Raw genomic sequence first — 115,343 nt, forward strand, 5'->3', positions numbered from 1 at the left:
GCATTACCTCCAGTGTTGGCTCAAGCATTAAAAGCCAAGCAGGTTGTGCTTTATAACATGTATGGTCCTACTGAAACCACGGTGTGGTCTTCATGCCATCGGGTACAGGATAATATTCACCTTGGCTTCCCAATTCGTAATACACAGTTATATGTTTTAGATAGCTACCTTAATGTATGCCCCACGGGGGTTGCCGGAGAACTATACATTGGTGGTGCAGGGTTAGCGCGAGGTTACATGGAGCAACCGGCGTCGACTGCACAGCGATTTATTGCGAATCCTTTTTCTAGTGTAGGTGAGCGACTCTATCGCACGGGAGATTTGGTTGAGCGTAACGAACGCAACGAGCTGCGCTTTCTTGGGCGGACAGATCATCAAGTGAAGATCCGTGGGCACCGTATAGAAACGGGGGAAATTGAAAGCCAGTTGTTAAGGGTGGAAGGAGTCAATCAAGCGGTAGTGGTAGCGCATGGTGATGATAATAATAAACGACTTGTTGCTTATGTTTGCACGCAGACGTTAAGTCGCGGCCAAATAACAGCAGCTGTCAGTGATTTGTTACCCAGTTATATGGTGCCAGAACAAATCATCTTGTTAGAAGCGTTACCGCTTAATCACAGTGGCAAGGTGGATAGAAAAGCATTACCTAAACCGTTGCAGGAAAGCCGTCAGGGAACGCAACCTCAAGGTCATCTTGAACAAGCGCTGGCTAGAGTATGGCAGCAAGTGCTGCAGGTTAACCAAGTATATCGAGAAGATAACTTCTTTGCGTTGGGTGGAAACTCCATTCATGCGTTACGTATGGTGCATCAATGGCAAAAATTAGCTCGACCAGAGCCCTTACTCGCACAAGCTATTTGGCAAGCAGATAACTTGCGTGATTTGGCTCAGCAAATTGCGCTTTCCAAACAATCTAATATTTGTGACATTTTACCTGAATCTGCATCATCGAAGTCATATAGCGATTTGCTGATATGTCTTCATGATGGTCGCGGTTTTACTATGTCATATAGACCCCTTGCTATGGCGTTACCTGAATATATTCGCTGTATTGGTATTACCCCTGATCTTGAGTTATCACAACAGGATGATTTTAGTACGTTGGCGCATCGCTATGCGGATCAGCTCGGAGAGCTTAGCCAGTATCAGAATATTTATGTACTTGGCTGGTCTTTGGGGGGAGCGATAGCATTGCAGTTGGCTGAAGTGCTAACGGGGAGAAATACACGCGTAAACAGTGTGCTTTTAATTGATAGCTGGGACCCGTTCGAACCAACCAATACCCAACCAGAAAGTTGGCGTGATTATATTTTAACAAGACTCTCAGAGAGCATCGCTGCTCCAAACTCTGAAGCTGAGTTTTATCAAGCGGTTGCTCAGTTTCCTTGGTCTGATGGAGGTTCAGCGGCAGAAAGAGCTGATGATATCACGCGTTTTCTTCTAGAGCATATTGATGTGCTTGAAGAAAGTGTTGCAGCTATGCCTACCACCGAAATAGTGCAAACCTTAGAGCAGACTTACTTATTGCGCTGTGCTGGTCGTCATGCTCTTAACTATCGGCAAGGTGATGGTGTTGACTATTACACCGTGTGGAGTAACGAGCGTGATGTGGGAGTTGTAAAACGATTTTGCCAGCGTCTGGATATTCAGCACTCGGATTATGTTGATGCTGATCATATGCAGATTATTTCGCACCCCAGTGTCATTGAAACTGTACAAAAAGTAATAAGCGTTGAATAAAATCAAATTGTAAATGATAACTGTTTTCGTTACTATTGCAGGTAATTAACCCGTGGTTAATGTAAAAGGGAGATTATTACCATGCAATTTGTAGGTAAGCGAGTGCTTATACTAGTCAGCTGTATCGCAGCACCAGTTTGGTCTGCGGAGCAATCAGTGGCAAATGAAGACATTGAAGTGATCGAAGTGTTGGGGCGGGATTCGGAAAAAAACTTTGCCACCTACACGTATTCAGCGACAAAGACGGCAGCTGATATTTTAGACCTTCCGCAGTCAATTAGCGCTGTGACAAAAGAACTAATCAAGCAACAAGGATTGATGCGGCTAAACGACGTGACGCCTTTTGTCAGCGGAGCGAGCGAATTTTCAGTGTATAACGACATCACCATCCGAGGTTTTCGTAGTCAAGATGATCGCCGCCTCAATGGTATGCGAACTTATAATGATTTTTGGTCACAAACCGCCATTGCACATGTTGAGCGAGTAGAGGTGGTTAAAGGCCCTGCCTCAGCTATTTTTGGTGACGCCAGCCCAGGTGGTGTAATCAATACCGTAACCAAAAAGCCTTTAGCGACTAGTCGTCATGAATTGAGTGCTCGAGTTGGGAGTTACCAAGAGAAGTATGTTGCACTTGACACCACAGGTGCAATCAATTCATCGGAGTCAGTGCTGTATCGACTCAATGTGGGTTATGAGGACTCTGATTCTTTTAGAAACCAAGCATTTAATAAAGGGTTATTAGTGTCACCTAGTGTCACTTTTATTCCCAGTGACACGCTTAAGCTTAACCTCGAACTGGTGTATTCAGACAGTGAAGGGATCTTAGAACGAGGGCAGCCGAATATCCGTGGTAGCCAGCGTTTGGGCACGATCCCGATTGAAGTTTCGGCAACACAGCCTGGGGATAAGCTAGATACAGAAAGCTTGATCAGCAGCTTAGCAGTTGACTATCGTTTTAGCGATGCTTGGTGGCTAGCTGTGCAGTATATGCATCAGAATAGTGATCAAGACTTAGTCGAGCATGGTATTGGAAATTATGCTGATAATTCAGACTCTATCGTCAACTTGCGCTACATTGAACGTGCTTCAGAAGCACAATCAGACTCCTTTTCCAGTTACCTAAATGGCAACTTTTACCTCGGTGATATTGAACACAATGTGGTGATTGGCTATGACTATATTGATAGATTTAGAGAATCCAGCCAGCGAGTAGCCAACGACGCGATGCAGTTCGATATTCTAAATCCTGAATACAAGCGCCGAGATACAGATAGCTACAATGCAACCCAGCGCCCCGTGTTTGGTGGTAACCTGCAAAGTGAAGGGATTTATATTCAAGACCGTATGGTATTTGGTCAATGGTCGGTACTGGCGAGCTTACGTGAAGAAAGTTTTGATCTAGATAATACCGGCGGGGGTTCCTCGAAAGATAGCCAACTGCTACCGCGATTGGGGGCTGTGTATAAGCTATCAGATACTCAGAGCCTTTATGCGAGTTGGATGCAGGGTTTTGAGCCTCCTCCTCTATACTCAAATAACCCTGAACAAGGTGGCCCATTTAAACCGCAAGATAGCGAATTATATGAGGTCGGCTTTAAAGCGCGTTTATTTAGCGATGATTTACAATTAACCACAGCTATCTATCAAATAACCCGTGAAAATGTCGTGCTATATGACGCTGAAGCATCAGCCAGAATCGATTTTGCCCGATATATGTATCGTCAGCGTGGTGCCGAGCAAGCGCGTGGATTCGAGTTCGATCTTAATGGTCAAATCACGGAACAACTTTCCGTAATTGCCAATTATGCTTATAACTCAGCGAAAGTAACCAAAGATTTGAATGATAGTGAAGTGGGCAAACGCAAAGAGGGCGCAGCTAAACATATGGCCACTGTATGGTCACGTTATCAGTTAGATGATAATTGGGCATTTGGGATCGGGGCGAGCTATGTGGGGGAGCGAGCAACCTCCTCTGCAGGGTTAATATTGCCTAGTTATCTGATCTACAACGCAGGTGTGTACTATCAGGTGGACCGTTGGAAGGCTTCCTTGGTGATTGACAATGTGTTCGACAAAGTACATTGGACAGGTGGTTATAGTTATAGTCAGTTGTTTCCTGGCGATCCTCGTAGTGCGAGCTTAACGGTCGACTATCGATTTTAAACAGGGAGAGAAGAGTTGGCGTTTTAGCCAATTGCTCTTTTTAGGAGAAAAGAATGACAGCAAAACAATGGTTCAGTTGGCATAGTTTAAGCGGTGTGTGGTTCGGCTTGCTATTGTTCGTGATCTGTTGGACAGGGGCATTTGCGACCATTTCTTACGAATTAGATTGGCTATTCGATGACACGGTGAGAGCGGCAGAAAGTAGTCCACAAGTCAGTTTAGCGAGTGCTTACGAGAAGGTTCAAGAAGCCTACCCAGACGCACGAATAGGGATTGCGTTTGCGGGTTTGGAAAGCCATTTTGCTCACGATTTCGTGGTCCGCTTGCCGGATAATCCATGGCAGCATATTTACGTTGATCCTTACACTGGAAATATACAGGGGAAAACGAGCTTTTTGAATATTCAGCGGTTTTTCCGAGATTTCCATATGCATTTTTTTGGTGTGTTCGACAGCATTGTGTCTTATTACTTGGTTTTGCTATTTGCCATTCCGCTATGCGTATCCACGATTAGTGCTTTGTATTTGTATCGAGGCTGGTGGAAAAAGTTTTTTACGCTAAAGCTTAGCGGCGATACTCGCGCTAAGGTCGCAAGCTCACACAAATTAGCTGGAGTATGGAGTTTGTGGTTAGCAGTGGTGATTGCAATAACCAGTATGTGGTACTTGTTTGAGTTTGTCAGAATGGACTTGGCTGATGGTAAAACTGCGTTTACTGATGTTGGTGATTTTGCTGTGAACCCCTTACCTGCATTGCAACCACAAGATAAGCCTCAGCTCTCTGTTGTGGCGCTTGCTGCAAAAGTCAGAGAAGCGAGACCAGATCTGGAAATTAGAGCGATTAGATATTCCGGAGGGTATTTTTATGTTGAAGGCCAATCCAGTGACTTATTGGTTAGGGACAGAGCAAATAAGGTGTATGTGAATCCCTATACTGGGGAAGTCGTATATAGCCAAACTGCGTCTAGTCAGGGAATATATTGGCGTTTATCTGATACCGCGGATCCTTTGCATTTTGGTAATTTTGCCGGCATATGGGTAAAAATATTGTGGTGCATCTTTGGGGTTGTACTTTCATTTTTGGTGCTTAGCGGTACCTATATGTATGTTAAACGCCAGCTCAAGCTGCGCCGAAAAGAAGATCTACGAGGCGTGAAAGCTTCTTTGGTTTTTAGTTTAAGCCTTTTGGTATGTGTTGCTTACTACGCCTATCAAACGCTTATGAACTATGGAGTCGCAGGCCAGTTTCCTGTGCTACCAACAGGTTCGGTGCTGTTTTTATCGATTTGGACGTTAGTCACGTGCTTTATCATTGTTGTATGGGGAGGCGCGTTACTTAACTTATGTCGCGAAGCAACGCTTATTAGTAAACCTAAAGTGTCGCACCACCATCTATAGTGATCACTTGCATGGTGGTATGTGAGCTTAGGGATGAGGCATAAAATAGCACCGAGTGGGCGATTTCTTCAGGGGTTGCCAGTTTTTGCAATGGGATCCCAAGTTTATATTGGCTAGGAAACCCTTTGATCACTTGCTCTGCACCTGAGCTATCTCGCCACATACCAGTTTGCATTGGCGTTAACGTAGAGCCTGGAGCAATCACATTAGCGCGTATGCCATATTCAGCCAATTCTAACCCTGCTGTAAGGGTTAATTGGGTTGAGGCTGATTTCGACGCGCAATAGGCTGCCATATTTTGGCGGGGCGTATGGCTCGCATTGGAGCTAACCGTCACTATGCTGCCACTACGTTGCTGTTTGAAATGAGTTGCACAAGACTTCAGGAAAACAAATACGGCGCCAGCGTTAACATGCTGGCAGTGCTGCCACTGCTCAAGTGATAATGTCTCTAGCGCGCCAAGTTCGAGTACGCCCGCAACATTAATTAAGCTATATGGAGCGAGGTCTTGCTGTACTAATGCTGCCAGCGTATGCTCCAATGTTGCGAGGTCTGCTAAATTACAGTGTATGGCTTTAAATAGCGGTTCTGTAGTTGCAAACTGCTTATCGAAACCCACGACACGAGCGCCTAGCTGCGCAAATTTCTTTGCGACACCGAGTCCTATGCCTTGTCCTGCACCAGTCACCCAAACAATTTTGTTGTGATACTCTTGCTGGAGGCTGTCATCGAAGCACATTGTTCATTTCCTCTATGACGGAGAGATAAGGCAAAGACGGTGTGTCCGACCAGACATTAGCAGCTTCCTGCATTGCTTCTGCAATAGATACAACCAGCTCTGGGGAGTACCTTGCTGGATTGTAATCAATATCAAACTGCACGGGATCATCACCATTTAAATAAATTTGCAGCATAAAGTCGTCCGTCGTTCCAGCACTAAGAATATGGCTGCGACTTTTGACTTCGCCATAGCGTGGGTGGCTAGTAAAGGGCAAAATATTTACTGTCGGGCCGCTAACTTCAATCGCTTTACCTTGTTGTTTGCGGTCTCGTTTCAACTGTTCAACACGATAGCATTGCAATGGCTTCACGCGTTTTATCTGCCTATTGATGTACTTGGCCACATCTGCCAATCCTCCTGACGTTGGCAAAGTTAGCGGCAGTGGTAATACATTGCTTTGTACGGTGGGGCATGAAAATTCCACTGGGGCTTGGCGATTCATCATCACCAATCCTAATGTCACTTTATGGCTGTTGCATTTAGCCGCTAACACTATGGCAACTACACTTAGCAGTATTTCACTGGGGGTGACTTGAACTAGATTTGCTGCCGATTGTAACGTTTGCCACTGAGTTCGAGCTAACGCGAAATGGTAGCGTTGATTTGGTTCGGTAATCGCAGCTTTGCTGTCACTAAAGCTTTGCGCCACAGGGTATTCATCAAGCCATTCGTTCAGGGAGCTTGCGGCCTCAGATAGTTGTTTTTGATAGTGTTCACCACCATGCAGATCTAGCAGTTGTTGCTGTGAAGCAAAATAGCAATTTGGCAGAGGTTTCCCTGTGTTTAAAGCCTGATAACTGCGACTTAACGCTTGATGAAATAAACCAAAGCCAAAGCCATCAAGGACAATGTGATGGGCAACAATAAAGCAATAATCTTGGCTAGGGGTACGCACCAATTTAAATCGCATCAAGCAACCATTGGTTAAGTCAAAAGCTTTGGCAAGCTCATGCGCCACCTGTTGTGGCATAAACTCAGCTAGAGAAGTAATATCATGATCAAGGTATTCGGTGATCAGCTGAGGCAGCGATTGTCCAACCACAATACTTGGAATAAAATCGTCATTATGGATAAAGTTACTGCGCAGCAAATCACTTTGCCCAAAGACATGGTGGAGTGCGACGGAAAATTGCTCGGCATCGATTTTACCTTGAAATTCCAAGCACTCTGCGACGTTAAATAAGTTGCCTTGGCCACTAATCGTGTGCAGTAGCCACATCGCGTGTTGAGAAGCGGTTAATGGCAATGCCATTATTCTGCCATCCGAGATTCAATTAGCTCGACCCAGGCTGCGAGAGTAGGCATTTGTGCTAGCTCAATAAAGTTAGTTTCAATACCTTGTTGTTGCCATAATGAAATCAAGTTCATCACTTGCACTGAATCTAGACCGTAATCAATCAAGCTTTCATGTTCATCAAACTCATCTGGCTCACAGTCGATCAAAGGCAAAATGAATGCTTTAAGTCCCGCGAGCGTAGTCAGGTCAATACTTGGTTCGCCAACCACTTCTGCTGTCGTGATCACTTTTCCTGCTCGTTGACCTATGATGTGTAGTGCCATCATATGCTCGTCTTTGGTGAAGTCTGCAATTGCATCAGCGACAACGAAAGGCTGTATGTCACGCATAAATGCATCAATAGCTGTGGTCATCACGCCAATATGGCCGTAAATACCGACAATCAAAAGTTGGTCTCGTTGCTGTGCTTTTAGCTGCGCTTCGAAATCACATTTTTGAAAAGCGCTATATCGCCACTTTGTCAGGACAATATCCTGTTCGGTTGGCGCTAATGCGTCAACTATGGGCTGTTGACTCGGATCTTGTAGTCCAGCTCCCCACATGTCTAGCAGTAACCCTCGTTCATTGCGACCTTGTTTGATCGGCTGGGCGGTATAATAGACCGGAATATCATGTTGGTAACAATACGCTTTAATTCGCTGAATGTGTTCTATCATGGTTTGTACTAGCGGATTATCTGCACCATAAAAAGAGACGAAGTAATGTTGCACATCATGGATAAGTAACGCAGCGCGTTGCGAGTCAAGTTGCCAATCCACTCGATTTGGCGCAAGTTCAGCAGCGCGAGGTAAAGAATAGTGATTTAATTTAGGTATAGTCATTTTACTTCTCTAAAGTTGAATGGATTTTTGCAGTGCTTCAGTTTCGCTACGGAGCTGTTTTTTATCGACTTTACCCACGGGAGTCAGTGGTAAGTTATCTATAAACTTAAACTTATCCGGTACCTTGTAATCTGCAATTCCCTGTTCACGTAAGTATTTGCGAATGGCTAATGGTTTAAGCGGTATACCGGTCAGGAAAGCGAAACTTTTTTCTCCCAAGGTTGGGTCTGGCATTGCAACAATGGCGGCTTGTTGAATATTTGGGTGGCTGAGTAAAAGGTTTTCAACTTCTTCCGCTGCTATTTTTTCCCCGCCTCGGTTGATTTGATCTTTGACGCGACCTGTAACGATTAAATGTCCTGATGGCAGACGCTTTACCAAATCTCCAGAACTATAAAACCCCTGCTCATCAAATGCAGTTTGGTTGTGCTCTGGCGAGCGATAATACCCTCGAATCGTATAGGGTCCTCGTGTCAACAATCGCCCCACTTCGCCATCGGGCACGGGGTTGCCGTGCTCATCCACGACTCTGATTTCATCATCTTCACTAATTGGACATCCTTGAGTATTGAGAATGTGCCATAGGTCATCATTGTAACGTGTGTAGTTAACTAGCCCCTCAGCCATGCCAAAAACTTGTTGCAACTGGCAGCCAAGAACAGGCTTGACTTGTTGTGCAATCGTTAAACTTAATTTGGCGCCACCCACTTGAATGACATCAAGGCTGTCTAGGCGGTATTGGCTTTTGGGGGCATGTTGTAACCATAGCTGCAAAGCTGGAGGAACCAACGCTGTGTGTGTTACTTGATATTTTTCAATCAAACTAAAGCAGCTGCTTGGGCTTGGGTCTGGGGCTAAGACAACGGTGCCGCCGGCAGCAAAAAAACCCAAGGCTCCCGGAGAGCTAAGTGGAAAGTTATGTGGGGCAGGTAGAGCACAAAGATAAACATGTTGCTCCGTCAATTCACAAATGTCTTTACTTGCCACCACGGAATATAAGTAGTCATTGTGAGTTCTTGGGATCAACTTTGGCGTGCCAGTACTTCCACCTGATAGCTGGAAAAATGCTACCTGAGTCGGGTCTAAGTCTGGCGCAGAAAATGGTCGCGGTTGCAAGTAAGCTTGTTTAAGCTGGCTATTACCTTTTGGGTGATCTATCAGTGTTGCCCGTATGCTAGGGTAGTCTTTTTGTAACGATAATATGAACTGCTCATCTCGGTACAATTCATGCGCTGAAGAAACGATTAACACCTTAGGTGCTAGCTGTTCACAGTAACTTCTAATTTCAGTCTGTTTATGGCTGAATAGTGCGCACACTGGGGCTGCGCCAAGCTTGAGAAGTGCGAATAAGCTGATATAAAATTCGACTTGATTAGCCAACTGGATAAGCGCAGTGTCTCCTTGTTGAACCCCTTGCGCTGAGAGATAAGCAGCTAAGTGATTGCTATATTGATCAAGCTCCAAATAAGTTAAGCTCCGATGTTCATCAATGACAGCAGGCTTGTTTGCATGCTGTATTAATTGTTCGCTAATTACACAAGTTAGCGGTAGGTCTTGCCAATAACCCTTTTCGCGGTAGCGCTCGGCTAATTCAGCTGGCCAAGGAGTAAAATCAATTTGCTTCATGGAATGTATTTCTCATTGCGTAATATGCTTGCTTTGTTTCGAGTGCGTTTAGCATGGTATTGAGTTTGGCTTCTGTTTCTAGCCATTCAGAGCGCGGGTTTGATGCTGCGACAATACCCGCTCCAGCAAATAACTTTGCGGTCTTATCGCGTAATTCTGCGCAGCGGATCACCACTACCCATTCGCCATTGCCGTGCTTATCAAACCAGCCAATGATCCCCGAAAACAAGCCTCTGCTTTGCTGTTCTAGCTCTGCTATTTTGGGATAAGCATCAGCAGTTGGCTTACCACAGAGTGCGGGTGTTGGATGCAATTGGTTTGCAATTGCTAAGCTATGGGTTGCTGATTCTTTTAAGACACCTGAAATGACTGTAGATAAATGCCACATAGTGGCTGTGCTCAACAGCTCAGGTTGAGCTGGAATATGTAGTGCACGGCAAAGTGGCGTCAATACTTGCTGAATGTCTTCAATGACAACGGCATGCTCATATCTATCTTTTTTAGAGGCAAATAATACACTGCGGCGGTGCGCTTCTTCCTTTGGACAAGTATCCCTTGGAATTGAACCTGCCAGCGGGTTAGTGGTTAATTTCTCAGCTTGCTTGCGCAGTAATAGCTCGGGGCTGACACCCATGAGAATTGCGTTGTCGGTTGTAGGGAATGAAAAGTGGTAGCCAGATTGACTTTGTTGTAGCAAATTACGCAGCACGACTTGGGAATTAATTGGCTCTGCAAAGCGCAGTTGAGTCTGTTTACTCAAAACAATTTTATTTAGTAGCCCGGTATCAAATAGCTGTTTGGCTTGAGAAACTGCGTTTTCAAATTGAGCCTGAGGCTGTAAATCGGTAATTTCTAATAGCGAGTTTGGTACGCCTTGGCATGACGCTAACTCAGCGTCAAACCAAGCACTGAACGCCGCTTTTTCCCAACGAGAAACTTGCTCTGGAATAATAATTTGCGCGTGCTCTGTTTTGCAAAATGGCAAAGCGGCAAAGGCGATAGTGTTGTCTGGCTCATTATGCATGTGAGAGTCAATTGCAGCGACTAAATCCTTTGTATCACCAATAGGTAAAGTGACGCGTTTCTTGATCCCTTGACTAACTAAGCAATGCGTACCCGTTGTAAACAGGCAGTTGTTCTCCGGGTTAAATTGCGTGGCTTTTGCATATTGTTCGAGTTGAATAACTTGGCTAAAGTCCATAAGCACACCTTGCTGATATCACAGCAGTGAAAACGAATTAATTGAAATCAAGACGAAGGTAAACAATAAAGATTTAGATTTATATCGAGTTTGTTAAAACAGCCCTGCGCAAAGTTCGTTGTTGTTGATGGGCGTCAAAGTGATGAGGGTGCTTTGGACAGTCGCGACAAAGCTTGCCATCGCTTGTTTTGTGTAACAGGCAGCATGACTCCCTCAGTTGATAGGGGCCACGCTCGTCACAGAGTTGCAGCTTTGGGGTATAAAAAGGGTTTACATGTTCCCCAATCTTCACTGCCTGAGATAAAGTGTGATAGTCATCGTTTACCTTAGGGCGTTCGCCGACATAATGAATGATGGTTGGAAAAAACTGCCTCAAGCGAAAAGCGCAATTACTCGATAAAACGTGCTCAGCAATCCCAAATTGCTGATTCAAAAAGGCATGTAAGGGAGCTAAATGCGCGTCAATAAACTCGGCATAGTGAGTAGCCGTATCGTGATACTCCACTGCTCTCCCTTGATTGGGCAGCTGTAGTTGCCAGCTCTCCATGTCGATCACGACTTTATCTAAAGCCAATGGGAGTACACGGCCCAACACACTGTGTGTAAATAAAATAGCGGGCATGATACGTAGTATGTAGTGCATGTGCCAAACTGAGGCCTGCGCCTTTTTATTCGTCACTCCCTTTGTTGAACTAAAGCGAGAGATCGCGTCACTTAAGGAGGTTATATTTTTGATTTGTTGAGCAAAAGAGGGTTTATCACCAGAAATAAGTGCAACACCTCTAGCATAGTTATCAAGCGGTGGTGACAGATAAGGTTTAAGAATTGGCAACATAGTCAAGGTTGTTGAGTTTTTAATATAAGACGCGATCCAAGTGAATTTTTTTAGTTCAAAGTCGTCCTGTAAGGGATTTGATCATCCTTGGGAGAAATCGTGTTAGTTTTTCTGATAAAAAAGACTTGGCAACGCTTTGTGGCCACTGCGCTGAGCAGCGTTGTATTCGGCATTATTAGTGTTTCACTGGTGGCACTTATTAACGAAATAATAAATGCTAAAGGCGAGCGTCAGACAGAGTTCTTTTGGGTTTTTGCGGCGCTGGCAATATCAGGGGTCGTGGTACAGCTAATTTCTAAATTAGTTGCTGAACAGTTGAGTGAGCATAGCCAAGCCGAGTTAAGAAAACTGGTTGCTGATAAAACGATAGAAGCAAAAATTAGTCACATAGAGTTACAGGGAGACGCGAAGATCAAATCTTGCTTAACAGAGCATAGTTTAAAGGTGGCAGGGTTTTTCATGAGTATGCCGGGTATATTGACGAATGCCATGATAGTACTTGGTGCTTTCGTATATATGGCTTGGTTAGACTGGTTAATATTTCTTTTTGCATTACTGACCTTGGTTTTAGGTTCGGTGAGCTATAGTTTTGCAAACAATGTTGCTTTTAAAAAAATAGCGAACGCTGCTGCGATGCAAGATGGCCTTTTTCAACAATTTGATGCGATCACTGACGGCATCAAAGAGCTTAAACTAAATCGCAGTAAGCGAGCGTTCTTCAAGTTAGAGGTACTGCATCCCGCTATAGACGCCTTAAGAAAAGAACGTATTGAGGGCGTTTCTATTCTGCATATGGCCTCCTCTTGGGGTGGCTTTTTGATTTTTACCTTCATTGGTGGGGCGTTATATTTTTTATCTCAGCAAACTGGTGAAGAGAGTCAGCGCATTATGTCTGGCTTTGCACTGTTATTTCTCTATATGCTAACGCCATTAGAAACCTTACTGGCAAATATACCCAGAGCTTTCGCCGCGCAAGCCTCAGCGAATACCATCAAAACATTAACCGATGAGTTGATGAGTGATGATGGAAATAGTGTGCAAGTTTTTAAGCAGTTTAACAGTATCCAATTACACGCACTGTGTCACCGTTACTATCACGAGCAAAGCGACGATATATTTTCACTGAAACCAATAGATCTTGAGTTTAAGCAAGGCGAACTCATTTATCTTGTTGGTGGCAATGGTAGTGGCAAAACAACCTTCGCTAAAGTGCTGTGCGGTTTGTATGAAGCAGACGAAGGAGAGATCGTAGTAGATAACCAGCCGATTAGCGGCGCTGGATTAGATGCTTATCGCCAGCTTTTTAGTACGGTGTTTGGTGATTATTACTTATTCGATCGTTTGTTAAATGTGCCTTGCGATCAGCTGGAGCGAAAAGGGAATGAGCTAATTCGCAAGCTTAATTTACACCATAAAGTGAGTATTGAATCGGGCCGCTTCACAACACAACGTCTATCACAAGGCCAGCGAAAGCGTCTTGCATTAGTTGTTGCCTACCTTGAAGATAGGCCATTTTATCTCTTTGATGAGTGGGCAGCGGACCAAGACCCGGTCTTTAAAGATGTATTTTATCGAGAGCTTCTGCCTGAATTAAGAAACAAAGGAAAAACGATTTTGGTGATCACCCATGATGATAAATACTTCTCATTGGCTGACAGGTTATTAAAAATGGAAAATGGCTGCCTAACCGAAGTCACCCAACTCCCAGTAACTCAAACTCATGTATTAGCCTAATTAGATTTCTTTATACACGAAACATCAACCTAGCCGCAGTGAGTAACGCGGCTAGGCGTAGCCCTTCATTAAGATTTCATCAAACCTCTCACATTAATGGCTGGCTCAGGTCGCCGTAAGGAAAAACCACCGTTAGAGAACAGGTTACTATTCCGAGCTCAGGCGAGATCAGTTACCCTGTAAATAATATCAAGCAAACTCGGTCATGAGCATGAAAGTATTCGAAAAAATTTATCATAGGGCTGCCGAGCGTAAAGGCTCTGAGGCGGCGCTAAAAGCTAAGCTTAATCAACCCTTGAGCACGGAATCGCTATTGGCATTAAGTGATGATCAATGGCTAGAAGAATTTACGCGCAAGATATTCCAAAGCGGGTTTTATTGGGCGGTGGTTGATAATAAGTGGGACGGTTTTAGAGAAGTATTTTGGCAATTCTCAATTGAGAAGCTGTTAATGATGTCTCCAGAAATGTACGAGCAACGTGGTCAGGATGAACGGATCATTCGTAATGCTCAAAAGGTAAAAAGTATTGCTGACAATTGCCATATGATTTTTGAAGTGCAACAACAGCATGGCCGCTTTAGTGAATTCGTCGCAAACTGGCCTGAAGACAATATTGTTGGTTTGTGGCTGTACTTAAAAAAGCATGGCTCGAGACTCGGTGGGAATACCGGCCCTTACGCGCTTCGTGTGTTAGGTAAAGATACGTTTTTACTGAGTAAAGATGTCGAAACGGTACTGCGTGCAGAGGAGATCATAGACGGTGGCTTACAAAGTCAGAAGTCACTGCAAGCGGCGCAGCAGTTTTTCAATGAAATGCATCAATATAGCGGGCTTAGTCTACAAGAGTTAAGTCAAATTGTGTCAATGAGCGTTGGTGATAATATTCGCTAGTGAAACGCGCTAAAAATGGAGATGACCGCATGGTATTTTTTCAGCCCTATCAAGGCTCTGCTTTGCTCTTTAAGGAGCAACCTGCGAGATTTAATCAGCCCACATTACTACTATCCAATACGCCGTTGCTACATCAGCTTGAGCTAGAGGAATACGACACAGCAGGGCTTGCTGAGCTATTATGCGGCCAGCGTCCATTAGGTGATATTGAACCTACGAGCTTAGCCTACAGTGGTCATCAGTTTGGGCAATTTAACCCGTTACTTGGTGATGGCCGAGCGCATTTAATTGGTGGGGTGAAACTTGATGACGGACGTCAATACGACCTGCACTTGAAAGGCTCTGGAGCGACGCGATTTTCTCGAGGCGGTGATGGTTTTTGTGCGCTAGGGCCTGCAGTACGCGAGTTCATCATGAGCCAAGCTATGGTTGGCTTGGGTGTTCCAACTACGGAATGCCTTGCTGTTGTAACCACTGGACACCATGTTTATCGCCAAGGTGAAGTACCTGGCGCGGTCGTATGTCGTGTGGCAAAAAGTCATATCCGCATCGGTACTTTGCAATATCTGGCTACACAGCAAAATAAAGATGAGCTATGGAGCCTGCTTAACTTGCTGGGCGAGCAATTATTTGAGGGATTTAAAGTTGAGACCGAACAGGATGTACTCGAATTGTTTCGTGAAGTGTGTGAACAGTTAGTTGACTTAGTCGTCGAGTGGATGCGGGTAGGCTTTATTCATGGCGTGATGAATACCGACAATATTTTGCTCAGTGGCGAAACGATAGACTTTGGCCCTTGCGCGATGATGGAAAAGTTTGATTTTAACGCCGTGTTTAGCTCTATCGACCGCCAAGGCCGCTATGCGTTTGGGAATCAGCCAAACATCATGAATTGGAACTGTGCTCGACTTGCCGAGGCCTTATTGGTGTTGTGGCAAGATGAGCAAGCGGGAGTTGAAGCATTTAGTCAAATTTTAGCGGAGTTTTCTGAATCGTTTAATCGCAAGTACAAAGATATGTGGGCGGCTAAGCTTGGTATTGATGAGTGGAACGACGCAGACGATATTCTGCTTAGTGATTTACTCAAGTTGATGACGGAGCATGAACTAGACTTTACCAATACTTTTGCGGCACTAACCAATATTTTGCTTGGTCACCCAAACAAAGCCTTATCAGTGCCAACGGAATTGGAGAGCTGGCAGCAGCAGTGGGCACAAAGGCGAGCTCCCGATGATGTTGCGGCTAACTTGATGAGTCAAGCTAACCCAATACTTATCCCTCGTAATGCGTTGGTGGAGGCTGAGATTGCGCTGTTTAATCAGCAAGGCATGAGTCAAACGCTAGAGGATTGGCTAACGGCGTTGACGTCGCCCTATGATTACAAAGATTATCCTGAATCGTGGACCAGCGCGTCTACACCGGCCCACTATCAAACTTTTTGTGGAACCTAAATGGCAGAGCAGCAGCTTTCTTGGCAAGAAATTAAACGTAAAGTCCTTGAGCACAAACGGCCGCTTATAAAGGCGCATATCATCGCCTTATTTGCCGCGTTGGTGAGTGTCCCTATCCCTTTGATGATGCCGTTGCTGGTAGATGAAGTCTTACTAGACGCACCCGGCAGAGCGGTGGCTTGGATGAACTCAGTATTACCCGAGCAATGGCATGGCCCCAGTGGCTATATCGTGGTCATTTTATTTGCTGTGATAGCGATGCGCTTGGCCAGTTTGGTGTTAGGGGTGATGCAGTCACGCCAGTTTACTATTATTGGCAAGGACATTAGTTATCAAATCCGTGAGCGCTTACTTACGCATTTACCTAAAGTTCAACTTAAGGAGTACGAAAGCCAAGGTGGTGCAGCAATTAGCTCTCGCTGTATTACCGATGTGGAAACCTTGGATAAATTTATCAGCCAAACTTTGTCACGATTTTTAATCGGTTTACTCACAATCATTGGCACTGCGGCGATTTTGCTTTGGATTGATTGGATGTTGGGGTTGGTGATCCTGTTGCTCAATCCGGCGGTCATCTATTTTTCTCGGCAGTTTGGCAAACATGTTAAAGAGCTGAAAAAGGAAGAGAATGCTGCATTTGAGGCACTGCAAACTTCACTAGTCGAGACGCTAGATGCTATTTCTCAGCTAAAAGCCGTTCGTCGAGAGGGTAACTACTTTGCACAGGTTAAAGTAGCCGCCAAAGATCTCAAACATTACGCGGTACAGTCACAATGGAAAACGGACGCGGTTAACCGCTTAAGCTTTACCGTGTTTTTGGTGGGGTTCGAGTTTTTCCGTGCTGTCGCTATGTTTATGGTGGTGTTTTCTGATTTAACGGTCGGCCAAATATTTGCGGTATTTGGTTACCTTTGGTTCATGATGGGACCCGTGCAGGAAATTCTTGGTATTCAATATGCTTACTATGGCGCCTCGGCGGCGCTTGGTAGGTTAAACCAGGTTTTTAACTTTGCGACAGAAGCACAATATCCCGCTACAAAAACCGTCTTTGATTCATCTCAGGTTGATATCAAATTTGCCAATATAGACTTCGCTTACGTTGCAGAGCAACCCGTGCTCAAGCAGGTGTCTTTGCATATTCCAGCAGGGAAGAAAGTAGCATTAGTAGCGGTGTCCGGAGGTGGTAAATCTACTTTGGTGCAATTGCTTTTGGGATTGTATGAAAAGCAAAGTGGCGAGATTCATATAAATGACACGCCAGTAGAGCAAATTGGTTATGAAGCAGTGCGAGATAATATAGTGACCGTACTGCAGCAGCCGATACTCTTTAATACCAGCATCCGTGAAAACCTAGCAATGGGGCGAGAGGTATCTGACCAATTACTTTGGCAGGCACTCCGAGTTGCAGAGCTAGCCGATACCGTACTTGCTCTGGCCGACAAATTAGATGCGCAAGTCGGTCGCAACGGGATTAAATTGTCTGGAGGACAGAAGCAAAGGTTGGCTATTGCTAGAATGGTTGTTGCTGATCCTAAAGTGGTGGTGTTGGATGAAGCAACCTCGGCACTTGATATTGAGACTGAGGCAAAAATTCATCGCAATTTGCAAGCGTTTTTGGCTGATAGAACGACTTTGATTATTGCACATCGATTGAGCGCAATAAAACAAGCCGACTTAATTTATGTTTTAGATGATGGTGAAGTGTCCCAGTATGGAGAACATAAGGATTTGTTAAAGGAGCAAGGTCTGTATCAAATCCTATTTGGTCATCAAAATTAATTCATAAATAGCAAAAATTCCTTATGTAACGTTAAGTAAACATTAATAGACGAGCTAATATTATCTATGCAACGTAATCGGTAGACGCATTTTCTGATAGACTATCCGAGTCGATACTCAATGCGTAAACTAACAGAGATGGGAAGGAATGATGAAAATTAAAACTTTGAGCTTACTAGTTGCGATGGCAGTAACAGCCAATGCAAATGCAAATACTACTGAGCCTACAGAAGGTGTATATCTTGGTGTATTCGGTGATTACTATGATGCTGACTGGCAAAATCACCGCGATATGGCTGGTCTAGATGTAGAAGACTCTACAGGTTGGGGCGCTGAAATCGGCTACCGTTTTGACAAATTCTGGAGTGGTCGTATCGAATATGCAGATATGGACTTTGACCTTGGTGGTATCAGCAATGGTTCACTAGATGCAGAGCGTTACGGTATCGACGGTTTGTATCATTTTGATGGTGGTCCATTCTATGGTCTAGTGGGTATCAAGAAGATGAACCTAGATGTAATCTCAGATAACACCTTTGCTAACGTAGGTGCTGGTGTTCGTCATTACTTCACCGATCACTTGTTCGTGAATGCAGAAGCGGCAGTTTACCAAGGCCTAGAAGCTGGTTTTACTGATGTTGGTGGTAAAATCGGTATTAACTACTCGTTTGGTAGCGCTGGTAAGTCGGAAGAGGTTGCCCCAGCCCCAGCACCTGTAGTTGCAGAAGCACCACAAGACAGTGACAAAGACGGTGTTGTGGATAGCGAAGACAAATGTGCTAATACACCAATGACGGATGCTGTTGATGCGTCTGGTTGTACTTTGTACGAGACTAAAGAAGACAAAGTAAGCCTACTAGTTCGTTTCCCGCATGACGATGCTTCTTTCTCACAGCAATATGTTGATGATATCAACGCGGTTGCTAAGTTCCTGCAAGAACATAAGAATGCAGATGTTGTGATTGAAGGTCACGCGTCGGCTGTGGGTGATGCTGATTACAACCAAAAGCTTTCTGAGCGCCGTGCGAAAAACGTTGCTGAAAAACTCGTTGATATGGGTGTAGATTCAATGCGTATTACCACGGTTGGTTACGGTGAAGAGCGTTTGAAAAACCCAGCAAACACGCTTGAAGCGCACGCTGAAAACCGTCGCGTGGAAGCGCACGTTTCCTCTAAAGAGAAAGTAAAAGTTAAGCGTTAATTTTTACTTAACTTATGCAAAAAGGCTCCTTCAGGAGCCTTTCAGATTGATGATAAACCCCGCTTTTTTAAGCGGGGTTTATTTTTCCCAGTTGTTGGAGCAGTTTTCTCTGCCGTAAGTTTCAGCGTTGGTTTTTTTGTGTTGGCTAGGCTAATTATTATGATTTGGTGTGTCCAAGGTCGTTTTGAGGGCTTTTAGGGGGGAGTTTTCGAGGTTTTTTGCTAGTGTGCAGCCATGAGCGCCATTTTCTTCATATTTTGACATGCCGCTGCTAACAAGCACTGCGCGGTCACTTTTGGCAGGCCTCTATATCTGCAGTAGCGATGTCCATGATGTTGTTTCGCATCAGCGAAGCTTCTTTCCACCGTTTCGGCTCGTCGTCGATAGAGCTTTTTACCCCAGTCGCTCAGCCTAATCGCATTGGCGTTTTCTACGCTTGATTGCCAAACATGCCGCGTTATAACTTTGGTTTGATTTTTACTGGCTGTGCATTGATTTCTGACTGGACAGCGTCCACATTTTCTTGAGTCGGAATGATAGTGACGATAGCCTGTTCGGCTTGTTGTTTTGTAGATTAGAGTTTCACCTTGCGGGCACAGGTAAGTATCTGTATCGGCTTGATATTGATACTCACGTTTGGCGAAGTAGCCTTTCTTTTTATTTGGTCTTCGGTATCCCAGCACGCCAACTAATTGCCTTTCTTCCAGATTGTGGCATACCGCGGCGGTAAAATAGCCTGCATCTAGCCCAACCGCGATAGGGTTTATCTCAAAGGTATCGAGCGCTCTGTCGAGTCGACAGATAATAGGTTGTGAGTCATGGACATTGCCTGCGGTGGCGTGTGTGTCAACAATAATGCCGTGTTTACCATCCACAATTCGATGGTCTAGATAGAAGAACCCTTTTGGCTTTTCATCCCGTACCATAAACCCGCTATCTGGGTCGGTGCGGCTGACTTTGGTTGGTTTTGTGCAAGGTGTTTCTTCCTTACACTTCAGGGGCTTTTTTCCTTCATCCTCCCGGTCTTGCAGTACCGCTTCGTTCAATTGCTCTACATACACTGAAGGACTGACTTTTAAGTCTTCTATGTCATAGCGCTTTTTATTGGCATTGGCTTTGAGGTGTGTACTGTCAGCAAATAAGCTATAGCCACCTATGAGTTTTTGCTTCATCGCTTGGCGGACAATGTTATCGAAGATGGATTGATAAATGTTGCTGTCTTTAAAGCGCTTTATGCGGTTTTGGCTTAGCGTCGAGTGGTGGATGACATCTTCAGCTAGTCCCATACCTAAAAACCAACGATATGCGACATTGACTTGGATTTCCTTAATCAAGCGACGCTCGCTTTGAATGCCAAACAGGTATCCAAGAAATAAAATCTTGAACATTCGCACTGGGTCAACCGCTGGGCGACCATTGTTTTTACAGTAGAGATGGGTGACTTCATCGCGGATGAATTCGAAATCAATCGCAAGGTCAATCAGGCGAACTAAATGGTCTTTTGGAACCAATTGGTCGATAGCGACCATTTCTAGTTCATATTGCTGAGGGGTTTTGTCTTTAAGCATGGTGAACTCCCTAAACTCACTACGCTTATTAGATCAAAGGGCTAGATCTGTGTCCAGCCCTTTTTCAACAGTCTGAAAGGCTCCTTCAGGAGCCTTTTTTGATCCCATCAAGCATACCTTTTCGCAAAATTAAAATGATTCTCGTTTGACTAATATTCATCAAAATATACTTGTTTCCACATGCTTATTCATTGTATTTATAGTGACTATAAGGCGAGGTATCGCATGCAAGATTTTCATCTATACTCAAAGACCTTATAATTGTTCATTATATTTTATGGTCAAGGGAATGGTTCAGCCGATTGCATCAATAATCGCAGCCAGATCATTTACTTGTCTGTCCACGTCACCAAGAGGGCAATATTGTGCTTCAAGAATATCGTAAACACGTAGAAGAGCGTGCCGCGCAAGGTATCGTGCCTAAGCCGTTAGACGCGCAGCAAACTGCTGACCTTATCGAATTACTAAAAACTCCACCTGCAGGTGAAGAAGAGTTCATCGTTGATCTATTTATCAACCGTGTACCGCCAGGTGTAGATGATGCCGCTTACGTAAAAGCAGGCTTTTTGGCTGCAGTAGCGAAAGGCGAAGCGGAATCACCGCTCATTTCAAGAGAGTATGCAGCTGAACTACTTGGCACTATGCTTGGTGGTTACAACATCGCGCCGATGATCGACCTGCTAGACGACGCAGCACTTGCACCTATCGTTGCTAAAGGTTTGTCTCACACGCTACTGATGTTTGACGCATTCTACGATGTAGAAGAAAAAGCAAAAGCGGGCAATGAGTTTGCTAAGCAAGTGATTGAGTCATGGGCAAACGCAGAATGGTTCCTTGAGAAGCCAGCCGTTGCAGACAAGATTTCAGTGACTGTATTTAAAGTAACTGGCGAAACAAATACGGACGACTTGTCTCCAGCACCAGATGCTTGGTCTCGTCCTGATATCCCATTACACGCGTTGGCTATGCTTAAAAACGAGCGTGATGGTATCAACCCTGATAAGCCTGGGGAAGTAGGTCCAATTGCACAACTTGAAGCGCTTAATGGTAAAGGTTTACCGCTAGCGTACGTAGGTGACGTTGTTGGTACGGGTTCATCTCGTAAATCTGCAACTAACTCTGTACTTTGGTTCATGGGTGATGACATTCCATTCGTACCAAACAAGCGCGTTGGCGGTGTGTGTCTAGGTGGCAAGATTGCGCCTATATTCTTCAACACTATGGAAGATTCTGGTGCATTACCGATTGAGCTTCCAGTTGACGAACTAAACATGGGCGACCAAATCGACATCTTCCCTTACGAAGGTGTGGTTAAGCGTCACGGTACTGACGAAGTTATTTCAACGTTCTCACTGAAATCAGACGTAATTCTAGATGAAGTGCGTGCTGGCGGCCGTATTCCTCTGATCATCGGTCGTGGCCTGACAGACAAAGCTCGTACGTCTCTTGGTCTTGAAGCTGAAGATATCTTCCGTAAGCCTAAGTTAGTGGCTGATTCTGGTAAAGGCTTTACGCTTGCACAGAAGATGGTTGGTAAAGCATGTAACATGGCAGGCGTACGCCCAGGCCAATACTGTGAGCCAACAATGACAACGGTAGGTTCTCAGGATACCACGGGTCCTATGACGCGTGATGAGCTTAAAGATCTTGCTTGTCTTGGCTTCTCTGCTGACTTGACAATGCAGTCATTCTGCCACACATCAGCTTATCCTAAGCCAATCGACGTAAACACACACCACACACTTCCTGATTTCATCATGAACCGTGGCGGTGTATCGTTACGTCCAGGTGACGGTGTTATTCACTCGTGGCTAAACCGTATGCTATTACCTGATACAGTAGGTACAGGTGGTGACTCACATACTCGTTTCCCGCTAGGTATTTCATTCCCTGCAGGTTCAGGTGCGGTAGCATTCGCAGCGGCAACGGGTGTAATGCCGTTGGATATGCCTGAGTCAATCCTTGTTCGTTTTAAAGGTGAAATGCAGCCGGGTATCACATTACGTGACCTAGTACACGCTATCCCTTACTATGCAATCCAGCAAGGTTTATTGACGGTTGAGAAAAAAGGCAAGATCAACGAATTCTCTGGTCGTATCCTTGAGATCGAAGGTGTTGAGCACCTAACAGTTGAGCAAGCGTTCGAACTATCTGACGCGTCTGCAGAGCGTAGTGCGGCAGGTTGTACCGTTAAGCTTTCACAAGCGTCTATCGAAGAGTACCTAAACTCTAACATCGTGATGCTTAAGTGGATGATCTCTGAAGGCTATGGTGATGTACGTACTATTGAGCGTCGTATCACTAAGATGGAAGAGTGGCTAGCAAACCCTGAGCTAATGACTGCTGACGCGGATGCAGAATACGCGCATACCATTGAGATTGATCTTGCTGATATCAAAGAGCCAATCCTTTGTGCACCGAATGACCCTGATGACGCACGTCTACTTTCAGCGGTAACAGGTGAAAAGATCGACGAAGTGTTCATTGGTTCTTGTATGACTAACATCGGTCACTTCCGTGCAGCTGGTAAACTACTGGATAACTTCGGTGGTCGTCTACCAACGCAACTATGGGTTGCTCCACCAACGAAGATGGACCGCGATCAGTTAACTGACGAAGGTTACTACGGTATTTACGGTCGTGTAGGTGCACGTATCGAAACTCCTGGATGTTCACTATGTATGGGTAACCAGGCACGTGTTGCTGATAAAGCAACGGTTGTTTCTACCTCGACTCGTAACTTTCCTAACCGTTTAGGTACAGGTGCAAACGTATTCCTTGCATCAGCAGAGCTTGCAGCGGTAGCTGCTATTCTTGGCAAACTACCAACGCCTGCTGAATATCAAGAGTATGCTGAGAAGATCAATGCAACGGCTGCGGACACGTACCGTTACTTGAACTTCCACAAGATGCCTCAGTACACTAAAAAGGCAGACTCAGTGATCATTCAACAAGCGGTTTAATCACTCGCTCTAGAATACATTGAAAGAGAAAAGTCAGCGCATGCTGGCTTTTTTTATGCACATAAAGCACTCAAGTTAAATGGTGTTATCAAGCATTATTTTAAACCTAGATAAGTAATCTATTAAAGTGGCTATAAGTGGGTTTTTATTGCGTTTTGGTTGTTAAAATCCCGTTTTTTTAAACAGTAATTTTCTCTGGTTTTATTAGAATTGTCGGCAAATTCTCATCAATGGGCGAGAGGATCATGACAACAGTAAACAACCAGAATTTATTACAACTACGCTTTTTACCGCAGTCACATATCGACGCAGTTAAGCCTTTTTTCAATCAACTTCCAGATAACCCTTATGCCGACGGTGCATTCAGAAAGCGCCGTTATTCTGTGGTTAAATTCACTGGCGGCGAAGTGACATTGCAGCCGACTAAGGCTTTCGTTCAAGACGATTCAATTAATACTTTCCAAGGTAATATTGAGCGTGTTTACGAAAACCTTGAGCCGGACATGTTAAACACCGATGGCTTTAAGCATATGCTTGCTGAATTCAAAGCCATGACAGGAATTGCAGACGATACCAGCATAGAAGTGCATCAGTTTCGCATGTTAGCGATTGAAAGCGATACCCCTCCTGCGCCTGAAGGTGTGCACCAAGATGGTTTTGACCATGTGTGTGTTTGCGGTGTTTCTCACGAAAATATCGCCGGTGGTGAGCTATTGGTTTATGAGCACAAAGAAGCTGAGCCCTGTTTCAAAATGGAAATCAAAGATGGTTTATTTGCACTGGTGAATGACCGTGAAGTGTGGCATAACGCAACACCGATGAACAAGCTAGATGCCGAGCAAGTTGGTTATCTAGACTGCTTCGTATTTACAGCCTAAGAGGGTAGTATGGATTTAAATCAAGTGCGTCGTCAGTTCCCTGCGCTTATGCAAAGTATTGGTGGAACCGCGCCAATTTTCCTTGATGGCCCGGGTGGCTCTCAAGTCCCGCAGTCCGTGTTGAGCGCGATGTCTGCTTACCTTGGTTATTTTAACTCTAACTTAGGTGGGGCATTTTTCTCGAGCGATAAGACCGTCAGTTTGATGAGTGAAGCGCGCCAAGCGGTTGCGGATTTACTCAATGCGCCAAGTGCAGATCAAATTGTATTTGGTGCCAACATGACCAGCTTAACCTTTAGCTTTAGCCGTGCACTATCTCGCGAATGGCAAGCGGGTGATGAAGTCATTGTGACCAATGCCGATCACTATTCAAACGTTTCTTCATGGCGTCAAGCCGCCGAAGATAAAGGTGCGACGGTGCATGCGGTGCGTGTTAATGAAACCGATTGCACGCTTGATCTTGCACACTTCGAGTCATTGTTAAATAACAATACCAAGTTAGTCGCTGTGACTTATGCATCAAATACCACGGGTTCAATCAACGATATTCAGCGTATTGTGGAGCTTGCACACCAAGTTGGTGCATTGGTATATGTTGATGCTGTGCATTATGCACCTCATGAGCTAATCGATGTACAAGGTTTGGATTGCGACTTCCTTGCGTGCTCTGCCTATAAGTTCTTTGGTCCGCATGTCGGCATTGTGTATGGTAAGCGTGAGCATTTAGAAGGTTTTACTCCGTACAAGGTGGAGCCGGCAAAAGACATTATTCCAGGCCGCTGGGAAACTGGTACGCAGAGTTTCGAAGGGCTAGCGGGTGTTGTTGCGGCGATTGACTACATTGCTTCACTAAGCGAGATGAGTGCAGATACCCCACGCCGTGAGAAACTGGTTGAGGCGTTTGCACGCACAAAAGCGCATGAGATGCAGCTTAGCCAACACTTTTTAACGCGTTTAGCCGAATTTAAAAAGATTAAACTTTTTGGTATCGAGTCACGTGAGCGACTTGCTGAGCGTACACCAACGTTTGCTTTGATATTTGATGGCATCGAGCCACGTACCGTGTCGGAATTCTTAGGTAAAAAGCACATGTGCGTATGGGATGGCAATTTCTACGCCCAAGGGCTTTGCGAGCAGCTAGGGGTCATGGATAAAGGTGGGGTTGTTCGCATCGGTTGTATGCATTACAACACCATAGAAGAACTAGATAGCTTGTTTGATGCATTCAGTGAGCTATTAGCATAATAAAAAGTGGGAGCTACGGCTCCCATTTCTTCTCGCAACAATCAGGTTCTCTTGTAACTTTACTTCTGTTTCGATACAGCTTTTTAATAGTATACTTTAATTATATGTATTACATTAGCTGGAGGAAATTGTGGAAAGGACTACTGGTGGCGTGATACGAATTACTATTATTCCTCTGTTTTGTTGGCTTCTATCACTGATATTTATTTATGTATATCAGTTTCCTGTCCCCATGGTTGGTATGGTCAATGAAACGGACTTAACGAGTCCACACTTCTGGTGGACGGCAACACTAAGTTATCTCTTTTACGGATTTATCTGCTTTACTATCCCGCTGATGATGCTTATTCAGTATGTCATTTCAAAGTCAAAGTGGATTACAAATCACAGCGGGCAAGACAAGCTGCTTTGGTGTAGTGCCATTCTTTTATGTTTTGCTTGGGCTACTTTACTTAGTCAGTTACACCTTCAATAAATGCATTGAGCTTAGCAATGCGATGGCTCATACCTTCAATAAGCTTGTCTTTGATTTTTTCCCGGATCACATTGGGCAAGCGTGTTAGTGCATCTGGGGCTATTGCCAATATAATGCTGTCTTTTAACGCTTGTGCGCTAGTACTGCGTTCTCGGTTAGTGATAAATGCGCCTTCACCTAAAAATTCACCAGGACCAACCTTACCTAAATCATGGGCCGCATCTTGTTTAAAAATCAAAAATTCACCGCTTAACACAATATACAGGCGATTGTCTTTTTCAAAACGTTTGAAGGCGTGACGCTCTTGCTGCACCAGATATAAGTGACCAAAAGACTCGAGTAACACCTGGCGCTCGGCAAGCGTAAATTCTTTAAAAAACGCTAAGCGATTGATGATCTCTAGTTGTTTAAACAGTGGGACATTTTCAAGCAGTTTCACAGGCTTACATAAGTTAGTACATTGTCTTTATTAAATAGTGGCGACTTTTTTTGATTAGAGCAATGATTTTTTATTGTCGCTTACACCAATCTACTTGATTATGTCGCCAACTATTTATGTGGATTGGTATATAACGATAAGCGACATGAGTTAAATCATTCTAGCAAGCGGGATCGTACGGCGAAGTAGGGCATGTCATCCCCTGATAGCTGATACAGCCTTTATTGTGTGGTGAGGTAACATCATAACCACCAGCAGCTTGCGGTGTAAGCTCATTTGCTAGCTTCTTGCTGTTAGATAAATGTTTTAGTGGTTTTTTATTCAATGTAATTTTCATAGCGATTCCTTTACAAAATGTAAGTTATGCCGAGTCACAAGATACGGCATAGTCCAAGCTACTGGTTGTTTGTGTGATTTTCAATCAGATATTATTCATTTTGGGAACTGGAGTGGTAGGGGAAAAGCTGAGTCATAATACTCAGCTTGTCGTCTAATCTTGAATATTTCTCTCTTTTAGCTTTCTGGTCAACGTATTGCGCCCCCAACCTATCTTTAACGCCGCATCTTGCTTATGACCATGGCAGGCATTGAGTGCGGATTTGATCAGTCGTGTTTCTAATTGTGCCTGTACATCGGGCCAAATATGGTCTTTTCCTTTACGTAACTCTGAGTCTAACCAAGTTTGGAATGCGTCCAGCCAATTGCCATGCTCTAAGGCGTCAATCTGTTGTGGTTTTTCTAGCTCTTCGGGCAGATCCGCTGGGGTAACAAGTTCGCCCGGCGCCATTACCGTTAACCAACGGCAGGTGTTTTCCAGTTGTCTAACGTTGCCTGGCCAATGATACGCTTGCATTTTTTGCAGGGCATGTTTGGAGATGATTTTTGGCTCGGCTTTTAGCTCCTTTGCGCTTTTTGCAAGAAAGTGATCGCACAGTGCGGCGATATCTTCAGGGCGTTCACGTAAGGCTGGTAGTTTTAACCTGACTACATTTAGACGGTGAAACAAGTCTTCACGAAATTTACCTTGCTTGACCAGTGTCTCTAAGTCTTGATGGGTAGCCGCGACAATACGGACATCGACTTTCACGCTGTTGTGACCACCAACCCGATAAAACTCACCATCGGCGAGTACGCGCAATAGCCGAGTTTGTACGTCCAGTGGCATATCACCGATCTCATCTAAAAATAAGGTGCCACCGTCGGCTTGCTCAAAGCGGCCACGGCGCATACTGTCAGCACCAGTAAAAGCGCCTTTTTCATGGCCGAACAACTCAGACTCAACGAGATCTTTGGGGATGGCGGCCATATTGAGCGCAATAAAAGAAGCGTCTTTGCGCGGGCTGTGATTGTGCAGCGCGCCTGCCACAAGCTCTTTACCCGTGCCCGATTCGCCGTTAATCAATACACTCATGCTTGAAGCGGAAAGTTTACCAATGGCGCGGAACACCTCCTGCATCGCCGGGGCTTCACCAATAATGTCGGGGCTATTGGCTTTTTCACTGTGGCGCTTTTGCTTTTTAGTTTGCTGGCCTGCACGAAATGCACGTTGTACAAGGGAAACGGCCTCGTTTAAGTCGAAAGGTTTGGCGAGGTATTCAAACGCCCCTTTTTTAAATGCGTTGACCGCAGAGTCTAAGTCCGAGTGCGCGGTCATAATGATCACCGGCAGGTTAGGGTAGAGCCCTGCTATTTTATCTAGTAAGGCCATGCCATCGATACCAGGCATACGTACATCTGAGATAAGCACCGCAGGTTGCTCATATTCAAGCGCCGTCAATACATCTTGACCACTGGCGAAGCTCTCGGTTTCAAACTCAGCTCGCTTTAATGCCTTTTCTAAAACAAATCGGATTGAAGCGTCATCATCGACTAACCAAACTGATTTCATTGCACGTTTCCTGTTTCGGTGTTGTCAAAGGGAAGGTAGATACTGAACTCAGTGTGTCCTGGCCAACTATCGCATTCGATAAACCCTTGGTGTTGCTCTACCAAAGTTTGTGCGATAGAGAGCCCAAGTCCAGAGCCTCCTTCTTTATTTGTGATCATCGGAAAGAACAATGTCTCTTTTACCTCATCGGCGATCCCCGGACCGTTGTCGCTGATACGGATGAGTAAAGCTTTTTTCAATAGTCGCTCACCATGATGAAGACGGTGTTTAATGCGCGTTGTTATGGTGATCGTACCGTCATGTTGTAGTGCTTGTTGAGCATTGCGCAGCATATTCAGCAGAACCTGCTGAATTTTGGCTTGATCTATCACGATGGCCGGAATACTGGGATCATAATCTTTTACCAAGGTGATATCCGCATCACGCTCCAAGGTGGTTAACTTAATCACCGATTCTAACGCCTGATGGATATTACACGGCTCTTTTTGTGGTAACTGATTGGGTCCAAGCAATCTATCTACCAACTCGCGCAATCTATCTGCTTGCTCAATAATGAGCGTGGCACATTCTTCCCGTTCTTGTTGATCAGTTTCGTACTGCAATAATTGCGCCGCACCGCGGATCCCACCAAGTGGATTTTTTATTTCATGGGCAAGACCGCGAATGAGGTTTCGAGCTGCCTGAAATTGGTGCATTTGATTGGATGCTTGGTCATAACGCAGGGCATCATCAACACGGCGACATTCCACTAAAATATACGCCTTTTCTGCAAGGTAAACTCGTCTGGCATGCAGACTTAGTGTCGCGACACGATTATCTACAAATACCACGTCTACCCTGTGTTGCTGGCAGTCTACGCCATCTTGTAACACGTATTTAGAGAGCCGTGGCAGGTCTATATGATGATGATTAAACACACTATCAATTGCCAGTCCAACAAGCCGTTTAGTGCTTAGTCCCAGCAGTTCACTACTGCTGTAATTGGCATAGTGGATCAATAAATTTTGATCGAGCACTAAAATCGCGGTTGAGAGAGATTGCCAAACTTTATCCAAGTCAATCGAGTTATGTTGATCCATATATGTTCACCGTGCACCAATGTGGTGCAATGAGAATAGCATAGCTTTGCATCCATTGAAGTAAATTATTACCTAAGCTCAGAAACTAGGGGTTTTCGAACTCGTATCCTAAACTTGTTATTAATAAAGCATGCCAACTCTAAGGTGCCCACATTATTAATGCTTTGTTTCAAAAAATACATCTAGCTCGCGTTTGCGGGGGGAGCCTTTTTGTCGCGTTCTGCATGAGCGGTTGTGACTTTCAAAGCGCTAAGTACGTTACCGAACAGATTGACTGCTTCCCTCCTCAAATCGCTAATTTACATCGGTCTATGAATAGCGAGAAAACCACCCTTACAGGTAGGATGCGGGTCGTCCAACCTAACTGGCGAGATAAATATTTATTGCGAACAAAGGCTGAGGCCTACTATCAAGTTCAGGTTGGTGAGCAAAGGTTGTGGATTGAACACAATGAAATGTCGAGTTTGGCCTCCTCAATACCAGAGGGAATGAGTATGGTGTGTTTGCAACTACTGATTGAAAGTCAGTGTAGGTAAGCAATATCATTTTAATTATTCACGGTATTGCGGTGCAAAAAGAACTTATGAGCATCGCTTTGGGCAACTAACGTACCTTTTTGATTAAACACTTTCATAACCACAGAATGTTCGCCGCGATCAATGCCCCGCAAAGAAAACTGAGTATTACTTTGTTTTGGCCCTGTGGCTGTTCCATTGAGAAAGAGTTGCACGCTTAATCCTTGGGTAAATCTTGGCTCTATGGTGCCTGTTACGTATACGCTGCCGCTATTATCACGGATAGTTTGCTCGTGCTCAGGAGAAGTGATTTTAGCTGTATATTGGATAGTTGGTGTCGTGCCCGTTTGCTCAAGAATTTTAGTATCAACACTTGGCATGGTTAAGGCATTGGCATTGAGTTTGACTTCTTTCGAACCAGGCTGCGGGACGTCCGAATAGACCCAATGACCGTTTTTGTCTTTCCAGCGATAGATTTTTGGATTGGACTCTGCTGCAGCATCAATGCTTGTTAGGGCTAGCGTCATGCTAACCGACATTATAAGAAACCACTGACGCACCACAACTCTCCACAGTAAACTACTGTTCATACTTTAGTATAGTGTTGTTGGAATTGCGAGTTACAAATGAGTAACTCCGATAATAAATTTATTCGAGATATTTAATTTAACCTTTTGAATTAAATTAAATTAAATTAAAAAAGCCCGTAATTACGGGCTTGAGAACACATATGATTAAGAGTGCCAGAAACGCATAATGAGTTTTGGCTCTACAAGCTCAATACCGAAGTACTGAGCGTAGTAGTCTGTTAGCGATTAAACGCTATAGTACATTTCGAACTCAACTGGGTGAGTTGTCATGTTTAATTTTTCAACTTCTTTCGACTTAAGTGTGATGTACGCATCGATTAGGTCGTCAGTGAATACGCCACCTTGAGTTAAGAACTCACGGTCAGCATCTAGAGAAGCAAGGGCTTCATCAAGTGATGCTGCAACAGTTGGGATTTCTGCTGCTTCTTCCGCTGGTAGGTCGTATAAATCTTTATCCATTGCATCACCAGGGTGGATCTTGTTGCGGATACCGTCAAGACCAGCCATCAACTGCGCTGCGAAAGCTAGGTATGGGTTAGCCGCAGGATCTGGGAAGCGTACTTCGATACGACGACCTTTCTCTGATGGGATCACAGGGATACGGATTGATGCTGAGCGGTTACGTGCTGAGTATGCAAGCATAACTGGCGCTTCAAACCCTGGTACTAGACGCTTATAAGAGTTTGTTGCTGGGTTAGTGAATGCATTGATTGCTTTAGCATGCTTAATGATACCACCAATGTAGTATAGCGCTTCTTCAGATAGACCGCCGTACTTGTCGCCTGCGAAGATGTTCTTGCCGTCTTTAGCAAGTGATTGGTGGCAGTGCATGCCTGACCCGTTATCACCAACGATTGGCTTAGGCATAAAGGTTGCTGTCTTACCGTATAGGTGAGCCATGTTGTGGATAACGTACTTCATCTCTTGGATTTCGTCTGCTTTAGTCACCATAGTATTAAAGCGAGTAGCAATCTCATTTTGACCAGCAGTTGCTACTTCGTGGTGGTGCGCTTCAACAACGTGGCCCATTTCTTCAAGTACTAAACAAGTAGCTGCACGCCAATCATTAGACGAATCTACTGGTGCTACTGGGAAGTAACCACCTTTTACGCCAGGACGGTGACCTGTGTTGCCGCCTTCGTAGTGCTTGTCTGAGTTCCAAGCTGCTTCTTCAGCATCGATTTTGTACATTGAGCCAGACATGTCAGTTTTAAATTTAACATCGTCAAACAAGAAGAACTCTGGCTCTGGACCGAATAATACGGTGTCTGCAATACCCGTTGAACGCATGAACTCTTCAGCGCGTTTAGCTACTGAACGTGGGTCACGCTCGTAACCTTGGTGTGTGTTTGGTTCAACCACGTCACAACGGACGATAAGGGTTGTTTCTTCTGCGAATGGGTCTAGTTTAGCACTTTCTGCGTCAGGCATAAGTACCATGTCAGATTCGTTGATGCCTTTCCAACCAGCGATAGATGAGCCATCAAACATTTTGCCGTCTTCAAAGAAGTCTTCATCGGCTTGATGATGCGGGATCGATACGTGTTGTTCTTTACCTTTTGTATCTGTGAAACGTAAATCAACAAATTTTACGTCGTGCTCTTTAATAAAATCTAAAACCGATTGTGACATGTGTCCTCCGACTCGTTGGGTTATTTTTTGCTGCAATGTACTGCAATTGCACACAGATAAGCTTGATCTGTGCCATGTTTTTAAGTTTTTGATAAATATTGATTTTTAACTTTTTGGAAATTTACGGGTTAGCTTGGTGCACTAATTTGGTGCGTAAATGTTTCATTATGGTGCGCAATGTTGGTGCAAGCGATTCTCTGCGATAGTCACTTTATCTTCGAGTAAGTGTTTGGAGTATTGGTATAGATTATGAAGTGCAACAAAGCAAAAATTAATTTAATCCGATAGCTGGGATCAGGGTCGTGTTTTAATAAAAAAAGCAAGGCGCCTTGAGGGAGACGCTCTGCCTTCAGGGAGTTAATTTTATCGAAGCTAGTGACTTCTCAGCGAGTATAATGCGGGTTTGGTAATAACCCCGCTGGCTGCTAATACAGTTGTTGCAGCGGTAATTCCGATGATAAGCGACAGCGGCAATACGAATCCAAGCAGGGAGACACTAAACATGACCTCCGAGCTTGCCAGCCAAGCCATCGCTGCAACGGTTGCAAATGTCACACATCCAAGAGCCGTACAGATCACTTTGGTATTTTCTCCTAGTAATCCCAGTACAATACTTTTTGGCGACGCACCAATTGCTATACGCACTCCGAGTTCATAGCGACGCATAGAAACACCGTAATTAAGTACGCCATATATGCCAATTAGTGCGATCAGTAAGGTGATCCCCCAGTGTTGAGCATCACGGCGTTGAAATGAATAATAATCCCAAGGCAACCATACGTCAGTCAGACGGCCCGGAGTAAGCATTTCAGGTTCGCGATTTTGCTCTGATAGCACACCAATGATTTTAAAATTCACTTGGTCTATTTGAATAGATTGTCCGACGATATCGGCTGCTTGACCATAATATTTTTGCCAAGCTTGATAGGACAATACCGCGACTGGCTGCATTGAGTTAAGGCCTTCGTCTGTGCTCGGTCCACGACCTAAGTGAAAGGTAAATCCAAGCATCGGCATAAATTCAGGGGTGGTGTAAGTGGTATTGACTTGCGGCGTTTCAACTTTACTTCTAATCACTTCTTCGGAGTAGCCAAATAGGGCGGTTTGTGACTCCGGCGTTTTTTCATTTTCATAGATCTCAAGCAGCATAGGTATCGGAGTGAAATCATCAAACTCCACTCTATCCTTGATATAGTGCACTGTTTTTGAAACGTAAAGCTGCTCAGCATTGAGGTAAGGCAACGACGCAGAGAGAATAGTAAAGTTTAAATTAAACATCGCCACGAGCGTACCTAGTGTGAGTGCTAGCGTAGAGATAATCGTGATGGTAAATACTTTTACTTTACTCAGAGAGTACAGACTGGCACTCATGTCTTTGACAAGCATATTACTTTCCTCGTTTCCATCATGGACTAAAACGTGTCAACGACTGCGTTGGCGTTAGCGTGTGATTGAGGGGCCAGTATTTTGCCATCTAGAAGGTGTAGTTTGCGTGTCGCCATATCGGCATATCTAGGGTCGTGCGTCACCATACATAATGTGGTCCCTTCTAGGTTTAGCGTTTTCAACATGTCCATAACGGCATCACCATTTTTTGAGTCAAGGTTACCTGTAGGTTCGTCAACAAGCAGTAATGCGGGGTTGCCGACGAGTGCACGGGCAATAGCAATCCTTTGCTGTTGCCCGCCTGAGAGCTGGTTTGGGCGATGTTTTGCGCGGTGTGCCATATCTACTTTTGTCAGACAACTCATTACAGCGTGATCAATATCGGCATTGCTCATCGGGGTTTTACGATAACGCAATGGCAGCGCGATATTATCGTAGACTGTCAGCTCATCAATTAAGTTGAATGACTGAAAGATAAAGCCAATTTTTTCGTTTCGAATATGTGCAGCAGCCGCTAAAGTTAATTGGCTAACCTCAAGATCTTCAATTTTATAGCTACCATCTGTTGGCATGTCTAGCAGACCAAGAATTGACAGCAGGGTAGATTTACCACATCCAGAAGGGCCACAAATTGACACGAAATCACCCTTATATATTTCCAAGTCAATCCCACGCAATGCGTGAGTTTCCATTTCTTCGGTACTAAAAACTTTGGTGATCCCTGACATGGTTAAAATAGTTTCTTTCATAATCGTATCCTAATGATGATTTATTATTGAATGATCCGTACTTGTTTAGCGTTTTTATAAGTACTTGTATCAGAGAGTATGATTTGTTGATTTGGGGTGACACCGCTTTCAATTTGCAAGAATTTGCCTGCATCAATACCAAATGACACTATCTGAGGGGTTGCGATGTCATTGTTTAACACAAAGAGCGTCTGCTGGCTGTGTGATTGAGTGTTACTTGGACGTTCAACATACAGTGCGTTCTTCAACTGATGTGTGCTAATTTGCGCATCTACGTTAAGTTCTGGACGCGCAGAATCAGGAACGCCATTGACAAAAGTGAGCTCAACTTCAATGGTGCCCTCTTGTACTTGCGGGCTGATCCTTGTGACTTTTGCTGGCACTTGTTCGCGGCGTGTATTGACCATAGCAAATTGACCTACCTGAATTTGTTCTGCTTTAGACTGAGATACTCTGACCAGTGCTTGAAGGTCGTTGGTACTACCAACTTGAGCAAGTTCTTGGCCGGCTACAACACTTTGTCCAAGTTCAACTGCGAGCCGTTGCAACACGCCTTCTGTACCTGCTCGGACTGTTAGTTTCGCTTCTCTTTCTTTTAACCGGGCGAAAAGAGACTGAGCTTGGTTGATCAGTTCTTGCGAGATGGTTAAATCTTCTGAATGTAATAGCTTTAGCTGTTCTATACGTGTTTGCTGTAGTTGTACTCTTTCTGACAGCTGCTGTTCTTCAAGCTCTGCGGTTTTTACATCAATGGCGGGGACAACGCCTTGGTCTCTGAGTGTTTGCTGAGCTTCTCGGCGCATGACTAACGATTGATGCTCACTGGTAAGTTCGGCAAGGGTGGCGACTTCCATTAATAACTCGCGCTGGTTTGCGAGCTTTTGTCTGCGAAAGTTTGCTTGTTGACGGTTTAGCTCCATTTCAGCACTTTCTAATTGCTGTAAGAGATCAGGGTCTTGCATCTTCAAAATGATGGTATCAGGCTGAACTTCACCACCGGGGCGTACTAAGATTTCATAGACCGTAGCTGGGTCTTGTGTGGTGATCAGTTTTTGTTTATTAGAGCGAAGCACACCATAGCCGTCAACGCTAACATCTAAATCACCTTGCTTAACTTGTCCAACAATGATCGCTTGTCTTGGTAATTTGAACTCGTCCGATGTTGAGAATAGCTTAAGGCTAAGCCAAGCGAATATCAGCACTAGGGGGATTGCGATTACAAGTCCTAGCTTATGTAGCGGCTTCGCTTGTTTTTGTTTTAATACGTCCATCATCAGTTACCTTACTTTAATCGGTTAACTAATGAGAGCAAACGATATGCCAAATTTTATCCTATTGTTTTTATTGGTATTTAATGTTTTTGTTTTACCGAAAGGTCCGATTGTGGACTTGAGAATTCAAAAACTGGACTGAGCATATAGGGTCAGTTAAGTTGCACAGGAAAGGCGAGTTGGCAAATCGCTCCCTGTTTATCCTGACGATTGGTTAGGCTAATGGAGCCAGACATTTGCTCGACAAAATAGCGGCTAAGATAAAGGCCAATACCTTCCCCCGTTTGTTTGGTGGAGTAAAATGGCACAAATAAGTTATCGTGGTTGGCAACGCCGGTACCTTCATCAAGCACCTCCAAGATAGCAATATTGTCTTTGGTATATAGCTTCAGTGTAAGCACAGAGCCCGCGGGGCTCGCTTCTATGGCGTTCTTGATGATATTGATTAGCACTTGATTAAATAGGGTTGGGTCAACATGGAAGTAGACCGGAGAAAGTTCAATTTGCCACGCTACATCTGTGAAAAGGCCTTGAACGGTTTTGCTTACTTCTAACCCCGACAGACGTTTGATCTCTACTTTTATTGGTTGGTTGAGCTGGCTGTACTTATGGATAAAATCCTGCAAATGGAAGCACCGCTCAAGTACGATATTAAATGCTTCGTGATCCCTTGGGTCTTTTGCGCGAGTTTGTAGGCGTTCCAATATGGCAGACACTGGGGTGAGGGAATTTCTTATTTCATGGCTAATCACTCGGATCAAGCGTTGCCAAGCTTGAAGCTCCTGATCGCGCAGTGCTTGCTGAATATCGATACAGACGACAAGATGATATGACTGACTCTGCTGAGTAAAGGTGCTGTGTCTCACTTGCCAGCGCTTGTTGTTCTGTATATCGATAAAGTGCCACTGTGGAGAAGGAGTTAACCCTATCGCCTCTGGGTGGCTATATCGTAGGGTTTGCCATGGCCTTTGAAATAATTGAAAGCAGGCGTCATTGCCAAAGCACAGTTGCATACGCTGGTCGAAAATAAGCATCGGGGTATTTAACACGCTGATCAGTTCAGCAACGAGGAAAGATTGCATATCTTCATCGGTTTTTTCATTTTGTAGCATATCGGAGAGCGCATTCAGCTGATTGTGCAGCTGGGCGACAACGCCCGAAGAAAATGTCGGTTTGGCTTTTAGGCTAAAGTCGCGCTTAAGCCACGCTTCGGCTTGGTAGCCACAGCGTTCAAACGATAGCTTACAACGATTGTAAAGCTGTTTTAGTAATAGTCCTTGGCAGACAATCAGGCCAACGATTAAGAGTAAGGTGGGTAGAGGCATGGAAATAGGTATGTTAACTCCCATTTGCCAACTGACGACACACACTCCCGCAATTTCGATGGCGATGAGTAGCAAAAACTTACCTACGAAATAGCGCGCCAAGGGTTCTTTAAATAAGTGCATATTTTTCAAGGCGTCGGTAGAGTGATTGCTTGGTGATCCCCAGTAACTCAGCTGCTTGTTGTTTGTTTCCTGCCGTATTAGTCAAAGCCTGAGCAATCAGTTGTTGTTCTGCTTGCTCCAATGTGATGAGTGGCAGCGACATGGAATTATTCGCACTTGGCTGTGAAGGCGTGCTCATATGTAATTGCTCGGGGCCGATTTCACCCGTTTGTGTTAGTAGCACGGCGCGTTCGAGCAAGTGACCAAGCTCTCTGGTATTACCTGGCCAATCGTACTGTTTTAGCTGATTTAGTGCCGTGGGTGTGAGCCAGCATTGTGTTTTTCCATATCGCTGACCATGGGTTTTGATAAAGTGTTCCGCTAATAATTCAATGTCTTCAGGGCGTGTACGCAAGGGGGGGATTTCGATTGTGAAGGTATTGATGCGGTAGAAAAGATCTTGGCGAAATTCTGCTTGAGCGATTAACTGCTCTAATTTTGCATTCGTTGCACTGATGAGCCTCACGTCTGCGACTTCAGTGATGCTTGAGCCGACTGCTTCATATTCTCGAGACTCTAGCACCCGCAGCAACTTACTTTGTTGTGCAAGCGGAAGAGTGCCAATTTCATCCAAAAATAAGGTACCAAGATCCGCCAATTTAAACCGTCCTGCACGGTCTGATTTGGCGTCAGTAAATGCGCCTTTGGTATGACCAAAAAGCTCACTCTCAAACAGTTGCTCAGGGATGGTTGCCATGTTGACGGAAATAAATGGCTGCGCTGCTCGCAGCGAGTGTTGATGTACCCATTGGGCTATTAAGCTTTTGCCAACTCCATTCTCTCCGGTTAACAGAATATTGGCATCCGTGGGAGCCATGACTTCTAATTGCGTCATCAGGTGTTGCATGGCTTTGCTGCGCCATAACACAGGTTTAGCATCTCCAGCGAGTGCATGCTGAAGAGCTTGGCTTTTATTTTTTAGTTTATTGAGTTGTAACTGGCCCCTAATAACTTGTTCAAAGCGCTGGTTTTTCCATGGCTTTTCTAGAAAATCTGCCGCGCCCAGTTGCATGGCTTGAACCACAAGCTCAGTATGTGACCATGCCGTCATAGCTACAATAGGGGTGGTATTGCCATGTTGCTGTTGCTGTCGTAGAAACCTGAGTCCCTCTTGCCCCGATGTAGAGTCTAACTCAAAGTTCATATCGAGTAGGATCAAGCTAGGCTGGTGTTGTTCAAGAAAGCTGAGTGCTTGCACTGGATTTTCGACTTCTTCGACGGCTAGACCTAAATCTTCCAATACAAATCGCGCAGCTAATCTTACTTCTCTGTTGTCTTCTATCAGCAATATTTGTGGTTTAGCACTCACAGTAAGCTTCCTTGATTTATTATTATCATCTCAATCGCTCTATTACTCTCCGCGTAGTGCATGTAATGCAGGGCGGGCAATAATATTTCTTGAAGATAGTAGCGTAACACCTGTGACTAAGGTGATAACAGTGGCAAGTGAAATTAACCAGTGGATAGCGCTATCTAGTGTAATAGGTACAAGCGTATCTTGAAGTATCGCAATACTCAATAACACCAAGATAGAAGCGCACGATGCTGCAATAACAGGGCGCAAATTATCTTGTAATACCAGTTTAAACACGGCAAACGGTGTTGCACCAACCGACATTCTCACGCCTAACTCAAACCGACGTAACGCTACGCTGTACTTACATACACCGTAAATACCAAGTGCCGCAAGCGCAAGTGCAAATATCGATAGCATCAAAGTGAACATGCTAATGACACGAGCTTGCTGTAAGTGCGTAGCTAAAAGCATGGTCGTGGACTGAAAGTTATAGACGCGCATTTGCGGGTGGATACCTGTGAGTGCCTGATTTATTTCCGCTCGACTAATTGTGGTATGTGCGTGAGTTTCAATTAACACAAAGGGGTAACCAGTTGGCACTGAGGGGATGAAAACCCTTGCAATATTAGATTGTTTGGGAAGATAAATATCCTCGACAACACCAATCACCTCAACGCTTTGTTGGCCATTTCGGGGGTATAGTTTGGCGCCCAATACTTGCCCTTGCTGGCGTAATTGCGTCGCTAGGGTCTGATTGACAATGACAACGGGCGCATTATTAATGGCTTCCTCATGAGTAAAAGCCCTACCGTCGATAAGTGTTGCCCCAAAAGTATCAAAGTATGGCCAAGTACCAGCCGTACTTTGATATTCAAACGAGTTTTTTTCTATACCTGGTTCAAATTGCATTTGACGATTTGAAAAGCCCGGCAGCCAATAGGAAAAAGGGGGGTAGCCGCCAATGCCTACTTTGGTTACCTGCGGTAACTTTGCTAACGAGTCAACGGCAGATAAAAGCAGTTGTGAACGCTCCTCGCGGCTCATCTGCTGTAGCAAAGTACCTAAGTTTAGTGCTACTTGATAGGTATTGTGTTCTCGTATCCCTGTATCACGCTGCAAATTTTGCCAGCTTGTTTGGAGTATCCCAAGACAAACAGTGAGTAGTGACAGGCAAACAAATAATTGGAATGATATTAATAAAGTGCGGGTCATCGCGGAAATCTGAACGCCAGTGCCTTTACCACTGCTTTGCAGCTGTTGAATAATATGACGGTAGTTAAGTTGACGGCTTACTATCCAAGAAAGTAATAAACATAATAAGGTACTGACGGTAAAGGCGAAAGCAATAGTATGTGCTTCGAGTTGTAGCTCTTGCAACCGAGCGAGCGGGCCGACAACCCCTGATTTTAGTAGCCCTATGACCCCCTCTGCGATTAAAAGCGATAATGCTGCTGCGCTGATGAATAACAGCCCTAATTCTATCGCAATGTGGAAAAATAGATGATTAGGCTTGGCACCCAAAGCGGCCTGAACGGCAAAGCTTTTTTGTTGCTCGGCGGCACGTGAAAGCACTAAATTACAAATATTACTTAATGCGATTAATAGTAATACTGTGCTTCCGAGTAGCATCATTATACTCACTTGTGATGCTTCACCAATTATACGAGTTTTTATCGGTACAAATTCAAGTTGTACTTTACTATTAGCGAAAGTTTGCTCGCCAGCGGTTTGTTGTTGTAGTTGTTCATTCAGCCAGTTTTCAAGAGAAAGCTTTGCACGACGTGCATGTTGCAAATCATGTAACTTTAGCAATTGATATGTCTGGATATTATTCCTTTGCCATGTTGGCGTTGGAGAATCATTATAGTCGTAACTGATCCATACATCAGTGTGCCAGTTTGGTGTGGATAATACCGGTTCAATGAATCGCTCGCCGGTGACGCCAACAATTTTGAAACTCACCCCTTTAAATACCAATGTTTGGTCTAGAACGTTTGTATTTCCGCCGAAATAACGTTGCCACACTTGGTACGAAACGATCGCGACAGGTTGTTGGCTATCTATCCCTTCATCTACTGAAAAGTACCGTCCCAATGCCAGTGGTACATTGAGTATCGACATAAACTCGGGGGTGATCGCGCCAGTATTAAATGTTGGGCTGCTCGGTAAACTTTGTTCAACATCAATACTGATATTCTGAATAGCCATCACTTCGATATCAGAAAATTGTGCTTGCTTGTCATACGCCTCTATGCTGCCTGCATGAGGAATAAAATTGCTTTGCTTAACTTCATTATTGTCATCAACCAACGCGCCACGCATTAATACCAAGCGCTCTGCATCTGGATATGGGAGCGGAGCTGCGAGCAATTGATAGTTTAGGTTATACATCGCTACCAGCGCACCGAGTGTCAGCGCGAGAGTAATTATTATTGTTAGGGTGTAACTGACATGGCAGCGCAGTTTTTGCCAGGCCATTTTAAGTGAATGTGTTACCATGTTTACTCCAAATCCGCTCACCTTGTGTATCGGTATGCTGTGATAATTATTCTACTCTACAGGGGAAACAGCAACGCCTATGCCAAACTTACCTTATTGATATTAATGACATTTGTATTTTATTTACAGGTGTTCAGTCCATAATCGGACGATAAAAGGCCATAAATGGACTATAGCCGCAATAGGGTTGTGCTGAAGCGACTCTAGGTTGTTGATTTATGCGCGCTCCGATCAGGATTATTGAAAAAAATGTTGGATAAACTTTCATCTGTCACATTAATAGTAGATAATACGCGACCTTTAATTCTCAATCGGGCAATCTCAACGCGCATTTTTGCGTAGATCGACTAGGATCACTGAGGGCCAACTTCACTGAGTAATAATATGAGCATCGAAAAGTTAAGAAATATCGCGATTATCGCGCACGTAGACCACGGTAAAACAACGCTTGTAGACAAGCTACTTGAGCAATCAGGTACACTACAGCAGCGCGGTGGTAATGAAGAGCGAGTGATGGACTCAAACGATCTTGAAAGAGAGCGTGGTATCACCATCCTTGCAAAAAATACCGCAATCAAGTGGAACGACTACCGTATCAATATCGTAGATACTCCGGGACACGCCGATTTCGGTGGTGAAGTAGAACGTGTTCTTTCGATGGCTGACTCAGTATTACTACTAGTTGACGCACAAGAAGGTCCGATGCCACAAACGCGTTTCGTAACGCAAAAGGCGTTTGCTCAGGGTCTTAAGCCAATTGTTGTAATCAACAAAATCGACAAGCCGGGCGCTCGTCCTGATTGGGTAATGGATCAAGTTTTCGATCTATTTGATAACTTAGGTGCAACTGACGAACAGCTAGACTTTAAAGTGATCTACGCATCAGCAATCAACGGCTGGGCAACACTTGACCTAGATGAGCCGTCTGACAACATGGAACCAATGTTCAAGGCTATCGTAGACGAAGTTGAAGCGCCTAACGCGGATCCTGAAGGTCCGTTCCAGATGCAAATTTCTCAGCTTGATTACAACTCATATGTTGGTGTTATCGGTGTTGGCCGTGTCACGCGTGGTTCAGTTAAACCTAACCAACAAGTGACTATCGTGGGAGCTGATGGTAAGACGCGTAACGGTAAAGTTGGCCAAGTACTGGGTTACTTAGGTCTTGACCGTCACGAAGTTGAGCTAGCAACGGCGGGTGATATCATCGCAATCACAGGTCTTGGTGAGCTGAAAATCTCTGACACTATCTGTTGTCAGAATAATGTTGAAGCACTACCACCACTGTCTGTTGATGAACCAACAGTAACAATGACTTTCTCTGTAAACACGTCTCCATTCTCAGGCCAAGAAGGTAAATACGTAACTTCTCGTAATATCCTTGAGCGTCTAGAAGCAGAGCTTGTGCACAACGTTGCATTACGTGTTGAAGAAACGGATAACCCAGATAGCTTCCGTGTATCTGGTCGTGGTGAACTTCACTTAGGTATTCTTATTGAGAACATGCGTCGTGAAGGCTACGAGATTGCTGTATCTCGTCCAGAAGTAATCTTGCGCCATGTTGATGGTCAGCTAGAAGAACCTTACGAAACAGTGACAATTGACTGTCAAGACGAGCACCAAGGTTCTATCATGGAACAGCTTGGTCTGCGTAAAGCAGAAATGACTGACATGTCTCCAGACGGCAAAGGCCGTGTGCGTATGGACTTCATGATGCCTGCACGTGGTCTAATTGGTTTCCAAACTGAATTTATGACGTTAACGTCTGGTTCTGGTTTGATGTACCACACGTTCTCACATTACGGTCCACACAAAGGCGGTAACATCGGCCAGCGTAAGAACGGTGTACTAATCGCTAACGCAGCAGGTAAAGCGCTAACAAACGCACTATTTAACCTACAAGAGCGTGGTCGCCTATTCATCGGTCACGGTGTTGAAGTGTACGAAGGTATGGTTATTGGTATTCACAGCCGTGATAACGACCTAACGGTAAACGCGCTTAAAGGTAAGCAGTTAACCAACGTACGTGCATCTGGTACTGATGAAGCACAAAACCTTGTGCCACCTGTTGTTATGTCTTTAGAGCAAGCGCTTGAGTTCATCGATGACGACGAGCTTGTAGAAGTAACGCCTGAAAGCATCCGTATTCGTAAGAAATTATTGACTGAAAGCGAGCGTAAACGCGCAAGCCGCCAAGCTAAGTAACCTGAGCTTCGGATAATTAATGCCTTTCTAGCAGCCAGTTTTAGCGCTAACTGCGTTGAATTCACTTCCAATAGCCAGCTATTGGTGCGTAAATTCGCCTTGTTATCCCCAAAACTCTCTGGCTAGATAAGGGTATAATTTAATGTGGGCTTAAAAACAATGAGTTAGCTCATTCCTTATCCAAACCTCAGGTTAAGTAATAGTTGACCTTGACTTGGGGTAACAACTTATCTCAAGAACGGGTTACTTAGAATACAAAAAACGCCGCAATTTTTGTGGCGTTTTTTTTGTGCTCCATTTACTAACTCTAAAACAAGCCGTACTCTTCCGTTTCTTCTGGCTCATAATTTTGTAAATGTTCAGGGCGGAAAATGGCGCTAGGGTCAATCAATACGCTGTGGCGTTTACCCATCTTGACCAAGCCTTTCATCAATTTTTTGGTTTGGGCATCTATTTCAAAACCAATACTGGTCATTTCCTGCAGTGATTTAATATCGCTTTCGTCACAGTGAACGTTATCTTCTACCTTATCGACAAGCAAACCGATATGCGGACTTTGACCATCTTGAGTGGTAAAGACGATGATAGGTTTATGGTCGAGCATGATCTGATCACGAGCGGATTCAAATAATCGCATGAGTTTATTAAAAGTGGTGCTCTTTTCACGAGCGAGAGTATCTATAGCCTCTTGCTTATGTCCCTGTGTGCACATCAATAATAGTTTATCTGCTAATGAATGTAGTTTTGCATGCGGTTCTTCGAAGCGTTTTAGGAGCGCTTTGAGGTCATCATTTTCAGTTTTGAAGCCGTAATACCACTGCCCAAAAGCACATTGTTTTGGATCTTTGGCTTTAGTGAAGGGGACATCGTTAAAAATGCTTGCTTCGAGTGCGGCAAGCCATTCTTTATGATCTTGCTCTCGCTGCTTTAGCATGCTGACCAATTCTTGATTGGTTTCATAGGACGAGCGTTTGTTCAATATGATCCCTAAATCAAAAATAGGGGTCGGTACGCCCATGTAATCTTTGACGCCCAAAAAGCTGGGGTTGTCATTGGGTAAATCCGTTAAATTTTCTTCGTAGCGTTCAGTTAATAGAATATCGAGGATTTGCAGTGATATTGTTTTTTTCCCGACGCGAAAGTTAATTAAATCCATGTCAGCCTCGCATATGGTCAGTATCAACTAAGCATAGAACATTATTGGAAAAAGGAACGGTAAACTGGCAATTTCTTTTGCGCTGGCTGGAGCATAAATACTTCCCGAATAACAGTGTTATGCTCCAACTCCTGTTGTAATGCGTTTAGCAGACAATCACTATCAATGGGCAGCTCACATTGCTGGATAGCAGTCGTCAATAAATAGGCATTGAGATAGCCCTCAAAAACCTGTTCGTTATGGGAAAGCGTGGAATTGCGAACTGCCTCGCGGAAAGTATCACAAAGCTTGCCTTTGCAAATCACAGGGTCGGGTACAACTTCGGTGACTAAAACTTTGGGCTTACCTTTGAGTCTAGCAAACAGCTCATTTGAGGAAGCAAATGAAACTGTTGCGTATTGTGTTTCAAGGCCAACCTCCATGGCACGATTAATAAACTTAGACAGTGGCGTATAGGTGCCAACCATAGCCAAGCCTTCAATTTTATAACGCTGCGCTTGTTCAAGCGCTCGTTCAATATCATCAGTATTACGTCTAAAGCGTGTTATTACAACGGGCTTAAATCCACGTTCCGCAAGCGCGTTGGTGAGGCTTTTTTCTACGGTTAGACCAAATTCATCGGCTTGTATGAGCAAAGCCACCCGCTTTAATTTTTGTTCATCGACAAAGTAGCGGACGATATCTTGTGCTTCTTTATTGTAGCTAGTGCGGAGGTTGAAGACGTTAAATGTATGCGGTTCTTGAAGAAACTCAGCGCCAGTATATGGCATAAGAAAGGGAACCTTAGAGTGCTCTAAAATCGGCTTTATGGCATAAGACGTGGGCGTGCCCATTACGCCAAACAATGCATCGACCTTATTTTCGTATACCAGCTTACGCGCATTGGTTACGGTTTTGTGTGGCTCATAGCTATCATCCAACACCTGCAACTCAATCGTAGCTGCGTCATCCGCTTTGTGCTGGTTATAAAAGTTAAAATGTAGTTCGGCCCCCGCTTTTAGTTGTTGACCAATCTCTTTTGCAGGCCCTGAGAGTGCGGTAGACATGCCAATTTTTACCACAGGTTGAGCGGATGCTGTAAAATTCAGTACAGTAGAAGCAAACACTAATAATAGTAAAAATTTAACACCGAAAATACTCATATACTTGCTGCACTGTCTCTCTTAGCGTTGTGGTGAGGGCTTTTTTACCTGATATTCCAAGCAAATTAAGTACGACTTGGGTCGAATGTTGCTGTAATATTAGACGAATTACTAACGCTTTGGAAACTTTAGTTAAGTTTTTAAGCAATCGAGGATCGGTTGTGATCAGCTGCCATATAAAAGGACATACTTGTTGCTCAACCGGATTGCTGTTACGTAAATACTGCAAATAATCCAGCTGCTCGTTAGTTATGTGTTCAAAGGGCAAGGTCGCCAATATAGCGGTAACCACCTCAGTATCTAGTTGTTGATAGTGCGAGCGTAACTGATAGAAAAAAGCTTGTTTGAATACTCGAGTATAGCTGTTGTCTAAGTCGCCTCGGACTTTTTTAAGCATCAAAACCGCATACTCGCCACTGGCCTTATCTTGCTTAAACCCCAGTTTCATTGGCTGATAGTGTCGTTGCGACCAAAACGAAAGTAATGACGCTGTGAGGCCAAAACTGGTTCCTATGTAACTGATATCTTCTGGTAATGTGGTTTCAAAGGACGTCAGTAGGCGGCGGCCAATTCCTTGCTGTTGTACATTCGGGTGTACGGCTATTCTAACGATTCTTGCGCTTTTTTCGGTGACAAACTGGCTATCACCAAAGCTTGTCGTTAGCTGCTGCGCCATGAGATGACCTGCGGGTCTTCGCTTTCCTGCTAGAATATCTTCTGCGAGATCTGAAGCGAGTCCGCCTTCGATGACAGCAAGGCAAATTCCTACTAGCTCGTTATTGCAAAATGCACCTCGTAAGTACAGATCGGGTGCATCTAACAATTGCCTTAAATCATCCACGCTGGTTTGATAATGCGCTAATACGAGCAGTGAAAAAACTTGCTCAAGTAACGGACTATTTTCTACCAACTCACTCTGGGAAATAGCACGCATTGTGGTCGGTGAAGTGAGTATGGGTGATGTCGCTTTGCACTCGAGTACAAATAAATCTCTGATCTGCTGCTCCAGTGGATCATTCGATGCGTAGCGAATAGGAGTCGACAAGGTGAAATCAAGATAACTTGGGTAATGTGATTCTAAGTAGCGTTTAAACCGTAACGTGTAGCCTCTACCATTACCCTCATAACCTACTAAGGTGCTGGAAAAAATGCAGCGAAAACCAAGTTGAGCAACTTGTATTAAAAATGGAACTGGCAGGGCGGCTGCCTCATCCACCAAAATAACCGTATTGCTATCAAGTGTAGAGGCTTGTTGTAGTAACGCATCTGGCGCCATATAGCTGAGATTAGCCAGCTTCTTCGTTTTTACATCAACCTCGGTATTGAATGCTTGAGCAAGCATGCTAAAGCAACTATGCAGAGCATGAAAATGGCGGCTACAAATAACAAATTGTTGCGTAGGGTGCTTTGATGCCAAGAGGCCCAATAACGCGCTCTTCCCCCGACCCCTATCTGCGCTCAGTAATACAGGTGTTTGCTGGTTTTCTAATGTTGTGGAGAGTTGTGCCAGTACGTTTTGTTGCTCCTCAACACCGCAAACCGCCGAACTTGCAGCAAGATACGCTGAGGGCAGTTGAACCCCAAAGTGTTCACTGATATGCCAAGCTGGTTGTTGCTGCCAGAGTTGCTGCCACCTTTTTAAAAAATAGCTGTGTTTGGGCGTTTGCCCCTCTGAGCACCAGCGGGTAATTGCAGGGTCTAGCCAGTGGTCGAGTTCATCTAATTCGGGAAGTAACAATAGGAGTAAGCCGCCTGCTTTTACCGTGCCCGCTGCCGCTGCGATTTTGTTAGGCACAATACCACTAAAGCCGTCGTAGACTAGGTTGCTAAATTCTTGTCCGAGTATTTGGTGTAAATGCTCGGGCCAAACGGCATTTTCTAATGTCTTACTGCTACTTAGGATAAGATTATCGTTTGAGTTTGCTAATAGCTGCTGACACTGTGTGTAACACCAAGCTTGGCTGCCAGTGATAAGCAAGAGTTGCCGATGGTGTGCATCGGCAAGCTGAGAGAGTAATAGTGGCAGATTAGAGTGCTTGAAGTCTTGCATAGGCGGTAACTAACCACTTACTACCAACATCATCAAAGCTAACTTGGATGCGTGACTGAGCACCTGCACCTTCATAGTTAAGCACTGTGCCTGCACCAAATTTGGCATGGAGGACACGCTGGCCTAAATTAAAGCCACTATCTTCAAAGGTCGCGTGACTGATTGATGGGCTGAATCGACCCGAGTTAGCCGGACGAGAAATTTGCGTTTTAATCCGAATTTCTTCCATACAATCTTCAGGAATTTCACGTAAGAACCTTGAAGGGCTGTGATGTTTTTCTTGACCATACAAGCGACGACTTTCTGCGTGGCTAATGTAAAGCTTATCCATGGCACGCGTCATACCGACGTAGCACAAGCGGCGCTCTTCTTCCAAGCGACCCGACTCTTCATTACTTTGCTGTGATGGGAACATACCTTCTTCCACCCCAACCATAAAGACCAATGGGAATTCGAGACCTTTGGCCGAGTGCAGCGTCATCATTTGTACCGCATCTTCGTGCTCGTCAGCCTGGCCTTCGCCTGCCTCCAAAGAGGTATAGGCTAAAAAGCCTTGTAATGGTGAAGTGAAATCTTCATCGATAGGCAGCTCATACTGACCACAAGCACTGATCAATTCTTCCAAGTTTTCCACTCGAGCGCGGCCTTTTTCGCCCTTTTCGGCTTGATACATTGCCATGAGACCTGACTGCTCAATGGCTGTCTGCGCTTGTTGTGCCAGTTCAAGCTCGGCAATTTTATCGTCGAGCTGCTCGACTAATTCAATAAATTTTGTCACCGCGGTAGCTGCTCTTCCCGCTAAATGCTTTTGCGCAAGCACGGCTTTGGCAGCATCCCAAAGTGAGAGTGATTCGTGACGCGCACAATCGCGAATATGGCTTAACGTTTTATCACCAATACCACGGGCAGGCGTGTTTATCACACGCTCAAATGCCGCGTCATCATTGCGATTGCTGATTATACGAAGGTAAGACAGGGCATCTTTAATCTCTTGGCGCTCGAAGAAGCGCATACCGCCATAAATACGGTATTTTAACCCTTCTTGAAGTAGGGCTTCTTCTAACACGCGGGACTGTGCGTTGTTTCTGTAGAGTACGGCGCTGTCGCTGAGCGCATTGCCAGACTGTAGCCAAGATTTAATTTTGCCAACCACAAAGCGTGCTTCATCAAGTTCATTAAAAGCGGCGTAAATTGAAATTGGCTCGCCTTGGTTACCGTCGGTCCAGAGACTTTTACCCATTCGCTCCGCGTTGTTTTCAATGAGCGCATTGGATGCTTTTAGAATGGTTGCGGTAGAACGATAATTTTGTTCAAGACGGATCGTTTCGGCGCTAAAGTCGTCCAGAAAACGTTTGATGTTTTCTATTTTTGCACCACGCCAGCCGTAAATACTCTGGTCGTCATCCCCTACGATCATGATATTGTTGTCACTACCTGCAAGCAGGCGTAGCCACAAATATTGAATGCTGTTGGTATCTTGGAACTCGTCCACTAGCATATGGCGGAAGCGTTGTTGGTAGTGGCGCAGTAAGGTAGGTTGTTGCTGTAATAACTCGTAGCAGCGCAATAGGATCTCAGCAAAGTCAACAAGACCGGCTCTATCACAGGCATCTTGGTAAGCACTATATACATTCAACATCAGCTGTTCATTGACATCGTATGCTTGGATATCTTTTGGTCTTAATCCTTCGTCTTTACGCGCGCTGATGTACCAGCTTAGTTGCTTTGGTGGCCACTTTTTTTCATCGATATTCATGGCTTTGAGCAAGCGGCGGATCATCCGTTGCTGATCATCGCTATCTAGAATTTGAAATGATTCTGGTAATTTAGCTTCACGGTGATGGGCGCGTAACATGCGGTGGGCAAGGCCGTGGAAGGTGCCTATCCACATGCCACCAACAGGGCCATTGAGCGTTGCTTCAACACGAGCACGCATTTCTTTGGCTGCCTTATTGGTAAAGGTTACCGCGAAGATACTAAATGGAGAGGCGTGCTCAACTTGCATAAGCCAAGCAATACGATGAACGAGTACTCGTGTTTTACCTGACCCCGCACCTGCGAGCACTAACATGTTTTGCAGAGGCGCGGCGACTGCATCGCGCTGTTTGTCGTTGAGGCCGTCGAGTAATTCTGATACGTCCATTGCTTTGCCTATTTGCTCAAATGATGGCAAGTATACCGAGTCGTTGCCGTAAATCCCAGCATATCGCAAAGCAAACCTAACCGAGTAAAGGTAAGATTATGATTTATAAAGAAACATAAACTGGTTTTTTATACAGTGTTTATATTTATTTTTGCAAAACGTCCTTCAACCGATTTTGTACCTCCGTTACCAATAAATCGGGTTGGAATTTTGATAAAAACGCATTACAACCCACTTTTTCGACCATGGCATGATTAAAGCTGCCACTGAGTGAGGTATTGAGAATGACATAAAGGTCTTTTAGGCGACTGTCGTTGCGAATTTCATAGGTGAGTCGATAACCATCCATAACTGGCATTTCGGCATCGGTGATCACCGCAAGTAATTCTTTTTGTACGTCGATACCTTCGTCAGCCCAGTGCTTTAACACATTGAGCGCCTCTTGGCCGTCAGTTGCTGGGATGATTTCTATGCCCAATTGTGCCAAGGTATCGGCAACTTGACGACGAGCGGTCGGCGAGTCATCGGCATGTAGAATTTTGCGGCCATGAAACTCGTTGATGATATCTTTATCTAGAATGTCTTGCGGGATCTCAACTTTGTACTCAACGATTTCGGCAAGTACCTTTTCTACATCGATAATTTCAACGATGTGTTCAACGCCATCACGTTTGATTTTGGTCAGTGCGGTGAGGTAGTGATTGCGGCCAACAGACTTAGGGGTTGGCATAATATCGGACCACGTAGTATTGACGATTTGGTCAACTTTACCAACTAAGAAGGCCTGCACTGAGCGATTGTATTCTGTGATCACTAGGTTGCAGTCTTTGTCTCGGTCGCATGGCGGCATGCATATCGCTTGTCGTAAATCGATAACCGGAATAGACTCGCCACGAATATTGGTTACCCCACATACTTTAGGGTGTGCATTGGGCATTTTGTTAAGATGAGGGAGTTTAACAACTTCTTTTACTTTGAAGACGTTGAGCGCAAAAAAGTGGCGGCTATGAAGATGAAACAATAGCAACTCAAGGCGGTTTTCACCCACCAGTTGTGTGCGTTGATCTACTGAGGCCAATACGCCAGCCATGTTAACCCCTCATTACTTCTTGTAACCTTTTCTAAGACTATATCAAAGAAGTCGATATGTCGTGTTGTTTTTTGGCTAAAATTTGCAGTAAGGTAGCAGTATGTATTTGATAGGGAAGCAATATGCCTATAATTTTTAAGCATTTAGTTGTTTTGATGCGGGCTCATGTGGATAAGGCCAGCTGGCAACTGTTATTTATGGCAACGCTCATTCATATGTCGGTGACTTGGGGGTTGTTATGGCTCAGCAATGAATCGGCATTATTGCCACTGAGCACGTTCTTTTATTACTACGTAGTGACGACTTCAACAGTTGGCTACGGAGACTTTAGTGCAACAACGGATTTTGGTCGTTTAGTCGTTGCCATTATACAGATCCCATTTGGCCTTGCGCTATTTGGTGTGTTATTGGGAAAAGCAGGACAATTTGTGACGTATTGGGTGAGAAGAGGCATGACAGGGGAAAAAGACTTTGCACATTTGCAAAACCACATCGTAATTTTTGGTTGGCATGATGTGAGAACGAAAAAAATGGTGGACTACATTTTAGGTGACAATAAACGCGAAGATAGAAAAATCGTATTGGCCGTCACCGAGGCCATGGAGCATCCGCTGTTGAGTTATCCGGAAGTCGCATTTGCGCGTTTAACCAGCTTTACTGATGACGAACAGTTAAGTCGGATTAACATCGAGCGGGCTGACAAAATCATCATTGATGGCGATGATGACAACCAGACATTTACTACCGCGCTAAAGCTTAGCCGGGTAGTAAAACCCGAAGCGCATATTAGCGCGCACTTCTTGGACGATAGCAAAGCACTTCTTTTAAGAGAGCATTGTAAAAATGTTGAATGCTCTGCATCTATGTCTGCGGAAATCTTAGTGCGGGCCATGCAAGACCCTGGCTCAAGCCGAGTACAAGAGGAATTACTGTCGACGCTACACGGCGATACGCAATTCAGCTTAGCCTTACCTGCAGAGGTAAGCTGTTTAACCTTTGGTGATATTTTTGGTTATTTTAAACAGCATCATGATGCGACGTTGCTCGGTGTTGCGCACGATATAAATGCGCTAGACATGGATCTAAACCCACCTTTGGATTACAACATCACAGGGGGAGATATTTTGCACTATATTGCACCACAGCGAGTGCTTGCATCAGAAGTTGACTGGTCATCACTATGTTCGAAGAACTCTTCTTGATGATTGCCGTTGTGTGCGCTTACTTACTTCCTGTAGCTTTAGTTGCTGGAAGCAAGCGCAGCAAAGGGCATGAAAAAAACGGCTGGCTGATAGGAACGCTACTATTTTCTTGGGTCGCTTTGCTGCTATATATCAGCATTGTGCCTAAACAAGGGCGACAAAAAGGCAAAGCAAAACGTTAGCTTTGCCCCGACATCTCTAAAATAACCTGCCACTCAGGTTCGATGATGGGCATGATGGATAATCTCCCCCCTTTTTTTAGAGCCAGCTCTGTGAGCGCAGTGTTGGCTTTTATCGCCTGCAGGGTCACCGGGCGTAGGTGCTGCTCGTATGCTAGAGTGACGCCTACCCAGCGAGGGTTATCGGTGCTTGATTTGGCATCATAATAATCACTGCTTAAGTCAAATTGGTATGGATCTGGCTCTGCTGCTTTCACTACTTTGGCAATACCGACAACCGCAGGTACTTTACAGCTTGAGTGATAAATAAACACTGAGTCACCCACCTTAACCTCGTCGCGCAGGAAGTTTCTTGCCTGATAATTACGAATTCCTTCCCAAAAAGTTTGCTGCTCAGGCGCGTTTTTTAAGTCATCAATGGAAAATGCATCGGGTTCTGTTTTAAACAGCCAATAAGCCATATGGGTTAGTCCAATAGTTTGAGTTATGATGTATTATACTCATTTGAGCAATGTACTTGGTTTGCTACCAGTCCGTGTCTTACTTGGATTTGGTAAAAGTATTATCTCATTATAACGACTATCGCCAGTTCTACTAGACGTTCGGAGTGCAACATGAGTCAAGTGTTACAAAATCTGTTGGATTTACTCAGCCTTGAAGAAATTGAGCAAGGGATATATCGAGGTCAAAGCCAAGACCTTGGTTTTCCTCAAGTGTTTGGAGGTCAGGTGATGGGGCAGGCGTTGTCCGCAGCAAAATACACCTTACCAGAAGGGCGCTTTGTTAACTCGCTGCACTCTTACTTTTTGCGTCCTGGTGATGCGAGCAAGCCCATTGTCTACGATGTCGAAAACATTCGTGATGGTCGCAGTTTTAGCACTCGTAGGATCAGTGCCATTCAATATGGTAAGCCGATATTTTACATGACAGCCTCTTTCCAAGGGGATGAGCCGGGCGTTTCTCATCAATCTTTGATGCCGGATGTGCCAGAGCCTGAAACGTTAAAGTCATCACTCCACTTTTATCAAGAACATGCAGACCTCATTCCAGAATCACTTCGAGCTAAATTTACGCAAGAAATGCCGCTGGATATGCGTCCTGTAAACTTTCAAAATCCATTCAAACCCAAAAAACAGGACCCGGTGAGAAATGTTTGGTTTAAAGCCAATGGTGACATGCCGGACGACAGAAGGATCCACAACTATTTGCTGGCTTATGCCTCTGATTTTGAATTTTTACCAACAGCACTACAACCACATGGTTTGTCGTTTATGCAGTCGAATATGCAAGTCGCGACAATAGACCACGCGATGTGGTTCCATCGTCCGTTTAGAATGGATGAATGGATTTTATATAGCGTTGATAGTCCGAGCGCGTCTAATGGCCGAGGCCTAGTACGTGGCCAATTTTTCAACCGCCAAGGTGAGTTAGTTGCGTCAACTATTCAAGAAGGCGTGATGCGTCAACGCTAATTTGTTGGAAAGTGTATGGCGCTTTTTAACAGTAATCTTGCTTGGTGCTTTGTGCAGCACTAAGCAAATCATAAAATTATAACTGTTTGTTTATAAAGGGGTTGTCGGTTTGTTTATGGCCGTTCCTAAAGTTGTCTGCACTACTTTTTCCGGTGCTGTACTCGGTTTGATTTTGCACTATCTTTAAAATTCTATTTAGATGTAGCGTGATTGCATTTTTCCCAAACAAAAATTAACACTAAAGTCAGCTAAATTTATCTACATTGTTATTAACAAAACGAATCGTCGCGTCACAGACAGACGCATATGACTCTAGGAGAATGATAATGAATAAACCGCTCGCCACAGTAATTGCATTGACGTTTGTCGGATTAACCGCGGGTTGCGCAACGGAAGCATCAAGAACGGTAGAAGCACCAAAAGTGGCCTCATATAATCAAGCTTACAATGGCCCAAAAAGTCAGTTAGCGGTTGGTAAATTACAAAACCGTTCAGCTTTTCACAATGGTGTATTTAGTTCAGGACCGGACCGCTTGGGCTCTCAGGCAAAAACTATTCTGACCACCCATTTACAGCAGAGTAATCGCTTTATTGTTTTAGATAGAGAAAACATGACAGAGATTGCCCAAGAAGCTGGATTTGCTGGCGCAAAACAAAGTATTAAGGGTGCTAACTTTGTGATCACGGGAGATGTTTCTGAGTTTGGTCGAAAAGAAGTAGGTGATAAACAATTATTCGGCATTCTAGGTAAAGGAAAATCGCAAATTGCTTACGCTAAGGTAAATCTGAATATTGTTGATGTGACTAGTTCAGAAGTTGTTTACTCAGTGCAAGGTGCTGGAGAATACAGTTTATCTAATCGCGAAGTGGTTGGTTTTGGTGGCACTGCGGGGTATGACTCAACGCTAAATGGCAAGGTACTTGATTTAGCCATTCGTGAGGCCGTCAATAACTTGGTTAGCGGCATCGAGAAAGGCGACTGGAAGCCTTTATAGACAATCCCACAGCTAATTTATACCTCAGGTAAATTATGAAGCAAACGATATTTGTGGCGACTTTACTGTTAATATTGTCTGGGTGTCAGAATACGACACCACAATATTATTACGGTTCTTACGAACGTAACCTCTATGAGTTCTTTCGAGGTGATGGGCAGTCCCTTGAGGAGCAGATCAGTCAGTTAGAGTCAAGCATAGCGCGCGCCGAAGTAAAGCAGATCAGTCCAGCACCAGGCATGTATGCGCATCTCGGTTACTTATACTTGATGCAAGGGGATAATGGCAAAGGGGTTGCGTATTTTGAACAGGAAAAACAACTGTATCCTGAGTCTCGGCAATATATCGACTTTTTACTAAAAAATGCGCAGGGAGAGTAAGATGAAATGGATTAAAGCGAGCTTGGTGCTTTTGACTTTTGCCTTATTGAATGGCTGTGCGACAGCGCCTAAACAGGATTATAGTGCCTTTATCCAAAGCGATCCCAAGTCGATACTGGTGTTACCGCCTATCAATAATTCCAATGAAGTTGTTGCACCTTTTGGGGTAATGGCGACGGTGGTGAAGCCACTTACAGACTCTGGCTATTATGTTTTTCCAGTGTCTTTGGTAAATGAGACTTTTAAAAATAATGGCTTAAGTGTGGCTCATGATGTTCACAATGTCGCGATAGACAAGCTCTATGAAATCTTTGCTGCCGACGCTGCTTTATACATAGAGATTCAAGATTATGGTACGTCATACGTTGTATTAGATAGTGACACTACCGTAGCGCTATCGGCAAGGTTGGTTGATTTAAAAACTGGCCAAGTAATTTGGCGTGGTAAGTCAAAAGCGTCAAGTAGTGAAGACAGAGATGACCGTGATAACAGTTTGGCTGGAGCATTGATTGGCGCGGTACTAAATCAAGTGATTGAAAGCACTTCTGATAAAGGTTTTGAGGTGTCACAGAAAGCATCACAAAGATTATTATCAGCGGACTCAAGCAATGGTTTGCTTTATGGCGTGCGCTCACCTAAGTATGGGCAAATTGAAAAATAAGCCATATTTTGACTATGCTTTCTTATCGGCTGATTGCTGCTATATTCATTAGACTTTGATTGACAGGTGATCCCCATGGCAATAATTAGTGAATTTAGAACCGGTTATTTTTGTTGGATTGAATTGTGTTCAAGCGACTGGCAGTCAGCAAAGCCCTTCTATAGCCAACTATTTGATTGGCAAATTCTTGACCAACCCATTGGTGAAGATTGTTATTACACCATGTTGCAAAAAGAAGCCGATGATGTTGCAGCTATGTATCAGATGACCGCTGAGCAACAACAAGGAGGCATGCCTAGTCACTGGCTTGCTTATGTGGCGGTAGACAATGTCGATGAATGTCTAAACAAAGCCAACGAACTCGGTGCTGAAGTGCTTGCAGGCCCTCACGATGTCACAGGGGCAGGGCGGATGGTAATGTTAAAGGAGCCAGGTGGAGCGGTTTTTGCGTTATGGCAAGAGGGTGGCCATATTGGGACGCAACGTCATCTTGAAGCGAATACCCCTTATTGGTTTGAACTAGTGAGTAAAAACAGCGCCAAAAGTCGAGACTTTTATTCTGTATTATTTGGGTGGCAGGTTGAAGTCAAAGACATGGGAAATATGGACTACACCTTGTTCAAAGTAAATGAGCAACCCGTCGCTGGCATGTTAGAAATGACGGCAGAGTGGGGTGAAGACATCCCTCCGCACTGGATGATTTACATTGCGGTATTGGACTGCGATAGTAAAGCTGAATATGCCCAAAAACTTGGCGGAGAAATTTGTGTACCGCCGACAGATATACCAGAAGTAGGTCGCTTTAGCGTGATAACCGACCCTCAAGGGGCGGTATTCTCTATCATAGAATCTGCTATGGATGATATTTCAACTTAATGCATTTCTAATTCAATTACTTTGCCATGGCAAGTGGCAAAGTGGTCAGAGAGGCGGTTTAGAATAGTATCGCGCTCGCCACTACTATTTAGCTGCTTGATAGACGCTGTTAATTTCGACAGTAGGTCTTGGTGTTTGCGATTGATATAGTGATAAATAGGATAACTTGCATCTCGTAGCCTACGCACATAAACCGCGGCGAGTCCTGACTGACATAGCGCACCAAGCGCAAATAAGTCATCAGCTAAAATTTGTTCTACATGACCTTTTTCAAGCGCTTGAAACGCAGAAACGTCGTTAGAGACCGCATTACAGGTCAATTTTTTACGCTGACAAACTTGCTCCGTTATTAAACTGCCTTGTATTACCACATAGTCTTGCCGGGTCGACAAAGTACAATGCTCCTTCTTGAGACAAAACACGGCCATTTGCACGGTTGCAAGTGGTTCGGGTATTTGCAGTAAGTTAGGATAGGCATTTGCAATAGCGCTAGTGCGTCCTGCTTCCGCATCATAAAACCCTTGATCTACATATTCTAATCCGCGCTCACTAGGTAACACGACAAGTGTGGGCGTGATATCCAAAGGTGCGTATATCTTTTGCATGAGTTGTGCGATTTGCTGTTGGCCAAGCTGATAAGCGACCAGCTCACTGACATTGATTTGGTAGGCGAACGCCGCCTTGTGGATAAAGAAAAGCAAGAGGGTGCTAAGTGTGAGTTTCACAACATATCCTTACGGTTGTCAGAGTTATAACTGTAGCAAAGTTGTCAGAAAGTGAAAAAGGCGCGTAATAAAAATGAATTCAGTTAGGATTGACCTTGAGTTTAGTAAACTTATACCAATTGTAATAGTTTGAGCATAGAAATCGTGAGGAGAAGGATATGACACTACATGTTTTGGTGACCGGTGCTAACCGTGGGATCGGATTAGAATTTTGTAAGCAGTACCAATCTCTAGGCTGTAAAGTGACTGCGGTTGTTCGCAAAGCGTCGGCAGAACTAGAATCTCTAGGCGTGGATATCATTGAAGATATAGATGTTGCAACAGAAAATGGCGCGAAAAAGCTGTTAGCGGCATTGGGCACGGAGAAAATAGACATTCTTATTAATAACGCTGGGGTATTTCACAATGAAACGCTAGCGGAAATGGATTTTGAAAATATCGACCACCAGTTTAGTGTTAATGCGTTAGGACCAATTCGAGTCACCCATGCACTACTCGATAACCTCAAAGCAGGTAGTAAAGTTGCCATGATCACAAGTCGTATGGGCTCGATTGCAGATAATGGTTCTGGTGGTTACATTGGCTATAGAATGTCGAAGGCCGCGCTGAACGCGGCGAGTGTGAGTATGGCTCACGAGCTGAAAAACCAAGATATCGCTGTTGGACTATTCCATCCTGGCTTTGTACAAACGCAGATGGTGGGATTTGCAGGTGATATTGGTCCAGATGTTGCGGCGGAACGTTTAATTAAGAGAATTGAACACCTAACTATCGAAAACAGTGGTGGCTTTTGGCACTCCAATGGAGACACGCTTCCTTGGTAATCAAGTTGGGCGCATCGTCGCCCCTTTTCAGCCATCAGCCATCTAACTGTGCTAATATAAAGCAAATACTCAGATGGTAACCTTTGATGGAATTACAACAAGATACCCCATTATCACTGCCACTTTTTTTGTTAGACGACAACATCGAAAATCGTGATATCGACTCTCCAGATGCTGAAGTATCAGTGATGTTGAGTGAGAACCTCCTTGCTCATTTGTGCCAAAACCCAAAAGAAGATGAGAATATTAGCTTGCATATTGATGACTATGCGCTCAACAACATTAGTACGACAGTGACTGAGTTGATAGGGGCAGAGCATCAGTTGCAATTGCTCATTAATCGTGGACCGATTCTCAGTGCTGTGCTGAGTACCAGTAGCGATGCATTGTTTGTCTCGCCTCCAGTAGAAATGATGCCGACTTTTGATCTTGGGCTAGATGACGACGAGGACGAGTAAATGTCTAAACGTGCATTGTTTTGTGCGGTGGTTGTCGCCGTGCTTTCTGGCTGTGTGGCTTTGGGCGTGTCTAAATATGATGATATGTTTGGACCAGAGCAACCCCAAGCACGAATCGAACAATATCACCAAGGCGGTGCACGTTACTTACAAAGCGTGAAGCCCATTTTGGAGTCGCGTTGTGTGGTTTGCCATGGTTGTTATGATGCACCCTGCCAGCTCAAACTGTCATCTCCAGAAGGAATAGATAGGGGATTGTCGAAGGAATTAGTGTATGACGGCACGCGGTTGTTAGCACAAACACCAACCCGACTGTTATTCGACGCCCAAACCACGACACAGTGGCGTGAGCGTGGTTTTACCCCAGTGCTGAATGAGCGCCATCAATCTGAATACAACAACCTAGCTGGAAGTGTGCTTTATAATAGCTTGCTGTTAAAAATGTCTCATCGTTTTCCTGAGCAAGGCATCTTGGGTAAAGAGTTTGATTTCTCTTTAGATCGAACGCAGTCTTGCCCAACCATGGATGAATTTTCTAGCCTTGCGAAACAACAGCCTCATGCGGGTATGCCCTACGGCTTACCAGCGCTCACGCATGATGAATTCAAAACCTTGGAAGCATGGCTGCAAAGTGGCAGTAAAATGAGCCAGATTGCGAAGCCAAGTGTTGCAGCACAAAAAGAAGTGAAAAAGTGGGAACAATTTCTTAATCAGGACTCCAATAAACACCGCCTTGCCGCGCGTTATATATTTGAGCATTGGTATTTAGCCCATATCCACTTCCCTCATCTGGATGATCCTGCGTTTTTTCAATTGGTACGCTCAAGCACGCCGCCTGGCCAGCCAATCGCACTGGTGAGCTCGGTACGTCCGTTTGACGATCCTGAGATCGATAGGGTGTATTATCGATTGATGCAAGTGCGTAGTACCATTTTGTCAAAAACTCACATGCCACTGGCATTGAACGACGCTAAGCTATCACGGTTACATCAGCAATTTTATGCAGCGGATTATCACGTGGATGAACTGCCAGGTTATGAGCCAGAGCTTGCAGCAAACCCATTTAAGGTATTCAAAGATATTCCGGTTAATTCTCGTTATCAATTTATGCTGGATGAGGCCGAGTTAATTGTAAAAGGCTTTATCAAAGGCCCTGTATGTCGAGGCCAAATAGCGCTTAACGTCATTAACGACCATTTTTGGGTGGCGTTTGTTGATCCTGAAAAAAATAGCAATGAAGCGGTGAACCAGCTGCTGCTTAAACATGATGAAGATTTGGTGCTACCTGCGGCTGAGCAAAGTAATGCGTTACCACTTTCCAGTTGGGCTAAATATGCCACTAAGCAGCAGGATTACTTACGTGCTAAAACAGAGCTTGCAGATAAGATGTTTGCCGATGGGAAACGTCTCAATATGGACTTGATTTGGCGTGGTGAGGGGGAAAACCCGAATGCAGCATTAACTATCTTCCGTCATTTTGATAGCGCAACGGTGGTTAAAGGTTTTATTGGCCAGCCTCCCAAAACAGCTTGGGTATTAGACTATGCCTTGTTCGAGCGCATTCATTACTTGCTGGTGGCGGGCTTTGACGTGTATGGCAACATTGGTCATCAGCTGATCACACGCTTATATATGGACTTTTTGAGGCTTGAAGGTGAGCAAAACTTTTTAAATCTGTTGCCACTTAGTCATCGTCAGGAAATTAAACGCTATTGGTATCGTAAGTCACACTTGAGCTTAAGTGAGTTTATCAATCGCAAATCACTAATCGGTGCGCCAACGGGGATAAAATACGAAACGGACGATCCAAAGCAAGAGTTGTATGACAAACTGCATGCTGTGCTTAAGCCCGTTCTAAATAGGGATTATGACTATCAAGCCGTCGGCAAGCCACTACAGGCACTCAATAGCATGTCCGTTAGGGCGATTAATTTGCTTCCTCAGGTCTCGTTTATTATTACTAAACAAAGCGACGGCTCACATCAAGCATTCTCGCTATTACACCATAATGCCCACTACAACATCTCCAGTTTGTTAAATGAAGAAGGGCAAAGAGCGTATACCGAAGACACAGCGACGATTGTGCCAGGCTTTATCGGAGATTATCCAGAGGCAATTTGGTATTTAGAAAGCGAGGCGGCACAAGAGGACTTCGTCTCGTCATTTAGCCAAATGAATAGTGAGTCGGATTACCGAGCGCTACGAGCGCAATATGGGATCCGCAGGACTCACCCAGAGTTTTGGCGTTACAGTGATTTAATCCACGATATTGCCAAGCAAACACGTGGCGTTGAATATGGTTTATTTGACTATAACCGGTTAGAAAACCGCTAAAAAATGGAGTCTTCGGACTCCATTTTTTTATGTGCTTTTCCTATAGTTGACTAGCTGCTTTTACCGCAGCTAGTAGCACGCTTTCATCCAATCTCACTTTGTAATTTGGGTTTGCGTATTGAAATTGGATCAAGCCTTTCTTATCGACTACAAATACCGCCGGCACCGGCAAGGCAACTTTATCGTTCCCCTCAAAATCAACAAAATTTACGCCCAACTTGTTGCGATAAGCAAGGGCTGTTTTATCATCAAGGAAATAGGCGAGGCCTAACGCTTGACTCATACGCATTTCGTTATCAGACAACAGTTGGTAGTGAGGGGATTCAATTGTACTTTTTGCCAGCGCCTCAGGTGAGTCTGGTGCGATAGCAATAATTTGTGCTCCCATTTTAACAAGCTGTGGTTCAATTTCTTGGATCCCCGCGAGCTGTCTTGAACAGTATGGACACCAGCCACCACGATAAACTACTAGTACGGTGATATTTTCTTTATAGCGTGTCGCGAGGTCGACAGTTTTACCCGACTTATCTTTGAGTTGTAATGCGGGGGCATCCATGCCTGGAAGGAGTGGGCTCACTTGCTCAGGTGCTGCGGCGATATTAGTGATTTCAGCTGCGCTGACAAAGGCTGAACAAGCCAAAGCGAGCGATAAAATAAAATGACGCATAAAAAGTTCCTAGGGTTTCAAGTTGATATCGACTCAGAAGACCTAAGCGCTGGCGAAAATCTTTCACTTCGGTATGATATCGCTCGTAATTGATTTCCATGAAGAGAGAGCACAATGTCTGCAAACATCACTAAGCTTGTGGTTATGCTAGAAATGCAACATGCCATGAATACCAAAGTACACCAACAATGGTTTGAACAAGGGTTTGAATGGTACCGCGCAATTTGGGTTGAGTGTGCAGAAATGCTAGACCACTACGGTTGGAAATGGTGGAAAAAGCAAACGCCAGATACTGAGCAAGTGATTTTGGAGCTAGTGGATATTTTTCATTTTGGCTTATCTTTACGTATCGATGGCGAAACGTCATTTGAGCAACTAGCGACTCAATTAGAGGCTGAATTGGCAAAACCAACTACGGCAGAAGACTTCAAGGAAACCCTTGAATTACTTGCAAGTGCGGCTGTGACCAAACGCGAGTTTGATGCTCATGCGTTTGCGGGATGTATGCAGCAAATCGGGATGTCTATTGACGATCTATACCGTGGATATGTCGGTAAAAACACGCTTAACTTCTTCCGCCAAGACCATGGCTATAAAGATGGTTCTTACATCAAGGTATGGAATGGCCAAGAAGATAACGAGCACTTAGTCGAAGTGGTGAAAAGTCTTGATACAGCACACCCAGACTTTAAAACACAGGTGTACGACGGCTTAAAAGCTCGCTACCCAGCTTAATCTATAATAGGTAGCAAGGTACGGTAATCGGAGACTGAGAGGTATTCAGTGATCTCTCGCTCTGGTTGCCGACTATCAGGATTAGCAACGGCAAGCAAATGGCCAATACCAAACTCTTTCGCAGCATTTAACACGCTAATGCTATCGTCCACAAATAAAGTGCGGGACTTATCAAAGCCCAAATCACGCTCTACCTGTTGCCACAACATCTGACTTTCCTTACTTACGCCATATTCATGGGTTGAAACCAATTTGTCGAGATACTTATCGAATTGGGTACGCTCAACTTTCAAACTTAGACTGTTTGGGTGAGCGTTGGTTAACAAAATAAGCTGTTTTCCACTCTCTCTTAAGGCCTCTAAAAACGCTGGTACATCCTCACGAATTGAGATCAAGTGTTGTACTTCACGTTTAAGCTCCATAATGGGTAGCTGTAGTTGCTCCTGCCAATAATCTAGGCAATACCATTCTATCTGGCCCATTACCGCGTCATAACGCGCGAGGATGTCGGCCCTTACAGCCTCAAGGGTTAAGCCTTGACGTTTTGCATGTGCCTTAGGCACGACGTCGAGAAAAAAGTGATTATCAAAATGGAGGTCGAGTAATGTGCCATCCATATCTAACAAAACGGTATCGATATTTGACCAATTTAGCATAGGCATTTAACTTCAAAGGCTTTATGATTAAGTTATTCGCCATGATAGCAAATAATGATCTATGTCACATAAAAAGCATCCCACACCACCAGAAATTTTAGCTTGCGACGTCGTGGCTAAAAGCAAATTGTTCACGGTAGAAGCACTTTCGTTATCTTTTTCGAATGGCGAGCAACGAGAATACGAAAGAGTCCGTGGCGGTGGCCGTGGCGCAGTAATGATCGTGCCCATAACTGCTGATAATGAGCTATTATTAGTGAGAGAATACTGTGCAGGAACACATGACTATCAACTCGGCTTTCCCAAAGGGCTAATTGACCCTGGCGAAACCCCGGTGGAAGCGGGTAACCGAGAGCTAAAAGAAGAAGTGGGTTTTGGTGCAAATGCTTTCTCTGAACTCAAAGTAGTGTCACTGGCACCGAGTTACTTTAATGCCAAAATGCATATTTTGGTCGCTAGTGAACTTTACCCTGAACAGCTTGAAGGTGATGAGCCAGAGCCTCTGGTAGTAGTGAAGTGGCCGCTAGACAAACTATATGACCTGTTACAGCAAGAGGACTTTACTGAAGCAAGAAGTGTCGCGGCACTACTGTTATTAAAAGCACATTTGAATCTGGAGGCGTAAATTGCAGTCCTATTTAGAGCCTTGCATCGCACTGGCAAAACGTGCCGGTGAAGCCATTATGGCAATCTATCAAGCTGATGATATTGGTAAAAAAGAAAAGTCTGACCAGACTCCTGTCACTGCAGCAGATTTGGCATCTAATGAGATCTTAATGGCGGGTCTTGCTGAAATAGCACCTGACATTCCGGTAATGTCTGAAGAAACACCAATTCCACCATTGAGTGAGCGACAAAGTTGGCAGCGCTACTGGTTACTCGATCCTATGGATGGCACTGGGGAGTTTATTCTTGAAAGCGGTGACTTTGCCGTCAATATTGCGCTAATCGAAAATAATCATCCTGTGTTAGGGGTCATTTATTGGCCATCTCAAGGGCTGACATATTACGCCAGCAAAGATGAAGGTGCGTTTAAACGTAGTGACTCAGGTGAAAGTAAACGTATTTTCGTCTCGCCAAGAGAAACGCTCACATTGGCTGTAAGTCGTAGACAAAAGCTTGAAGCGGTAAGTCAGTACTTGAATAGTCAGTTCGACACTGTTGCACTCGGGTCATGTTCATTAAAAGCCTGCATTATCGCAGAAGGTAAGGCGGATTGTTTTTTACGAGTAGGACCAACGGGTGAGTGGGATACAGGCGCGTCACAAATCATCGTCGAAGAAGCCGGAGGTTGTATTACCGATGCTGAGTTTAACCCGCTGACCTACAATCGACGAGAAACTACCGAAAACCCAGACTTTATTGTTATGGGGCACCCCGATTGGCAATGGCAAAAGTTGATCAGTCCACATCATCGAACGATAGAATAAATAACGGTTTAAGTTGAAGGTTGTGGGATTTTTGCGCACTTGAATTGTTTTAAGCATTAAATCCCTTGCAATAAAATTTTAATCCATTATTATAGCGGCCTCTTGAAAGGGAAGTCCTTTTTAAGAATATACAGGCGCGGGATGGAGCAGAATGATAAATCATTCGTCGGACTCGCTAAACCTGGAAAGAATCGAAGGTCGTCGGTCCCCGACGAAGAATAGATTCACAAAAAAATACAGGCGCGGGATGGAGCAGCCTGGTAGCTCGTCGGGCTCATAACCCGAAGGTCGTCGGTTCAAATCCGGCTCCCGCAACCAATACTTATTTGGCTTTAAAACCAGTATTTGTTGGATGTATAAAGTCTCAAGTACAAGACTCAAAATTAAGTACAAATACAGGCGCGGGATAAAGCAGAATGATAAATCATTCGTCGGACTCGCTAAACCTGGAAAGAATCGAAGGTCGTCGGTCCCCGACGAAGAATAGATTCACAAAATATACAGGCGCGGGATGGAGCAGCCTGGTAGCTCGTCGGGCTCATAACCCGAAGGTCGTCGGTTCAAATCCGGCTCCCGCAACCAATACTTATTTGGTTTTAAAACCATTATTTATTGGATGTATAAAGTCTCAAGTACAAGACTAAAAATTAAGTACAAATACAGGCGCGGGATGGAGCAGAATGATAAATCATTCGTCGGACTCGCTAAACCTGGAAAGAATCGAAGGTCGTCGGTACCCGACGAAGAATAGATTCACAAAATATACAGGCGCGGGATGGAGCAGCCTGGTAGCTCGTCGGGCTCATAACCCGAAGGTCGTCGGTTCAAATCCGGCTCCCGCAACCAATTCTTAATTGGACTGCACAATCTAAAACTCCCAAAACTTAATTCTATTGATTCTGAAACTGAGTATTTACTCACTAGATCATCGCCTCAAAATAGATCACTTACTTAAGCTAATTGGTATTACGAATATTTGTCTATAAATCTTTATATGGTCTAGGCTTTTACTATTCCTTATTTGAGGTGTATAAAGATGGATTTACATAGTATTCGAGTCAAAAGTTCGTTGCCTACGGCTATGTTGACAATAGTGCTGTTATTTGTGTTTTTTGGTTTTTCAGTGTTGCTCAATAAAGTGCAATCGGCACTTGAGATCCAAACCGAAAACTATTTAAAAGCCGTGTCAGTGGTACTCAATGCAGATAGAGACTTTTATCAAGCTCAAGAAGCCTACCTAAGATTGTTAGCTGGTGAAGATAAGTGGGCGGATTTCGAAGAAAACGCCGAGCAGGTTAAACAGCGCTATCAAAAGTATATTCAGTTTATGTCACTCCACCAAAGTGAGATTGGTAGTTTTGCAACTTTTGATGCAGATTTTCAAAGTTGGTATCGTGTGACTGTAGCGAGTATTGAGGCGCCGGCAGATAAAGCACTCCAAACTGAGTCGGCTAAGTTATTTAGTGCAGTTCGGGATGTGCTTGATAAAGCAGGTGAATTAGCCGATGAAAAATCTGCTGCAAGTCGTGCGATGGTGGTTTCTGAGGTCACCCAAATAAAGTGGGGACTTGGCGTTGGTGCCTTGAGCCTACTTGGTATTGCTTGTTGGATTGCCTATCGGATCCCTCGCCAGTTAGCAAAGCAGATAAATTTTGTGTCGGATAGGATCTCTGAAATAGCCTCTGGGGACGGAGATTTAACTGGTCGCATTGAAATTAAAGGAAATGATGAGTTCGCAAAGTTGTCGCTAAACTTTAATCATTTTCTCGAAAGTTTACAGGCAATGGTCACTGCACTTGTGAAAGATGGTGGCGAGCTGTCGAGTTTGTCGTCAAAACTCAGTCATTATGCCACGCAGTGTCATGATTTAATCGACTCGCTTGGTAAGTCATCCCATACCATTGTTAGCGCGGTGCATCAACTAAGCCACTCAAGCCAAGAAGTCTCGTCGGTAGCAGAAAACTCATTGAAAGAAGCTGAAGCTTCACATCGCTACGCAGCACAAGGTAAAACGGTGTTGGCAGATTCAAAACAAAAAATCACTCATCTTGCTAATAATATGGAAGCGGCACTTTCAAGTTCGTTAGCTTTACAAAAGAACTCTGAAAACATTAACCAAGTACTCGATGTCATTCGCGGGATCGCTGAGCAAACCAATTTATTAGCACTCAACGCGGCAATCGAAGCGGCAAGGGCTGGTGAGCAAGGTCGTGGATTCGCAGTGGTAGCTGATGAGGTTAGGTCATTGGCCACTCGAACACAAGACAGCACCAATGATATTCAGAAGATGTTGGAAGCATTCTCACATAGCGTAGAAGATTCGCAAAAGACCATTGAAGATGGCAAGCAGTATGTTGATGTTGCGGTCGAAAGTTTTGTGAAGGCAACGGAGTTATTGGAGTTGATTGCGCAAAGTGCGGTAAAAGTGACTGAACTTTCCGAGCAAACAGCCCATGCAACTCAGCAGCAAAATGCTGTATCTACCGAGATTAGCTGTAATCTCACGGATTTAAATGACAGGGCATTGGATGGCGAGCGGTTGTCTGGAGAAACGCACCAAATTTCGGATGATGTGCTGCGAGTCACCAGTAAATTGGTGGATGAATTATCTCAGTTTAAAGTCTAAGGTATCATAAGGTGTGCCGTGCGGTACACCTTATGAAATTACAGGTTTGAGCAGTTATTTAGCAAACTTATTTGCGTAAGCCTCGGCTTGTTTCCACACGCGCAGGGTATTGCCACCTAAAATCTTTTTGATATCAGCGTCGCTGTAGCCTCTATCCAAGAGACCTTGCACAAGATTTGGATACGTTGATACGTCTTTCAGGCCAACCGGTAGTGAGTCACCCACACCATCGTAATCTGAACCAATGCCTACATGATCTATCCCTATCAACTTAACGACGTGGTCAATGTGATCTAGCACTTGATCAAGTGTGGCAAATGGGAACGGATTTTTTGCTCTAAACGCGGCTCTGAAGTCGGTGCGATCTTTGTCTTTGTCTTTGGCTTCTTTTTGTGCTTCGTCACGCTTGTCATACCAAGCACCAGCTTTTGCCGTCACAAAGCTCGAGCCAAAGTTAATTTGGATCACACCGCCATTTTTTGCCAAGGCCTTTAGCATTTCGTCATCCATATTGCGTTCGAATCCTGGGGTGTATTTACGCAGGGATGAATGTGAAGCAACGACCGGTACTTTTGAAATGTCCATTACCTGATAAAAGGCGTCATCGGAAATATGTGATACATCAATGAGCATACCAATTTTGTTCATTTCAACCACAAGTTCTTTACCAAAGGGGCTTAAGCCTTTCCATTTACGGCGTACGTCATAAGAAGAGTCAGAAATATGGTTGCTTTGCGAGTGTGCTAAGGTGATATAGCGTACGCCACGGGCATAAAAATGTTTAAGGTTTTTCATCTCACCTTCAATGGGCGAGCCATTTTCCATACCCATCGCGATAGACATAATACCATTGTCAAATTGTGCATAAATGTCGTCGGTATTGTAAGCCATTGCAAATTTATCTGGTGCGCGATGCGCTAAGGCTTCCATACCGTCAATCAGTTGGTTGGCGAGTTGATAGCTTTTACCCTTACCTTCAAATTCTAAATTAGCTGGAATATAAATAGACATAAATGGCGCATTAAGACCGCCTTTTACCGCGCGAGGGTAATCAAAATCACCGCCTTCGGTTGCTTGACTAACATCATCCCATTTACTTTGGATGCGGTATGGAACGTCGATGTGTGTATCAATTAGGATGTTATCGTGAGCGAGTTTAACCGCGCGCTCAGAGGCTTTGTATTCAGTTGCATAAGCTGTAGAAACAGCCAGCGCTAGGGCGCAAAGAGCAGTGCCGAGCTTCATAAAATTGCCTTTCCTTTATAGTTATAGAAATTTGATTGTAACAACTCCTGTCACTTCGACAACTGTTTACGATTAGCGCTAAATACAAAGAAAGCTGAAGGTTTTTTAATACTCGTAATCTTCTTGTGCTTGCATTGCTTGAAATTGTTGTTTGCTAACAATATTCACAGATTCATGTAATTCCGAGAAAACGATCAGCGCTTCTCCTGATTTTAGCTGTGCTTTCACTTGTGCTACTTTGCTCTCGGTACTGACTTCAGTATCACCATAGTCTGTTCCTTCACGCAGCACATAGTGTTCAATAAGATTGTCTAGCGTCTCTTGTGGAAGTTGTTGATAGGGAATGAGCATACTACTTAGCCTTACTATAAATTTGCTGTAAATATTGTGGGATAACGCTTTCTAGCCAAAACTTGGGTTTAAGGGGGTTACTCCCTGAAATAAAACCTACGTGACCACCGTGTTGACTCACTGCGAGTGTCACTGGTGAATTAACCTGAGCGGCTGTAGGCACGGCTTGCGATGATAGCATGGGGTCATCTTCGGCGTGGATCAGGAGCGTTGGTGTCGTGATTTGGGTTAAATAGGGCTGTGAACTTGCTTGCGCGTAATAGTCTTCCGCACCGTTAAAACCATGTAGAGGTGCAGTTATCTTATCGTCAAATTGCCATAGGTCGTCAATGGCATAAAGGGCAGGCTTGTCTATCTTAATTTGCGACTGGATGGTGTCTAGCTTACGTGAAAATGACTTCTTCATCCTGTCTAGCAAGTATTTTTGATAGAGCTTGAAGCAGCTCTTTCTGATCACCTGACAAGAGGAAGAAAGGTGATAAGGCGCTGAGACAACGACGCCAGCCTCAAGACCGCTTTGCGATTTGGTTTCTCCCAAGTATTTGGCAAGTACATTACCGCCGAGCGAAAAGCCAACCGCAAATAATGGCCGTTTAGGAAAACGGGCTTTTAGCGTGTCTATAAAAAAGCCAAGATCTGAGGTTTCGCCGCTATGATAAGCTCTGGCTTGGCGATTTACTTCACGTGAGCAGTTGCGAAAGTGCATCAGTACGGCATCAAAACCATGGTGTACCAACGCTTTTAATAGGCCTTTTGCATAAAAGCTGTTGATATTGCCTTCTAGCCCATGCAATACCACAACCAACGGTGCCGATTTATCGCCGTGTTTTGCCCATGCAAGTTCTAGAAAATCATCGTCTGGTGTGTCTAGTGTTTCATAGTCGACGGGCACCTGTAATCTGGGCCTAAAGAATCGCGGAAGTATGGTTTGGGCGTGGCGGTTGCGCATCCACCAAGCGGGTTTAAATTCGTAATTATCGGCTGTTATTGTTTTCATGGCTTGATTCATAATAGAAACTGCGTCTTTTTGAGGGTTGCTCGCAAAGCAAAGAAAGGAAGCTATCCAGTTGCAAAACACGTTTTAGCCAGTTTAACGTATTATCAGGTGAGGGTTAAGCAAATAAAAAGCACCCGACCAGTAAACTGATAAGGTGCTTTGTGCGTCGTGCTTAATTCTGCAAGTTGGGGAACTACGTTGAGCCGATCTTTTACTACTTATTCTTCAATCGCCCCAAGGTAATACATTTAAATCTGTTCTATTGTTCGTTAGGTACTTCAGCGTCCATGACTTTTTTAATGAAAAAGTAGACGTAATAACAGCACAGCAAAATTACAATCCCTAAAAAGCCAAAAGACAGAAACAACACAGGGTCGGAAAAAAAGTCTCTAAAGAATACGTTCATGGCTGTGCCTCCTAATTTGTCGATGAGTAAATAGTAGTGGAGGTCTGGGGTGCTTGATATGATCAAGATCAAGTTTCAATCCTGAGTGAAATTAAACCTAGGCAAAGGCTTGATCTCGATCAGGTTTTATATCTGAGTTGGGTAAATAACAGGGCTTATATTGATTTAATGGCTTAGAAGTCAGTCGTATTGAATAAAGCGTCGTACTCACTCTGGCTCAAATAGAGCAGCACATTGCTACTTAATTGCAATGGCGCAAACGAAAAGCGTTTTAATGTCTCCAATAATAGCGCTTGCTGGCGCTTTTCAAGCTCAAGCTCTGCAGCCAGCATCGCTGAACGCAACTTTTTGTAGTCTTGGTAGTCTTGATGATGTGCTTTTAGGGTATGGCGGATCGCGCGTTGAGGTTGTAACACCGCTTGGTCAAATTGCTTAGCAGTCTGTACCAGCGCGGCTAGGGTGTCGGGGGTAATCGTCAGTGCTAAAGTGTCGAGGTAACAAAGTAACAGGCACAGGTTGATATTTTTGCCTGCAGCATCTTGCAAATTCAGCAGCCGCGATTGCATCTGCGGGCGGCTGTAGAATTCACAGGCAAACTGCCAAAAGTCTTCACGACTTAGCATATCTCTCCAGTCTCATCGAAATGGTTTTGCTTTTCTTCTAACTCTTCCAGTGCCATTAATAAGTTTTCTTCTGTGTCATTAAGCTCAGGGGTTATCTTGGCTTGTTTTGCCAGTAAGTCACTTAATTTTGCTTTGTTCTCGTCCGTGTATAGGTTGTTGTCAGCCAAAGCTTGCTCAATTTCGTCTGCTTGCTCAGTGAGTTTGTCGAGCTGTTTTTCGAGCTTTTCAATCGACTTTTTCAACGGCTGAATGGTTTTTCTGAATTCGGCTTCGAGACGCTTTTGCTCTTTACGATTGGCATTAGAGTTTTGCTTTGGTTCAGCCTCTGAGCCACTTGGTTTCGCTTGCTCTTTATTGGCATTCATGAGCCATTGGTAATAAGCATCTAAGTCATAGCCGAACTGAGAAACGGTTCCATTATCAACTAAATAGTACTCGTCAGCGGTATTTTTCAGCATGTGGCGATCGTGGGAAACCGTTACCATTGCACCCTCAAAACCTTGCAAGGCCATCACAAGTGCGTGTCGCATTTCTAAATCCAAGTGGTTAGTCGGCTCATCGAGTAACAGCAAGTTCGGCTTTTGATACACCAACATAGCGAGTACGAGTCGTGCTTTTTCGCCACCAGAAAACGGCGCAACGGGTTCTAGGGCCTTATCACCATGAAAAGCAAAACCGCCCAAGAAATCACGAATAAGCTGCTCTGGCACTTTAGGGTCTAGACGCTGAATGTGGGTAACCGCACTGGCTTCAAGATCGAGAGATTCAAGCTGATGCTGAGCAAAATAGCCAACATTTAACCCTTGGTGTTGAAACACTTCACCAGCTTGTGGGGTTAAATCGCCGGCAAGTAACTTGATTAGGGTCGATTTACCAGCGCCGTTACGGCCAAGTAACGCAATACGGCTACCTGGGACCAGATTAAGCTTGATGTCATGCAAAATGGTAACGTCACCATAGCCCGCTTTGGCTTGCTCTAGTGTCATCAATGGATTAGGCAAGCTTGTTGGATCTGCAAATTCAAAATTAAATGGTGAATCTGCATGAGCGGGCGCGAGCATTTCCATGCGTTCAAGGGCCTTCACACGACTTTGCGCTTGTTTTGCTTTACTCGCTTTCGCTTTAAAGCGGGTAATAAACTTCTCTAAATGTGCAATCGTTTCTTGTTGCTTCTCGTAAAGCGCTTGGTGCTGTGCCATGCGCTCTGCTTTTTGACGCTCAAACTGAGAATAGTGACCTTTATAAACATTGATCTGCTGTTGGTCGATATGCCAAATCTCGCCAACAACCGCATCTAAAAATTCGCGGTCGTGAGAAATAAGCACTAATGTACCCTGATAGGCGCGCAAAAAGCGTTCTAGCCAATAAACAGCGTCCAAGTCCAAGTGGTTGGTTGGCTCATCCAGAAGCAATAAATCGGCATCGCGGATCAGCGCTTGCGCAAGGTTCAAGCGCATGCGCCAACCACCAGAAAAGTCGCTAACGGCAAACTCAATCTGTTCATTGCTAAAACCAAGGCCATGGAGTAGTTCACCCGCTTTGGCTTCAATACTATACCCTTTGATGTTCTCTAGCTGTTGGTGTGCTTTTGCTTGTAGTTCACCATCACCGTCCTGCTCCGCTTGTTGTAGCTGCGTTCTCAACACATAGTATTCGGGGTGTCCCTGTAGTACATATTCGAGGGCGCTAATGGAGAGTGCTGGGGTTTCTTGTTTTACAGATGCAATAGACCAATCTTTTGGAATAGAAAAATCACCAGAATCGAGTTGCAGCTCACCTTTTAGTAGCGCAAAGAGAGATGATTTACCACAGCCATTGGCACCGACAAGGCCCGCCTTATGTTGTGGATAAAGCGTTGCATTTGCTTGTTTTAGCAGTGTTTTACTGCCACGAAGTAGCTCGATATCAGAAAGTTGGATCATAATTCTAAAAGTCTGTCTAAATTGCGCGCATGATAGCATGGATCCAATCCCTTACTCCAAGCGTATCATGACAAATAAAATTAGGATAAAATGACAAACCTTAAACTCGGTGTTCATTAGAGGTGTAGAGTTGAAAGTTAAGAAGCGTTTTATTGCAGGGGCAAGTTGTCCAGAATGCCAAAAAATCGACGTAATGATGCTCTACAAAGAGCATGATGTCGAAAAAGTTGAATGTGTTGAGTGTGGCCACGTAATGTCACAGCCGAAAGACGCAGTACAGGCTTCTACACGCCAGTTTGAGCAAGTCATTGGGGTGTTCAAACCGGAGTGAGTGTTCACCCCGGTTTTCAATTTATTTGTTAGTAGTGCGGTGGCGGTGGCTCTTGGTGCTGAGGCATTAAACCTGGGTCGCGGCCTTCCTTCATTTTCTCTGCCAATAGCTCAATTTGTCGTTGCATTTTAGCCAAGCGTTGCTGATGTGCCTTTAGCTCTTCATTTAAGGTTTCGATTGTATCTTCTTGAAAGGCAAGCTTAGCCTCAAGCTCAGTAATTCTGTTTTCGATTTCATTCATGGCTTTTTCACCTGCGCAAATTTTTCCAGTAGTCCGCTGGAACTTTCGGTTAACAATGCAGTGTCTTGGTCTTGAAAAGCAACGTCAAATACAACCGCAGACTTGGGGCGGCTGCCTTCTCGGGGTTGTACACGCCAAGTTTGCAATCGTTCACCATCACTCACTTGCCATAAAATAAGCTCGCGGTTAGGTGAGCCGGTAGCCAAGAGCGTAGCGTCTTGATTAAAGCGCACTGCACTGAAAATTTTCTGGCGAGCAATATACTGTAATTGTGCTTTGAGATCACCAGAAGTTAATTGCCAAATGCTCGCTTTTTTCATGCTATCGGCGGTAAAGGCAAATCTTCCTTGGTCATCTAACGCAACTTTAGTCACGCGACTTGGGTGGTTAAAACGATGGATCACTTGCCCCGTTCTAGTATCCCAAAAGTAAGCGGTGTAGTCGTTGCCTCCGCTTAAGGCAAAGTGACCATTGGGAGACATGGCAATAGAATTGATATTTTCTTGATGTCCAAGGAACTCTATCCGCCTTCCACTCTCTAAGTCGAGGTGAACGACAACGTTATCACTGCGGGCATAGAGTAAATATCGGCCCGTATTGCTAATTGCGATATCTCGAATAGTGCCAGACTCGATCTCGAAATAACCTAGGTTTTGACCGTTTTCGACACTCCAGATGGCGAATGTCTTATCAGTGGCCGTGACAGCAGTAGAGTTGTCATTAGCTAAAGCCAGTGAGTGAATGAGATCATCGGATGCATCGGAGTGGCGCCATTGAAATTTGAGGCCTTGCTCTTGATTATCCCAAAGTACGGCCCCATGCTCTATTGAAGAAACAAGGCTGTAGTGGCCATCCGCAGAGATTGCTGCAGAAAATGCGCCTCTGCTGGCATGTTCTACGGTCATAACGGCTTTTGAAGTGTCAGGGCCACAGCCGGTTAAGGTGAAGCAACTGAGCATCGCGCATGCAAAGAGGAGACTTGTCCACTTAATGTTGACGAGTTTGACCATAAACTAGGTAAATCCTCCTTAACTCCGAAGTCTACAACAGGTAGACTAAAGGCACTAAAAACAAGATATTATTTTGATATTAGCGTATTAAAAGCGTAATGTCGTTACGCGATAATGGCAAGCAAATGCATATTGGCATTCTGATCAGAGAATGTTAATGTGGCTAGCACCTTTTCTTATTAATATAAAATTAACAATGGCACCGCATATCAAGCTCTCTTGCGCGAGCATTGGTGTTTTGATAGTAGGGACTGTCGGAGAGTTGAGAATGAAACAGACGATTAAACTGTCACTCGTTGCTGCTTCAGTGTTAGCACTAGTAGCGTGTAATAAAAAAACAGAAGAGCAGAAGCCTGCTGAGGTTAAGCTAGATACAGAGGTACAACAGCAAGCATACGGTATCGGTGCTTCTGTCGGTAACTTCTTGCAAAAAGACTTGGCGGATAAAAAAGAGCTAGGCATTGAACTTGATCAAGAGTTACTAATGCGTGGTTTTAAAGATGCACTTGCTGGTGAAGCTAAGTTAGATGAAGCAAAAATTCGTGAAGTACTAACGGCACTTGATTCTTCTGTTCGTGAAAAGCAAGCTGCTAAAGCTGAAGCTGACGCGAAGAAAAATAAAGAAGAAGGCGACAAGTATCTAGCTGAGAACGCGAAAAAAGAAGGCGTTCAGGTGACTGAGTCAGGTCTTCAGTATGAAGTGCTAAGCGAAGGCGATGGTAAAAAGCCAGTCGCAACAGACAAGGTGACAGTACATTATAAAGGTACGTTGCTAGATGGTTCTGAGTTCGATAGTTCCTACGCACGTAATGAACCTGCCACTTTCAACCTAAATCAAGTTATTGCAGGTTGGACTGAAGGTCTACAATTAATGAACACTGGCGCTAAGTATAAGTTTACTATTCCTGCGGAGCTTGCATACGGCACTCGTAACCTTGGTAAAATTCCAGCTAACTCAACACTGGTATTTGAAGTTGAGCTGCTAGGTATTGAAGACGAAGCTGAAGAAGCTGCTGAATAACTTGGCAGTTTCTGTAAAGGAAAAGGTGAGATAGCTATCTCACCTTTTTTTATACTTTGGTGCCCGCAAATTTAGACTATTCAGTGTGATTAGAATAAAGGTTATCGATAAGTTCATCTTCCAATTGGAAGCGCAACTCAAGCGTTTCACCTAACACAGACAAGTCGTTATCGAAGTCTGCTAATTCTTGTGTTTCTTGATTTACTTCAGCGTATTTGTCGTTGAAATCAAGTGCGGTATCAGTCGTATCTGTGATCCGAGGGTACAGTGACTGAGCCAATTTTGCGCTTTCAGGGCCTTTTTCTTGGCAGGCCTCAACAATGTTGTCATAAATTTCAAAATGACCAGCTGAAAGGTAGTCCATCAAAATCTGGCAGAATGACTGAATGTCAACTTGCTCAGGAAGTGCTTTACCATTTCGAGTTGGTGAGCATCCTGCAACTTTATAATATAAAACCAATAGTTCCTGACGCTCTGCTAACCATGCATCAATAACACTATGGCTACCTCCCCATTTCTGTTGGGCTTGTTCTAACTGCGAAAGCATAGTGATTCTCCTTAAGCGGGTTACCTACCCCTATGGAAAGGGAAAGCGCGCAAAAGGTCAACTAATTTTTTCTGTAAAAGCGTAAAAAGATCAAAAGATTATTGGTTTGATTATCGGGAATGTTAACAAATTCAGGGGGATAAAAATAAAAAACCACCGAGAGAAACTCAAGGTGGTTCAAAATAGCAGTTTAGCTTGTTGCGTAATGTTGTTATTTTTCTAATTGAAGGTGTTTTGTTGTTATTTTTCTAACGCGGTAATTTTATACCAACCTTTTAATCGTGTTGCAAACAGTTTAATCGCTTGTTTCGGTAATTTTTACACAAGCTTATGAATTTGTTCCTAATAAAGTGAGGTTTAATCTAGATCATAACGAGGCGCTGGCAAGGATAGTTTAGATAGTGCCCATGTGCACTTAGTGATACAATCCGCACAATTGAATTTAAGTATTGGAATAGAGACGCTATGAGCGAATTAAAAAACGATCGTTATTTACGAGCGCTATTAAAACAACCAGTTGACGTCACACCAGTATGGATGATGCGCCAAGCTGGTCGTTATCTACCAGAGTATCGTGCCACCAGAGCACAAGCTGGTGACTTTATGAGCCTTTGTAAAAATGCAGAGCTGGCATGTGAAGTGACATTACAGCCGCTTCGTCGTTATCCACTAGATGCGGCGATTCTGTTTAGCGATATTTTGACTATTCCAGATGCAATGGGACTTGGACTTTACTTTGAAACCGGTGAAGGTCCAAAGTTTGAGCGTCCTATCCAATCGTTAGACGATGTTAAAAAGCTACCTAAATTAGATCCAACCGATGAGCTTGGTTATGTAATGAATGCGGTGAGCACAATTCGTCGTGAGCTTAAAGGTGATGTACCACTTATTGGTTTCTCTGGCTCACCATGGACGCTAGCGACTTACATGATTGAAGGCGGTAGCAGCAAAACATTCGGTAAGATTAAAAAGATGGCGTTTGCGGAGCCGCAGACACTGCACCTACTGCTAGATAAAGTGGCTGATTCGGTTATCGATTACCTAAATGCGCAAGTAAAAGCTGGTGCTCAATCGCTAATGATCTTCGACTCTTGGGGTGGGGTGTTAAGCCCACGTGATTACAAAGAGTTTTCACTACAATATATGCACAAAATTGTAGACGGTCTTATTCGTGAAAACGATGGTCGTAAAGTACCCGTGACATTATTCACGAAGAACGGCGGTCAATGGATTGAAGCAATTGCGGCTACTGGGTGTGATGCAGTTGGCCTTGATTGGACGATTGACATCGCCGATGCTAAACGTCGTGTAGGCGATAAAGTCGCACTACAAGGTAATATGGATCCTTCAATGCTACACGGTACCCATGAGCGTATTCGTGAAGAAGTACAGCATATCTTAGCTGGCTTTGGCGAAGGTAATGGTCATGTCTTTAACTTAGGCCATGGCATTACACCAGATGTTGACCCTGAAAATGCAGGTGTTTTCATCAATGCGGTTCACGAATTTAGCCGTCAATATCACAAGTAACTTAAGTTTGAACTTAAACTTAAAATAGAGAAGAGCGCTTATTGAAGCGCTCTTTTTGTTTTTGAAATGTATTATTCAAATAAGGCGTCGATGGTGCCTTGAGCAAGCGGGTGGTATCCCGGACGTGCTTGTTGGTAAACACGGTAAGCCCAGTCACGTTTGCCATTCTTAATGAGTGACTTGTATAAATTCACAATAAGCTTGCGACGACCAATACTTACCAGATGCTTTTCAAGGTCTGGGTAAATTGCCTGATAGCCGTTACCCACAGCTAGCATATACCAAGCAAATGCACGTTCTGCGTTGGTCGATTGCGTCAGCTTAAAAGCTTTGTCCAATGCTTCCATACGCTCAATGGCGAGATCTCTTGGTAAGTTATTAATAAAGTGTAGCCATTCATGTACCGTCCAAGCGTCGGTCGGTAAGTCTGCAAGTGTTTTTTCATCTTTTAGCCAAGCTTGAGTTAGCGCATCCACTTTTTCAAAAGCATCAGAAGTTGGGTTCGGTGCGTCGCTTGGCAAACCTGGCTCATAAATCCATTCTTTGGCTTTTTCTAAGCTCACGATACCAGGATATTGCTGTAGCAAGTTTTTGTCTAAGTACGCGACAAATTCATCGGTAGTCAGAGATTTAAAAGAGAACGTTTTAAAGTAGGTTTTAACAAACTTGTCGAACTTGTCACGACCAAACTTTTCTTCTAGATAAATAAGGAATAATTGACCTTTAGTGTAAGGTACAGAGCTAAACGCATCGTCAGGATCGCGGCCATTAAGCTCTAAATTCATGCGCGTATCAGGAGCGGCGATAGTGTTAAGTTGTGCACGTAGGCCAGCAGCGTCAAGCGCTTGCTCCATCACCGCGCGGTCACGACCAAACACTTCTTCCATAATACGGTTTTCAACGTAAGAGGTGAAACCCTCATTTAGCCATAGGTCTTCCCATGTCGCGTTGGTCACTAAGTTTCCAGACCAAGAGTGCGCTAACTCATGGGCGATAAGGTTTACTAAACTTTTGTCACCGGCAACTACGGTTGGCGTGATAAATGACAGGCGTGGATTTTCCATACCACCAAACGGGAAGCTAGGCGGCAACATGAGCAGATCGTATCTACCCCAAGCGTATTCACCATACATGGCATTGGTTTTGTCGATCATCGCTTGTGTATCGTTAAACTCTGCAACAGAGGCATCGAGGATTTGCGGTTCTGCAAAAATCGCAGTTTGGTGCGACATCTCTTTATATTCAAGATTACCTGCACCAATTGCAATTAGGTATGGTGGGATAGCTTGTGGCATATCAAACCAATAATCGCCATCTTTGATCAATGCGCCGGTATTGTCCGCACTCATTACCGCACGCACATCTTTAGGTGTATGTACGCGAGCAGAGTAAGTCACACGCATTGCTGGCGTATCCTGCACAGGGATCCAACTACGAGCATGAATAGCTTGAGACTGGCTATACATAAATGGGTGAGATTTACTTGCGGTTTGCTGCGGTGTTAACCACTGTAGACCTGATGCTACTGGCAAGCTGTTGTAATAAATACGTGCTTTTTTTGCTTGCTCTTTAAAGTGAATAGTTAACTTAGCACCTTTCACATCATCGCGCTTGGCAAGATCAAACTTGGCGGTATGCCATTTATCATCTTTACCTTGATACATCACTTTGTCGATTTCGAGGTCACGCGTATCTAGCACCAGCGTTCTTGCTTGGCGGTTCTGCCAATCTAGTGTGTGTTCAACAAAACCTTCTAGTTGCTTATCTTCAAAGTCAACGTCTAGGTCTAAATGCAAGTGTGTGGTAATAACATCGTTAAGATTAGCGTAAGTGTGTTGGTCAACGGCTGCGTTTACATCAGCAGTGTGGACAAGGCCAGCCATGGCGAGGCTGAGCGTAAGTGCCGAAAGTTTCATCATAATGCTGCTCTTATAAAAAGAATATTCCCAATTAGAACGGCTAACATAACTAATTTCTAACCATTTAAACAGTATAAGCCGATGGGTTACATAAAATGGTGGGCAAGATGACGTTAATGCGTAAGTCAGGGCAATGCGCTACACTAGCGCCAGTTTAGTTAATATTGGCAAGGTGCTGCAGTGACTAGTTTGCAGTCTTATCACACTTTTTCGCTGCCGTCGTGTTGCGAGTCCCTTATTGTTATCACAGATCCACATGCGCTGGTTGAGCTCGATTTCAGTCGTCCTTTCTTTTTAATTGGGGAAGGGAGTAATACCATTTTTCTGGAAGACTATGCTGGAACCGTTATTAAGCTTGCGACCTTAGGTGTCGATATTGATCAACAAGGTGATAGTTATGTCGTTACAGTCGCAGCTGGAGAAAACTGGCACCAGCTCGTTACAAAGCTGCTTGATAACGGAATTGATGGGTTAGAAAACCTCGCATTGATCCCTGGCACCGTTGGTGCGGCACCGGTACAAAATATCGGCGCCTACGGCGTTGAAGTATCACAATTTATCACTGCCGTTAGAGGATTTGATATCGCCGAGCGGCGCTTCACTACATTAACAAATGCAGAGTGTGAATTTGGCTATCGAGATTCAGTCTTTAAACACCGCCTAAAAGATCAGTTAGTGATTACTGAAGTGACATTTACTTTGCCTAAACGTTGGCAGCCAACGTTAAGTTATGGCCCTCTACAAAGCTTGAGTGATACAGCAACCGCGCAAGAGATTTGTGAAGCGGTGATAGTTACCCGAAACAGTAAATTGCCCGATCCTGCGACGCTTGCAAATGCTGGGAGCTTTTTTAAAAACCCAGTGGTTGATAGGGCGTTTGCAGCTCAGTTGCAAAGTAAATTTCCTGAGGTGCCAGCGTTTGATGTGGACAATGACCATGTAAAACTTGCGGCTGGCTGGTTAATTGACAAAGCGGGTCTAAAAGGCTGCCACCGTGGAGCCATTCGTGTGTATGAGAAACAAGCGCTGGTACTTGTTCATAGTGGTGGCAGCACTGGTGAAGATTTAAAACAGTTAGTGAGCCATATTCAGCAAACCGTTTGGCAAAAATTTGCTGTGTTACTTGAGCATGAAGTGCGCCTTATAACAAAGCATGGTGAATGTCAGTTGCAAAGTGTGGAATGCCATGAAAACGCCTGATCATAAGAAGCAAACGATTTTAGCGGCCTTGAACAAAGGAGAATTTGTCTCAGGGCAAGAACTGGGAGAGCAATTAGGTATTAGTCGCGCGGCTATTGCAAAGCATATAGCAGCGTTGCAAGAGATGGGCGTGGATATATTTCGAGTCAATGGCCGCGGCTATAAACTCAATTATAGCTTACCGCTTATTCATCAAAGTAAGTTGAATACTCTATGGCGACAGCAGTTTCAAAGTGAGTGTCCAATCGAATATCACGCAATTATAGACTCAACGAATAGCGAGCTAATGCGCCGCTTGCAGGACAAACAGAATATGGGGTCAGGCCATGTCTTGGTGGCTGAAATGCAGCAAGCTGGCAGAGGGCGCAGAGGTCGGGTATGGCAATCGCCCTTTGGCGCTAACCTTTATTACAGCTATTACTGGCAGTTTGACGCTGGTATGCAAGCCGCGATGGGCTTATCTATTGCTGTAGGACTTGCGGTATATGATGCGTTAAAGGTCCTTTATGGTATTTCCGTTGAATTAAAATGGCCAAACGACATTTATCTCAACCAGCAAAAACTGGCGGGGATCTTGGTTGAGCTAGAGGGGCAAGTGGAAGGGCCTTGCCATCTCGTGATTGGGATCGGGCTAAATATATGCATGCCAGAATCTGCCTCTAAACACATCGACCAAGCTTGGACAGATCTACAAACGCACTTAGGTCAAATTGATAAAAATCAGTTAGTGGTGCAGCTCACTCACTCTTTGTATGAGCGTCTTGCGCAGTATAAAGAGTCTGGACTGAGCGAAATGGTGACCGAGTGGAATAGTCTAAATGCCTTTAAAGGTGATGCAGTGACCTTGAGTACAGGGCAAAGAGAATGGCGTGGGATCTGTGAAGGCATCGATATGCAAGGCGGCTTATTACTTAGGCAAGATGGTGAGCTTAAAGCTTTTTATGGCGGTGAAATTTCGTTAAGAAAGGTGATATCGTGAAACTGCTAATTGACGTAGGTAATACCGCAGTTAAATATGCACTTGAGCATGAAGGCCGTATTAGTCCTGTAAAAGAAAGTGATATTGAATGGCAAAAGCTAACCGCAATTGTCTGCTCTCAGGTTGGTAAGGGAACAAGATTACAGTGGGTGGAAAGTCGCGCCTCTGAGTTTGGTCTTGTGCTAGAGCAAGCACATGTATCGCCAAGGCGAGCTGGGGTAACTTGCGCCTATCCTAGTTTTAAAAATTTGGGAATTGATAGGTGGCTCGCTGTACTTGCCGCACATGCTCTATATCCAACACAAGATATTATCGTGATTGATTCAGGCACTGCGACCACGGTTGATGTAGTGACTGCACAAGGGATACACATGGGTGGGTGGATTTTGTCAGGTATCGATCTCATGATTTCCAGTATTACCGCGCGTGCAGAGCGGGTATTTTGTGATGAGAACACTCCGTTTGCCGCGGAATTTGCTAAAAATACACCAGAAGCGGTGAAAAATGGTGCGTTAGCAGCAACGCTTGGACTCGTACATAGTGCAAAACAGCAGCTTAATAATGAATCTGCGTTGGTATTGTGCGCAGGTGGATATGGCGAGTTAATAAAAAACCATATCGAGTCAGCAGTTTTTGATGACCTTTTGGTATTCAAAGGGCTGTCAGTTTGGTGGAAAAACCCACAATAACTGTAAAAATGTCATGGGATTGGCTTAAAACTGAGCGTTTGAACAATAAATTTAAATTTTTTTGCATATTCCTGTTGCATCAAGTCAATGGTTGCTCTAATATCTCGCCCCGTACTAAAGCAGTGCCGACTTAGCTCAGTTGGTAGAGCAACTGACTTGTAATCAGTAGGTCATCCGTTCGACTCGGATAGTCGGCACCATCTTTTTACCCTATCTTGTATAGGATGCTTTAGGAAAGAATTTTACGTGGAGGGGTTCCCGAGCGGCCAAAGGGATCAGACTGTAAATCTGACGGCTCAGCCTTCGCTGGTTCGAATCCAGCTCCCTCCACCACTTTATTCTTGACGGTTAGAGGTAGTTAAGAACAGGTTCCTAAAGCGGGCATCGTATAATGGCTATTACCTCAGCCTTCCAAGCTGATGATGCGGGTTCGATTCCCGCTGCCCGCTCCAGTTCGTCTGGCGTGCTGATATAGCTCAGTTGGTAGAGCGCACCCTTGGTAAGGGTGAGGTCGGCAGTTCAAATCTGCCTATCAGCACCAGTCTCCGAAGAATCTTCTCAAATACTTCCTTTGAATTGTCGAAAAAATATTTATAATAGACTGAATAATTCTAATCCACACTCGTCGTGGATTATTTTTATATGTAATCTAGATACACAAAACTTATAGGTTTCGTCATGGCAAAAGAAAAGTTTGAACGCGTAAAACCGCACGTAAACGTTGGTACTATCGGCCACGTTGACCACGGTAAAACAACTCTAACTGCAGCAATCACTAACGTACTTGCAAAAGTATACGGTGGTACAGCAAAAGACTTCGCATCAATCGATAACGCTCCAGAAGAGCGTGAGCGTGGTATCACAATCTCAACTTCACACGTTGAGTATGACACACCAACTCGTCACTATGCACACGTAGACTGTCCAGGACACGCTGACTATGTTAAAAACATGATCACAGGTGCTGCACAGATGGATGGCGCGATCCTAGTAGTTGCTGCTACTGACGGTCCTATGCCTCAAACACGTGAGCACATCCTACTTTCTCGTCAGGTTGGTGTACCTTACATCATCGTATTCATGAACAAATGTGACATGGTTGACGACGAAGAGCTACTAGAGCTAGTAGAGATGGAAGTTCGTGAACTACTTTCTGAGTACGACTTCCCAGGTGATGACCTACCACTAATCCAAGGTTCAGCGCTTAAAGCACTAGAAGGCGAAGAGCAGTGGGAAGCGAAGATCATTGAGCTTGCAGAAGCACTAGATACTTACATCCCAGAGCCAGAGCGTGACATCGATAAGCCATTCATCATGCCTATCGAAGACGTATTCTCAATCCAAGGTCGTGGTACAGTAGTAACAGGCCGTGTAGAAGCTGGTATCATCAACGTGAACGACGAAGTAGAAATCGTAGGTATTAAAGAAACTACGAAGACAACTTGTACGGGTGTTGAGATGTTCCGTAAGCTACTAGACGAAGGTCGTGCGGGTGAGAACATCGGTGCACTACTACGTGGTACTAAGCGTGATGAAGTTGAGCGTGGTCAAGTACTATGTAAGCCTGGTTCAATCAAGCCACACACAAAATTCACTTCAGAAGTATACGTACTTTCGAAAGATGAAGGTGGTCGTCACACTCCTTTCTTCAAAGGTTACCGTCCACAATTCTACTTCCGTACAACAGACGTAACTGGTGACATCCAGCTACCAGACGGCGTAGAAATGGTAATGCCTGGCGACAACATCAAGATGACTGTTGAGCTAATCGTACCAATCGCGATGGACGAAGGTCTACGTTTCGCTATCCGTGAAGGTGGCCGTACAGTAGGTGCTGGTGTTGTAGCAACAATCGAAGAGTAATCTGTAGATTGTCGTAACACACATAAAAAAAGGTCGCTTTGGCGGCCTTTTTTAATGGCTTGTAGCAGCGATTTTATATCGCGACAAATGAAAAGGGTCGTTCTCTGACAGGAGTTCGGCCTTTTTTAATGCTTTGTAGCAGCGATTTTATATCGCGACAAAGGAAAAGGGTCATTCTCATATAAAAGCATCATTTTTGTCGTTGTGATGTTTATAACTAACAACTCGATAATGTTCTTATATTTGCTTTCGACAGCTTAAAATCCATATTCTCACCATTTAATCTCCCTATTCTATATGCTGATATCCTGCCACCAGCTACGTAAAAATTTGGTTAATTGCGTAAAGGTGTGCACAATAAGCCCATATAAAACCTAAAATTAGGGAGTGAAAAGATGTTAGGTCTTTCGGCTCGAACAATTTCTGCTGTGCTCAGTATCACAATATCACTATGTACTTTTACAAGCTTTGCCAATGTAGATAAAGACAGATCCTATATTTTGGCGACAGCCTCATCTGGTGGCACTTTTTATCCAGTAGGTGTCGCGATTGCGACACTAACTAAGCTAAAAGTCACGCCGCAGCACGGTATGAGTGTGTCGGCCATTACCTCTGCCGGTTCTGGTGATAACCTCAAACTCATGCGTAATAAAGAAGCTGAACTGGCGATTCTACAAGGCCTTTACGGCGCGTGGGCGACGCAGGGGACGGGTGCAATGACACCCGTTGGCAAACAAGATTATCTGCGTTCTGTGACGATGTTGTGGCAAAACGTTGAGCACTTTGTCATTGCTAAGAAGTATGCCAAAACGGGCAACGTCTCAGATTTGAAAAACCTATATTCACAAGGGTTTGGCATTGGTAAGCGTAACTCTGGAACGGAAGGATCTGGAAAGCACATTATGGCTGCACTGGGCGTCGATAGTGACAAATTCACTTTGGTGCATAAAGGTTACGCGGGATCTTCTAGCGCCCTACAAAATGGTCAGATTGCTGGAATGAATATTCCAGCAGGAGTACCTGTCAGCGCTATCACAAGTGCTTATGCGGCCGATGCCAATGGTATCACTGTGCTGGATTTCACTGATGAGCAGCTAAATAAAGTCAACGCTGAGGTAGAGCTATGGTCACGCTTCGAGATCCCAGCTAACACTTACCCCGGCCAAACTAACGCAATCAAAACAATTGCGCAGCCAAACTTTCTTGCTGCACATAAAGATATGAGTGAGGAAGATGTATATCTACTCACCAAGGCAATTTATGAAAATTTAGTCTTTCTTCAAACCATCCATAAAGCGACTAAAGCCATGGCGATAGAAAAGGCACTTATGGGGCTGCCTGCCAAGCTACATCCCGGTGCGCTGAAGTATTATAAAGAAATAGGTATTTCCATACCTGCTCATCTGCAGTAACGCCGTCAACTAAGTAAAACGGGATAGTATCTATCAATGAGTAATAGTAGCAATGAGCAAAGCGCGTTAGTAGCACCAACAGCAGCTCGTAATCGGATCGCTTTTTATTTAGCGATACTCTCGAGTCTGTTGCACCTCTATTTTAACTTGGTCGCCACTTGGCCAGATAACTATATTTCTGCCATTCATTTCATGCTATTTGGTAGCATTATCTTGCTCACCTTGCCGCTTAGAGTTGGCAAATTAGCAGTGCTTTCTAGCGTTATTGATATCGGGCTGTTTATCGGTTTAATCGTGAGCTGCGGTTATCTTGTTCTGTACAGTGATGCGTTGGCTGCGCGTAATTATGAATTTGCTACGGCTGACTGGATAGCATCTTCCACCGCTGTGCTCCTCGCGCTTGAGTTGGTCCGGCGCTGTGTGGGCTGGTTTATCCCGGTGATGATCCTACTGGCGATGAGCTATGTGCTGTTTTTGGGACAGCATATTGATGGCGTGTTTCATTTTGCTGGTTTAAGCGCAGAAACTATTTTGTTTCGCAATTACTTTGATGACGGTTTGTTTGGACCTATTGCTAAAATTTCTTGGACGTTTGTTTTTATGTTTATCTTGTTTGGCGCATTTCTAGTCCAAGCAGGAACAGGGGATTTTATCATTCGCTTTGCCAATGCGCTTGTCGGTCGCATGGTTGGCGGGCAGGGACTTGTTGCTGTTGTGAGCTCGGGTATGATGGGCTCCGTATCGGGCTCTGCTATCGCGAATACAGCGGCGACTGGGGTGATCACCATTCCATTAATGAAGAAAGCTGGTTTTCCTGCAAAGTTTGCGGCAGCAGTTGAAGCCGGAGCATCGACGGGAGGTCAGCTGATCCCGCCGATTATGGGGGCTGGTGTATTTGTGATGGCCTCCTATACTCAAATTCCTTATCTTACGATAATTGCTGCGGCCTTTGTTCCCGCTCTGCTTTATTTCGCATCTATCGCCATCTTTGTACGTATTCAAGCTAAGCGTTTGAATATCCAGCCAGTATTAGAGCCCGAGCAATTAAGTGCTTGGCAAGAACTGAAGTCCGGTTGGCATCATTTATTGCCTATCGTGTTGCTCGTAACATTGATGATTTATGGCTTTACGCCAACTTATGCAGTCAGTATTGCGACGCTCAGTGTGTGTCTGTTTTCTTTGTTTTCACCTGCGCCGATGAGGTGGTCAAAGATTTTGGCTGCGCTTGCAAATGCAACTGAAAACAGCGCTAAGACAGCAATATTATTGGTTGCCATTGGCATGCTGGTTAATTGTATTTCAATCAGTTCCTTAGGCGTTACTTTTTCTCTAATGATAAATGAATGGGCGGGAGCAAGTTTGATACTGTTGTTGGTATTGATTGCGTTGGCCTCGTTAATTATCGGTATGGGACTGCCGGTGACGGCATCGTACATTGTGTTGGCAACGCTTTCTGCACCGGCTCTATATGGCTTGATCAGCCAGTCAGCACTGGTAGAGACCATAGTAAATGGTCAACTCAATGAAACTGCGACGATGATGATGAGTATGATGGCACCAGCACTTGGAGAGATATACAACCAGCCAAATATTACCGCGGCTCAAGTGTTTACTATTTTGGCAAGCTTGCCACCGGAGGCTATTGATATTATTCGCAGTAGCCAGTTTGATGCCACGCATTTAGCCATGATGCTACTCTCTGCCCATATGATAATTTTTTGGTTATCGCAAGACAGCAATGTGACACCGCCGGTGTGCTTGGTCGCTTTTACTGCCGCGGGCATTGCCAAAACACCGCCGATGGCAACAGGAATAGAAGCATGGAAAACGGCCAAAGCACTATACATCGTTCCCTTACTGTTTGCTTATACGCCGTTTATTGGGGGGAGTAACTTTGAGATCATGCAGGTTTTTTTTACCGCGCTTGTGGGAATGTACGCTTTGGTAGCAGCGATATACGGTTATGCGGAGGCGAAGCTCAATAAACCAATCAGGATGGTGTTAGCGCTTTTAGGTATCGCTTTAGTTTGGCCGCATCAAATAATCTCTGTAGATATAGCGGCGGCACTATGTGTTATTGCTGTTGTTACAAAGCAAGTAGTAGATAATCGTCTAACTTAAGCTTTGCTATGCACCATAAGGCCCCTAAATTGGGGCCTTATGGTATTAGACGATATGCTGAATAGACTGATGTATTCGTGCAGGTAGCAGGGCTTTTAAGTACTGCTCTAAAGTATGTAGTGATTCTGTGCCGCGAATGCCAGCGGCTTCATCTTGTTCTATAAAGCCTTGCTCTTTTAGGCTAGTGACAAATGCACTGAGCACTTTTTTGTCAAAAAACTCTGGGCTTTTGATACCATGCAAAGTTCCTAGTCGGTCGGCAAGAAGTGCACTTTCTTTTTCAAGCTCGCTACGACTTAATCCTTGATGACGCTTAACCAGGTTAATCGTGATTGCATAGCGTTCAAGCGTTAAGTGGATCACTTTACCTAGCATTTCTAATTGTGCCAACGCGCTACCATCTTTGTTAACCGAGGCTAAGTGACCATCAAAGGTGATCAGATCCTTAGCCGCAAAGTATTCAAAAATAGACTCTATATATCCTGTCTTAAGGTCTGTTAAGAACCACTCTTTTGCAAACAAGGGATACAAAAGCGCTACCTCTTTACGGCACTCATCAACAGTCAAGCTGTAGCGGTTGAAGAGTTGCTGAGCGATTAAGCTTGGTACGGCAAACAGGTGCAGAATATTGTTACGGTAATAATTAAGCAGAGCGCGTTCTTTTTCCTTAACACTAATGATGCTGCCGAAACTGTCTTCAATAATATCGAACTTATCAAGCTTAAGTGCATGATCGAGTAAGCCCTCAGAGCTCGAATCTGGCACCGTCGCATTGTCGTGATAAGGTGCATTTCTGTGTAGTCCAAGATACAAATCAAGCTGTTGTAGCAGTTGTGATTTAGGCAATGCAAATTGCTCGTTACTCAGCAAAATTGTCGCAAGCAAATTAACTGAGTTCAGTGCTGCTGAGTTATTTATCTCAGTCATGATGACATCAGCGAGATCGGCAACTTGCTTGTTCAGCCAAGCTGGCTTTTGAGTTTCGGTGGGGTGGATAGAATCACGCCAATCTGGTTGATGCTCATTCAAAAATTGGTTGACTGATATCGGATCGCCGAAATTTAAATACCCTCTACCATAGTTTTTAAGGTTCTTAATCGCCTTAAAAATACCAAAGATAGACTCATTTTTCTTACTGTTGCCAGCCAGCTCTTTGAGGTAGGTGTTGATCTCCATAACATGTTCATAGCCGAGATAAACGGGCACTAATGATATAGGTCTATCAATGCCGCGAAGCATGGATTGCAGTGTCATTGCCAACATCCCCGTTTTTGGTGGTAGAAGACGACCGGTACGACTGCGGCCACCTTCAGTATAAAACTTAACGGAATACCCTTTGATAAATAACTGGCTTAAATATTCCTTGAATACCGCGGAATAGAGTTTGTTGCCAGAAAAGGATCGGCGAATAAAGAAGGCACCACTACGGCGGAAAATAGGGCCCGCAGGGAAAAAGTTGAGATTAACGCCAGCTGCGATATGCGGTGGTACTAAACCCTGATGGTAAATGATATAAGTTAGAAGCAAGTAATCCATATGGCTACGATGACATGGCACGTAAATGATCTCGTGTCCTTTGTCTGCGAGTGCTTGTACTTTGTCTGAGTTATTAACTTCAATACCATTATAAAGCTTGTTCCACAGCCAAGTGAGCGCCCTGTCAGCTACGCGCACCATGGCGTCTGAATAGTTTGCGGCTATTTCGTCTAATAACCTAAGTGCTTGTAATCTTGCTTCTTCCTGACTTAGACCTTTTGTCTTTGCTTCGTCAGCAATGGCCTTTTTAATGCTTTGCGACGCTAAGATAGAATTAAATAGCTGCTCACGTGATGGTAATTTGGGGCCGGTAGCGGCCAATTTTTGACGACGGAAATGTACGCGTGCAACGCGCAGCAGCTTATGTGGCAGCTCCTCAACGTCTGCTTTATCGTTTAACAATTGATTGAGTTCAATCGGGCGAGAAAATCGAACAAAGTTATCCCTGCCTGAAAACAAGATCACAAAGCATTTGCGTAGCCAGCTCGGTGTTAATGAGTTGGATAATAAGGTTCCTACACCAGGCTTTTCTTTACCAGGATTACGACCCCATAATATGGTGACCGGAATAACCTGCGCATCGGTATTGTCGTCATCTTTTAAGGCTTCAAAAATCGCTTTGCTATGTTCAAGCGCATCACTTGGTTTATGACTATTGCCAAAGACACTAGGCGGAGCCTGGATCCCAACAAAACGATTGAGTTCTCTATTGCCAATTCGCGCTTTTTGAGATGGTCTTGGTAAACCAAGCTTTTTACACATAACATCTAGCGCGACCATGTCTGATACCGAGTCGAGTCTCGCTACATAAAATGTGGGAATGCTGGAGTCTAGCTCATAATCCTCGATGGGATGCTCTGGTAACACTTTACTTTTAACAAAAAGCCAGTTGCTACAGCGAGCGATGGTTGTAAGCAAATAAGAAAAAATCTGCATGGGAATACCGAACAATTATCATTAGCCATAGAATACCAAGATTTAACTGGACTGACCATTTACAAAGGCGTCATCCATGTTTTCTTGTCGCAATATTTGCCTATAGAAGACTAACAGAAGCGAACGCTTGAGTAGAGTGAATTTTGTTCTATGTGGTTTTTGTGAGTGAAATATTGTGTATGTTCAAAGCGCTGTATCTGCGTGACAGCGCCTATGGAGCCTAGCGATAAAATTACTTTGTATTAGTTGTTGCATTTATCACCAATATCACTATAATATGCAGACTTTCTTGACCATAGCGTCTAGGAAAGTAAATGAAAGGTCTGGATTTCAGGCCCTATGAACAGGAACTCCAATTGTGAGTTCAACGGTAGAAATAAATTAACAGCCGACTCCTCAGGAATAATTGAGTTAGTCTCGGTCGTTTTTTTATGCTCTTTTTAAATGCTCTTTTTATTTTGAGGTTTAAGAATGTCAAATCAACGCATTCGTATTCGCCTAAAAGCTTTTGACCACCGTTTGATTGACCAATCAACGGCGGAAATCGTGGAAACAGCGAAGCGCACTGGTGCACAGGTTCGTGGTCCAATCCCACTACCTACGCGCAAAGAACGTTTCACAGTATTGATCTCTCCGCACGTAAACAAAGACGCGCGTGATCAGTATGAAATCCGCACCCACAAACGTCTGATCGACATCGTAGAACCAACTGACAAGACTGTAGACGCTCTAATGCGCCTAGACCTTGCTGCTGGTGTTGATGTTCAAATCAGCCTGGGTTAATCGGAAGATTAGAGAGGTTTTAGGAAAATGGCATTAGGTCTAGTCGGTCGTAAAGTGGGTATGACACGTATCTTCACTGAAGATGGTGTATCTATCCCTGTGACAGTTATCGAAGCGACTCCTAACCGTGTTACGCAGATCAAATCTGACGCAACTGACGGTTATAACGCGCTTCAAGTTACTGCAGGCGAGAAAAAAGCAAGCCGTGTAAACAAACCAGCAGCGGGTCACTTCGCTAAAGCTGGCGTTGAAGCGGGTCGCGGCCTGTGGGAATTCCGTCTTAACGGCGGTGAAGGTGAATTTGAAGTAGGTTCAGAGCTAACTGTTGAACTTTTCACTGAAGTGAAAAAAGTAGACGTTACTGGTACTTCAAAAGGTAAAGGTTTCCAAGGTGGTGTTAAGCGCTGGAACTTCAGCATGCAAGACGCAACTCACGGTAACTCTCTATCTCACCGTGCTCCTGGTTCAATCGGTCAAAACCAGTCTCCTGGTAAAGTTTTCAAAGGTAAGAAAATGGCCGGTCAAATGGGTAATGTTCGTTCAACGACACAGAACCTTGAACTAGTACGTGTTGACGCAGAGCGTAACTTGCTTTTAGTTAAAGGTGCAGTACCTGGCGCTATCGGCGGTGACGTTATCGTTAAACCAGCTGTTAAAGCATAAGTCCTGGAGATTTAGTGATGGAATTAGCAATTAAAGGCGCTGGCGCGCTTGAAGTTTCCGAAGCTACTTTTGGACGTGAGTTTAACGAAGCATTGGTACACCAAGTAGTTGTTGCTTATGCAGCAGGTGCTCGCCAAGGTACTCGTGCTCAATTGACACGTTCTGAAGTACGCGGTGGTGGTAAGAAACCATTCCGCCAAAAAGGTACTGGCCGTGCACGTGCTGGTACAATCCGCAGCCCAATCTGGCGCAGCGGTGGTGTGAGCTTTGCAGCTAAGCCGCAAGATCACAGCCAAAAAGTTAACCGTAAAATGTATCGCGGTGCGATCAAGAGCATTCTTTCTGAGCTTGTTCGTCAAGATCGTCTAGTAGTTGTTGAAAACTTTGGTCTAGAAGCACCAAAGACTAAAGAACTAGTAGCTAAGCTTAAAGAACTTGAGCTTAAAGACGTACTAATCGTGACTGAAGAAGTAGATGAGAATCTATTCCTTTCTGCACGTAACCTGTACAAGGTTGACACGCGTGACGTAGCTGGCATCGACCCAGTAAGCCTAATCGCTTTCGATAAGGTTCTGATTACTGCTGCTGCTGTTAAGCAACTTGAGGAGGCGCTAGCATGATCCGTGAAGAACGTCTTTTAAAAGTAATCCTTGCTCCACACATCTCTGAGAAGAGCACTGTATCTGCTGAAGAAAACAACACTATCGTTTTCAAAGTAGCTAAAGATGCAACTAAAGCTGAAGTTAAAGCAGCTGTAGAAAAGCTTTTCGAAGTAGAAGTAACTGGTGTTCGCACTCTAAATGTTAAGGGTAAGACAAAGCGTACTGGTATGCGTTTTGGCCGTCGTAGCGATTGGAAAAAAGCATACGTTACTCTTAAAGAAGGTAGCGAGCTAGACTTTGTCGGCGGCGCCGAGTAATAAGGGGAGTTAGAATTATGGCACTTCAAAAGTGTAAACCAACTTCTGCGGGTCGTCGTCACGTCGTTAAAGTGGTTAACCCTGATCTACACAAGGGTAAGCCTTACGCTCCGCTATTAGAGAAAAACTCTAAATCAGGTGGTCGTAACAACAACGGTCGTATCACGGTTCGTCACATCGGTGGTGGTCATAAGCAACACTACCGTGTAATCGACTTTACACGCACAAAAGATGGCATTCCAGCTAAAGTTGAGCGTCTAGAGTACGATCCAAACCGTAGCGCAAACATCGCTCTTGTATTATATGCAGACGGTGAGCGTCGTTACATTATTGCACCTAAGGGTCTTAAAGCAGGTGATGCAATCCAATCTGGTGTTGATGCACCAATCAAGGTTGGTAACACACTACCTATGCGTAATATCCCTGTAGGTTCTACTGTACACAACGTTGAACTTAAACCTGGCAAAGGTGCACAAATTGCACGTTCTGCTGGTGCTTACGTACAGATCCTTGCTCGTGAAGGTCAATACGTAACACTACGTCTTCGTTCTGGCGAAGTTCGTAAGGTTGAGTCTGATTGTCGTGCGACTCTTGGCGAAGTAGGTAACGCAGAACACATGCTACGTTCACTAGGTAAAGCTGGTGCAAATCGTTGGCGTGGTATCCGTCCTACAGTTCGTGGTGTTGCCATGAACCCGATTGACCACCCACACGGTGGTGGTGAAGGTCGTACTTCTGGTGGTCGTCACCCTGTATCTCCATGGGGCGTACCTACTAAAGGTTACAAGACTCGTAAGAACAAGCGTACTGATAAGTTTATCGTACGTCGTCGTACTAAATAATAGTTGAGGAATTGCCATGCCACGTTCTCTCAAGAAAGGTCCATTTATTGACCTACACTTGCTGAAGAAGGTAGAGAAAGCGTTGGAAAGCGGTGACAAGAAGCCAATTAAAACTTGGAGCCGTCGTTCAATGATCATACCTAACATGATCGGATTGACCATCGCTGTCCATAATGGTCGTCAGCACGTTCCTGTGTTCATCACAGACGAAATGATCGGTCACAAACTGGGTGAATTTGCACCTACACGTACTTACCGCGGTCACGCTGCGGATAAGAAAGCTAAGAAGCGTTAATCGGAGGGTATGATGGAAGCATTAGCTAAACACAAATTCGCCTCTGGTTCGGCGCAGAAAGCACGTCTAGTGGCAGATCAAATCCGTGGACTTCCGGTTGATCGCGCGCTAGAAATCCTGGCGTACAGCCCGAAGAAAGCGGCTGTATTAGTTAAGAAAGTACTTGAGTCTGCTATCGCGAACGCGGAGCACAACGAAGGTGCTGACATTGATGAGCTTAAAGTGGCTAAAGTATTTGTAGACGAAGGTCCTACAATGAAACGTATTATGCCACGTGCTAAAGGACGCGCAGACCGCATCCTTAAGCGTACAAGCCACATCACTGTTGTGGTATCGGATAGCTAGGAGATATAAGTAATGGGACAAAAAGTTCATCCTACTGGTATTCGCCTAGGTATCTCAAAGCCTTGGGTATCTACTTGGTACGCGAATACAAAAGATTTCTCTGAACAGCTTTTTGGCGATCACAAAGTACGTCAATACCTTACTAAGGAATTGAAAAGTGCTTCTGTAGCTAAGATCGTTATCGAGCGTCCAGCTAAATCAATCCGTGTAACAATTCACACAGCTCGTCCTGGTGTTGTTATCGGTAAAAAAGGTGAAGATGTTGAAAAGCTTCGCCAAGCTGTAACTAAGCTTGCTGGTGTACCTGCGCAAATCAACATCGCAGAAGTACGTAAGCCAGAGCTAGATGCACAGTTAGTTGCTGACGGTATCTCTTCTCAGCTAGAGCGTCGTGTTATGTTCCGTCGTGCTATGAAGCGCGCAGTACAAAACGCAATGCGCCTAGGTGCTAAGGGTATCAAAGTTGAAGTAAGCGGCCGTCTAGGCGGTGCTGAAATCGCACGTTCTGAGTGGTACCGTGAAGGTCGTGTACCTCTACACACTCTACGTGCTGATATCGACTACGCAACTTCAGAAGCTTTGACCACTTACGGTATCATCGGTGTTAAGGTTTGGATCTTCAAAGGCGAAGTAATTGGTGGTCTTCCACTAGTTCAAGAGCAAGAGAAGCCAGCTAAACGTGCGCCGAAGAAAGCTAAAAAAAGTGCTAAGTAAGAGGTAGCGACTAATGTTACAGCCAAAACGTACAAAATTCCGTAAGGTACACAAAGGCCGCAACCGTGGTCTGGCTACCAGCGGTAACAAAGTTAGCTTCGGTTCTTTCGGCTTGAAAGCGACTGGCCGTGGCCGTATGACTGCTCGTCAAATCGAAGCAGCTCGTCGTGCTATGACACGTCACGTCAAGCGTCAAGGTAAAATCTGGATCCGTGTATTCCCAGATAAGCCAATTACAGAGAAACCGCTTGAAGTTCGTATGGGTAAAGGTAAAGGTTCTGTTGAATACTGGGTTGCTGAAATTCAGCCTGGTAAAGTACTTTACGAGATGGAAGGTGTTTCAGAAGAGCTTGCTCGCGAAGCATTCGACCTAGCTGCTCGTAAATTACCTTTCAAAACAACATTTGTAACTCGGACGGTAATGTAATGAAAGCTAGCGAACTTAAAGACAAAAGCGTAGAAGAGCTAAATGCTGAACTTCTAGAGCTTCTTCGTGAGCAGTTCAACCTGCGCATGCAAGCGAGCACTGGTCAGCTAGCTCAAACTCACGAGCTTAAGAAAGTACGTCGCAATATTGCGCGTGTGAAAACGGTTATCAACCAGAAGGCAGGTGCATAATGAGCGATAAGATCCGTACTGTACAAGGTCGTGTAGTTAGCGACAAAATGGACAAGTCAATCGTTGTTGCTATCGAGCGTCAGGTTAAACACCCGATCTACGGTAAGTTCATCAAGCGTACAACTAAGTTGCACGCACACGATGAAAACAACACAGCACTAGCAGGTGACGTCGTGACTATTCGCGAATGTGCGCCAATCTCTAAGAAAAAATCTTGGACGCTAGTTGACGTGATTGAACGTCCTAAGAAAGCTTAATTTTAGTTTTTAACTAAATTAGACTTTTATAAAGCCCCAGCATCAGCTGGGGCTTTTGCGTTTATGGATAATTTTTATAAATAGCTATCAAACCTCAGGTTAAACATCCGATCTACGGTACTCTTTATAGAAAGAAAGCATCAAGCGTATAACTAAGTTGCACGTGCACGATGAGAGAGATATACCTACGCCTCCTGAGTTGCTTTTTAATCGGTACCTTTACTAAATGACGATTCACGTCAATGATTATTGTATTAAATACAAGTAGCATCAGCTCGTGCGTCTCGTGCAATTGCTACTAGACTATCCGTGAATGCGATGTTTAAGGTTGGTATATGCTTACAAAGTTAAAGTTAGGTCAGCAATTATCGGTTTCATTTGGCATTATGATTGCTCTAATGATCATGCTCTCTGGCGTGGCTTATGTTGGGTTAAGCGGTGGTTTTAGTAATTTTGTAGAATACCGAAGTTTAGCTAGAGCAAGTAACCTTGCGAGTAGTTTGGAAGCAAACTTGTTGTCAACCAGATTCAATGTCTTAAATTTCCTCAAACAGCAGTCTCAAGATGATGTACGTCAATTTGAACAAAAGACTGAGCAATTACATAAAGACTTCTTCGAGGCTAGAAAGATCCTAATCACACCTGAGTTGGTAGCGCTAGTAGAGAAAAGTGAGGAAGCTTTAACTGATTATGAAGCAACCTTCAAACAGATCTTAACGCTTTACCGTCGCAGAGATACAGTAGTTAACGATACATTGGATCAAATAGGTCCTCAAATGCGCAAAAATGTCACTCAGTTAATGGATTTAAGTGTCGAACATAATGATTTTCAAGGGTTAAATGTTGCTGCTCATATGCAGGAGAAATTGTTATTAGGGCGGCTATTTGTGAATAAGTTCCTAGTTAGTAACTTGTCTGAAGATTATGAAAGAGCAATGAAAGAGCTTAAGCAAGAGAAGGACTTACTAAACCAGTCTAAATCGGAGTTTATTGACGGCACGGCCAAGCAACTGCTTGCAAATACAGAGTCACTTGGAGAGCGTTACTCAGAGGGGGTAAACGAAGTTCAGCGAATTATCACTGAGAGGAATCAATTAATAGCCGAATCACTTAACAAAAATGGTCAAACTATTGCGGACTATTTAGCACGTATTAAGGCATCGATTAAAGATAAGCAAGACGAATTGGGGCCAGTTGTTCAAGCGCAAAGTGAAAACACAGTGAATACAATTATTGTCGTTGCAATAGCTGTAATCCTTTTGGGTTGCTTTCTGAGTTGGTATATCACTCGTTTAATCAAAACCCCTATTGGTGGGGAGCCAAAAGAAATCGCGGAAGTGGCATCAAGGATAGCCAGTGGCGACCTCACTATACAATTTGACAGGGGGGAATCGGTCAGCGGTATTTATTTGGCAATGCGTGATATGGCTGACAAACTAAAAGCCATCATTGCAGAAATCCAAAGCTCTACACATGCATTATCTTCCTCTTCGGAAACACTTAGTGCTATCACTGCCCAGTCTAAACAAGGGGCGGACAACCAAATGGAGCAACTCAGTCATAGTGCTGTTTCGATGAATGAAATGGCTGCTACGATTGCTGAGATAACCCAAAGTGCCCAACTCGCAGCGGATGCCGCGACTGATGCGGATTCTCAATCTAATTCAGGTGTTCAAGTTGTCGTTGCAACACAGCAAGCAATGGAGGGCCTCGTTGGTAAAATAGAAAATGTTAGCAAAACCATTGAGAATCTTGAACAAGAAACAGAGTCGGTAGGTTCTATTTTGGATGTTATCAGGGGTATCGCGGAACAAACTAATCTGTTGGCGCTCAACGCAGCAATTGAAGCCGCAAGGGCTGGTGAACAAGGGCGAGGCTTTGCTGTAGTGGCCGACGAGGTGAGAAGCCTTGCGAGTCGCACCCAAAAGAGCACGGACGAAATTCAGGAGATGATCTCTAAGTTGCAAAATGAAGCGAAGCGCTCCGTTGGCATGATGCGAGAGAATGTGAAAGATGCTAAAGATACAGCAGACAAATCAGCGAAAACGGATGAAGTGTTACAAGCGATTTCTTCCTCTGTGAGTACGATTAAAGATATGAATCTGCAAATAGCCAGTGCTTCTGAAGAGCAAAACACGGTTACACAGCAACTTTCGCAAAGTGTGACAGAAATCAGCGAAACCGCGCAAGAGACTGCAACCGGAGCCGAACGAGCGTCAGATGAAGCATTGTCGCTGCTGTCTTTATCCCGTGCACTGGATAAATCGGTGAGCAGTTTTAGATTATAAGTGATGATACTAAGCATTGGGGGGATAGCACTAAAGTGTGCTGTCTTTTTACAGTACAGCCGTTATGCTAGAGCAAACAATAAAAAATCATCACAGTTATGTTTTCTATCGGGCTGATCAGTCTTATTGCGCTGCTGTATTTAGCGCTTTTATTTACCATTGCATGGGGCGCAGATAGGGCGAGTACTAAATTTAGGTCTTATCGTGCCAAGCAAGTCACCTATGCTTTGTCACTAGGGGTGTATTGCACCTCTTGGGCGTTTTTTGGTACTACCGCGCAAGCTGCAAATAATGGCTGGTGGCTTGCCCCAACTTATGTTGGCACGATTTTACTTTTTATATTTGGTTGGCAAGTCTACACACGAATTGCTGAAATATGCCGCCAGCAGCAACTCACTTCCATGGCGGACTTTATTGCCACTCGTTACGGTAATTCTTCTAGTCTGTCTGGACTCATTTCTCTGATCTCTGTCATTGCGGTCGTGCCCTATATTGCCCTTCAGCTTAATGCTACCAGTGCCAGTATCGGTATGCTAACAAGCGACACCCAGCGGGTGAGTGTCGCGTTTTGGCAGGATAGTACTTTTTATATCACCTTGCTGTTAGCCCTGTTTGCTATTTTGTTTGGCACACGTAGGCTGAGACCCAGTGAGCATAACCCAGGGTTGATGACTGCAATCGCCTTTGAGTCATTAATTAAGTTGCTGGCGTTTATTGCCGTCGGTGTCTATGTCTGTTTTGTACTCTTTGAATCACCCACTCACTTATTTTACCAAGCGGAGCAGCAGGGAATTACCAAGCAAATAGAGGCAACCGCTAGCCCAACCTATGTTTATTTAGTTCATGTTCTTTTAGGGGTATTGGCAACGCTTTGTTTGCCGAGGCAGTTTCATACCTCTTTTATTGAATATGATGAACAAGACCAATTTAAGACCGCACGCTGGCTGTTTCCCGTTTATTTGTTACTGATTAATTTGTTTATTTTGCCAATCGCCTATGCTGGGCTGGTGTATTTTAATGGTCAAGATGTTGGCTACGATACGTTTGTGCTTGCCCTACCACTGGGATCTGATGCGCCTTTAGTCGCTTTGATAGCCTTTTTAGGAGGGTTCTCTGCGGCGACGAGCATGGTGATAGTCTCAGCCATCGTGCTATCTATTATGATCACCAATGACTTTATCAATCAATTTTTGTTGCGCCGCTCGCAGTTAAATTCGAGCCATCGGGGTTTATCTAAGTTTAATCTGCTCAATGCTCGACGGGTGGTCATTGTTGGCATTTTATTATTGAGTTATGCCAGTCATCGCGTGCTTGCTGAGGGCAACACGTTGGCCAATATGGGACTCATGTCATTTGCCTTGGTTGCGCAGTTTGCTCCCGCTATGGTGGTTGGTTTGTGGTGGCGTGGGGCTTCATGCTTAGGCGCGCAATTGGGGATTGTGACGGGTTTTGCTATTTGGTTTTACACGCTGTTGTTACCGAGCTTGATCAGTGGCTTTAATTTCGAAAGTCACTGGTTGAGCGCGGGGCCTATGAATATCGCATGGTTAGCACCTTTAGACTTTTTGGGTCTGGGGTTAGATAGTACGAGCCAATCCGTTCTGATCTCTTTAAGTGCAAATTTATTGGTTTATTTGCTGGTCCCGTTTATTTCATCTGCACGTCTTGCTGAGCGATTACAAAGCAATAAATTTGTAATGCCGTCCAAGTCTGCACAGTCCGCTAACACGGTATTGAGTTACCAAGACTTGGCAACATTACTGCAGCGCTTTAGCGAGCAAGCGCGTGCGCAGCAGCTTGTTGAGCTTCATTTTCCTAAAGAGCCTGCAAACTGGAAACTGCCAGCGCCATTGCAAGTGGAAAATATGATCGAGCGGGAGATGTCGACGCTCGTTGGAGGGGCATCTGCGAAACTGATTTTAGATGTCGCCAAAGATGAAAAACGCCAGCCTTTAGAGCAAGTTGCAGAATTTGTCGATGAAGCGTCACAGGTGCTACGTTTTAATCGAGATTTACTGCAGTCGACGATAGAAAATGTCAGTCAGGGAATAAGTGTAGTAGATAGCCAACTGCAATTGGTCGCTTGGAACCAGCGCTACGCAGAAATGTTTAATTATCCAGACAATGCGTTGTTTATCGGGCGTCCTGTGGCTGAGCTTATTCGTTACAATGCGCAGCGCGGGCTATTTGGTGATGCTGATGTCGAGCAGCAAGTAGAGAAGCGTCTATCACATTTACGACGAGGCAATGCGTATCGCTACCGCCGCGAGCATCACGATGGTCGAGTGTTTGAAATGCAAGGTAACCCATTGCCTGGAGGTGGATTTGTAACGACCTATACGGATATCACCGAGTTTGTAAAACAACAATCCTTACTAGAGCAAGTTAATGTAAATCTAGAAGAAACGGTCGCGGCAAGGACCAAAGAGTTGATAGACGCCAACCGTGCTTTATCTTCTGCGAAACGCCAAGCGGAGCATGCAACGGAGAGTAAGACCCGTTTTTTCGCCGCAGCAAGTCATGACCTGTTACAGCCATTCAACGCAGCGAGCCTGTTTTGCTCATTGATGAGTGAAAAGGCCCAAGGGACCGACTTAGCTGAGCTTTCGCAAAGCATCAAAAGTTCATTGGCAAGTGCTGAAGAACTGTTGTCGAGCATTCTTGAGCTAACAAAGTTAGAGGCTGGGGCGTTTAAGGTTAATCGCTCGCGCTTTGCGTTATCGTCACTGCTGGAACCATTGGAAAATGAATATGGGGCGGTTGCGAAAGACAAAGGATTAGCGTTTGCGGTGCGGGTTTGTGATGCCATGCTCTACACCGATAAAGCACTGCTAAAAAGGGTATTGGGAAACTTACTGAGTAACGCTATCCGTTACACTGAGTCTGGCACGGTGAGGCTTATCGCTGAATGTCAGGGGGAGAGTGTTTCTATCATTGTTGAAGACACTGGAGTGGGCATTGCAAAGCAAGATCAGGACGCCATATTTCAAGAGTTTAAACAGCTGCACAGTAAAGAACTGGCGCAGGGGTTAGGACTCGGACTTGCGATCAGTAAACGGATATGCGAAGTGTTGGAAATTCCCATCACCCTTGGCTCACAACTGAATAAAGGCACGCAATTTACCTTAACACTGCCAAGTTATGGAATGCAGACGGATCAAAAGGCCGAAGTAACCGCTGACAAACCCAGCGGTGATTCGCAATTATCGGGTCTGTCTATTTGGTTGCTAGATAATGATGCCAACGCACTTAATGCACTGTCTCAAGTATTACTGAGTTGGGGATGCCAAGTGGCTGTGGCGCGAGATGAAGCAGAGCTTAGTGCGCTGCAAGCAACGAGTCGGGCAGATATGCTGATCGCGGATTATCAGCTTGATCATGGTGTCACTGGACTTGAGGTAATAGCAGCGCTTAAGCTTGATGATATGCCAATCATTATCAACACCGCTAACCATGACGAGACCATCCGCGAGCGAGTGAGTGATGCAGGGATCCCATTACTTTATAAACCGCTTAAAACACCAGCCCTAAAGCGCATGATTAAGCGACTAATCTAATCAGAGTTAAGCACTCGCTTCATCGTCGAGATGTACATCCGTCGCCAGCTGATTAAATAGGATCCCAGCTTGGGTGCGGTTATACACATTGAGCTTTTTCAAAATAGCTGAAACATGCTGTTTGATGGTGGTCTCTTGAATCGACATTGCATACGCAATCTGCTTGTTCAAAAGGCCATCGGCAATCATCGTTAATACTCGATATTGCTGGGGAGTTAGCTTTTCTAAATTACGCGCAAATTGCGCTTGTTCGCTGTCATTTTCAGGCGCGAAATCCACGATTTCGGGTAACCAAGTTTCTCCTTCAATAACGAGCTTGATGGCATCACTGATCACCTCTAGTGAGGAAGACTTGGGAATATAAGCGCTTGCCCCGAGGGCAATGCATTGGCTAATAATGGCTGCCGATTCGTTGGCTGAAACCATGATCACTAATATGTCTGGGTATTGATTTCTTAACCGAGCAAGACCTTCGAGACCTTTCGCGCCAGGAATAGATAAGTCCAAAAATACTAGCTCTGTCTCAGGATGCGCGAGCAACATCTCGAATAAGCTGTCTAAGGTACTGGCTTCTTTGATGGGGTCATGACCAATCGCTTGTGCAGCCGCTTGTTTGAGTGCGCTGCGAAATAATGGGTGGTCATCAGCGATGATTGCTTGCACCTGAGACATCCTTAACTAACTCCTAGTATCCGTTGTTATAGGGTATTTCCAAAACTACATCAAGTGATTGAGATAGCGAGGCTCTCTTGCAGCCTCGCTTTTGGCGCTAAAATCGATAACCCACGGTAAGCGAAACGGTTCTTGGGTCGCCAAAGTAGCCTATCAAGGTATTATCACCACCAAGCCCCGGCGTGTACTTACTCACATTACTCGGATCGCTCGGGTCTGGTGTCACGAATTGATAGCCTCCTATCATATATTCTTCATCGGTCAGGTTTTTCCCATGAAGACCAACACGCCAATTGCCATCTGTGCTATACCAATTAATACTCAGATTGACTAAACCATAGCTATCCTGCGTCAGTAGGCTATCTTCCTCAAATAAGACATAATCACCACGATGGTAGTAGCTGGCATTGAATACCCAATCGCCAATATCACTGTAGAGCTTGTATGTCGCGCCAAGGTTAAAAGTTAAATCAGGGGTGTTAGAAATACTAAAGCGGTCTGATTTGTCAAATGTCGCGCCCGTGTCTGGGTTAGTATCGAGTACCTCTTCGAAGTCGCTGTCTATATATCCTATTGCGGCGTCAAAACTCAGCGCCTCTGTAGCGACATAGCTCAGCTCGGCTTCAATACCGTTTGCTGTAGACTTACCAATATTGCCAAGTCGTTGGTTTAGATCGGCAGAGGTTGCACCGGGCAACACGGAAATATATTGGCGGTCTTTGTGATCTAACGTGAATAGCGTGATATTGGCTCTTAGGTTATCGTGCCACTCGCTTTTCATACCGATTTCGAATGAATCTACGATTTCAGGATCTGCAGCAGGCTCCGCAGTGCTGGCTCTGGGGTTGAAGGTGCCGGATTTAAACCCTTGAGCATAGCTGGCAAAGAACATAATATCGCGGTTGTATTGATATTCCACTCCCACTCTTGGCGTAAACCGTGACCAATCTTCTTCATCATCGAGCACTGATGGTACGAGCTCACCTGCAGGCCGTGTATAACCTGGGATCCAATTTGATTCGGGATACACGACATCAAAGACCAAACCATTGCTGACTTGTGCCTCTTTGCTGTCTTTAGTGTAACGAGCGCCCAATGTGAGCGACCACTGCTCTGCTAAATCAATGGTGCCTTGAATATACGCGGCTTTACTATTTGAGTTGTTACAACCACTGACTTCTCGCGTAAGACCCGGTGCGCCCAAGCTTTGTCCTAATACTTCCAAAATTGCTTGGAATTGGCCGCATGACTTACCATCGTAATAATATAGACCTGAGACAAATTTATAGCCGTTACCTGCATGGCTTAGCTGTATCTCATGCGTGGTTTGCTCGTCATCATAAATGGCGGGTACATCAAAGATCCGTAATGGCGTATTATCAAAGTCGATATTGGTTGGGGAGTAACTATCTCGGCTAGCACCGATGTATTTTAATGTGGTGGCGTCAGAAAGATCCCAGCGAGCGGTCAAACTATATCCCTCAAGCTCTACTTTATTCCAGGTTGGCATACTGGTGTAAGAATCAAATACGCTGTCAGGCACGGGGGCGTCAGTCAGTAAGCTCGGCAACAACCGATAACCCCCTTTAGAGTTGGAGTCATCGTCGGTTTTATCCCATGCTAAACGGAAGAACAAATCATCGCTTGGACGATATTCCAAGGTTAACCGCGCAGCTTGAATTTCTTTATTGTAGTTTTCCTTATCTTGGCCGGGTAGCGTTGAAACCTTGAACTCGCCAAAGCCATCTCGATTTAAAGTAGCAAAGCCATAACCTAGGTAGAGTGTATCTTCCACGAGCGGCAATTGACCTGTGATCTTAAGATCGCGTTGATTATAGCTACCTACCGTCCCCTCCACGTTAAATGTCGCATCGCCAGACATTTCCTTAGTGACATATTTTATTGCGCCACCAATGGTGTTTTTGCCATATAGAGTTCCTTGCGGTCCACGTAGTACTTCAATCTGTTGTACATCAAGGAGGTCGAGTACAGCCCCTTGCGGCCTTGCCAAATAAATGTCATCGACGTAAATGCCGACACCGGGTTCATAACCCCATAATGGGTCTTGTTGTCCGACACCACGAATAAAGGCAGTGAGGGTAGAGTTAGTGCCCCGGCTAGCTTGAAGTGTGGTATTGGGTGAAAACTGCTGGACTTCAGAAAGTACTGAAATGCCATTTTCGAGTAGATCGGTTTCACCGATAGAAGTCACTGCAACTGGAACGGTTTGAAGGTTTTCTACCGTCTTACGCGCAGTGACTTCAATGCGCTCTAGCTTGCCTTCTGATTGTGTTGCTTGTTCTGCTGCCGCTGGGCTGACTTGAGTTGCGAGTGTAATAGCCAACGCGATAGCTGAATATCTAGGTTGGTAAATGTTCATCCTGTGGTCCCTATTATTGTCATTTTGGGTGCTTGTTGTCACACCAAAGCATAGGGGAGTTGTAAAGTTTTTCTATTAGTACCTTAGTACTAATGCCTTGATACGCTAGGATTAACACGGGGTGTAGGGCTTCTATAACCTTAGTACTATGGTTTTTATTGCGCCTGCACGCCACACTGATATTCATCAACAGTATGCCCAACATATCAACTTATAACGGGCATTAATAACAATAAAAGGAAGCCCTGATGCTCAGTATGCTTGGACTGGCAGGAGGACTTGGCCTGCTTATTTGGCTAACTCTCCGTGGCGTAAACTTGTTTATCGCTGCTCCACTTTGCGCTTTATTGGTCGCATTAACGAGTGGCGTTGCGCTATTTCCTACAGAAGCTGTAGAAAGCAGCTTTCTTACACTCTATATGGATGGCTTTGCTGGCTTTTTGAGTGCTTGGTTTTTCATGTTCTTGCTTGGCTCTTTGTTCGGTAAGTTCATGGAAGACAGCGGTGCTGCCGACAGCGTCGCACGCTATATTGTCGACAAATTAGGTATGAAACATGCGGTATTAGCGGTGGTGATTGCCTGTGCTGTGTTAACGTATGGCGGTGTGAGTGTTTTTATTGTGGCTTTCTCTGTCTATCCTATGGCGCTCAGCTTGTTTAAAGATGCCAATTTACCAAGGCGCTTTATTCCCGCAACTCTGGCTTTCGGCTCAGTCACCTTTACCATGACTTCGGCAGGCTCCCCTGAAATTCAAAACTGGATCCCAATAAAATATTTGGGTACTTCACCTTATGCGGCTTGGGAAGTCAGTCTAGTGGTCGCTACATTTATGGCTATTACGGGTTATTGGTGGTTGAAAAAGATGATAGCCAAAGCGGTAGCCAATGGTGAGCACTTTGAGGCGAAAGAAGACGACCCTGAAATCCATGAACGTAACTATCCTCATCCAATCACTGGGGTACTGCCTTTAATCGTGGTGTTGATTTTATCTTTTACACTTCATGATGTGCTGCAGCAAAGTGCACTTATTGTGGCGTTGCTAGGCGGTGTACTCAGTATTGTCGCGATTAACTTTAAGCATTTTCACAACATGGGGGCCGCGATTAACTTAGGCACAACTGGGGCGCTAGTTGCTATCGGTAATACCAGTGCCGTGGTTGGTTTTGGTGCGGTAGCAAAAAACACCGAGGCATTTCAATTAGCGGTCGAAATGATGACACAAATGCCGGGTAATGAACTGCTTGGTGCGGCTGTAGCAGTCAGTGTGATAGCCGGTTTAACCGGTTCGGCATCCGGTGGACAAGCCATTGCGCTACCTTTAGTGGCACCGCACTACATCGATGCGGGTGTCAATCCAGAACAATTACATCGTGTTGTGGCAATTAGCTCAGGCGCTTTGGATACCTTACCGCACAACGGTTATGTGGTCACAACCATTCGCGCCATCTGTAAAGAAACACATCAACGAGCATATTGGTCCATGGCTGCGTTGACTGCGGTCGTGCCGCTGGTGGGCGTTGCCCTCGCATTAACCCTATTCATCTTATTTTAACGGAGTGATACAGCAATGAAGCGGATTTTCCTGTTACTCTTGTTCGTTGCCAGCAATATTGTCTATGGCAGTGAGACAAGCAAACCTATGTTGGTTGAAAAGCGAGCATTTACACTCGCGCATTTTACTACGGAGTCTGGAACCAGCATTCCTGACGTTAAGGTCGGCTGGGAAAGCTATGGCAAATTAAATGCCGACAAAAGCAATGCGATTTTGATCACGCATTTCTTTTCAGGCACATCTCACGCCGCGGGTAAGTATCGAGAGTCTGACGTGTTGGCAGGTTACTGGGATGACATTATCGGTCCGGGCAAAGCGATAGATACTAACAAATACTTCGTGATAAGCGCAGATACTTTGGTCAATGCAAACTGGCATAGTAAAGATGTGATCACGACGGGCCCAGCTTCCATTAATCCAAAGACGGGCAAACCTTACGGTTTGGATTTTCCCGTGGTGACCATCGGTGATTTTGTTGAAGTGCAAAAGCAATTATTGGATAGCCTAGGTATCGACAAGCTACATGCGGTGATGGGCGCGTCTATGGGATCTTTCCAAGCGTTAGAATGGTCGGTGCGCTACCCCGAAAAAGTGTCACGTTTAATTCATGTGATTGGCGCTGCAAAGATGGATGCTTGGACCGTTGCTGCGTTAGAGAAATGGGCTTTACCTATCCGACTTGATCCAAATTGGCAGGGCGGGGACTACTACGACGGGGAAAGGCCGCTTGCTGGACTGACGGCCACGATGCTTAATATTACTCAAGACGCGATGCACCCCGCTATTTATAACGCCAGTTTTCCAGACTTTATTGTGCTTGATCCCAAAGCAAAACAAGATATTCGTCAGCTTCCTAAACTCAGCCAAACGCTAGCCACGCGCGCACGAGCGAGGGCTGAAACGCAAGATGCGAATTCTATCTTGTACTTAGTCCGTGCCTCGCAACTATATACCGCAGGCATGCAAGGTAATTTTGATAGCGCTATCGATAAAATCACAGCAAAGGTTTTATTGATGCCTGCAAGCAATGACTTGTTATTAAGGCCTGAGCCCATTCGTAAGCTAGCAGAAACCCTAAAAGCCAAGAATAAAGACGTGCAAATTTCAGAGATAGAAGGCGTTTGGGGGCATTTAGACGGTATTTTTTCAATTCAATCACAGGCTGACACCATTGCTCAGTTCTTAGCAAAATAATCAAGGAGTGACGATGAAGACGGCGTTGATCACAGGGGCTGCAAGTGGCATTGGTCGCTATATCGCGATGGCCCTGAGCAAACAAGGTTACAGCTTATTGCTCGTAGATTTGAACTTAGCGCAAGCACAGACGGTAGCCGAGTCTATCGTCAGTGAAGGAGGAAATGCACAAGCGTTTGCGCTCAATATTGCCAATAAGCAAGACATCGCTGACTTTGTCCGTCAGCACGATAACATTGATGTGCTTATCAATAACGCAGGCGTGCAACATGTTGAAGCACTGGAGCATTATCCAGAAGATAAATGGCAATTGCTGCAAGACGTGATGCTAACAGGCCCCGCCATGTTGTGTAAGGCGGTATTGCCGCATATGCGCAAAGGCGGCTTTGGCCGCATCGTCAATATTGGTTCTATCCATGCTTTAGTCGCTTCTAAATATAAGTCTGCTTATGTCGCTGCAAAACATGGGTTGATGGGATTTGGCAAAGTATTGGCGCTGGAAACCGCGGACTGCGATATCACCGTGAACACTATTTGCCCCGCTTATGTAAAAACCCCATTGGTAGAACAGCAAATTACCGCGCAAGCGAAACAGCATGGGATCAGCGAAGATGAAGTGATAAACAATATTATGTTGGCGCCAATGCCGAAAAAGGCGTTTATAGGGTTGGATGAGATTGCCCATGCTGTCAATTTTTTACTCGCAAATGAGTCTCGCAACATTACTGGCCAAGCCATTGTGCTGGACGGCGGCTGGACAGTGCAATAGGAGGAATGATGGCTGGATTTGATAAGGTAGTCGTAAGCTACGAAGAAGCAATGGCAGGACTTTGTGATGGCATGACCGTGATTGCGGGAGGCTTTGGTTTGTGCGGGATCCCAGAAGGTTTGATAAGCCAAATACGCCACATGGGCACAAAGGACTTAACCGTGGTTTCTAATAACTGCGGAGTAGACGGGTTTGGTTTAGGGATTTTGCTTGAGGACAAGCAGATCCGCAAAATGGTGGCTTCCTATGTGGGAGAAAACACATTGTTTGAGCAGCAGTTATTGAGCGGAGTATTGGAAGTTGAATTAACTCCACAAGGGACACTTGCAGAAAAGATGCGCGCAGGTGGAGCCGGGATCCCCGCGTTTTATACCGCAACAGGCGTTGGTACACCCGTCGCTGAGGGCAAAGAGGTAAAAACGTTTGGTGATAGAGAATACATTTTAGAGCCGAGTATCACGGGAGATTTTGCCATTGTAAAAGCATGGAAAGCAGACCGTTTTGGCAACTGTGTTTATCGCCACACCGCCATGAACTTTAATCCAATGGCCGCAACGGCTGGAAAAATTACCATCGTTGAAGTGGAAGAAATTGTAGAGCCTGGCGAAATCGAACCGAGCCAAATTCATACCCCCGGAATTTATATCGACAGAGTGATTCTAGGGCAGTTCGAAAAACGCATCGAAAAACGTACTGTGAAGGAGCAAGCATAATGGCATTAACCAGAGAACAAATGGCCATGCGAGTGGCACAGGAATTAAGAGATGGGTTTTATGTCAACCTTGGCATTGGGATCCCCACGCTGGTGGCCAATTATGTGCCACAGGGCATGGATGTTATGCTGCAATCGGAAAACGGTTTATTAGGTATGGGCGCTTATCCGACCGAACAGGAAGTGGATGCGGATATGATCAATGCGGGTAAGGAAACCGTTACGGCCCGTACGGGAGCCGCCATTTTTAGTTCTGCAGAAAGCTTTGCAATGATCCGTGGCGGTCATGTGGACCTGACGGTGCTTGGCGCTTTTGAAGTAGATCAGCAAGGTAATCTTGCCAGCTGGATGATCCCAGGTAAGCTTATCAAGGGCATGGGTGGCGCGATGGATCTTGTCGCTGGGGCTAAAAATATAATTTGCACCATGACGCATGCGAATAAACAAGGCGAGTCCAAGCTGCTACAGCACTGCAGTTTACCGCTCACCGGCGTAAACTGTATCAATAAGATAGTAACTGATCTTGCGCTGCTTGAAGTCAAAGAGGGGGCATTTCATTTACTTGAGCGAGCTCCTGGTGTTAGCGTCGCGGAAATACAAGCCAAAACCGCAGGTATATTGATTTGCCCAGATGACGTACCGGAGATGGCGTTTAGCTAGGATTGCACCAAAGCTGAGTTACCACGCTATGCATGCAGCTGGCTGTAACGCGAGCTGCGCTACATTTGTTATTCCACGCTGCTGTCACATGGTGGCTTGTAACCAACATACCTTCTCAGTTATCTAAAAAATCCTATTTTTCTCTTAATTATCCCTCAGCTGCTTAGTATAAAGAAAATGCACTTTTATCTAGTACTTTATTATTGATTGTGGTTGCGATTTGTCACATAATTTGCGCCGCGTTTCAACGCGCTCTCAGCTGGGTTGTCGAGAGTTAATAATCACGTAAAGGAACTATATAATGACAAAAAATATCGTGCGTTTAGCACTAGCCTCTCTATTTACTATTTCTTTGACTGCTTGTGTTTCTACTTCTACTGAGGTTAAACAAAATACGGCATATGAATTTCCAATCACACTCTCAGCTCAACAACCTGTATTGATATTCCCGGTTTCGCTACATGGTGTTCCAGGAAACGACCGTGAAGTGGGTTTAGCAATTACCGCTGGCGTAACGGGAAAACATGGTGCGTCTGTTGTTTCAAGCCAACAGTTATATGATGTGGTTGGTAACTTATCTTGGACTGTGGGTGAAAACATGCGTAGGCATGTTAATCAAGGAAATTATGCGCTTACAGGTTCGGCTCAGCGCATTGCAGATGATCTTACCGGTGCAATACAAAAGCTGACTAAGACGCTAAAGTCGACAGGAGTGATCAAGGATAAAGGGTTTAACTTTAACAGAGTGATCGTACTGCATGTTGATAGTTCTGGTGGGATCCCAGTACCGGGCGTAAATCGTGTAACGGCATTTGGCGGGATCATCGATCTGGAGAATCAAGCAGTGGTTTCTTACATAGAAAAAGACTTGGTATTGGCTGATGGATATGATGCTGTATTGGCGCAAATGCCAATGGAAATGAATGGCATCATTGAAGATCTTATCAATAAAGGTTAAGCGTCTGGCTTTACACACAAAATGACCACGATATCAGGAAGCAATTTCCTGATATCGTGAGATTTATCCTCGCTGATGCTATCTGTTACGCGCTGCGTGCATTCATCTCAGCAATAAACTTGTTCGAATCTTCAATAGAGCGGTTCATATCTGCGATTAGGGCGCTAATATCACGCTTTAACCCCGTAAACTCACCTTTAATAGCGCTTACCGCTTGTGCATTTAGGTTGTGCTTAAGGTACAGCACATTATCTTGTAGTGAGTCGAGCACGGGCTGCATTTTGGCTTCACTACTGCGCATTGAGCGAAGTAAGCGTTCAAATTGGCGTTGTGTTTGACTTAATTGCTTAGCACTCTCGCGTTTCAGGTTTGCACTCGAATATTGCTCAAGTTCATCTTGCCACTCGTCAAATAGTGCGTTTGCCACGTCTTCCACTTTGTCTATATTGCTACTTACTTCAGCTGCAGCGGCAAGGGATGATTGGTAGTCATCGTTAAGCAGGTTATAGGCTTCTTGTAATTCACCACCGTTAAAATTAATTAAGGTGGTGAGTCTTTCCAATGCCGATTGAAACTCTTTTTGCGATTCCTCTTGGGACTCCTTTGTTTCTTCGACACGATCAACCAATATCTCGCGTTTATGCACACCGAACTTTTCCATGGTGGCGTAATAGGCACTTTGGCAACCAGTAACGAGTAAAAGTAACACTGCGCTTAAGGTGAGTTTCTTCATTTGCACTCCCGGGCTCTAGAAGGTCAATAATCAGTAAGTGGCCATGTGACCATTTAGCACTATAAATTATGGCGGGGATTGTTATGATGTGTAAAGTGATCCATGAATATTAACTTGATTATGATGCAAAGAATAACCGAAATGAAGGTCGTAGCACTGCGATTCTTACATTCTCAGCCTAGCTGGTGGCGCCGCTATAGTAAGCGGTGTATTGAGGACCAGATCACGGTCAACGCCGGCTATTTAGCGTATGTCACTCTGTTATCCTTAGTTCCCTTAGTTGCGGTGGGTGTAGCAATTTTTTCGGCGTTTCCTGGATTTGAAGATACGCGTTTTGCAATTGAAAATTTTGTGTTCAATAATTTTGTGCCAACATCGACGGACACCATTAAAGAGCACATCAGTGCGTTTACTGGCAATGCGAATAAGATGACAGCTGTGGGGGTGAGCTTTTTGGCCGTCGTGGCTTTGTTACTTATTCGTAATGTTGACACCACACTCAACCGAATTTGGCGAGTGAAGCAAAAGCGTCCATTGATGATTTCGTTTGCGATTTATTGGATGGTGCTCACGCTTGGCCCTGTGCTATTGGGCGCGAGTATTGGTATGACATCTTATATCGTTTCTTTAGTGACATTTGCCGATCAAGGGATCCCAGGGTTTAGTGGTGCACTAATTAAGATGTTGCCCTATTTAATTTCTATGGTTGGCTTCATCATGCTCTATACTTTAGTACCAAATACCAGTGTGTCATTTCGAGCCGCGGTTCCTGGTGCTTTGTTTGCAGCTTTGTTATTTGAACTAACGAAAAAAGGCTTTGCATTATACATTAGCCATTTTCCCTCATACGAAGTTATCTACGGGGCGCTCGCAACAGTACCTATTCTTTTTGTTTGGGTATATTTATCTTGGATAGTGGTGTTGTTAGGCGCGGAGTTTACTGTGTGCTTAACCCAAGATATGGAAGCCGCAGGATTAGATACGAGCTCGGAGTTTGACCCACCAGACGCGCAGGGACTTTAGCTTTTACCGATAACGGTTAGCTTAAGCCCCCAAGGGGGAGTTATGAGCTTATTGTATCAACATGGCGATGCTTTGCGTCGCTTTCATCTCGCGGTAGGTGAAGGGCATCAATTGGGCATAGAGGAATATGGCTGCAGTGATGGCACACCACTTATCATGCTGCATGGTGGCCCAGGTCAGGGCCATTCTCGTAATGTACTTGGTTACTTCAATCCGCAAAAATACCGCATTATCCTGTTTAGTCAGCGAGGCTGTGGCAACTCAACCCCTACTGACTTTAGCAATATAAATACCGCGAACCTGCTGAAAGATATTCACACCATTCGTGCGCATTTAGGACTGCAAAAGATTGTACTCGCCGGGGAATCTTTCGGTGCCATGCTGGCACTTCTTTATGCTGAGCAGCATCGTGAAGATGTCTCGGGGATGGTGTTGTGGTCGAGTTTTTTGGGTAATGAGGCGGATCTTCATTGGCTTTATGGTAGCCAAGGTGCCCCCGCGCAAATTTATCCAGAGCAGTATCTTGCCTTTGCACAAGGTGCACAAACTGTGGAATCCTTGCTAGACCATTATCATTCGGCACTCTTTGGCGAGAATGAGTTACTCAAAAGAAAAGCGGCACAGCGCTGGTGTGAGTGGGATAACCTGATCACAACGGATAGCGATACACAAGGTATTAGGCTCTGCAAAGCAGACAAACAGCTCAGCAAAGCACAGCATATGGTGCATTTTTTTAGTCACCAGTGCTTTATTAAAACACAGCAAATTACAGCAGATGCACATCAGCTCAATCACTTACCTATCTGGTTTATTCACAGTCGGCATGATTTAATGTGTCGATACGCACCAGTTCATCAGTTAGCGCAAAGCATTAAGGCGCAGTTGCTGATTTTAAATGGGGTTGGGCATTGTTGTGCTAACCTCGTTTACGCAGAAGCAATAAGGCGAGCGGCTGATCTATTACTGTGCAAAATTCAGCATCATTAGCAGTCACAAGAGGTAGGTAGTGCAAGGACTAATTCAAAGGGTCAGCGAAGCAAAGGTAGAAGTAGAAGGTGAGGTTGTAGGTCAAATCGATCAGGGGATATTGTTATTATTAGGCGTTGAAAAGTCGGATACGGAGCAAACGGCGGACAAGTTACTGCACAAGGTAAGCAACTACCGTATTTTTACTGACGACAAGGGGAAAATGAATTTAAGTTTAAAAGACATTGAAGGCGAACTATTGGTTGTATCGCAATTCACCTTGGCGGCAGACACCAAAAAAGGCATGAGGCCAAGTTTTTCGAGCGCAGGAACACCTGAGCAAGCGAATACACTCTACGAATACTTTGTGGCTCAAGCGAAGGCTGCAGGGTTGAAAGTCGCGACGGGACAATTTGCTGCGGATATGAAGGTGAGTTTACTGAATGACGGCCCTGTGACTTTTAATTTTAGTGTTGAATAGTGATTTGACGTAAAAGTCTAAGATCAACAAATGCTAGCGCTTAATTTCGATAATCATATTGGCGTAGTCTGGCACTTTTTCGATAAAGGGCTTTTTACCAAAGTTGGTAATTAATAAATGTTGAAGTTGCTTGAGCTGCGACTCATGCTCAGTTAAAAAGTTGATATACAGTCGGCCTCCATCATTAATGGCAGCTCTGAGTAGGCGATAAAACTGGTGCTGAAACAAGAAGATGGGAGGTTCAAGTTCGCTAAATAAGTCGAGCACAATCCAATCGTAGCGTTTGCCTTGTTGCAACGCTTTAAATACATCAACACAATTAACATCGCACAAAGGGTCGCCACCAAAGTAGCGTTTGTAACAATGGATCACATCAGGGTTGTTATCTATGGTGGTAATGTGACAATTTGGATAAGTGGCATTGAGGTAATCACGGATTGCACCTGCGCCAAGACCCAGCTCTAATACGCTGGTTGGCGGGGTGACTTGCTGCCAGCGACTGGCGAATGTTTTTAAATGAGGAAATAACAAGTGCTCCGGGTGGTTTAACTCCACAACGGATTGTAATGTGTTATTTATCAGAAGCCATCTTAACGATTTATCTTGGCGCACTTGGATGCTATTTCTGCCTTGTTTATGCCAATATAGCAAGTGTCCTAGCTGGTGGCTCCGGTCCACAAAATCGTTGCTGATAGTGCCTGAATGCGTAATAAATTCTCCCATGATAACATCAGCATAGACGAGGATTTTGTGAATGCCAGCTTGTCCATCAGTTTTTACACTAAAGGATAAGAGTTTTGGCGCATTTTATTCCCTACACTGAGCTTATCTTGTAGGGTGTATCCGTACTAGATTCAAAGTCGTTTAACAGGCTAATAACAAAACAGGAGTCAGTGATGTTTGAGGTAACTTCACCACAAAGCAGCGAAGATTGGCAAGCCTATTACCAGTTACGCTGGCAGGTGTTAAGAGCGCCATGGGATCAACCTCGTGGCAGCGAACAGGATGATTTAGAACAAGAAGCTGAACATCGCTACATTAAAAATAATGATGGTGAAGTGCTAGGCGTAGCTAGGCTCCATTTTAACAATCATAAGCAAGCACAAGTACGCTATATGGCCGTTGCAGAAGGGCATCGAGGTCATCACTTAGGTAGTCGTTTGCTACACGAGCTTGAGGTTATTGCTTGGACGCAAAAAGCAGAAGAGCTGGTTTTGTTCGCTCGCGAGCGCGCGTTATCATTTTACGAGCGTCATGGCTACGAAGTGGTTGAAAAGGCACATTTGGCCTATGGCGATGTGCAGCACTGGAAGATGGTAAAACAACGTCCTACGGAGCCAGGCTGGTTTAGGCAGCCAGATTGGACCCATGTATTACAAAATACTTGGCGTGAGTCTATTCCAATCAGTGATGCGATGGGGATTAAAGTAGAAAGCTATACAGACTGGCAGTTTTCCACTAAGGCTGACTTAAAAGCGAACCTTAACTTACACAACTCGATGTTTGCAGGCTCTATATATAGCATGGCGACGCTAACGGGCTGGGGGGCGACTTATTTAGCACTTAAAGAGCTTGGGTTAGAGGGAGATATTGTGTTGGCTGATGCCAATATTAAATATCTAAAACCTTTAACCACGGCACCAGCGGCAACGGTTACCATTGCGGACTGTGAAGGTGAATTGCAAGCGCTAGAGACGGCTAGCAAAGCAAAATATGTGGTGCCAGTGAATGTCTATGATGGTGACATGCTAGTTGCTAAATTTGAGGGACAGTTTGTGGTGATTAAACCGCAATAAGTAGAGAATTATTCTCAGCTTTCCAAACGAAAAAGCTCTGAGTGTTCAGAGCTTTTTTTGTATTCGAATGCGCTTAAAGAATATCAGTGAGCAGCACGCCAATACCAAGCCTTTGGGTATGTGTGTTGTAGTCTATTAAGCTTTCGCCGTAACCATTAAAGTATTGTGCGTAGCCGCGCAGTCTTCCCCAAATCGGGAATGACCAGTCTAGCTGAATTGCACCGCGATTATCACTGTTTAAGTTATTGCGCCACATAAAGCCAAACTCATGCTCCTCGTGACGATATACCCCGCTAAACTCGAAATGACCTAAGTACTCGTCGATGTTTGGGTTGTCGTCTCCGCGTGGATCCAAGGCATCTTCTTTGTCGTCTTCAGGTAAGCGATACCAAGGTTTAAAG

The 115,343-nt window shown here is 44.6% G+C and carries 102 protein-coding genes and 7 tRNA genes (2 of these 109 cut by a window edge); 65 read left to right on the forward strand and 44 right to left on the reverse strand.

The window, feature by feature from the left end:
- The 3 genes from JJQ94_RS05960 to JJQ94_RS05970 all read left to right on the forward strand — a co-directional run.
- Window positions 1-1,740, forward strand: partial view of a non-ribosomal peptide synthetase gene (locus JJQ94_RS05960; RefSeq protein WP_236596550.1) — the 3' portion only. The gene continues 2,217 nt to the left of window position 1, outside the view; only the last 1,740 of its 3,957 coding nucleotides appear in the window; the start codon falls outside the window, past its left edge; the stop codon is at window positions 1,738-1,740.
- 81 nt (window positions 1,741-1,821) lie between these two features.
- Window positions 1,822-3,903, forward strand: coding sequence for a TonB-dependent siderophore receptor (locus tag JJQ94_RS05965; RefSeq protein ID WP_099031318.1), 2,082 nt, complete (start codon window positions 1,822-1,824; stop codon window positions 3,901-3,903).
- Window positions 3,904-3,956: 53 nt separating this feature from the next.
- Window positions 3,957-5,300, forward strand: coding sequence for a PepSY-associated TM helix domain-containing protein (locus JJQ94_RS05970; RefSeq protein ID WP_099031319.1), 1,344 nt, complete (start codon window positions 3,957-3,959; stop codon window positions 5,298-5,300).
- Here JJQ94_RS05970 and dhbA read toward each other — a convergent pair.
- The 6 genes from dhbA to fhuF all read right to left on the reverse strand — a co-directional run bounded on the left by dhbA (window position 5,275) and on the right by fhuF (window position 11,861).
- Window positions 5,275-6,039 (reverse strand): 2,3-dihydro-2,3-dihydroxybenzoate dehydrogenase, encoded by a 765-nt coding sequence (gene dhbA, locus JJQ94_RS05975; protein WP_099031320.1) that lies wholly within the window; start codon window positions 6,037-6,039, stop codon window positions 5,275-5,277. The two genes, JJQ94_RS05970 and dhbA, sit on opposite strands and share 26 nt — an antisense overlap.
- Window positions 6,026-7,333, reverse strand: a complete 1,308-nt coding sequence (locus JJQ94_RS05980) for a condensation domain-containing protein (RefSeq protein ID WP_099031321.1) — start codon at window positions 7,331-7,333, stop codon at window positions 6,026-6,028. The genes dhbA and JJQ94_RS05980 overlap by 14 nt, the downstream gene beginning before the upstream one ends.
- Window positions 7,333-8,199: an isochorismatase family protein gene (locus JJQ94_RS05985; protein ID WP_099031322.1), complete on the reverse strand. Its 867-nt coding sequence runs from the start codon at window positions 8,197-8,199 to the stop codon at window positions 7,333-7,335. Before JJQ94_RS05985 ends, JJQ94_RS05980 begins: the two co-directional genes overlap by 1 nt.
- A gap of 9 nt (window positions 8,200-8,208) precedes the next feature.
- Window positions 8,209-9,825: a (2,3-dihydroxybenzoyl)adenylate synthase gene (locus JJQ94_RS05990; RefSeq protein WP_099031323.1), complete on the reverse strand. Its 1,617-nt coding sequence runs from the start codon at window positions 9,823-9,825 to the stop codon at window positions 8,209-8,211.
- Window positions 9,812-11,026, reverse strand: coding sequence for an isochorismate synthase (locus tag JJQ94_RS05995; protein WP_099031324.1), 1,215 nt, complete (start codon window positions 11,024-11,026; stop codon window positions 9,812-9,814). Before JJQ94_RS05995 ends, JJQ94_RS05990 begins: the two co-directional genes overlap by 14 nt.
- A gap of 79 nt (window positions 11,027-11,105) precedes the next feature.
- The gene (gene fhuF, locus JJQ94_RS06000; RefSeq protein ID WP_099031325.1) at window positions 11,106-11,861 is read right to left on the reverse strand and encodes a siderophore-iron reductase FhuF; all 756 of its coding nucleotides are present in this window, start codon (window positions 11,859-11,861) and stop codon (window positions 11,106-11,108) included.
- Between the two features lie 99 nt (window positions 11,862-11,960).
- Between fhuF and JJQ94_RS06005 the strand changes: the two genes are divergently transcribed.
- The 5 genes from JJQ94_RS06005 to JJQ94_RS06025 all read left to right on the forward strand — a co-directional run bounded on the left by JJQ94_RS06005 (window position 11,961) and on the right by JJQ94_RS06025 (window position 18,918).
- Entirely contained in the window at window positions 11,961-13,595 is a 1,635-nt protein-coding gene (locus JJQ94_RS06005) for a cyclic peptide export ABC transporter (RefSeq protein WP_099031326.1), read from the forward strand.
- A gap of 211 nt (window positions 13,596-13,806) precedes the next feature.
- On the forward strand, window positions 13,807-14,487 hold the full coding sequence (locus tag JJQ94_RS06010) for a DNA-3-methyladenine glycosylase I (protein ID WP_099031330.1): 681 nt from the start codon (window positions 13,807-13,809) through the stop codon (window positions 14,485-14,487).
- A 29-nt stretch (window positions 14,488-14,516) separates the two neighbouring features.
- A complete protein-coding gene (locus JJQ94_RS06015; RefSeq protein WP_099031327.1) occupies window positions 14,517-15,938 on the forward strand; it encodes a protein adenylyltransferase SelO in 1,422 nt (473 codons plus the stop codon).
- Complete coding sequence (locus JJQ94_RS06020; protein ID WP_099031328.1) at window positions 15,939-17,717, forward strand: ABC transporter ATP-binding protein; 1,779 nt, start codon at window positions 15,939-15,941, stop codon at window positions 17,715-17,717.
- A 151-nt stretch (window positions 17,718-17,868) separates the two neighbouring features.
- Window positions 17,869-18,918 carry an OmpA family protein gene (locus tag JJQ94_RS06025; RefSeq protein ID WP_099031329.1) on the forward strand — a complete coding sequence of 350 codons (1,050 nt, stop codon included), beginning with the start codon at window positions 17,869-17,871 and terminating at the stop codon, window positions 18,916-18,918.
- A 221-nt stretch (window positions 18,919-19,139) separates the two neighbouring features.
- Here JJQ94_RS06025 and JJQ94_RS06030 read toward each other — a convergent pair whose 3' ends face one another.
- A complete protein-coding gene (locus JJQ94_RS06030; protein ID WP_099032057.1) occupies window positions 19,140-20,486 on the reverse strand; it encodes an IS1182 family transposase in 1,347 nt (448 codons plus the stop codon).
- A gap of 365 nt (window positions 20,487-20,851) precedes the next feature.
- Between JJQ94_RS06030 and acnB the strand changes: the two genes are divergently transcribed.
- From acnB to JJQ94_RS06045, 3 genes are all read left to right on the forward strand, one after another.
- Window positions 20,852-23,449: a bifunctional aconitate hydratase 2/2-methylisocitrate dehydratase gene (gene acnB / locus JJQ94_RS06035; RefSeq protein WP_099031477.1), complete on the forward strand. Its 2,598-nt coding sequence runs from the start codon at window positions 20,852-20,854 to the stop codon at window positions 23,447-23,449.
- A 245-nt stretch (window positions 23,450-23,694) separates the two neighbouring features.
- The gene (locus JJQ94_RS06040; RefSeq protein ID WP_099031478.1) at window positions 23,695-24,327 is read left to right on the forward strand and encodes a 2OG-Fe dioxygenase family protein; all 633 of its coding nucleotides are present in this window, start codon (window positions 23,695-23,697) and stop codon (window positions 24,325-24,327) included.
- 9 nt (window positions 24,328-24,336) lie between these two features.
- A complete protein-coding gene (locus JJQ94_RS06045; protein WP_099031479.1) occupies window positions 24,337-25,572 on the forward strand; it encodes a cysteine desulfurase-like protein in 1,236 nt (411 codons plus the stop codon).
- 452 nt (window positions 25,573-26,024) lie between these two features.
- On the opposite strand, the gene JJQ94_RS06050 is transcribed toward JJQ94_RS06045, so the two are convergent.
- The 12 genes from JJQ94_RS06050 to JJQ94_RS06105 all read right to left on the reverse strand — a co-directional run bounded on the left by JJQ94_RS06050 (window position 26,025) and on the right by JJQ94_RS06105 (window position 40,879).
- Complete coding sequence (locus tag JJQ94_RS06050; RefSeq protein ID WP_099031481.1) at window positions 26,025-26,486, reverse strand: cyclic nucleotide-binding domain-containing protein; 462 nt, start codon at window positions 26,484-26,486, stop codon at window positions 26,025-26,027.
- A 160-nt stretch (window positions 26,487-26,646) separates the two neighbouring features.
- Window positions 26,647-26,823 carry a hypothetical protein gene (locus JJQ94_RS06055; protein ID WP_157757218.1) on the reverse strand — a complete coding sequence of 59 codons (177 nt, stop codon included), beginning with the start codon at window positions 26,821-26,823 and terminating at the stop codon, window positions 26,647-26,649.
- A gap of 153 nt (window positions 26,824-26,976) precedes the next feature.
- Entirely contained in the window at window positions 26,977-28,374 is a 1,398-nt protein-coding gene (ntrC, locus tag JJQ94_RS06060; protein WP_099031482.1) for a nitrogen regulation protein NR(I), read from the reverse strand.
- A complete protein-coding gene (gene glnL / locus JJQ94_RS06065; RefSeq protein WP_099031483.1) occupies window positions 28,371-29,453 on the reverse strand; it encodes a nitrogen regulation protein NR(II) in 1,083 nt (360 codons plus the stop codon). Before glnL ends, ntrC begins: the two co-directional genes overlap by 4 nt.
- A 547-nt stretch (window positions 29,454-30,000) precedes the next feature.
- The gene (locus JJQ94_RS06070; protein WP_099031484.1) at window positions 30,001-30,507 is read right to left on the reverse strand and encodes a DUF4124 domain-containing protein; all 507 of its coding nucleotides are present in this window, start codon (window positions 30,505-30,507) and stop codon (window positions 30,001-30,003) included.
- A 276-nt stretch (window positions 30,508-30,783) separates the two neighbouring features.
- Window positions 30,784-32,190, reverse strand: a complete 1,407-nt coding sequence (glnA, locus tag JJQ94_RS06075) for a glutamate--ammonia ligase (protein WP_010374454.1) — start codon at window positions 32,188-32,190, stop codon at window positions 30,784-30,786.
- A gap of 372 nt (window positions 32,191-32,562) precedes the next feature.
- Window positions 32,563-33,576 (reverse strand): ABC transporter permease, encoded by a 1,014-nt coding sequence (locus tag JJQ94_RS06080; RefSeq protein ID WP_099031485.1) that lies wholly within the window; start codon window positions 33,574-33,576, stop codon window positions 32,563-32,565.
- A 26-nt stretch (window positions 33,577-33,602) separates the two neighbouring features.
- Window positions 33,603-34,325 carry an ABC transporter ATP-binding protein gene (locus JJQ94_RS06085; RefSeq protein ID WP_099031486.1) on the reverse strand — a complete coding sequence of 241 codons (723 nt, stop codon included), beginning with the start codon at window positions 34,323-34,325 and terminating at the stop codon, window positions 33,603-33,605.
- Between the two features lie 23 nt (window positions 34,326-34,348).
- Window positions 34,349-35,599 (reverse strand): efflux RND transporter periplasmic adaptor subunit, encoded by a 1,251-nt coding sequence (locus tag JJQ94_RS06090; protein WP_236596551.1) that lies wholly within the window; start codon window positions 35,597-35,599, stop codon window positions 34,349-34,351.
- A 149-nt stretch (window positions 35,600-35,748) separates the two neighbouring features.
- Window positions 35,749-37,044, reverse strand: coding sequence for a sensor histidine kinase (locus tag JJQ94_RS06095; protein WP_099031488.1), 1,296 nt, complete (start codon window positions 37,042-37,044; stop codon window positions 35,749-35,751).
- Window positions 37,031-38,392 carry a sigma-54-dependent transcriptional regulator gene (locus tag JJQ94_RS06100; RefSeq protein WP_099031489.1) on the reverse strand — a complete coding sequence of 454 codons (1,362 nt, stop codon included), beginning with the start codon at window positions 38,390-38,392 and terminating at the stop codon, window positions 37,031-37,033. Before JJQ94_RS06100 ends, JJQ94_RS06095 begins: the two co-directional genes overlap by 14 nt.
- A 42-nt stretch (window positions 38,393-38,434) precedes the next feature.
- Complete coding sequence (locus JJQ94_RS06105) at window positions 38,435-40,879, reverse strand: ABC transporter permease (RefSeq protein ID WP_236596552.1); 2,445 nt, start codon at window positions 40,877-40,879, stop codon at window positions 38,435-38,437.
- A 384-nt stretch (window positions 40,880-41,263) separates the two neighbouring features.
- Here JJQ94_RS06105 and typA point away from each other — a divergent pair, with 384 nt between their 5' ends.
- On the forward strand, window positions 41,264-43,084 hold the full coding sequence (typA, locus tag JJQ94_RS06110; RefSeq protein ID WP_099031490.1) for a translational GTPase TypA: 1,821 nt from the start codon (window positions 41,264-41,266) through the stop codon (window positions 43,082-43,084).
- A 307-nt stretch (window positions 43,085-43,391) separates the two neighbouring features.
- Here the strand turns inward: typA and JJQ94_RS06115 are convergent, their stop codons facing one another.
- The 5 genes from JJQ94_RS06115 to JJQ94_RS06135 all read right to left on the reverse strand — a co-directional run bounded on the left by JJQ94_RS06115 (window position 43,392) and on the right by JJQ94_RS06135 (window position 50,665).
- The gene (locus JJQ94_RS06115) at window positions 43,392-44,240 is read right to left on the reverse strand and encodes a CZB domain-containing protein (RefSeq protein ID WP_099031491.1); all 849 of its coding nucleotides are present in this window, start codon (window positions 44,238-44,240) and stop codon (window positions 43,392-43,394) included.
- 41 nt (window positions 44,241-44,281) lie between these two features.
- Window positions 44,282-45,382, reverse strand: a complete 1,101-nt coding sequence (locus tag JJQ94_RS06120; RefSeq protein ID WP_099031492.1) for an ABC transporter substrate-binding protein — start codon at window positions 45,380-45,382, stop codon at window positions 44,282-44,284.
- Window positions 45,363-47,432 (reverse strand): GNAT family N-acetyltransferase, encoded by a 2,070-nt coding sequence (locus JJQ94_RS06125; RefSeq protein ID WP_099031493.1) that lies wholly within the window; start codon window positions 47,430-47,432, stop codon window positions 45,363-45,365. The genes JJQ94_RS06120 and JJQ94_RS06125 overlap by 20 nt, the downstream gene beginning before the upstream one ends.
- Window positions 47,410-49,575 carry a DNA helicase II gene (uvrD, locus tag JJQ94_RS06130; RefSeq protein ID WP_099031494.1) on the reverse strand — a complete coding sequence of 722 codons (2,166 nt, stop codon included), beginning with the start codon at window positions 49,573-49,575 and terminating at the stop codon, window positions 47,410-47,412. Before uvrD ends, JJQ94_RS06125 begins: the two co-directional genes overlap by 23 nt.
- 145 nt (window positions 49,576-49,720) lie before the next feature.
- Window positions 49,721-50,665, reverse strand: coding sequence for a chemotaxis protein CheV (locus JJQ94_RS06135; protein ID WP_039494733.1), 945 nt, complete (start codon window positions 50,663-50,665; stop codon window positions 49,721-49,723).
- 122 nt (window positions 50,666-50,787) lie between these two features.
- On the opposite strand from JJQ94_RS06135, the gene JJQ94_RS06140 reads away from it, so the two are divergent.
- Both JJQ94_RS06140 and JJQ94_RS06145 read left to right on the forward strand, forming a co-directional pair.
- A complete protein-coding gene (locus JJQ94_RS06140) occupies window positions 50,788-51,867 on the forward strand; it encodes a potassium channel family protein (protein WP_099031495.1) in 1,080 nt (359 codons plus the stop codon).
- On the forward strand, window positions 51,867-52,049 hold the full coding sequence (locus tag JJQ94_RS06145) for a hypothetical protein (protein WP_088529569.1): 183 nt from the start codon (window positions 51,867-51,869) through the stop codon (window positions 52,047-52,049). The genes JJQ94_RS06140 and JJQ94_RS06145 overlap by 1 nt, the downstream gene beginning before the upstream one ends.
- Here JJQ94_RS06145 and JJQ94_RS06150 read toward each other — a convergent pair.
- On the reverse strand, window positions 52,046-52,507 hold the full coding sequence (locus tag JJQ94_RS06150; RefSeq protein WP_099031496.1) for an EVE domain-containing protein: 462 nt from the start codon (window positions 52,505-52,507) through the stop codon (window positions 52,046-52,048). The genes JJQ94_RS06145 and JJQ94_RS06150 overlap by 4 nt on opposite strands.
- 153 nt (window positions 52,508-52,660) lie before the next feature.
- On the opposite strand from JJQ94_RS06150, the gene tesB reads away from it, so the two are divergent.
- The 5 genes from tesB to JJQ94_RS06175 all read left to right on the forward strand — a co-directional run bounded on the left by tesB (window position 52,661) and on the right by JJQ94_RS06175 (window position 56,430).
- Window positions 52,661-53,518 (forward strand): acyl-CoA thioesterase II, encoded by an 858-nt coding sequence (gene tesB / locus JJQ94_RS06155; protein WP_017219342.1) that lies wholly within the window; start codon window positions 52,661-52,663, stop codon window positions 53,516-53,518.
- Window positions 53,519-53,844: 326 nt separating this feature from the next.
- Entirely contained in the window at window positions 53,845-54,513 is a 669-nt protein-coding gene (locus JJQ94_RS06160; protein WP_010374486.1) for a CsgG/HfaB family protein, read from the forward strand.
- Window positions 54,514-54,548: 35 nt separating this feature from the next.
- Window positions 54,549-54,893, forward strand: a complete 345-nt coding sequence (locus JJQ94_RS06165) for a DUF4810 domain-containing protein (protein ID WP_099031497.1) — start codon at window positions 54,549-54,551, stop codon at window positions 54,891-54,893.
- A 1-nt stretch (window position 54,894) separates the two neighbouring features.
- The gene (locus JJQ94_RS06170; RefSeq protein WP_099031498.1) at window positions 54,895-55,554 is read left to right on the forward strand and encodes a DUF799 domain-containing protein; all 660 of its coding nucleotides are present in this window, start codon (window positions 54,895-54,897) and stop codon (window positions 55,552-55,554) included.
- Window positions 55,555-55,629: 75 nt separating this feature from the next.
- Window positions 55,630-56,430, forward strand: a complete 801-nt coding sequence (locus JJQ94_RS06175) for a VOC family protein (protein ID WP_099031499.1) — start codon at window positions 55,630-55,632, stop codon at window positions 56,428-56,430.
- On the opposite strand, the gene JJQ94_RS06180 is transcribed toward JJQ94_RS06175, so the two are convergent.
- Window positions 56,427-57,155 carry a transporter substrate-binding domain-containing protein gene (locus JJQ94_RS06180; RefSeq protein ID WP_099031500.1) on the reverse strand — a complete coding sequence of 243 codons (729 nt, stop codon included), beginning with the start codon at window positions 57,153-57,155 and terminating at the stop codon, window positions 56,427-56,429. The two genes, JJQ94_RS06175 and JJQ94_RS06180, sit on opposite strands and share 4 nt — an antisense overlap.
- Before the next feature lie 158 nt (window positions 57,156-57,313).
- Between JJQ94_RS06180 and JJQ94_RS06185 the strand changes: the two genes are divergently transcribed.
- From JJQ94_RS06185 to JJQ94_RS06195, 3 genes are all read left to right on the forward strand, one after another.
- A complete protein-coding gene (locus JJQ94_RS06185) occupies window positions 57,314-57,979 on the forward strand; it encodes an SDR family oxidoreductase (RefSeq protein WP_099031501.1) in 666 nt (221 codons plus the stop codon).
- A gap of 86 nt (window positions 57,980-58,065) precedes the next feature.
- Window positions 58,066-58,437, forward strand: a complete 372-nt coding sequence (locus tag JJQ94_RS06190; RefSeq protein WP_039494717.1) for a hypothetical protein — start codon at window positions 58,066-58,068, stop codon at window positions 58,435-58,437.
- Window positions 58,438-60,771, forward strand: a complete 2,334-nt coding sequence (locus JJQ94_RS06195) for a fatty acid cis/trans isomerase (RefSeq protein ID WP_099031502.1) — start codon at window positions 58,438-58,440, stop codon at window positions 60,769-60,771. It begins immediately after the preceding gene.
- A gap of 40 nt (window positions 60,772-60,811) precedes the next feature.
- Here JJQ94_RS06195 and JJQ94_RS06200 read toward each other — a convergent pair whose 3' ends face one another.
- Window positions 60,812-61,438 carry a peroxiredoxin-like family protein gene (locus JJQ94_RS06200; protein ID WP_099031503.1) on the reverse strand — a complete coding sequence of 209 codons (627 nt, stop codon included), beginning with the start codon at window positions 61,436-61,438 and terminating at the stop codon, window positions 60,812-60,814.
- Between the two features lie 114 nt (window positions 61,439-61,552).
- Here JJQ94_RS06200 and JJQ94_RS06205 point away from each other — a divergent pair, with 114 nt between their 5' ends.
- Window positions 61,553-62,173: a dUTP diphosphatase gene (locus tag JJQ94_RS06205; RefSeq protein ID WP_099031504.1), complete on the forward strand. Its 621-nt coding sequence runs from the start codon at window positions 61,553-61,555 to the stop codon at window positions 62,171-62,173.
- Here the strand turns inward: JJQ94_RS06205 and yrfG are convergent.
- A complete protein-coding gene (yrfG, locus tag JJQ94_RS06210; RefSeq protein WP_172439971.1) occupies window positions 62,170-62,829 on the reverse strand; it encodes a GMP/IMP nucleotidase in 660 nt (219 codons plus the stop codon). The genes JJQ94_RS06205 and yrfG overlap by 4 nt on opposite strands.
- 61 nt (window positions 62,830-62,890) lie before the next feature.
- On the opposite strand from yrfG, the gene nudE reads away from it, so the two are divergent.
- From nudE to JJQ94_RS06240, 6 genes are all read left to right on the forward strand, one after another.
- Entirely contained in the window at window positions 62,891-63,454 is a 564-nt protein-coding gene (gene nudE / locus JJQ94_RS06215) for an ADP compounds hydrolase NudE (protein WP_010607909.1), read from the forward strand.
- A gap of 1 nt (window position 63,455) precedes the next feature.
- A complete protein-coding gene (cysQ, locus tag JJQ94_RS06220) occupies window positions 63,456-64,259 on the forward strand; it encodes a 3'(2'),5'-bisphosphate nucleotidase CysQ (RefSeq protein ID WP_099031506.1) in 804 nt (267 codons plus the stop codon).
- A gap of 241 nt (window positions 64,260-64,500) precedes the next feature.
- Window positions 64,501-64,577: transfer RNA gene (locus JJQ94_RS06225), tRNA-Met, on the forward strand.
- Between the two features lie 187 nt (window positions 64,578-64,764).
- A tRNA-Met gene (locus JJQ94_RS06230) sits at window positions 64,765-64,841 on the forward strand.
- 187 nt (window positions 64,842-65,028) lie between these two features.
- Window positions 65,029-65,105: transfer RNA gene (locus JJQ94_RS06235), tRNA-Met, on the forward strand.
- Window positions 65,106-65,295: 190 nt separating this feature from the next.
- Window positions 65,296-66,885 carry a methyl-accepting chemotaxis protein gene (locus tag JJQ94_RS06240; protein ID WP_099031507.1) on the forward strand — a complete coding sequence of 530 codons (1,590 nt, stop codon included), beginning with the start codon at window positions 65,296-65,298 and terminating at the stop codon, window positions 66,883-66,885.
- A gap of 54 nt (window positions 66,886-66,939) precedes the next feature.
- Here JJQ94_RS06240 and JJQ94_RS06245 read toward each other — a convergent pair whose 3' ends face one another.
- From JJQ94_RS06245 to JJQ94_RS06270, 6 genes are all read right to left on the reverse strand, one after another.
- A complete protein-coding gene (locus JJQ94_RS06245) occupies window positions 66,940-68,130 on the reverse strand; it encodes a dipeptidase (protein ID WP_099031508.1) in 1,191 nt (396 codons plus the stop codon).
- A gap of 105 nt (window positions 68,131-68,235) precedes the next feature.
- Window positions 68,236-68,481, reverse strand: coding sequence for a YheU family protein (locus JJQ94_RS06250; RefSeq protein ID WP_010607914.1), 246 nt, complete (start codon window positions 68,479-68,481; stop codon window positions 68,236-68,238).
- A 1-nt stretch (window position 68,482) separates the two neighbouring features.
- The gene (locus JJQ94_RS06255) at window positions 68,483-69,490 is read right to left on the reverse strand and encodes a hydrolase (RefSeq protein WP_099031509.1); all 1,008 of its coding nucleotides are present in this window, start codon (window positions 69,488-69,490) and stop codon (window positions 68,483-68,485) included.
- A 247-nt stretch (window positions 69,491-69,737) separates the two neighbouring features.
- Window positions 69,738-69,884: a hypothetical protein gene (locus JJQ94_RS06260; protein ID WP_010374526.1), complete on the reverse strand. Its 147-nt coding sequence runs from the start codon at window positions 69,882-69,884 to the stop codon at window positions 69,738-69,740.
- Window positions 69,885-70,057: 173 nt separating this feature from the next.
- Window positions 70,058-70,507: a TIGR02444 family protein gene (locus JJQ94_RS06265; RefSeq protein WP_099031510.1), complete on the reverse strand. Its 450-nt coding sequence runs from the start codon at window positions 70,505-70,507 to the stop codon at window positions 70,058-70,060.
- Window positions 70,501-72,429: an ATP-binding cassette domain-containing protein gene (locus JJQ94_RS06270; protein ID WP_099031518.1), complete on the reverse strand. Its 1,929-nt coding sequence runs from the start codon at window positions 72,427-72,429 to the stop codon at window positions 70,501-70,503. Before JJQ94_RS06270 ends, JJQ94_RS06265 begins: the two co-directional genes overlap by 7 nt.
- Before the next feature lie 130 nt (window positions 72,430-72,559).
- Between JJQ94_RS06270 and JJQ94_RS06275 the strand changes: the two genes are divergently transcribed.
- On the forward strand, window positions 72,560-72,760 hold the full coding sequence (locus JJQ94_RS06275) for a YheV family putative zinc ribbon protein (RefSeq protein ID WP_010374531.1): 201 nt from the start codon (window positions 72,560-72,562) through the stop codon (window positions 72,758-72,760).
- A 28-nt stretch (window positions 72,761-72,788) separates the two neighbouring features.
- Here the strand turns inward: JJQ94_RS06275 and JJQ94_RS06280 are convergent, their stop codons facing one another.
- Window positions 72,789-73,001, reverse strand: a complete 213-nt coding sequence (locus tag JJQ94_RS06280; RefSeq protein ID WP_010374533.1) for a SlyX family protein — start codon at window positions 72,999-73,001, stop codon at window positions 72,789-72,791.
- On the reverse strand, window positions 72,998-74,011 hold the full coding sequence (locus tag JJQ94_RS06285) for a WD40 repeat domain-containing protein (protein WP_099031511.1): 1,014 nt from the start codon (window positions 74,009-74,011) through the stop codon (window positions 72,998-73,000). The genes JJQ94_RS06280 and JJQ94_RS06285 overlap by 4 nt, the downstream gene beginning before the upstream one ends.
- A gap of 268 nt (window positions 74,012-74,279) precedes the next feature.
- Between JJQ94_RS06285 and fkpA the strand changes: the two genes are divergently transcribed.
- A complete protein-coding gene (fkpA, locus tag JJQ94_RS06290; RefSeq protein ID WP_172439972.1) occupies window positions 74,280-75,032 on the forward strand; it encodes an FKBP-type peptidyl-prolyl cis-trans isomerase in 753 nt (250 codons plus the stop codon).
- A 76-nt stretch (window positions 75,033-75,108) separates the two neighbouring features.
- Here fkpA and JJQ94_RS06295 read toward each other — a convergent pair whose 3' ends face one another.
- On the reverse strand, window positions 75,109-75,579 hold the full coding sequence (locus JJQ94_RS06295) for an Rsd/AlgQ family anti-sigma factor (protein WP_010607921.1): 471 nt from the start codon (window positions 75,577-75,579) through the stop codon (window positions 75,109-75,111).
- 465 nt (window positions 75,580-76,044) lie between these two features.
- Between JJQ94_RS06295 and hemE the strand changes: the two genes are divergently transcribed.
- Window positions 76,045-77,109 (forward strand): uroporphyrinogen decarboxylase, encoded by a 1,065-nt coding sequence (gene hemE / locus JJQ94_RS06300; protein ID WP_099031512.1) that lies wholly within the window; start codon window positions 76,045-76,047, stop codon window positions 77,107-77,109.
- 71 nt (window positions 77,110-77,180) lie between these two features.
- Here hemE and JJQ94_RS06305 read toward each other — a convergent pair whose 3' ends face one another.
- Complete coding sequence (locus JJQ94_RS06305; protein WP_099031520.1) at window positions 77,181-79,025, reverse strand: M1 family metallopeptidase; 1,845 nt, start codon at window positions 79,023-79,025, stop codon at window positions 77,181-77,183.
- A 183-nt stretch (window positions 79,026-79,208) separates the two neighbouring features.
- On the opposite strand from JJQ94_RS06305, the gene murB reads away from it, so the two are divergent.
- The 10 genes from murB (at window position 79,209) to JJQ94_RS06355 (ending at window position 87,292) form a co-directional block, all read left to right on the forward strand.
- Entirely contained in the window at window positions 79,209-80,228 is a 1,020-nt protein-coding gene (gene murB / locus JJQ94_RS06310) for a UDP-N-acetylmuramate dehydrogenase (protein ID WP_099031513.1), read from the forward strand.
- Window positions 80,215-81,207, forward strand: a complete 993-nt coding sequence (gene birA, locus JJQ94_RS06315; protein WP_099031514.1) for a bifunctional biotin--[acetyl-CoA-carboxylase] ligase/biotin operon repressor BirA — start codon at window positions 80,215-80,217, stop codon at window positions 81,205-81,207. The genes murB and birA overlap by 14 nt, the downstream gene beginning before the upstream one ends.
- Window positions 81,204-81,896 carry a type III pantothenate kinase gene (locus JJQ94_RS06320; protein ID WP_099031515.1) on the forward strand — a complete coding sequence of 231 codons (693 nt, stop codon included), beginning with the start codon at window positions 81,204-81,206 and terminating at the stop codon, window positions 81,894-81,896. The genes birA and JJQ94_RS06320 overlap by 4 nt, the downstream gene beginning before the upstream one ends.
- 124 nt (window positions 81,897-82,020) lie before the next feature.
- A tRNA-Thr gene (locus tag JJQ94_RS06325) sits at window positions 82,021-82,096 on the forward strand.
- 48 nt (window positions 82,097-82,144) lie between these two features.
- Window positions 82,145-82,229: transfer RNA gene (locus JJQ94_RS06330), tRNA-Tyr, on the forward strand.
- A gap of 44 nt (window positions 82,230-82,273) precedes the next feature.
- A tRNA-Gly gene (locus JJQ94_RS06335) sits at window positions 82,274-82,348 on the forward strand.
- 13 nt (window positions 82,349-82,361) lie between these two features.
- Window positions 82,362-82,437: transfer RNA gene (locus JJQ94_RS06340), tRNA-Thr, on the forward strand.
- Between the two features lie 137 nt (window positions 82,438-82,574).
- Window positions 82,575-83,759: an elongation factor Tu gene (tuf, locus tag JJQ94_RS06345; protein WP_201435444.1), complete on the forward strand. Its 1,185-nt coding sequence runs from the start codon at window positions 82,575-82,577 to the stop codon at window positions 83,757-83,759.
- Between the two features lie 395 nt (window positions 83,760-84,154).
- The gene (locus tag JJQ94_RS06350; protein ID WP_099031112.1) at window positions 84,155-85,171 is read left to right on the forward strand and encodes a TAXI family TRAP transporter solute-binding subunit; all 1,017 of its coding nucleotides are present in this window, start codon (window positions 84,155-84,157) and stop codon (window positions 85,169-85,171) included.
- A gap of 36 nt (window positions 85,172-85,207) precedes the next feature.
- Window positions 85,208-87,292, forward strand: coding sequence for a TRAP transporter permease (locus tag JJQ94_RS06355; protein WP_099031113.1), 2,085 nt, complete (start codon window positions 85,208-85,210; stop codon window positions 87,290-87,292).
- Between the two features lie 45 nt (window positions 87,293-87,337).
- Here JJQ94_RS06355 and plsB read toward each other — a convergent pair whose 3' ends face one another.
- Window positions 87,338-89,764, reverse strand: a complete 2,427-nt coding sequence (gene plsB / locus JJQ94_RS06360) for a glycerol-3-phosphate 1-O-acyltransferase PlsB (RefSeq protein ID WP_099031114.1) — start codon at window positions 89,762-89,764, stop codon at window positions 87,338-87,340.
- Window positions 89,765-90,235: 471 nt separating this feature from the next.
- On the opposite strand from plsB, the gene rpsJ reads away from it, so the two are divergent.
- From rpsJ to JJQ94_RS06425, 13 genes are all read left to right on the forward strand, one after another.
- The gene (gene rpsJ / locus JJQ94_RS06365) at window positions 90,236-90,547 is read left to right on the forward strand and encodes a 30S ribosomal protein S10 (RefSeq protein ID WP_010376390.1); all 312 of its coding nucleotides are present in this window, start codon (window positions 90,236-90,238) and stop codon (window positions 90,545-90,547) included.
- Between the two features lie 27 nt (window positions 90,548-90,574).
- Window positions 90,575-91,210, forward strand: a complete 636-nt coding sequence (rplC, locus tag JJQ94_RS06370; protein WP_010376387.1) for a 50S ribosomal protein L3 — start codon at window positions 90,575-90,577, stop codon at window positions 91,208-91,210.
- Between the two features lie 17 nt (window positions 91,211-91,227).
- On the forward strand, window positions 91,228-91,830 hold the full coding sequence (gene rplD, locus JJQ94_RS06375) for a 50S ribosomal protein L4 (protein ID WP_010376385.1): 603 nt from the start codon (window positions 91,228-91,230) through the stop codon (window positions 91,828-91,830).
- Window positions 91,827-92,129, forward strand: coding sequence for a 50S ribosomal protein L23 (gene rplW, locus JJQ94_RS06380; protein WP_010376382.1), 303 nt, complete (start codon window positions 91,827-91,829; stop codon window positions 92,127-92,129). The genes rplD and rplW overlap by 4 nt, the downstream gene beginning before the upstream one ends.
- A 17-nt stretch (window positions 92,130-92,146) precedes the next feature.
- A complete protein-coding gene (gene rplB / locus JJQ94_RS06385) occupies window positions 92,147-92,971 on the forward strand; it encodes a 50S ribosomal protein L2 (protein WP_010607737.1) in 825 nt (274 codons plus the stop codon).
- 16 nt (window positions 92,972-92,987) lie between these two features.
- Window positions 92,988-93,266 carry a 30S ribosomal protein S19 gene (gene rpsS, locus JJQ94_RS06390; protein WP_010376377.1) on the forward strand — a complete coding sequence of 93 codons (279 nt, stop codon included), beginning with the start codon at window positions 92,988-92,990 and terminating at the stop codon, window positions 93,264-93,266.
- A 12-nt stretch (window positions 93,267-93,278) separates the two neighbouring features.
- Entirely contained in the window at window positions 93,279-93,611 is a 333-nt protein-coding gene (rplV, locus tag JJQ94_RS06395) for a 50S ribosomal protein L22 (RefSeq protein ID WP_010376375.1), read from the forward strand.
- A gap of 12 nt (window positions 93,612-93,623) precedes the next feature.
- Window positions 93,624-94,325, forward strand: coding sequence for a 30S ribosomal protein S3 (gene rpsC, locus JJQ94_RS06400; RefSeq protein ID WP_010376374.1), 702 nt, complete (start codon window positions 93,624-93,626; stop codon window positions 94,323-94,325).
- 13 nt (window positions 94,326-94,338) lie between these two features.
- Window positions 94,339-94,752 carry a 50S ribosomal protein L16 gene (rplP, locus tag JJQ94_RS06405; RefSeq protein ID WP_010376373.1) on the forward strand — a complete coding sequence of 138 codons (414 nt, stop codon included), beginning with the start codon at window positions 94,339-94,341 and terminating at the stop codon, window positions 94,750-94,752.
- Window positions 94,752-94,943 carry a 50S ribosomal protein L29 gene (gene rpmC / locus JJQ94_RS06410; protein ID WP_010376372.1) on the forward strand — a complete coding sequence of 64 codons (192 nt, stop codon included), beginning with the start codon at window positions 94,752-94,754 and terminating at the stop codon, window positions 94,941-94,943. Before rplP ends, rpmC begins: the two co-directional genes overlap by 1 nt.
- Window positions 94,943-95,200: a 30S ribosomal protein S17 gene (rpsQ, locus tag JJQ94_RS06415; protein ID WP_010376371.1), complete on the forward strand. Its 258-nt coding sequence runs from the start codon at window positions 94,943-94,945 to the stop codon at window positions 95,198-95,200. Before rpmC ends, rpsQ begins: the two co-directional genes overlap by 1 nt.
- 335 nt (window positions 95,201-95,535) lie before the next feature.
- Entirely contained in the window at window positions 95,536-97,488 is a 1,953-nt protein-coding gene (locus tag JJQ94_RS06420) for a HAMP domain-containing methyl-accepting chemotaxis protein (RefSeq protein ID WP_099031115.1), read from the forward strand.
- 98 nt (window positions 97,489-97,586) lie between these two features.
- Window positions 97,587-101,045, forward strand: a complete 3,459-nt coding sequence (locus JJQ94_RS06425; RefSeq protein ID WP_099031116.1) for a PAS domain-containing hybrid sensor histidine kinase/response regulator — start codon at window positions 97,587-97,589, stop codon at window positions 101,043-101,045.
- A gap of 6 nt (window positions 101,046-101,051) precedes the next feature.
- Here JJQ94_RS06425 and JJQ94_RS06430 read toward each other — a convergent pair whose 3' ends face one another.
- Both JJQ94_RS06430 and JJQ94_RS06435 read right to left on the reverse strand, forming a co-directional pair.
- Complete coding sequence (locus JJQ94_RS06430; RefSeq protein ID WP_099031117.1) at window positions 101,052-101,717, reverse strand: response regulator transcription factor; 666 nt, start codon at window positions 101,715-101,717, stop codon at window positions 101,052-101,054.
- 97 nt (window positions 101,718-101,814) lie between these two features.
- Window positions 101,815-104,097, reverse strand: a complete 2,283-nt coding sequence (locus JJQ94_RS06435) for a TonB-dependent receptor (protein ID WP_099031118.1) — start codon at window positions 104,095-104,097, stop codon at window positions 101,815-101,817.
- 248 nt (window positions 104,098-104,345) lie between these two features.
- Between JJQ94_RS06435 and JJQ94_RS06440 the strand changes: the two genes are divergently transcribed.
- From JJQ94_RS06440 to JJQ94_RS06465, 6 genes are all read left to right on the forward strand, one after another.
- Window positions 104,346-105,650, forward strand: a complete 1,305-nt coding sequence (locus JJQ94_RS06440; RefSeq protein ID WP_099031119.1) for a GntP family permease — start codon at window positions 104,346-104,348, stop codon at window positions 105,648-105,650.
- Window positions 105,651-105,665: 15 nt separating this feature from the next.
- On the forward strand, window positions 105,666-106,844 hold the full coding sequence (locus tag JJQ94_RS06445) for an E22 family MetX-like putative esterase (protein ID WP_099031120.1): 1,179 nt from the start codon (window positions 105,666-105,668) through the stop codon (window positions 106,842-106,844).
- Window positions 106,845-106,857: 13 nt separating this feature from the next.
- A complete protein-coding gene (locus JJQ94_RS06450) occupies window positions 106,858-107,613 on the forward strand; it encodes a 3-hydroxybutyrate dehydrogenase (protein WP_099031121.1) in 756 nt (251 codons plus the stop codon).
- Between the two features lie 8 nt (window positions 107,614-107,621).
- On the forward strand, window positions 107,622-108,326 hold the full coding sequence (locus tag JJQ94_RS06455; protein WP_099031122.1) for a CoA transferase subunit A: 705 nt from the start codon (window positions 107,622-107,624) through the stop codon (window positions 108,324-108,326).
- Window positions 108,326-108,985, forward strand: coding sequence for a CoA transferase subunit B (locus JJQ94_RS06460; protein WP_099031123.1), 660 nt, complete (start codon window positions 108,326-108,328; stop codon window positions 108,983-108,985). The genes JJQ94_RS06455 and JJQ94_RS06460 overlap by 1 nt, the downstream gene beginning before the upstream one ends.
- Window positions 108,986-109,286: 301 nt before the next feature.
- Entirely contained in the window at window positions 109,287-109,943 is a 657-nt protein-coding gene (locus JJQ94_RS06465) for a hypothetical protein (RefSeq protein WP_099031124.1), read from the forward strand.
- An 85-nt stretch (window positions 109,944-110,028) separates the two neighbouring features.
- Here the strand turns inward: JJQ94_RS06465 and JJQ94_RS06470 are convergent, their stop codons facing one another.
- Window positions 110,029-110,676, reverse strand: a complete 648-nt coding sequence (locus JJQ94_RS06470; RefSeq protein WP_010607751.1) for a DUF2959 domain-containing protein — start codon at window positions 110,674-110,676, stop codon at window positions 110,029-110,031.
- A 120-nt stretch (window positions 110,677-110,796) separates the two neighbouring features.
- Between JJQ94_RS06470 and JJQ94_RS06475 the strand changes: the two genes are divergently transcribed.
- Genes JJQ94_RS06475 through dtd form a run of 3 tightly spaced genes read left to right on the forward strand, consistent with a single transcriptional unit; the run spans window position 110,797 to window position 113,146 of the window.
- Window positions 110,797-111,699, forward strand: a complete 903-nt coding sequence (locus JJQ94_RS06475) for a virulence factor BrkB family protein (RefSeq protein ID WP_045962271.1) — start codon at window positions 110,797-110,799, stop codon at window positions 111,697-111,699.
- Window positions 111,700-111,741: 42 nt separating this feature from the next.
- A complete protein-coding gene (locus JJQ94_RS06480) occupies window positions 111,742-112,686 on the forward strand; it encodes an alpha/beta fold hydrolase (protein WP_099031125.1) in 945 nt (314 codons plus the stop codon).
- Window positions 112,687-112,705: 19 nt separating this feature from the next.
- On the forward strand, window positions 112,706-113,146 hold the full coding sequence (dtd, locus tag JJQ94_RS06485; protein ID WP_099031126.1) for a D-aminoacyl-tRNA deacylase: 441 nt from the start codon (window positions 112,706-112,708) through the stop codon (window positions 113,144-113,146).
- A gap of 33 nt (window positions 113,147-113,179) precedes the next feature.
- Here dtd and JJQ94_RS06490 read toward each other — a convergent pair whose 3' ends face one another.
- Window positions 113,180-113,869 carry a spermidine synthase gene (locus JJQ94_RS06490; protein ID WP_099031127.1) on the reverse strand — a complete coding sequence of 230 codons (690 nt, stop codon included), beginning with the start codon at window positions 113,867-113,869 and terminating at the stop codon, window positions 113,180-113,182.
- 173 nt (window positions 113,870-114,042) lie between these two features.
- On the opposite strand from JJQ94_RS06490, the gene JJQ94_RS06495 reads away from it, so the two are divergent.
- The gene (locus JJQ94_RS06495) at window positions 114,043-114,942 is read left to right on the forward strand and encodes a bifunctional GNAT family N-acetyltransferase/hotdog fold thioesterase (RefSeq protein WP_099031128.1); all 900 of its coding nucleotides are present in this window, start codon (window positions 114,043-114,045) and stop codon (window positions 114,940-114,942) included.
- Window positions 114,943-115,015: 73 nt separating this feature from the next.
- Here the strand turns inward: JJQ94_RS06495 and JJQ94_RS06500 are convergent, their stop codons facing one another.
- Window positions 115,016-115,343, reverse strand: partial view of a phospholipase A gene (locus JJQ94_RS06500; RefSeq protein ID WP_010607757.1) — the 3' portion only. Its footprint extends 695 nt past the window's final position; 328 of the gene's 1,023 nt are visible here — the last part of the coding sequence; the start codon falls outside the window, past its right edge; the stop codon is at window positions 115,016-115,018.

It is taken from the genome of Pseudoalteromonas sp. GCY (assembly GCF_016695175.1).
In the GTDB taxonomy this organism is placed as follows: Bacteria; Pseudomonadota; Gammaproteobacteria; order Enterobacterales; family Alteromonadaceae; genus Pseudoalteromonas.

Coding starts and splice junctions, on each gene's coding strand:
- plsB (WP_099031114.1), bottom strand. CDS start 89,764: ATGCAGATTTTTTCTTATTTGCTTACAACCATCGCTCGCTGTAGCAAC.
- JJQ94_RS06185 (WP_099031501.1), top strand. CDS start 57,314: ATGACACTACATGTTTTGGTGACCGGTGCTAACCGTGGGATCGGATTA.
- JJQ94_RS06200 (WP_099031503.1), bottom strand. CDS start 61,438: ATGCGTCATTTTATTTTATCGCTCGCTTTGGCTTGTTCAGCCTTTGTC.
- JJQ94_RS06150 (WP_099031496.1), bottom strand. CDS start 52,507: ATGGCTTATTGGCTGTTTAAAACAGAACCCGATGCATTTTCCATTGAT.
- JJQ94_RS06125 (WP_099031493.1), bottom strand. CDS start 47,432: ATGCAAGACTTCAAGCACTCTAATCTGCCACTATTACTCTCTCAGCTT.
- JJQ94_RS06190 (WP_039494717.1), top strand. CDS start 58,066: ATGGAATTACAACAAGATACCCCATTATCACTGCCACTTTTTTTGTTA.
- JJQ94_RS06205 (WP_099031504.1), top strand. CDS start 61,553: ATGTCTGCAAACATCACTAAGCTTGTGGTTATGCTAGAAATGCAACAT.
- JJQ94_RS06040 (WP_099031478.1), top strand. CDS start 23,695: ATGACAACAGTAAACAACCAGAATTTATTACAACTACGCTTTTTACCG.
- JJQ94_RS06480 (WP_099031125.1), top strand. CDS start 111,742: ATGAGCTTATTGTATCAACATGGCGATGCTTTGCGTCGCTTTCATCTC.
- JJQ94_RS06115 (WP_099031491.1), bottom strand. CDS start 44,240: ATGGATTTAATTAACTTTCGCGTCGGGAAAAAAACAATATCACTGCAA.
- JJQ94_RS06420 (WP_099031115.1), top strand. CDS start 95,536: ATGCTTACAAAGTTAAAGTTAGGTCAGCAATTATCGGTTTCATTTGGC.
- JJQ94_RS05970 (WP_099031319.1), top strand. CDS start 3,957: ATGACAGCAAAACAATGGTTCAGTTGGCATAGTTTAAGCGGTGTGTGG.
- JJQ94_RS06025 (WP_099031329.1), top strand. CDS start 17,869: ATGAAAATTAAAACTTTGAGCTTACTAGTTGCGATGGCAGTAACAGCC.
- typA (WP_099031490.1), top strand. CDS start 41,264: ATGAGCATCGAAAAGTTAAGAAATATCGCGATTATCGCGCACGTAGAC.
- JJQ94_RS05995 (WP_099031324.1), bottom strand. CDS start 11,026: ATGGACTTTAGCCAAGTTATTCAACTCGAACAATATGCAAAAGCCACG.
- JJQ94_RS06090 (WP_236596551.1), bottom strand. CDS start 35,599: ATGATGGACGTATTAAAACAAAAACAAGCGAAGCCGCTACATAAGCTA.
- JJQ94_RS06455 (WP_099031122.1), top strand. CDS start 107,622: ATGGCTGGATTTGATAAGGTAGTCGTAAGCTACGAAGAAGCAATGGCA.
- rplP (WP_010376373.1), top strand. CDS start 94,339: ATGTTACAGCCAAAACGTACAAAATTCCGTAAGGTACACAAAGGCCGC.
- JJQ94_RS06015 (WP_099031327.1), top strand. CDS start 14,517: ATGGTATTTTTTCAGCCCTATCAAGGCTCTGCTTTGCTCTTTAAGGAG.
- JJQ94_RS06160 (WP_010374486.1), top strand. CDS start 53,845: ATGAATAAACCGCTCGCCACAGTAATTGCATTGACGTTTGTCGGATTA.
- JJQ94_RS06195 (WP_099031502.1), top strand. CDS start 58,438: ATGTCTAAACGTGCATTGTTTTGTGCGGTGGTTGTCGCCGTGCTTTCT.
- JJQ94_RS06105 (WP_236596552.1), bottom strand. CDS start 40,879: ATGGTAACACATTCACTTAAAATGGCCTGGCAAAAACTGCGCTGCCAT.
- JJQ94_RS06285 (WP_099031511.1), bottom strand. CDS start 74,011: ATGGTCAAACTCGTCAACATTAAGTGGACAAGTCTCCTCTTTGCATGC.
- JJQ94_RS06425 (WP_099031116.1), top strand. CDS start 97,587: ATGTTTTCTATCGGGCTGATCAGTCTTATTGCGCTGCTGTATTTAGCG.
- JJQ94_RS06270 (WP_099031518.1), bottom strand. CDS start 72,429: ATGATCCAACTTTCTGATATCGAGCTACTTCGTGGCAGTAAAACACTG.
- JJQ94_RS06070 (WP_099031484.1), bottom strand. CDS start 30,507: ATGTCGGTTAGCATGACGCTAGCCCTAACAAGCATTGATGCTGCAGCA.
- JJQ94_RS06085 (WP_099031486.1), bottom strand. CDS start 34,325: ATGAAAGAAACTATTTTAACCATGTCAGGGATCACCAAAGTTTTTAGT.
- JJQ94_RS06460 (WP_099031123.1), top strand. CDS start 108,326: ATGGCATTAACCAGAGAACAAATGGCCATGCGAGTGGCACAGGAATTA.
- dhbA (WP_099031320.1), bottom strand. CDS start 6,039: ATGTGCTTCGATGACAGCCTCCAGCAAGAGTATCACAACAAAATTGTT.
- JJQ94_RS06140 (WP_099031495.1), top strand. CDS start 50,788: ATGCCTATAATTTTTAAGCATTTAGTTGTTTTGATGCGGGCTCATGTG.
- JJQ94_RS06250 (WP_010607914.1), bottom strand. CDS start 68,481: ATGCTCATTCCCTATCAACAACTTCCACAAGAGACGCTAGACAATCTT.
- JJQ94_RS06350 (WP_099031112.1), top strand. CDS start 84,155: ATGTTAGGTCTTTCGGCTCGAACAATTTCTGCTGTGCTCAGTATCACA.
- JJQ94_RS06450 (WP_099031121.1), top strand. CDS start 106,858: ATGAAGACGGCGTTGATCACAGGGGCTGCAAGTGGCATTGGTCGCTAT.
- JJQ94_RS05965 (WP_099031318.1), top strand. CDS start 1,822: ATGCAATTTGTAGGTAAGCGAGTGCTTATACTAGTCAGCTGTATCGCA.
- JJQ94_RS06465 (WP_099031124.1), top strand. CDS start 109,287: ATGACAAAAAATATCGTGCGTTTAGCACTAGCCTCTCTATTTACTATT.
- JJQ94_RS06445 (WP_099031120.1), top strand. CDS start 105,666: ATGAAGCGGATTTTCCTGTTACTCTTGTTCGTTGCCAGCAATATTGTC.
- rpsC (WP_010376374.1), top strand. CDS start 93,624: ATGGGACAAAAAGTTCATCCTACTGGTATTCGCCTAGGTATCTCAAAG.
- JJQ94_RS06470 (WP_010607751.1), bottom strand. CDS start 110,676: ATGAAGAAACTCACCTTAAGCGCAGTGTTACTTTTACTCGTTACTGGT.
- JJQ94_RS06440 (WP_099031119.1), top strand. CDS start 104,346: ATGCTCAGTATGCTTGGACTGGCAGGAGGACTTGGCCTGCTTATTTGG.
- rpsQ (WP_010376371.1), top strand. CDS start 94,943: ATGAGCGATAAGATCCGTACTGTACAAGGTCGTGTAGTTAGCGACAAA.
- JJQ94_RS06260 (WP_010374526.1), bottom strand. CDS start 69,884: ATGAACGTATTCTTTAGAGACTTTTTTTCCGACCCTGTGTTGTTTCTG.
- JJQ94_RS06495 (WP_099031128.1), top strand. CDS start 114,043: ATGTTTGAGGTAACTTCACCACAAAGCAGCGAAGATTGGCAAGCCTAT.
- JJQ94_RS06080 (WP_099031485.1), bottom strand. CDS start 33,576: ATGCTTGTCAAAGACATGAGTGCCAGTCTGTACTCTCTGAGTAAAGTA.
- JJQ94_RS06295 (WP_010607921.1), bottom strand. CDS start 75,579: ATGCTTTCGCAGTTAGAACAAGCCCAACAGAAATGGGGAGGTAGCCAT.
- JJQ94_RS06240 (WP_099031507.1), top strand. CDS start 65,296: ATGGATTTACATAGTATTCGAGTCAAAAGTTCGTTGCCTACGGCTATG.
- JJQ94_RS06280 (WP_010374533.1), bottom strand. CDS start 73,001: ATGAATGAAATCGAAAACAGAATTACTGAGCTTGAGGCTAAGCTTGCC.
- rpmC (WP_010376372.1), top strand. CDS start 94,752: ATGAAAGCTAGCGAACTTAAAGACAAAAGCGTAGAAGAGCTAAATGCT.
- glnL (WP_099031483.1), bottom strand. CDS start 29,453: ATGGATCAACATAACTCGATTGACTTGGATAAAGTTTGGCAATCTCTC.
- JJQ94_RS06045 (WP_099031479.1), top strand. CDS start 24,337: ATGGATTTAAATCAAGTGCGTCGTCAGTTCCCTGCGCTTATGCAAAGT.
- JJQ94_RS06120 (WP_099031492.1), bottom strand. CDS start 45,382: ATGAGTATTTTCGGTGTTAAATTTTTACTATTATTAGTGTTTGCTTCT.
- rpsS (WP_010376377.1), top strand. CDS start 92,988: ATGCCACGTTCTCTCAAGAAAGGTCCATTTATTGACCTACACTTGCTG.
- JJQ94_RS06305 (WP_099031520.1), bottom strand. CDS start 79,025: ATGAAACTTTCGGCACTTACGCTCAGCCTCGCCATGGCTGGCCTTGTC.
- rpsJ (WP_010376390.1), top strand. CDS start 90,236: ATGTCAAATCAACGCATTCGTATTCGCCTAAAAGCTTTTGACCACCGT.
- JJQ94_RS06170 (WP_099031498.1), top strand. CDS start 54,895: ATGAAATGGATTAAAGCGAGCTTGGTGCTTTTGACTTTTGCCTTATTG.
- nudE (WP_010607909.1), top strand. CDS start 62,891: ATGTCACATAAAAAGCATCCCACACCACCAGAAATTTTAGCTTGCGAC.
- JJQ94_RS06490 (WP_099031127.1), bottom strand. CDS start 113,869: ATGGGAGAATTTATTACGCATTCAGGCACTATCAGCAACGATTTTGTG.
- JJQ94_RS06055 (WP_157757218.1), bottom strand. CDS start 26,823: ATGAAAATTACATTGAATAAAAAACCACTAAAACATTTATCTAACAGC.
- JJQ94_RS06265 (WP_099031510.1), bottom strand. CDS start 70,507: ATGCTAAGTCGTGAAGACTTTTGGCAGTTTGCCTGTGAATTCTACAGC.
- JJQ94_RS05985 (WP_099031322.1), bottom strand. CDS start 8,199: ATGACTATACCTAAATTAAATCACTATTCTTTACCTCGCGCTGCTGAA.
- rplW (WP_010376382.1), top strand. CDS start 91,827: ATGATCCGTGAAGAACGTCTTTTAAAAGTAATCCTTGCTCCACACATC.
- yrfG (WP_172439971.1), bottom strand. CDS start 62,829: ATGCTAAATTGGTCAAATATCGATACCGTTTTGTTAGATATGGATGGC.
- JJQ94_RS05990 (WP_099031323.1), bottom strand. CDS start 9,825: ATGAAGCAAATTGATTTTACTCCTTGGCCAGCTGAATTAGCCGAGCGC.
- tuf (WP_201435444.1), top strand. CDS start 82,575: ATGGCAAAAGAAAAGTTTGAACGCGTAAAACCGCACGTAAACGTTGGT.
- JJQ94_RS06135 (WP_039494733.1), bottom strand. CDS start 50,665: ATGGCTGGCGTATTGGCCTCAGTAGATCAACGCACACAACTGGTGGGT.
- hemE (WP_099031512.1), top strand. CDS start 76,045: ATGAGCGAATTAAAAAACGATCGTTATTTACGAGCGCTATTAAAACAA.
- JJQ94_RS06010 (WP_099031330.1), top strand. CDS start 13,807: ATGAAAGTATTCGAAAAAATTTATCATAGGGCTGCCGAGCGTAAAGGC.
- birA (WP_099031514.1), top strand. CDS start 80,215: ATGAAAACGCCTGATCATAAGAAGCAAACGATTTTAGCGGCCTTGAAC.
- glnA (WP_010374454.1), bottom strand. CDS start 32,190: ATGTCACAATCGGTTTTAGATTTTATTAAAGAGCACGACGTAAAATTT.
- JJQ94_RS06175 (WP_099031499.1), top strand. CDS start 55,630: ATGGCAATAATTAGTGAATTTAGAACCGGTTATTTTTGTTGGATTGAA.
- rplC (WP_010376387.1), top strand. CDS start 90,575: ATGGCATTAGGTCTAGTCGGTCGTAAAGTGGGTATGACACGTATCTTC.
- JJQ94_RS06165 (WP_099031497.1), top strand. CDS start 54,549: ATGAAGCAAACGATATTTGTGGCGACTTTACTGTTAATATTGTCTGGG.
- rplV (WP_010376375.1), top strand. CDS start 93,279: ATGGAAGCATTAGCTAAACACAAATTCGCCTCTGGTTCGGCGCAGAAA.
- rplB (WP_010607737.1), top strand. CDS start 92,147: ATGGCACTTCAAAAGTGTAAACCAACTTCTGCGGGTCGTCGTCACGTC.
- fkpA (WP_172439972.1), top strand. CDS start 74,280: ATGAAACAGACGATTAAACTGTCACTCGTTGCTGCTTCAGTGTTAGCA.
- JJQ94_RS06435 (WP_099031118.1), bottom strand. CDS start 104,097: ATGAACATTTACCAACCTAGATATTCAGCTATCGCGTTGGCTATTACA.
- JJQ94_RS06255 (WP_099031509.1), bottom strand. CDS start 69,490: ATGAATCAAGCCATGAAAACAATAACAGCCGATAATTACGAATTTAAA.
- JJQ94_RS06245 (WP_099031508.1), bottom strand. CDS start 68,130: ATGAAGCTCGGCACTGCTCTTTGCGCCCTAGCGCTGGCTGTTTCTACA.
- JJQ94_RS05980 (WP_099031321.1), bottom strand. CDS start 7,333: ATGGCATTGCCATTAACCGCTTCTCAACACGCGATGTGGCTACTGCAC.
- JJQ94_RS06145 (WP_088529569.1), top strand. CDS start 51,867: ATGATTGCCGTTGTGTGCGCTTACTTACTTCCTGTAGCTTTAGTTGCT.
- tesB (WP_017219342.1), top strand. CDS start 52,661: ATGAGTCAAGTGTTACAAAATCTGTTGGATTTACTCAGCCTTGAAGAA.
- JJQ94_RS06430 (WP_099031117.1), bottom strand. CDS start 101,717: ATGTCTCAGGTGCAAGCAATCATCGCTGATGACCACCCATTATTTCGC.
- JJQ94_RS06475 (WP_045962271.1), top strand. CDS start 110,797: ATGATGCAAAGAATAACCGAAATGAAGGTCGTAGCACTGCGATTCTTA.
- JJQ94_RS06020 (WP_099031328.1), top strand. CDS start 15,939: ATGGCAGAGCAGCAGCTTTCTTGGCAAGAAATTAAACGTAAAGTCCTT.
- JJQ94_RS06095 (WP_099031488.1), bottom strand. CDS start 37,044: ATGCACTTATTTAAAGAACCCTTGGCGCGCTATTTCGTAGGTAAGTTT.
- ntrC (WP_099031482.1), bottom strand. CDS start 28,374: ATGAAATCAGTTTGGTTAGTCGATGATGACGCTTCAATCCGATTTGTT.
- fhuF (WP_099031325.1), bottom strand. CDS start 11,861: ATGTTGCCAATTCTTAAACCTTATCTGTCACCACCGCTTGATAACTAT.
- JJQ94_RS06030 (WP_099032057.1), bottom strand. CDS start 20,486: ATGCTTAAAGACAAAACCCCTCAGCAATATGAACTAGAAATGGTCGCT.
- JJQ94_RS06355 (WP_099031113.1), top strand. CDS start 85,208: ATGAGTAATAGTAGCAATGAGCAAAGCGCGTTAGTAGCACCAACAGCA.
- rplD (WP_010376385.1), top strand. CDS start 91,228: ATGGAATTAGCAATTAAAGGCGCTGGCGCGCTTGAAGTTTCCGAAGCT.
- uvrD (WP_099031494.1), bottom strand. CDS start 49,575: ATGGACGTATCAGAATTACTCGACGGCCTCAACGACAAACAGCGCGAT.